The following is a 113,363-nucleotide window of genomic DNA, read 5'->3' as shown; positions in this document are numbered from 1 at the left end:
ATGGGTTTGAGTCCGATTCCGCGCTCGATGCTGCGTGACTGCGTCGTGGTGCGCGTGCCCGATGGCGAGGGCGGCTTTAAGGGCGGCCGCCCGCTGGGCTGCGTGCGCGTGCAGACCGTGGACGTGGTGAGTGAGGATGGCCACCGTTCGAGTACAGGCGGCGGGCTGATGTATGTGGATCGCGTCAATAGCGTAGGCGCGTTTGAGATTCCCGTCGGGAGCCGCGTCGAGTGCCGCGGCATGGATTATCTGGTGCGCGAGTGCCGACGCTTTGAGGATAGCGATGGGACCTGCCACCACTGGGAGCTGACCTTATCGTGAGCGTTATGGATGTCGTGGCCTCCATGCTGGGGGCCGCGGATATTAAAGACGTGTTTACCGCGGCGCCTGCTCGCAGGACCTGCGCGACGCCAATCGTTGTGCAGGCTGCTGAGTTTGAGCAGATTGCCGAGGGCAAACACGCGGGTCGCTGGACGGCTTTGGTGCCGGTGCTGGTGGTTGCCGAGGGCGCCATGGAGGGATACCACCGCGCTCGCCTATGTTCACGCGCTCTGAACGAGCAGGACTGGCACGGGTTGGATGCTGAGGATGTAGACGTGCTGGGCGTGGTCGCCGGGATGCCCTCGTATAGGGGCACCGACAGCGGCGGGTACTTTATCTGGCGTGTCGATGCCCGCCTGACCTGCGAAACGGTGTGAGGTGGCATGTGAAGTCAATTATCTTTCGCGGGCATGACTTTGGCGAGATTTGCACCGCAAAGACGGTGCTTCCACCCTCGATCTGCTCCATTCCGAAAACCAGAACGATACCAGGGCGCCCCGGCGCCCTTTTAGTTAGCGGGCAGATGCAGCCAACTGAGATCAAGGTGCGGCTGATGCTGCGAAGTGACCGCCGCATGGATGCGGCTGAACTGAGCAGGACGCGCCATATGCTGGCCGCTTGGCTTGTAGAGGCGGGGAGCCTCGTGCTACCCGAGGAACCCGATCTGACCTACCGCGATTGCATAGTAACCGAGGGCGTTGCCTGGGACGAGCTGATGGAAGACGGTGCCTGCACGGTGACCTTCACGGTGCACGACCCGGTGGCCTACGGGCCGCTTCGCAGCGTGCGCGACCTCTCGTTTACGGTCGGCGGCACCTGGCCGACGAGCCCGGTGGTGACGGTGGAGGCTGTTGCGAGCAAGACGTTCTCGATCTCCCTGGATGGGGATGCCATTCTGACCTTCTTGGATCCGACCAGAAACGGGGACATCGTCGTCTTCGATTCCGTTACCGGCAGGGTGACTGTGAACGGTGAGGTGGCTGACGCGAGGATGTCGCTCACGAGCAGCTTCTTTAGGATGTCGCCTGGCGAGCATGCCCTGAGCCTTCGTGCCTGCTCGCTTGTGAGCTGTGAGTTCCATGAGAGGTGGCTGTAATGCCGACGCTCTTTTGGTTTGACCGAGATGACAGACGTCTCGGGCTGCTGCATCCCCTAGGTGCTGTGGTCCATACTGAGGCGCTGCTGGAAGACGACACCATAGAGTTCTGGTGTGAGGAGATGCCAGAAAAATACGACCGAATCCTGTGGCGCGATCCGCAGGACGGGCGCTGGCGCGAGCACGTGGTGGTGAGCGTTGTCGAGGACATGGGCATTGCCGGCGCCAAGGTTATTGCGCGCACGAGCCTGTGCGACTTTAAGGCCGCATACATCGAGGAGTTGCGCTTTGAGCAGGCCAAGGCCTACAACGCCGTGCCCGATGTATTGGGCGAGCTTTACCCTGAACGCTGGGGCGCTATTGTCGCGCAGGACAGCGGACTCATGACCGGCCTGATCTATCACATGAATGCGCTTGACGCGCTCCATAAGCTGGAGATAGAGGGTGAGGTCGAATTTGAGCCAGTTATCACGGCGGATGCCAAGGGCGTGAGGTCCCGCCGCGTGCGCATGAAATCGGGCGGCATTGGAGACGACCGCGGCGTGCGGCTGGTATATGGCAAGAACTTGACCTGGTGTCGCAGGACCCTGCTCGACACCGAAGTGTTCACGGCACTCTACGGTTGGGGAATGGGCATGCCGCTTATCGATGACAACGGCGACTTCACTGGTGGCTACATGCGCCGCTTGACCATGGAGAACGCCACCGTGCCGGGGTCCGAAGGCACCTATAACTGCAAATACGTGGAGGACGGGGACGCCCTGGAGCGCTGGGGCATTAAGGTGGGCGATACAAGGGTCCATCGCTTTGGCGAGGTGTTCTACCCGGACGAGACGAACCCGAACCTGCTAAAGCGAAAAGCGGAAAACGCCCTGCAAAAGCTGACGCAGCCCCGCGTGGTCTATGAAGCAAACGCCTGCCTGGTAGCGGATGGCGAGCCGATTGGCTTGGGCGACCGAGTGCAAATCACCGACACCACAAAGTCGCCAGTGTGGGAGCTGAAGGCCCGTGTAATTCGCCGTGTGCGCACGATGGGCGTCGATGCGGTGGAGACGCTCGTGGACATGGGAACCGTGACATGGAGGACGAATGCCGAGCTGGAGGTGGCGCTGCACCCTGTGACAGGCACCGAAAATGCTGGGGTCCCGACCGTTACGAGTGGAGCGGAGCCCTTTGATGACACCTTTGGAGGAGTGCGGCCTACAGCATCTGAGCTGGGAGCTTGATGAGGAATGTACCGGCTGCGAGCTGGTGGCGAGCCCCGCCGACTGCAACGGGCGCGGCATTATCGTTGACGTAACCGAGGACGGGGTTCCCTACGACCTGACGAGGCACCGCGTGTACCTGATCTGGCGCCACCGCGTGACGCGTCGCCGCGGGTGCATCGAGATGTTCACCCCCGATGCCGAGAAGTCGCGCCGCGCCGTGTACTGGTCGAAGGCTATGTCGCGCGCCGAGGGCACAGTGGAGTGCCAGCTGATGCTGAACTTTGCTGACGGCGGGACGCTAACGAGCCGCACCTTCTTGGTCCGCGTGCAGGAGGACCTGGGTGCCTATGCCGACCCCGGAGACGGGTACACCCTGTTTGTCGAGGCGATTCGTCGTTACGAGGATGCGGCCGGCGAGATGCTGGGGCTTGCCGACGAGCTGCGCAAGGAGGCCGCGGCAGGAGGGCTTTCGGGGCCGCCCGGTGAGCCGGGTATCGACGGCAAGCAGGGGCCGCAGGGAGAGCCCGGGCCCCAGGGGCCGGCTGGATTTACGCCGCTTGTTGATATCGCGATTGACGCCGAGGGCACGGCGACCCTGACGGTGACCGATGCGAACGGCTCGAAAAGCGCCACGATGCTGCGCGGCTTGCGCGGCGAAAAGGGCGATCGCGGCGAGCCGGGCGAGGTGGGACCGGAAGGCCCCATGGGGCCTAAGGGCGACCGCGGCGAAAAGGGTGCGACCGGCAAAGACGGGCGCACGCCGCAGCTGGCACGCGAGTCGACCGAAAAGTTCAGCTTCGACGCGACAGGGAAGGCGACCTTTAAAACTAAGTCGAGACAGTATTTTGTCGGTGATTGGATTATCGACCGATATCGCAATGTCGCCGAAGTGACGCAGGTCATTGAGGAGTCTCCTGGTTGGCGCACCATTGAGATGACGCTCATCGGCGCGTTTCGCGGGCTGGGCATTGCGGTGTGCAGGGGGCTCGATGAGACGGTAGGAACGACCGCCAAGGGCTATATCCCTGTCGAGGGGCTATTTGTTCGCGAGGGCGATTACGTGTTTTCCCTGGATACGGGATGCATCGGTGTCGTAGTCGAGGAAGGCCCCATGGTCGACGGCAAGAGCCAGCTGGCGCAGCTGAAGGTCGTGGCAAAGTTCGGCGGCTCCGTTACCGGTGACTTTGCGACCAAGGACTACGTGGACAAGAAATTCAACTCGATAACCGATCTGGGCACCAAGGAGTTTTAAATGGCCGAACTGAAGGAATTCGCTCTGCAGCAGATGAGCTGGGAGCTTTGCGGCGACTGCACGGGCGGCGAGCTGATCGCCTCGCCGGCCGACTATAAGGGGCGCGGCGTTGCAGTGGATATCACCTTGTGCGCAGAGCCGCTGGATGTGAGTGAGCACCATGTTTATCTGCTGTGGCGTCACCGCCAGGCCCGCAAACGCGGCTGCGAGGAGCTCTTTAGCATGGATGCCGCGGCGGGCCGCAAGGCGATCTACTGGCCGCGCGCCATGGCGAATTTCGAGGGTGTCGTTGAGTGCCAGCTGGTGCTGTCGTATGCCCAGGGCGGGACCATCACGAGCCGCACGTTCCTTGTCCGCGTTCAGGAGGACCTTGTCGCGGGCGTGGATGCCGGCGACGGCTTTACGCTGTTCGTCGATATGGTAAAGCGCTATGAGGATGCCACCGGGGAGCTTCTGCAGGTGGCCGAGCAGTTGCGTCGCGACGCTGCCGAGGGCAACTTTAACGGGCGGCCGGGAGAGACGGGTCCCGCCGGCGAACAGGGTCCTCCGGGCAGGGACGGCGTGAGCCCTGTGGTGACCATCGAGGATGGTGGCGAGGGCGCCCCGGTTATCAAGGTTGAGACGGCTGCGGGCGTGCAGTCTGCGACGGTGCTGCGCGGGCCCAAGGGCGAAAAGGGCGAACGCGGCGAAAAGGGCGATAAGGGGGAGCGCGGAGAAAAAGGCGATCAGGGCGAGAAGGGCGATCCCGGAGCCAAGGGTGAGAAGGGCGATACCGGTCCCCAGGGAGAGCACGGCTTTGACATTATCCATTCCTGGGACGGGACCACGTTGAATGTAACGAGCGCAAGTGGTTCCAGCGGAGTCGACCTGCGTGGCCCCGCGGGCCCGGCTGGCCTAGATGGCAATGACGGGACGAGTGTCACCCATGAATGGGATGGGACCATCCTGCGCGTGACGAGCGCAAGCGGAACCAGTGAGGCAGACCTTCAAGGAAAACGCGCGCCGAATATCGTAAACATGGGCGAATCAGGCCTGGAATTCTCGAAGCGAACGGTGACGTTTAGAGAAGAAAAAGGACTTATTACAACAGGTGACATTCTCCACGATGGCTCCGGGCGTTTCGCGGTGGTAAGAAACGTTGAATATAGTCCAGGATCGTCTTATGACATGGTGACAGTTGACCTGGTGGCTGACTCACGTAGTAAAGTCCACTTTATCGAAGGGATCCCCATGGAGGCGGGCGAGGAGTATGAGGCGACCGTCGATGGCTATTTCGTTAAGCTCTACGACCGTGTGATTATGTGGTCTTCGGGCTGCATCTGCTCTGTCATAAGCATTGATAATCCGGATGCATATAGTAAAAGGTGCGTGCTGCAGTGCTTTGCAAGGCTCGGCTCCAAACCGCCCAACCTTTCTGGTTATGCGACCGTAGATTATGTCAACCGAAGGATTGCCGAAATTCAGAGTGGGGCGACTTCCTGATGGCGATCGGAAGGATTTACACCCGAATTCTGTTCGATATTGCTAACGCAATTCGTGAGCAAAACGGGACTGAGAAGCTCATTAAACCCATCGATTTCGCCAAAGAGGTTAGGGCGCTTAACGGTATCAAGAGCGGCAGCGGTTATAAAATGCCGTTTCATGGTGAGTCCCACGGATATCTTCAGCCGACGGTATTTGAGGACCTCGCGAATGCTATTCGCGAGCAGAACGGCGAGACTGTGCGCTATAAGCCCGGTGACATGGCGGCGGCGATTCTGGCGCTATCCTGGGCGAATCCCGAGTCGCCCCGAGCCGTGCTGTTCGAGGACGGGTGTCTTTGGCTGGGGCGATTTGACTCTGTGCCCAAAAACCATGGCACGAGCAAGGGCAGCTGGCCGGTGCAGACGGGAGGCTATGAGAGTTACCGCGACCGTCCGTGGTATGGCGTTCGTAAATCTATGAAATATGTCGTAATTGACGCGACGTTTAAGCGGACGGGCGTGACCAGCATCCGCAACCTCTTTGAGGCTATGTATGCGGTCGAGCGAATCTATGGATTTGAGAACCTGAGCGAGATTACGGACTTCACGAGCGCATTTAGCGGCTGCAACAGTCTGGAATCTATTTTTGCGACAACATTTGACTCGAGTAAGATTCTTTCTGCCTCGGGCGCCTTTAACGGATGCTACCGCCTTGTGGGAGAGCGCGGATATGCCGCTTCGTCAACCGATGGCATAGCCGTTCTCAATTACGGGGACAAAGGGGTCCTTTGCCATTCGGAGGAGAATGACCCGCGTTTTTGGGTGTGGGGTGCGCTGTACGAGGACGGTGGTGTCGAGATTGGGAATGATGAGCCGATCGAGGGCGCCCGTAAGATCACGGAAAAGCGGCGCATATGCGCGCAGGCTCGGTATACCACTGGAAGCGCGTTACCCTGGGGCCTGGGGGCAAGGAACGTGAAAAGCGTGACGATCGCTCAGCTCACAATGCCGGAGGATTTGGTCTGGAATACGGACTACTGGTTCTACGGATGCTATAACGCCACGTCCATGAGCGGCCTGGGCAATCTGCGGCGCGTCGGAAGCATGCGATATACCTTCTATAACTGCCAAATGATGCAGAAGCTAGACCTGAGGGGCTTGGCCTCCGCATATCTGGCCAGTTTGTTTTACACCTTTAACACCTGTCCGATGCTGGAAACGATTACCGTTGATCGGAATTGGGCGCTTCCGTCGGGAATCTCCTGGGCGAGCGTTCCGGGGTCCCAGACGTTCGGCGGCTGCAGCAAGCTGGTCGGCGGTGCCGGTACCGCATGGAGTAGCAGCAAGGTGACGGGCGCCATGGCCGTCATTGATACCGCCGCGGTACACGGGTATCTGACGGCGGGCTAGGCATGAAAAAGGCCCCGTCCTTATGGGCGGGGCCGGTTGGCTACCAGGAAATTGTCCATTGCCCACTGGAGTGGACGATGAAGAACGATTGAGGCTGATTCCAGATAACTGTTCCCGTGTAGTTGCCAATCTCATTGACTAGGAGATCGGACTTATCCATTCCAATGGCTTTTACAACAAAGTTACTCTCGCCATTATTGACAATGCTGACTTTGGACAAAGAGCTTTCATCGATATAAACAACGTTATCGCCCCATAATTGGGCACCGTTATCGAGCTTCTGCATCGATGACATGGGGCGGAAGGTCACACTCCAGTTTCCGCTCGAGTGAATCGACAGCATCGTCGGCGTAGCGTAGTCCGTATAGTCGGTTACGACGCCATCGTACTGGCCAATCTCATTGATGAGCAAATCCACGTTTTCGCCAGACGCATCAACGGTGTGCACGGCAAAATTGCTGGAACCGCTGTTATGGATTTCCATGAGGCACGGAATGCCAGGTGAAGGGATATCGACTACGCCATCTCCGGTGCCCGTCATGGTGGCCTCGTCGAAGGTGCCTAGCTGCGCGAGAGTCGCTTCAGCGAAGCCCTTTGGTTGAGCTTGTGCGGTCGTCGACTGGCTCGAGCCTTGCTTGCTTGCCCACCAATCCTTGTAATCGACAGTCGTTTCTGCTGGATTGTACGAAAGGGTATCAGTAAACCGATTGAAGAAAGTGTTTTGGTCCTTCGTGTTTGTGTATTCGTTGTTAAACGACATCGAAAGGATAAAGCCTTTATCGGAATTTGGATCTTGCGTATATGCAACAAAGACGTTCATTTCCTCTGATTGATATGCGGCGTATTTGAGCTCGATTCCGTTTTTACTTTCGGAGTCATAATCCTCGCAAGTTCCTGAGGAAAAGAAATTATCCCAAGCAGTTTGTGCATCACAGGTTTGACCGTGGAGGGCAGTCTTGACACTTATGGTTCCCAGACGAGTCGAATCATCGCTAAAAGTCAAAAATAATTCACCCTCGGTCGACATTTCTTCTTCCCAGTCCTTGGGCACTGAAAAATAAACTCCTCCATAGGACTCATCTTCAGTGAAGCGACACGAAGAGAGGTACTTAGCGCCATCGACAGTACCCGATTCGCTGCTTGAGCCACTGCTTACAGTTGTGTTTCCGCAGCCAGGCAGCACGACAAGAGCTAGCAATACGCTCAACAAGCAGATTGTCATCCTTTTCATAACGAAGCATCCTTTTTCAGTTTCCTCCCGACATTGGGAAATGCTAACACTCCAATGACCTTTCATTCAGACCCCGGCTCTCTTTTCTCGTGAGCGGTTATTTGTGACCGTCCGCGATGATTGTCCTGATGAAAGACGTTAGGAGGTCGCTTGGAATCGATTGTTGTTGCTCTTATCGGCGGTGTCGTCACGCTCGTAGGCGTGCTGTGCTCCAACTCCCGTAACCGGGCGGTGATGGAGATCAAGATCGATTTGCTCTCGAAGCGTGTCGAGAAGCACAACAACCTAATTGAGCGCACCTACAGGCTTGAGCAGGACGTGGCAGTTATGAAGCACGACGTTAAGTCCCTGAGCGAAAGGACGGAGTAGATGGAACAGTTTTTGAAGTCGAACGAATGGCAGTGGCGTTTGGCCCGCACCATCGTCCAGGGCATCTTGGGCGTGATCGTCGCCAACATCGACCTGATCTTTGGCCAAGTTGTTTTGGACCCTGCCTGGCGAGCCTTGGTCGTGGCCCTTGTCATGGCCGTGCTCTCGCCGGTGATGGCCGAACTTGACTCGGGCGGTACGGCCTAGGAGGTGATCCAGTCTGTCCCAGGGGCGTCATGGCTTACGGCCATGGCGCCTTTGTTGTAAGGAGGTCTATGAAGAACAAGAAGTTGACTGTATGGCTTGCCGTGTTGGCTGTTGCCATGGCGCTTGCCACGCCGGCGCAAGCATACGAGAGTCGCGAGGCGATCGTATCTCAGGGACATGGTGCCTGCTCGCCGACATTTTTGGCGGTCCATGAGACGGGGAACGCCGGTGCGAGCGCGGCTAATCATGTGACTTACTGGCGGCGCACCGCGAGCTGGGTGTGCATGACGCACTATGTTATGGAGTTGGACGGCAGCGCGGTTTACCACACACAGCCGGATAACACGGTGGCCTGGCATGTGGGCAACGGCAACTCGCGCTGCGTGGGTATTGAACTCACGCATGCCACCGATCGCCGAACCTTTGAGCGCCAGTGGGACGAGGCCGTTGCCTGGTGTGCCGACTATCTGCACGGGCGTGGTTGGGGTATCGGACAGCTGGTCTCGCATCAAGACTGCTCTCGTCGCTGGGGCGGGTCGGATCATACGGACCCTGACGGGTACTTTGCGGTCTATGGGCGCTCATGGGAACAGTTCAAGACTGCGGTGGCGGGACGCATGAATGCCCAGGCGACTGGCGGCCATGATTCCGGCTTTGCGGGTGGGACATATCGATGCACGGTGCACGCACTGAACTTGCGCACGGCTCCGAGCCTGAGCGGACGCGTGACTGGCACGCTGCGTGAGGGCGAGACCGTGTTGCTTGACTCTTGGTACACGACCGCTGATGGATGGATCTGGGGGCGCCTGCACCGGGGCGGAACTACACTCTATGCTGCTGTGGGAAAACCCACGGGCAAGCCTGAGGCCAACGACTATCTGGTTTTGGCCGGGGACGGCGTCGCGAGCTATGACGTGGACGCTTTGGCGCGCGCCGTGATCCGCGGGGAATATGGCACCGGGGCCGCGCGCCGGAATGCCCTGGGGGATCGTTATGAAGTAGTGCAGCGGCGTGTGAACCAGATGCTGAGCTAGACGATCTGCCGGCATGGGGATAGATCGCCCGTGCACGAGCTTTTCAATGGCAAAACGCGCCCTGGGCCCTTAAAAAGCCCAAGGACGCGTTTTTGCTGTTGGAAAGTCCCAACGCCCTTACTTATATAAAGTGAAAATGGCCTACTCCACGGGCGGCTCGCTCATAGCACTTCTGTAAGCTATCGTGAGTTCGAGCTCCTCCCGGCAGCGCTGGAGCTCAGGCAGGCTTAGAGTTTCAAGTTGCGCTTTCCAACTCGCCACGTTCATGGCGTCGGTTGCATTTTGAAGCTGCTCGACCGCCTCGGTACTCTCCTGCTTGAACGTAGACGCGTTGAGTTTAGGTACGCTCTTCTGCGCGTCTTTTTGGTGCAGGTTTAGGAACCCCAGAGCGCTATGGGCTATGCTGGCCAGATCGTGTTCCGTGAGCGCATTGGCGGCATAGCTTATTGCCGAGCGGTTATAGCGCTCTCGTGCCAACTCGAGCTCGCGTGCAGCTTCCTCCGGCGTCCTTGCTGAGCCGGTGGTGAGAAGCGCAAATACCCGTCTGGCTATGAGGCGACTTTCCGGTCTTTCGTTTTGTGCCTTGGTCGCCATCTTGAGACACCCCTCACAAAGTGCCGGGAATATCCCGTTGCGCACCGTTGCCCTGGTTGGGTTTCTGCGGGGGTTAAACCATCCTGTCACTGTTGCATAGTTGACGCAGGCTAGTTTGGCAACCTCGGCATAGCTCATGCCGCAGCGCTTGAGGGCCTCCTGAGGTGCCTTTGGGGGCAATATTGCAAGGGGGTGGCTGCTGTCGTATTCAAGCTCGTTGACGTCGGCGTAAAGCCTGAGTTGAGTCTCTATAAGCTCGAAGTTCCAGCTTTCCCATCGCATTACTTGCCTTCTTCACATCATCTTAATGGGTTGTTCGTAGCCCGTGGGCTCAGCTCCCACGGGCTATATTGTGCGGTTGTACAACAATTTAATGCGCATTAAATCGCCGAGCGGTGTGGACTATGCCGCGAAGTGCTTCCCTAGTGGTCTCACTTCTTGGGAGGGTGATTCGCGTCTTGTTGTGAACGAGGAGACCGAGGGTGCCCGGAGCGCGCCGGCGGTTAGATCTGCGGTCTTGCGCATGGCTTCGCTCGTTGTATCCGCATAGATATCGAGTGTGGTCTGGGCCTTGGCGTGACCCAGGATGGTCTGAACACTCTTGATATCTGCCCCCTCCGCGATGGCCATGGTCGCATAGGTATGGCGTAGGTCGTGGAACGTCGGCGTTTTGCCCATCGTGCCCCTGAGGCCCAGCGAGGATGCTACCGTTTTCCAGCCGTGCCAGACTTGATGAGGGTCTTCGTACGCTTTGGGCGACAGACTCGGCTTGCCCGTGACGTACATCGACTCCTTGAACGGAACGATCATGGTTTCGCACTCGTCTCGCATGATTTCCCTACGGCTGAGAAGGTGCTTCCTGAGGACTGCAGGAATGGGGATGGTTCGAAGCGGCTTTTTGCCCTTGGGCTCTTTTATATATGTCACGCCGTCGTCGCGGGCGACTGAGCGCATGACCGTGATGGTGTTGTCGTCAAAGTCGATATCGCTCCAACGTAGCGCACAGATCTCGCCCTCGCGCATGCCAGTGTAGAGTGCGAGGATGATGGACATGTTGACAGGAGACTCGTCGACCAAGTCGAGATATGAGGTGAGCTTTGAGCAGTCGCTCTTTTTGATCGCGTTTCGCTTGGTGGCGGGGACTTTTGGTCTGGACACGCTCGCGATGGGGTCATAAGGGAGCTGGCCGCGCTCGACGGCCTGTGCATAGGCTCCGTGTAGGACGTTGTATGCCTTCTGGATGGTGGCAGGGGACTTGCCAGCCTCGCGTAGCGAGATCATCCATTCCTCGACCTGTTTCGGCTCGAGGTCCCTGAAGGGCACTTTGCCGATGGGGTTGCGCTCGAGGTGTTTGAGCATATGTCGGTAGGTTGCCATGGTTGACCTTGCCCTCGCGCCTGTCTCTTGTAGGTTGTCGAGATACTTGCGGACGTATACCTCGACCGATTGATACGTTGAGACATCGAAGCCCTGATCGAGTGCCCATGCCTCCTCGAGTTCATTGCGCCATTCTTCGAGTGCGGCCTTGGCTTGGCGTTTCGATTGCCCGGGAAACGTCCTCTGCTTGGATCTCCATTCACCAGCATCGTCCTTGTAGCGGACTACTCCAATCCACTCATTGTTCCTTTTTCTGAGGTGACAGTTTGTAAAGCGAACGAATTCCATACCTGTTTTTTGCCTCTCTGCCTTGGTGCGGTTCGGAGGCCCCGGAGCCATAGATGGATAGCGAAAGGACGTCACTGCATAAAGCGAGAGCCTTGAAGGTTTACGCGATGCCGCCAAGGCATGCCGCCAAATCGCCGCCAAATGTGTTGGCCTATATGTTACCGAGCTTTGCTATACATTCTTGCCTTATGACAAAATTGCAGGTAAAGTGGTCTGTCGTTGTATCTAATTTCCAAGGGTTGCGTCATTTTCACGCGGGTTACTTCCCTGACACGGAAGAGGTCACAAGTTCAAATCTTGTAACGCCCACCAAATGTTCGCAGTCCAGAGGCTTTGCTTCTGGACTGTTTTGTTATAAACACACATAATATGCCGTCAAATTATCGACCTCGGTCGCTTTTTCACGTTGCATTTGCTGCCCAGCATAATTTGTCGTTATTGGCCTCTTGGTCTCGTGGGAGATGATTATTTTGATCATAACCGTGCACGTCGCCCGCGTTTCCATGGTTGACCCCCGCGCAATCTTTTATGGTGATCGGTTTTGGCGAGATTGCCTTCCAGGGAGGATTCGGAACGATTGAAGGCCGTACGTTCTTCGCGCGCTGGGCGGGCCTTGTCACAAAGGGGTGGGCTTTTGTGGTTATCGCCGGCGTGCTGCTCGATCCCTTTACAGCGGCTCTCGGCCGCATGATAGCTCGCGAAGAGAACTAATAGCCCCTCGCCTATCGAATGCCGGCGGACGGGGTGCCGGGGCTGTAGTCTTCCGAGCGTTTGCAGCCCCGTCGCTCCGTCCGCCGGCATTCGACCGCAACATGTTGGTCAAGCATAATCTTTTGGATTCTTTTCGCGTGAGCGGCTTGGTTTTGATAGGATTTGTCGGCGGCTTGACGAGGGGGTTTTATAACTGCCTTGCAGGTAGCCGCGTTGGTAACGTTTTACCGACTTGCCAAGAAACCCTCATAATTAATGTGTCTGTAAAATGACCAATTGCTTTGACCTGCTGAAACACTATATGTTGTGTTTGACCTAAAAAAAGAATACAGGATATAGAGGCGTCTTTGTCGTATGATAGATAGCGGACAGAGAACGAAGACCTTGTTCGTCCCATTTGGACACGCCTTTGAGCCGCTTGATCGGCCGCGAGGATTGTCCGCATGAGGACCTATGGTTTATCGAGAACACAGATTGCGCGACGGCGCCGCAAGACAGGGACAAGCCCTGCCAGGCATCGTTTGGCTCTGAAGCGCAATGGGATTACGACGCGAAAGAGGCAAGAGGATGAAGATCATCAAGCGCAGCGGCACCGAGGTTGCCTTTGACATCGATAAGATCGTCAATGCGATTCGCGCCGCCAACTTGGAGGTCGAGGAGGGCTCTCGTCTTACCGACCGCCAGGTGATCTACGCGGCGCAAAACGTCGCCGAGGCATGTGAGAAGGCCGGCCATACCGTATCGGTCGAGGAGATCCAGGATCTGGTCGAGGACGAGATCATGCGTCTCGACTGCTACGAGGTCGCTCGCCGCTACATCATCTATCGTTATGTTCAGAGCCTGAAGCGCCAAAAGAACACGACCGACGACAAGATCCTGTCGCTGATCGAGTGCAATAACGAAGAAGTTAAGCAGGAGAACTCCAATAAGAATCCGACCGTCAATTCCGTTCAGCGCGACTATATGGCCGGCGAGATTTCCAAGGACCTGACCCAACGCGTGCTGCTGCCCCAGGAGATCGTGGATGCCCATAATGAGGGCCTGATCCATTTCCACGATTCGGATTACTTTGCCCAGCACATGCACAACTGCGATCTGGTGAACCTGGAGGACATGCTCCAGAACGGCACCGTTATCTCGGGCACGCTGATCGAGAAGCCGCACAGCTTCTCGACCGCCTGCAACATCGCGACGCAGATTATCGCCCAGGTTGCTTCCTCCCAGTACGGCGGTCAGTCTATTTCGCTGACCCATCTCGCCCCGTTCGTTGAGGTGAGCCGTCAAAAGATTCGCGGCGAGGTTGCTCGCGAGCTTGAGGAGCTCGGTGTTTCGGCATCTGCCGAGAAGGTTCGCGAGGTCGTTGAGGAACGCCTGCGCGATGAGATTCGTCGCGGCGTCCAGACGATTCAGTATCAGGTCGTGACCCTTATGACCACGAATGGCCAGGCGCCGTTCGTGACGGTCTTTATGTATCTCAATGAGGCCCGTACGCCCCAGGAGAAGCACGACCTTGCCATGATTGTGGAGGAGACGCTTCGTCAACGCTATGAGGGCGTTAAGAACGAAGCCGGCGTGTGGATCACCCCGGCGTTCCCCAAGCTCATCTACGTGCTCGAGGACGATAACATCCGCGAGGATTCGCCGTACTTCTATCTGACCAAGCTCGCCGCCAAGTGCACCGCCAAGCGCATGGTGCCCGACTACATCTCCGAGAAGAAGATGCGCGAGCTCAAGCTGTCTAAGGGCGAGACCGCCGGCAACGGCGATTGCTATACCTGCATGGGTTGCCGCAGTTTCCTGACGCCCGACCGTTCGGGCAACGGCTTTAACAATGTCGCCAACGCTCTGAACTATGACCCGACCAAGCCTAAGTACTATGGTCGCTTTAACCAGGGTGTTGTGACCATCAACCTGCCCGATGTTGCGCTGAGCTCGCATCAGGACATGGACAAGTTCTGGAAGATCTTCGATGAGCGTCTTGAGCTGTGCCACCGTGCCCTGCTGTGCCGTCATGAGCGCCTGATGGGCACGCTTTCGGATGCTGCGCCGATTCTTTGGCAGTACGGTGCCTTGGCGCGCCTTAAGAAGGGCGAGACGATCGACAAGCTGCTCGTGGGCGGTTATTCCACCATTAGCCTGGGTTACGCCGGTCTGTATGAGTGCGTCAAGTACATGACGGGCCACAGCCACACCGAGAAGGAGGGCACGCCGTTTGCCATGGCCGTCATGCAGCACATGAACGACAAGTGCGCCGAGTGGAAGGCCGAAAGCGATATCGACTTCTCGCTGTACGGCACCCCGCTTGAGTCGACGACCTACAAGTTCGCCAAGTGCCTGCAGCGCCGTTTCGGCATTATCCCGGGCGTGACGGACAAGGGCTACATTACTAACAGCTATCACGTCCACGTGTCCGAGGAGATCGATGCCTTCGACAAGCTTAAGTTTGAGGGCATGTTCCAGCAGCTTTCGCCGGGCGGTGCTATCTCCTACGTTGAGGTTCCCAACATGCAGGACAACCTCAAGGCGGTCATTCGCGTAATGCAGTACATCTACGACAACATCATGTACGCTGAGCTCAACACCAAGAGCGATTACTGCCAGGTGTGCGGCTATGACGGCGAGATTCGCATTGTCGAGGACGATGGCAAACTGGTGTGGGAGTGCCCCAATTGCGGCAATCGTGACCAGGAGAAGATGAATGTCGCCCGTCGCACGTGCGGCTACATCGGTACCCAGTTCTGGAACCAGGGTCGAACCGAGGAGATCCGCGACCGCGTGCTGCATCTCTAATAACCATCCCAGGCTGCCCCGTAGCGAGGCCCCGGACCTTTACTCGCTATTTCGGACAGTCCTGGCTCACGACGGAGGCGCCACTGGCGCCTCCTGTTCGTGCGGAACTCATATCGAGCAAAGGTCCGGGGCCTCGCTACGGGGCAGCCAAGTTGATGTAGCTGAGATGCAGTATGCGGTCTGCTCACTCCTCGAAGTTCTTGGCGGAAATAATTCGAGCTGCAGCTGCGATTTACTTGCTATGGCGGTTGAGCCGCGACCCAGTTTTTATTGGACCTCGAACCCTATGCTCGATGTTCGCTTCGTTCACCGAGTGTCGCTCGCGAGGGGTCTGGAGCATATCGTCCCGCCCGCAGTTTCGCAGGCCGAAGGCCGAGAATGTTTGAGGACGGGATGATATGCTCCAGACCCCCAGGAAGGTTACCTATGAACTACGCGAACATTAAGTATTTCGACATTGCTGATGGAGAAGGCGTTCGTACTTCTCTGTTTGTGAGTGGGTGCCGTCGTGGGTGCAAGAATTGTTTTAACTCCGTCGCGTGGGACTTTGCCGCGGGTGAACCGTTCGATCGTGCCGTCGAGGACAAAATCATCGAGAGTCTTGATCATCCCTTTATTGATGGCCTGACGATTCTGGGCGGGGAGCCTATGGAACCCGAGAACCAGGCGGGGCTTGTTGATTTTATCGAACGCGTGCGTGCGACCTACCCTGTGGAGTCTGGGAAGACCATTTGGTGCTTTACCGGTGACGTGCTCGAGGAACTAATGCCGGGTGGCCGTCACCATACCGACGTGACGGACCGTATCCTTGCTTGCCTCGACATGCTGGTAGACGGTCCGTTCGTTCAAGATCTGTACGATATCTCGTTGCGCTTTAGGGGCTCGAGCAATCAGCGCGTGATCGACATGAACGCCACGCGCGCTCGTGCTGCGCGCGAGGGCGTTGCGCTTTGCGACGCTGTGGAGCTTTGGCGGGACGATCCGGTCTATTCGACCCATACTATGTAGCTGGAAGAGGTTGCGTGCCAGCGTGGTACCATAGCGCGAACGCGAAATCGAAAAAAGTGAGGCCCAGATGGTCGATCAGGAAAAAGTCGAGACTGCTATTAAGCTGCTGCTTGAAGGTATAGGCGAGGACCCAACTCGTGAGGGCCTGCTGGAGACCCCGGCACGCGTCGCCCGTATGTATGGCGAGATTGCCGGCGGTATGGGCCGGAGTGCCGAGGAGCACCTGTCCAAAACCTTTGCCGTCGCTTCGAACGATTTGGTTATCGAGCGCGACATTACGTTTTACTCGCTGTGCGAGCACCATCTGCTGCCGTTTTATGGCAAGGCTGCGATCGGCTATATCCCTAACGGTCGCGTGGCGGGTCTGTCTAAGCTTGCTCGCACGGTTGAGGTCTATGCCCGTCGTCTGCAGCTGCAGGAGCAGCTGTGCGCGCAGGTTGCCGATGCCCTCATGGAATATCTTGCTCCCCAAGGGGCGATCGTGCTGATGGAAGCCGAGCATATGTGCATGACCATGCGCGGCGTTCAAAAGCCCGGTACCAAGACCGTAACGCTTGCTCGTCGCGGTGTCTTTGAGACCGATCCCGCGCTCGAGGAGCGATTCTTTAGGATGCTGGGCCGCTAACCATGAGAGTCGTCAACGACTTTACATCGAAGACCGATGAGGGGACGCCGCGTCGCGGCTTTATGGCTTCGGGCCTGACTCCCTTAGGCGCCATGCCTCGCATTGATTACATTTGTGCCAACGGGCTGTTCCGGCGGCACCTGGGCAACATTGCACAGTTGGAATCGGGGCGCATCTTTTGCCGCCACGGTATTGACCATCTGCTGGATGTCGCGCGCATTATGTGGATTAAGAATCTTGAGGAACAGCTCGAATTTGACCGCGAGGTCATCTACGCCACGGCACTTCTTCACGATATCGGCAAAGATGAACAGTATGAATCGGGTATATCCCATGATGTTGCAAGCGAGCGCGTCGCTGATGCGATTCTTGGCGGCATGCCCGATGACGTGGCATTTGATCCGGCCGATGCCGCGGCCATTAAGACGGCCATTTTAGGCCATAGAAAGCTGCGCGTGAACAGCCAACCGCTTGAGCGTCTGCTCTATGCAGCTGACAAGGCGTCGCGCGCCTGCTTTGCATGCCCCGCGCGCAATGCCTGCAACTGGAGCGATGATAAAAAGAACCTGTCGATTCGCGTGTAGTTGGTTTGCGCGGTCGGGGTTCTAAACGAAGGAGACGATCGCGATGAGTAACAAGAAACTGCCCGAGAATGCAACCAAGACTGAAGGCGCCGAGCTCGCCCGCCGTGGAAGGGGCGAAATATCCACCGCAACGGCGGTGCCCCACGTGAGCTATGACGATCTGCGCCATGCCGATCGCATCACCGTTGAAGGTCTTGAGGTCTTTGCCAACCACGGCGTGTATCCCGAGGAGAACGCCCTGGGCCAGAAGTTCATCGTGTCCTTGGTGCTCTATGCCGACCTGCGTGCAGCAGGGGAGCACGATAACCTGGATGCCTCGATTGACTACGGCTCGGTGTGCCACGATGTCGATGGCTATCTGCGCGAGCATACGTTTAAGCTCATCGAGGCCGCAGCCGAGGGCGTGTCCCAGATGCTGCTACGTCGTTACCCTCTGCTGCTCGGCGTGCGTGTTAAGCTCGATAAGCCTTGGGCGCCCGTCGGTCTTCCCCTGGCAAGCTGCGGTGTCGAGATCGAGCGCGTGCGCTAACCGGTTCTAATACGTCTCTATGGGTGGCTGCTTGAGTCGCTGCGACAGAGCTCTATTGTTGGGGCAGTACGTGTCGAGCAGGGCGTGAAACCGCTGATTGTGGCTTGGCTCGAGCAAGTGGACGAGCTCGTGGGCGACAACCATGTCAAGGCACTCGACGGGGTAGGCGGCAAGCTCGCGTGCGATGCGAATGGCGCCGGTTTTGGGCGTACACGAGCCCCAGCGCGTTTTCATGCTGCGCACGGAAACGCGGGAAGCGGCGATACCCATTGCGATTTCGTATGTGCGCACCATATCGCGCAGCGCCGTGGTGACCTCGGATGTATAGAGCTGGTCGATGCGGGCTTGGAGCTCATCGGGCGTTAGGCCGTCGAGGGCCGTGCGCTGCTTTGCCTGCGCGCGCCCACTTGGCTCGTCGGTACCCATAAAACTTGCGAAGGTGGCCTGTTTGGGTCGCGGTGCGGGTGATGCAAAGTTGTGATCGAGCGCATCTTGTACCGTGATGGGCTTGCCCCAAAGCGCAATGATGGACGAGGGGCTGAGCGGCTCTTGCGCCGTCGCCTGACGTTGCTCGCGCTGGGCAAGTCGGCTGATAATCCAGGCGCTGTTGCGCTTCACAAATGCTTCGATACGCTCGCGGGTGGCACCGAGCGGTGCGCTTGCGTGGACCTCACCGCTCGATGTGACGCGTAGGTTGAAGTTCTTGACACGCTTTTTGGTAACGACGACGGGGATGGGCATCCCATCCGGTCGGGATACGGAAATCGTAAACTGCTGCGTCAAAAGCGGTCCTTCAGATTGGGGACGGGCCGGCATGTCGACCGTTCGGCATGCCGGCCCGATCAAGGGATGTGAAATTAATAACGCTCAAAGAAGGCAAGCGCGTTGTCGCTGCAGAGCTTTTGCATCACGGTCTTGCCAAAATGCTTGGAGAGCATGTTCTGGAACTCGGGCATCTTGCTGGCATCGGAGAGGAAAGCGGGCACCGTGGCGCCGTCCCAGTCGCCGCCGAGCGCGATGACGTCCTCGCCGCCCAGGTCGAGCCAGTGCTCGATATGTGCCGCCAGCTGATCGAAGGTGACGTCTGCGGCGGTCTTGTCGGTTGCGTCGTTGGAAAGGAACTCGCTGCAGTAGTTGAGGCCGACGATGCCACCCATGTCGCGAATGGTGCGGAACTGGTCGTCGGTAAGATTGCGTTTGGCGCCGCAAACCGCACGGGAGTTGGAGTGGCTGGCGACGAAGGGACGCGTGGCGCGGACGGCGACCTCGTCAAAGCACTCATCGTTGAGATGTGAGACGTCAAGCACCATGCCGGCGTGCTCCATCTGCGTAAGTGCCTCGATGCCGGCGGCGGTGAGGCCGGCGTGGGTATCGTGTCCGCTCGCGAGCGGCCCCTGCGCGTTCCAGCTGAGTGACGACATGAGTACGCCCAAGCTCTTGAGCACCTCGATCAGCGCGGGGTCCTCGGCAAAGAACGTGGCGTTTTCGATGGTGTGGATGCAGGCGACCTTGCCGTCCTTGAGCGCAGGGCGAATGTCAGCGGCGCTGCGTACGTTGACCATGCGATCGTGGTTGAGCATGGCCTGGCCGCTCATATGCGCCATGATCTGCGCCTGGAAGCGCGCGGCGTGGGCGGAGGGAATCTCGTCGGGGACAAACGTGGCGAAGCACTGTGCCCACGGTGTGTTGCCGATCTTTGCGAGCGAGATGGCGCAGGCGTTGCCCTCGATGAGGTCGAAATCTTGCGGATGCGTCTCGTCGCCGGGGAAATAACCGTCGGTTCCGGCGGTAAAGCGCAGGTCGAGATCGAGCGTGGCCCAGCCGATGCGGTCGGCGGTGTCGCAGTGCAAGTCAAATACGGGATATGCCATGGTTCCTCCGGTTGCAGCGTTTCTTTGCAAACTGTCTTCGAATTGTATGACTAGGGTATAGTTAGCGCCATACGTTCATGGCGGCCCGCGTTGTGTGCCGCCCTTATCACGGAGGTTTCCATGTCCAACCAGGGCAAGAAGGTCAAGACTCATTATCGCGGCACGCTCGACGATGGCACGCAGTTCGATAGCTCCTACGATCGCGGCGAGCCGCTGGAGTTCACCTGCGGTGCCGGTCAGATGATCAAGGGCTTCGATGCCGCTGTTGTCGACATGCAGGTGGGCGAGAAGAAGTCCGTGCACATTCCTGCTGCCGATGCCTACGGCGAGCACAATCCCGAGATGGTTATCACCTTCCCGGCCGAGCAGGTTCCCAACATCGAGCAGATCGAGAAGGGCATGAAGCTCTTCCTGTCCACGCCGAGCGGCATGCCTGTCCCTGCCGTTGTCATCGATGTGACGCCCGAGGCCGTGACGCTCGATGCTAACCACGAGCTGGCCGGCAAGGATCTCAACTTTGATATCGAGCTCGTCGAGGTCGAGGATTAGAGTATGCCTGAACGCTTGGTTTCGACGACATGCTTGGGAAATCTCAACGATCCGTCCTATGAACTCCTGCTTCGTCGGGAGCTGGGTGGCATCTTTGAAGTTGACGAGCTGCTGCTCGATTGGGACCAGGCTGATGTATGCGCGTTTGCGGGCGTGACGGAGCTGGGGCGCACGGTCGATGTTCGGCTGGATACTGCCGACGGCAGTCGTCTTGCCGACGGCGACGTGCTCGCCATCGACCGTTCGGGCATGGTGCCCGTGGCGGTTGTCGTGCGCCTGCGCAGCGCCGAGGTCTATTTGGTCGAAGTCGACCGCATGGATCCGATTGCGCTCGCGCATGCGTGCTGGGAGATCGGCAACATGCATGCGCCGCTTTTCCGAGGCGATTCGGACGAGCATACCGTGCGCATGTATACGCCGGTGCAGCCTGTTTTGGGCCGCATGCTCCGGGGCGTCGAGGGTGTTATGCTTTCGGTGGTTAGCCGTGAACTCGATACGGACCGGCGCTTTGCGTCGAGTGCGGCGGAGGTCGTCGTGAGTATGGCTCCCGACTTTACGATCGTAAAAAAGGCGCGCGGTTAACGTGCGTATGAGCAAGACGGACTTTGAGAGGCAGCTATTCAAAGTCCGTCTTGCTGTTGATGAGGTGCTGTGGGGGAAAGCATATGGGTCTTGAGGGAATCAAGCTGATTGCATGCGATTTGGACGGCACGTTGCTGCATCCGGGGGAGTGCGAGCCGCGTTCCGAGGCCTTTGAGCTCATCGATGAGCTGCATCGTCGTGGCATCGTGTTTATGCCGGCGAGCGGCCGTCAATATGCGAGCTTGCGCTATCTGTTTGCCCCGGTGGCCGATGAGCTCGCCTATGTATGCGAAAACGGAGCCCTCGTGATGAGCGAGGGGCGTGCCGTTGTCAAGCGTTCCATGGAGCGTAACCTTGCTATGGATATCGCGAATGCCGTGGTTGCGTATCCCCATGCCGACGTGACCCTTTCCTGCGAGGGGCACCTCTACACCATAAGCGGCAACGATGCATTCGTCGACCATTTGCGCTACGAGGTCCATTGCGATGTGGCGGTGGTCGACCGTCCCGAGGACATCGACGAGGACGTCATTAAGATCGCGTTTCAAACGCCCGAGACAGAGCAGCCGGCGGCGCTGGAGTATTTCGTCCGTCGCTTTGGCGACCGGGTCGATGTGATGACGTCGGGAACCGAATGGACCGACTTTATCGGCTTTGATTCGGGCAAGGGGTCCGCGCTTGCCGATTATGGTCGTGCGCTGGGGATCTCACCTAACGAAATGATGGCGTTTGGCGATAATGAAAACGACCGCGACATGCTCAACGTGGTGGGCCATCCCTATCTGATGGAGAGCTGCAATCCCAGCATGCGCGGTATCAACGACCGCGTCCGTTACGTGCGCACGGTCGAAGAAGAGCTGCGTCGCCTACTTGCTGAGTAGACATTTGGGACATGCCTGGAAATCTTCCTTTTGCCGCAATCGGTGAAAAGTTGATTTTAAGGCATGCCCCAAAATCTACCTACAGTTGGGGCAGAGGCCCTCGAAGATGGTGTAGTGCGAGCTGACGCTCCATCCGATTTGTTCGGATGCCCTGGCGTCGAGCTGGGTATTGAAGGGGAGCGGCACATCGATGACGCGGCCACACGAGGTGCAGATGATATGCGCATGCGGCTCGATGGCACGATCGAAGCGGCTGCCGCCCGGCGTTTTAATCGAGAGAATCTCCCCGGCATCGGCCAAGAGATTGAGGTTGCGGTAGACCGTACCGCGGCTGATTTTGTCATCCTGTTCACGCACAGCGTTGTAGATCTCTTCGGCGGTGGGATGGTTGTAGCTTTGGCGCACGGCATCAAGAACTAGCTTTCGCTGCCTGGTATTCCTTCTTTGCACCGCCATGCGCCTCGCCTCTTTTCTATTAACGGTCGTAGGTAAATGATACCGTATTTAGCACACAATACTAATAATGAGGAGTGAAACCGTCTTCATTGGCAAGTGGGGCTCGGACCTGGGCGTCTACGAGGCGAAAACGCGTTCCCATGCGCTCGTAGGAGGCATGAAGCGCCTCGAGATGAGATAGGATGTTTGCCGGAGCTCCCTGTATCTCCATCTCGACTGAGCCGTCTTCCATGTTACGCACCCAGCCGGTGAGTGCGCGTGCCTGCGCGAGGTTGGTGTTGGTAAAGCGAAAACCAACGCCTTGGACCTGTCCCTCCCAGCGCAGGAAATAGCGCAGGGGAGTGTCTTGAGTGGCCTCGTCGCTTGCGAGCACAGTAAGCCTGCGGCGCAGCTCGAGCTCGACGCCAGAGGGCTTTTGGGGCTCGCGGCTGCCGCCGGCGACGCCCGAGAAAAGCTTGTCGAAAATACCCATCGCTAGGCCTGCTTGACAGAATCGGCGGGGAAGGTAATGCCGGTCTGTTGGCGCACGGCATCCATGATGCGCAGCGAGACAAGCGTGACATCGCGATAGTGGCCAAGCTCGTGACGTCCCGCCGGGGTCTCCCAAATCTCTTCCTTGACGTTATCGATGCCGCCGATGGCGGTGATAAAGTCTGCGAGTTCGTATTCCATGGTGTTGCTCGATTTGGGCAGGTCGAGCACGCGGCCGTTGTCGCTCTGTTCGCGCGGCGCCTCGGTCGCCGAGCCGCGTACGACATCGCCGCGATAGTCGATGCGGACGTTGCGGGGCGTGGACAGATGGTCAATCTGGATAGTGCCACGCTCGCCTTCGATCTGCGAGGGCAGTAGGTCATTCGTAATTTTGGAGTGCGCGAGCTCGACGGAGATACGGCCACCGCCGTAGCTGGCGAGGATGGAACCGCAGCCATCGATGGGGCCATGGGTGAGCTCCTGCGTGGTGGGGTCGAGCAGAGTAGCCATGCTCGTAAGGCCGGAGGGCATGCCGAAGATCTCGACCATGGGCTCGACGGTGTAGACGCCAATATCCATGAGGGAGCCCGAGGCCATGTGGCAGTCGAAGATGTTGGTGGCGCGTCCCGCGAGAACCTCGTTGTAGCGTGAAGAATACTTGCCAAAGCGCAGTGAGGCGCGGCGAATGGGCGCAATCTCGCCCAGGGCGTCCTCGATGGCGTGGAAAGCGGGGTCATGGAGCGGGCGCATGGCCTCGAGGGCTACGACGCCCGCCGCCTCGGCGGCGCGGAAGACTTCCAGCGCCTGCGCCTCGGTGGCGCAGAAGGGCTTCTCGACGATGACGTGCTTGCCGCTGGCGATGCAGGCAAGGGCCTGCTCGTAGTGAAGTGCGTTTGGGCTGCCGATATAGACGGCGTCGACGTCGGCGGCTGCTGCAAGCTCATCAAGTGAAGTAAAGTTTCGCTCGCCGCCGTGCTCGGCAGTAAAGGCGGCGCCGCGCTCGGCGTTGCGCGAGAGCGTGCCTACGAATACAGCCTGGTCGTTGGCATTGACGACCTGGATAAAGTCGTCGGTGATCATGGATGTGCCGATGGTCGCGATGCGCAGCATACGTCCCCCTTGCGTTGTTTTGGTCTACAGGATGAGTGTAGCGCGTGGGGATATAAAGCTGCGCGAAAACGCTATTACAGGTCGCTCTCGTTAAAGCCGGTGTCGATATCGAGGTTGGCTCCATCGGCCGCGGTGGTGGCGAGCTCGTCGCAGCGCTCGTTGAGCTCGTGGCCGGCATGCCCCTTGACCCAGATGAACTCCACCTTATGCTTGCTCTTTGCGGCAAGCAGGCGCTCCCACAGGTCGCGGTTCTTAACGGGCTGCTTGTTGGCAGTTTTCCACCCGCGCTTTTTCCAGCCGTCGATCCAGTGCCTGTTAAAGGCGTTGACGACGTACTGCGAGTCGGAGTGGACCTCGACCTCGCAGGGACGGTTGAGCGCCTCGAGCGCCACGATGACCGCCATGAGCTCCATGCGGTTGTTGGTGGTCTTGGCGTAGCCACGCGAAAGCTCGGAGGTGAAGGTCTTGCCGGCGGGGTTGGTGTATTTGAGCACGGCGCCGTAGCCACCGCGTCCCGGATTGGATCGAGCCGAGCCGTCGGTATAGATGATGACCTTCACAGACTTCCTTTCGTCGAGTTCCTCCCTTGCGGCTGTCTATTGTATCGCCGGTCCATCCTGTTTTATGCGAGGCGCGCCGCTCCACAAGGATGGTGGAGACGTTGTCGCCAAGAAAGATGGGCGACCTGAATTGTCAAGAGCTAGAGGGCTTTTAAATCTGCCATTTCTATCCCGTCCCCAAATGGTTGGTTTTCGTGGATGATGCGTTCGAGTTCGTCGAGGTATTGCCGCAGCAGGGGAGAGGGCTTGCGCTCATCGTGCATGATGTAGCCCACGCGCATCGTTGGAGCGTCTGCCAACGGGATCGATGCCATGCCCCATTGCATTTCATTGGAGAGGACACCGGTCGACAACGTGTAACCGTTCGACGTGATGAGCAGATTGGTGAGCGTGCCACGGTCGGAAACGCGGATGTTGCGGTCGCAGGGGATATAGCTAAACGGCTCCTCGGCGTAATAGAAGGAGTTTGAGGTCCCCTGCTCAAAGCTGTAGCGCGTATAGGGCGTAAGGTCGGCAAGCGATAGCTGGGGGCGGCGTGCGAGCGGATGGCGCTCGCTAACGAAGACGTGGACCGTTGCATCGAAGAGGGGATGGAAGCTTGCGCGGGCGTCGGCGAAGGCCTTCTGCAGGACGCGGGCGTTAAAGTCATCCAGATACAGAATGCCGATATCGCTGCGAAATGCGCGGACGTCGTCGATGATCTGTGACGTGGTGGTCTCGCGCATGATGAACTCAAACTTACTGTCGCGGCAGCGCTCGACGACGTTGACAAAGGCTTCGACCGAAAAAGCGTAGTGCTGGGCCGAGACGGCAAGGCGTGCCTGGGGTGTGCCGCCGTCCTCGTAGCGGGCCTCGAGCATATCGGCCTGCTCTACGACCTGGCGCGCATAGCCTAAAAGCTCGGTGCCGTCGTTGGTGAGTGTGACGCCGCGGCTGGAGCGCGTAAAGATTTCCAGACGGAGCTCCTGCTCTAGGCTTTTGACGGCGTTGGAGATATTGGATTGCGCGGTATAGAGGCGCTGAGCTGCGGCGTTAATTGAGCCGGATTCTGCCACGGCGATAAGAAAACGAAGCTGCTGGAGGGTCATCGGCACCCGTCCTTTCGATAGCTATCTAAAAAACCGATAACATGTTAGCGCTTTTAAGTGATTGACCGCGCGAAACAATGCTCGTACTATTCAAAACACACAAAGGCGGTAGGTAATTAAGCCGACCACGAGAACGGGATGTCAAAAGGAGGACCGCATATGAACTGCTTACTAAGACGAATGCCGGGCTCCTGCTTGCGCCCGTCGGCGTGATCAGGAGACGGCGACTTACTTCTCTTACTCATATTACTTTTGTTCGATCAAGGAGATCATCATGAGCCAGTTTATCAACAACCCCGAGCACACCTTTGGTTTCGACACCCTGCAGCTGCACGTTGGCCAGGAGAGCGCCGACCCCGCATCCGATTCCCGCGCCGTGCCTATCTACCAGACCACGAGCTATGTGTTCCGCAACTCCCAGCACGCTGCTGACCGCTTTGGCCTTGCCGACGCCGGTAACATCTACGGTCGTCTGACCAACTCCACCCAGGGCGTCTTTGAGGACCGCATTGCCGCGCTCGAGGGCGGCGTTGCAGGTCTTGCCGTCGCCTCTGGCGCCGCCGCCATCACCTATACCCTGCAGGCCCTCGCTCAGGCCGGCGACCATGTGGTGGCCCAAAAGACCATCTACGGTGGTTCCTACAACCTGCTGGAGCACACGCTCTCCCAGTTTGGTGTCGAGACCACCTTCGTCGATGCCCACAACCTGGACGAGGTCGAGGGCGCCATCAGGGACAACACCACGGTCATTTACCTCGAGACGCTCGGTAACCCCAACTCCGATATCCCCAACATCGACGCTATCTCCGAGGTCGCTAAGAAGCATGGTCTTCCGGTTGTTGTCGATAACACCTTCGGCACCCCGTATCTGTTCCGTCCGCTGGAGCACGGCGCCAACATCGTCGTTCACTCTGCAACTAAGTTTATTGGCGGCCACGGCACCTCGTTGGGCGGCGTGATTATCGATGGCGGCAACTTTGACTGGAAGGCGAGCGGCAAGTATGCGCAGATCGCCGAGCCCAATCCCTCCTACCATGGCGTCTCGTTTACCGAGGCCGCCGGCCCCGCTGCCTTCGCGACCTATGTCCGTGCTATCTTGCTGCGTGACGAGGGCGCCTGCATTAGCCCGTTTAACGCCTGGGTCCTGCTCCAGGGCACCGAGACCCTGTCGCTGCGCGTTGACCGCCATGTCGAGAACACCAAGAAGGTCGTTGAGTTCCTGATCGGTGACGGCCATGTTGCCAAGGTGAACCACCCGAGCCTGCCCGAGCACCCCGACCATGAGCTGTACCAGAAGTATTTCCCCCGTGGCGGCGCCTCGATCTTCACCTTCGAGATCAAGGGCGGCCAGGAGGCTGCTTGGAAGTTCATCGACCACCTGCAGGTCTTTTCGCTGCTCGCCAACGTGGCCGACGTCAAGTCGCTCGTCGTGCACCCGGCTACCACCACGCACTCCCAGCTCTCTGCCGAGGAGCTTGCCGAGCAGAACATTACGCCCTCCACAATCCGTCTTTCCATTGGTACCGAGAACGCCGAGGACATCATTTGGGATCTGAAGCAGGCCTTTGCCGCGCTGGACGAGTGAGGCGACTTGTGCAAGGGCCCCTTGCGACTCGATAGGTATAACTGCATAAAATGCCTGCTCAAGGCGCCTGCGCGAACAATGGTTGCGCAGGCGCCTTTTTTGCATAGGAAGGGCGCTATTACAGGGTTTTTGGCATGCTTTATGCATGCGAGTTGTGGAAAACTCCTGTTGAGAGGATGTGAGTTTTACGCAAATGACGTGCACCTTTTGAGAAAAAACCGCAGGTCGCGATTTACTCGGGGTACTATGCAGCGCGATCGAATCACACGCAGCTTAAACGCAGCAAAAACTCACTACGGAGGTTTCCAGCTACATGAGGATCGATTCACGAAAACCGAAGGCCGCCGCCCTTTCTGCCACGCTTGCCGTGGCGCTTTTAGTGGGTGCCGGCGTAACCGATGCCCACGCGGCAACACTGTCCGACGCGGTCGGATCAACGCCGTCCGAGGCGACCCTGATGCAGCCCGTCGACTATCGTGGCGACGGCTTTGGCTCCATGCAGGAGTGGAACGCCTCGATGGGGGCCAAGCGCGATTCCCTAGAGGTTCGCGCGCAGATCATCATGAACATGTACGGTGACTATGCCACCGATGACGAGCGCGCTGTACTGCAGGGTTGTATCGACGGTGCGGGCAGTCTTTTGACGATGGAGGAGGTCGACGCGAAGTCGGCCGAGCTCGACGAGCTTCGCTCCACGCTCGAGGATGCTAAGCGCGAGGCGCTCGAGGCTGCGGTCGTCGAGGCAGAAGCTGCCGAGGCCATTCAAGCTTCGCATTACAACGCCGGCTCCGGCTCGTCTTACGCGTCTGCTGCGTATTACGCGAACGGCTCGGGCCTGACGCGCTCGAGCGGTGTCAATAACTACAACGGTCGTCGCGAGACCTATTACAGCAGCAACGTGCTGTATCACCACCGCACGGGTGAGTGGACGCTGGATTCCGAGGGCTTTTGGCGTGATTCCGACGGCTACTACGTGGTGGCTGCGAGCGATAAGTCCCAGGGCTCGACCTTTACGGGCTCTAAGGGCGAGTGCAAGGTCTACGACTCGGGTTGCGCAGCCGGAACTACCGATTACTACACCGGTTGGTAATCTGTCGGCATCGATTGCACATGATGGACGGGCGTCTTTACCGAGCTTTCGGGCAATGTAAAGTCGCCCGTTTTTATATGCATTTGGGTTAACAGAGCCCTTACCGTGGCACTACGTTGGGCATATGGGCGCGGGGCACACTAAGTCATGAGAAACAAGGTCTTTCTCGTGGAGGAAGTGATCCCATGAACGCTCGAGATGTCGCTATTGCCGTCGTTGCCCTTTTGATCGGATGTCTTGGTCCGACGGCGGCGTTAGTTGCCGGCTTGCAGTCCACTACGGGTGCTGCTCCTGTGGTTGTGAGCGCCTTGATTGCAGCGGCGCTGTTGGGAAGCGCCGGCGTGGTGCTTTGCCGCGATGACGAGGACGAGGTCCCGGAGTCGCAAAACGAGCCTCAGTTTTAGCCTCGGCCTAAATGCGACAGGCCTTCGCGAGCGATGGGATCCTCGCGAAGGCCTGTCTGCTTACATTGCGCGCGTCGCCGTGCGGGCGAGGCTACCAGCTGCTTTCTATTTCGCGAATCCTCTGGTAGAGCCAATCGTTTTGCGGCACTTGGATATCGTGTTTGGCGGCCAGGCGGCAGATGGTGCCCGCGAACTCCTCGACTTCGGTTTTACGTTGTGCGATGCGGTCCTGCGCCATCGAGGGCATGCCGGCGGGGTCGATTCCCTCGATGAGGTGCACCATCTGCGTCAGGTCTGCCTCGGTAAGCTCAACGCCCTCGGCGTTGGCGACCGCAAGTGTCTCGCGCATGGCGGAAACAAAGCAGCGACGTTGCTCGGAGTCCTGTTCCGTGGCGCTCCCGTACGTGCCGCCGTAGGCCATGCAGGTCTGGTTGATGCCATCGTTGAGCATGAGTTTGGCCCACATGCGGTGCGCAATGTCGCTCTCGACGGTATGGGCGATGCCGCAGCGCGTGTAGAGCTCATCGATGGCGGTGACGGTTGCGGGCTCGGTGCCTGCTGCCGCGCCAAAGCGAATCTCGCCCGCATTGGTAAAGGTGAGCGCGCCGTTAAGGAATACGGCGTCCATGCCCTGGCAGATGCCCAGGACGGTGTGCTTCCAGCCAAAGCGCTCGGCTATTTTTTGCTCGCTCGTAATGCCGTTGCACAGCGAGGCGATGAGCGTGTTGGGTCCCACGACGCGCTCCATAGTCTTGAGTGCTTGGTTGAGCCCCGTCGTCTTGACCGTGAGAATGACCAGATCGGCGGGCGTTGCCTCGCTGGCGCGGACGGACTTGAGCGCGCAGGGCTTTCCGTTGACGGTGAGCGCATCGCCCACGTGGCGCTCGAAACGCGCGTCATCCATGACGTATTCGACGGAATCGTTGCCGAGGGTCTTGGCAATCATGCTGCCGTAGAGCAGGCCGACGCCGCCCTTGCCGATAAAGGCGACCTTGTTGATCTGCATGTGAATCATCTCCCCATATAAAAGGCGCCCGCATATGGGGCGCCTGATGGATTGTATGCCGCTGGGGCATGTGGCGTACACCGGAGGCTGAATTTAGAAGAACAAATGCATGGGAACTTATGCCGCGGGGCAGATGGCAAAAACGCGCGCGGGATATCCAACGCCATCGCGCACCTTGGGGAAGGTGCAGAAGATGACGGCGCCTGTGGCAGGAAGCTCGTCCAGATGGTCCATGACCTCGATCTGGTAACGGTCGACCGAGAGGATGTACTGCTCGCCGGGGTAGGGGTAGGCGTCCTCGCGTGTGGTCACGCTCGCCTCCTTTCATCGGGCTTTTTGCTGATGTTAAAGCGGTGCCGTGACAGCTCGATTTCTGCTGCGTTACGATACGTTCTCGATTGCGATTCCACGATGTTTCGGCCGCGTGACCATTGTGTTTCGCCTTGCCGTGACGCTGATGGCGAAGGGAGGGGCCGTGCAATACCGCGTTGACCCCAAAAGTGGTAACCGAATATCCGCTCTGGGTCTGGGCTGCATGAGATTTCCCGGTGCACCGGGACGTCCGGATGCGAAGACAGCCGATGCTATCATTTCCCGTGCGGTGGAGCAGGGGATTAATTATCTGGATACCGCGTATCTCTATCCCGGTAACGAGGCGTGCGTGGGCGCCTCGCTTGAGCGCTTGGGGCTGCGTGACCGGGTGTTGCTGGCGACGAAGTTGCCGCACGCTTCGTGCAAGAGTGCAGATGATTTCGACCGCATCTTCGATGAACAACTGCGCCGTTTGCGGACCGACCATATCGACTATTACCTTATGCACAACATTACCTCGCCCGCCCAGTGGGGGCGCGTGGTGGCACTGGGCATCGAGGACTGGATTGCGCGCCAAAAGGCGGCGGGGCGCATTCGCCAGATTGGTTTTTCGTATCACGGCAGCGCGGCGGATTTCCTGACGATGCTTGACGCATATGACTGGGATTTTTGCCAGATACAGTACAACTATGCCGGCGAGCGTTACCAAGCGGGAACGGCGGGGCTCATGGCCGCCGCCGAGCGAGGCCTCGCGGTGTTTGTGATGGAGCCGCTTTTGGGCGGACGTCTGGCAGGTAAGTTGCCGCCGCGGGCCCGCGCTGTGCTCGATAGCGCCTGTGACCCGCATTTGCGCACCCCTGCCGCTTGGGGGCTTTCGTGGGTGTGGAATCATCCTCAGGTGACGATGCTGCTTTCGGGTATGACCGATACCGCGCAGGTGGATGAGAACGCGGCGTTGGCCGATCGGGCCCTGCCGGATTCGATGACAGCTACTCAGCTCGATGCCATCGCGCACGTGCTGACGGAGTTTGAAAAATCGAATCGCGTGCCCTGCACGGGATGCGGCTATTGCATGCCGTGTCCTAAAGGCATCAATATTCCTGGGTGTTTTGCCGCCTACAACGCAAGCTATGCGCACAGCTGGTTTACGGGTCTATCGCAGTATTTTACGGCGAGCGCGGTGCGCACAAGCGAGCCCAAGTTGGTGAGCAATTGCGTCAAATGCGGCAAATGCGCGCGGCACTGCCCGCAGCATATCGATATTCCCGAGCGTCTCGACGACGTACGCCGCCGTTTTCAGCCTGGACCCGTGACGGCGGTGCTTAAGGCCTTCGGCAAAACGCGCTCCTCATGACCCTTTTATAACTTGCGGTGGAATAGTTCCTGTTTGCGGCAGAATAAGGCATCAACAGGAACTATTTCACCGTAACTGATGAGAGGGAGCTGGGGATGCTGACGATTGGGTGTCACCTATCCACGACGAAGGGCTATCGGGCGATGGGGGAGACGGCGCTATCCATTGGCGCCAATACCTTTGCATTCTTTACGCGCAACCCGCGCGGCGGCAAGGCGAAAGACCTTGACATGGATGACGTGGCGGCCCTGCGCGAGCTTATGGAACAAAACGATTTTGGTCCCCTCGTGGCCCATGCTCCGTATACCTATAACCCCTGCTCGGCCAAAGAGCGGGCGCGCGAGTTTGCCCTGGAGGCCATGGCTGAGGATCTGCAGCGTCTGGAAGCGCTGCCCGGTAACTACTACAATTTCCATCCCGGTGCGCATGTGGGACAGGGCTCCGACGCCGGCATTCAGATGATCGTCGACACCCTGTGCCAGGTGATGTTTGAGGGCCAGCAGACGACGGTGCTGCTCGAGACCATGGCCGGCAAGGGCACCGAGGTGGGCCGCAGCTTTGAGGAACTGGCGATCATCATCGAGGGCGTTGCTGACAGGCGCCCCGAGCTGTCGGCCAAGCTGGGCGTTTGCCTGGACACCTGCCATGTAAATGACGCCGGCTATGATATCGTCCAAGATCTTGACGGTGTGCTCGACGAGTTCGATCGTGTGGTGGGTATCGAGCGCCTGCGCGCTGTGCATATCAATGATTCCAAGAATCCCCGCGGTGCTCATAAGGACCGGCATGAGTGCATCGGCAAGGGTTACCTCGGCAGCGAGGAACTTGGCGGTGGAATGCAGGTTATGCAGAATATTGTATCGAATAGCTGCCTGCAATCACTGCCATTCATTTTGGAAACGCCGAACGAACTTGCAGGTTATGCGGCTGAAATTAAACTTTTAAGGTCATTGCAGCAGTAATGACTGTCATAAAGTGGAGTGTTCCATTCACGTTATGGGTTTGTTTCAATCAGTTTTCTAATTGCAGATTCTCTCACGCGGGTGCATAATAGCCCTCAGTTTTTGCAGGCCCCTGAATCACATGGGGCCATTGGAAGGAGACTGATTATGAAGCTGAAGAAGCTTGGCGCATTTGCCGCCACGGGCGCCATGGCGCTCGCCCTCGCACTGACGGGCTGCGGCTCGTCCAACGCCACCTCTGGTTCTGATGCCGGTTCCAGCAGCTCTGACGACGCTAAGGTCGAGAAGGTCGACGGCTCCAAGGAGTACGCGCTCGTCAAGGATGGTACGCTGACCGTCGGCACCTCTGCCGAGTACGCTCCGTTTGAGTACAAGGATGACAACGGCGATTATCAGGGCTTTGACCTTGAGCTCATCAAGGCTATCGGCGACAAGCTGGGCCTGGATGTCGAGTACGTCAACAACGACTTCGACACGCTCGTCCCCGGCGTCGCTTCGGGCACCAAGTATGACGTCTCCATTGCGGCTATCACCGACACGCCCGAGCGTGAGAAGGAAGTCGCTTTCTCCGATTCCTACTACATGGACGATCAGGCTATCGTGACCAAGGTCGATAACACCGACATCACGGCCGACAATTACAGCGAGAAGCTCAACAACGCCGACGCTACCATTATCGTCCAGTCTGGCTCGACCGCCGAGGCCTTTGCCCAGGAGAACTTCCCCAAGGCCAAGATCGTCCCCTACAAGGACGCTACCGAGTGCTTCAGCGCCCTGCAGTCCGATAAGGGCGATGCCGTAGTCACCAACCGCTCCGTTGCGAGCCAGCTGACCGCCGAGCAGTTCAATACCTGCCACACGGTTAAACAGATCAGCACCGGCGAGGAGTACGCTATTGCCATCAACCAGGGCAATACCAAGCTCAAGGACGACATCAACCAGGCCATCAAGGACCTGACCGACGACGGCACCGTTGACGCCCTCATGGCTAAATACAACATCAAGTAAACAGATACTTGATTGCGTGTGGGCCCTTTCCGTTTAGCGGAGAGGGCCTTTGCGCTTCTCTCGACGGAGAGTGTTTCCGTCTCTTTTTGCCGGCAACTTCTACGATAGGAGCCACCTTGTCTCGACTGAACAAAGGGGCCGCTGAGCAGCGTTCTTCACTACCCGCCTTGCTCCAAAAGCTAGCCTGTGTCATGGCCGTGGCGCTCGCGCTGGTGTGCGTGGGGGCATCTGCGCCCTCGACTGCCCAAGCGCTTGAGACCGCAAAGATTACCGCCCGACCCAACACCGGTTCGGGCAGCGATGTGGTCGGCGGCACCGAGACACGCATTACCTGGGAAGTTCAGGCCGATACCGACGAGGAGCTGAGCGGTCTTTCGCTGACGTTTGTCGACGGCACGACGTTTGGTACCGATGACACGCGATTGACGATGCTCTCGGGCGAGGACCTCATGGATCGCACACCCATGAAGCCCACGTGCACGGCTGATGGCCAGACGCTCAAGATCGACTTTGGCGAGACGGCGCCTGCCGGCGGATTTTTCCGTGTCGAGGTGTACGGCGTGACCTTCCCCGTCGAAGGCGGCGACGAGGCCTTTAGCGGCACCTATACGCTCGCCGACGGTTCGACCAAGAAGATTTCCAAGATTCCTTCCGTCGAGATTAAGGGCGTGACGGCCTTCGATAACTTCCAGGCCGATCTTAAGGAACAGCCGTGGGTCGAGGCTTGGAATTCCAATATGTTCCTGCGCCTGTTCTTGAACCCGGTCATTTTGGTCCAGAGCCTGCCGGTCGTATTTAAGGGCTTCCTTATGTCGCTCTCGATCGTGCTTGTGGCGTTTCCGCTGGCAATCCCCTTTGGCTTTGCCTTGTCGCTCATGCGCATCTCCAAGTCGCGCATCCTGCGCTGTCTTGCCGGCATCTACGTGAATATCATCCGTGGTACGCCGGCGTTCCTGCAGATCTATATCGCGTTCTTTGGCCTGCCACTTGCCGGCGTCAAGGTGGATGACTACGTCTTGGGCGTTATCGTCATGGCCATGAACTCGTCTGCGTACCTGTGCGAGATCTTCCGTGCCGGTATTCAGTCGATCCCCAAGGGCCAAAACGAGGCTGCCCGCTCGCTGGGCATGAATGCCTTCCAGACGTTGCTCTACGTTATGATTCCGCAGACGTTCCGCAATGTCCTGCCTACGCTGACCAGCGAGTTTATCCTGCTTTACAAGGATACGTCACTGCTCGCCGCCGTGGGCGTGGTCGAGATCGTCATGAATGCCCGCACCATCGTGGCGACGACGGGCTCCATCACGCCGTATGTGGTTGCCGCTCTGTTCTATCTGGTCATTACCCTGCCGCTTGCGCGCTTGGTGAGCGGTCTTGAGGCGAGGCTTCTGGGGACGGCCGAAACCAAAAAGAAGCGTCCCACCAAGAGCGCCGGACAGGTTGTCGCGACACCCGCCGATCATATTGCAGGTCTGTAAGGAGGTTCTATTATGAGCGAAACCAATAACTCGAACGAGGTCGTCGTCAGCATCAAGAATCTCCAGAAGGCCTTTGGCGATAACGTGGTCCTGCGCGACATCGATCTGGATGTGCACAAGGGTGAGGTCGTCGTGGTCCTGGGCCCCTCGGGCTCGGGCAAGTCGACGATGCTTCGCTGCATCAACCGTCTTGAGGAGCCCACGAGCGGCTCGATTGTCGTCGAGGGCGTGGATGTGTGCGCCAAGGGCGTCGACCTCAATAAGGTGCGTACGCACTTGGGCATGGTGTTTCAGCAGTTCAATCTGTTCCCGCACCTGTCGGTCAAAAAGAACGTCATGCTTGCGCAACAAAAGGTGCTCAAGCGCAGCAAGGAAGAGGCCGAGAAGATTGCCGTCGAGGAGCTGACCAAGGTCGGTCTGGCCGAGCGCATCGATTTTATGCCGAGCCAGCTTTCGGGCGGCCAGCAGCAGCGCGTGGCCATCGCCCGCGCCCTGTCGATGAATCCGCACGTGATGCTCTTTGACGAGGCTACGTCGGCGCTTGATCCCGAGCTTGTCCGCGACGTCCTTGGCGTCATGCGCGATCTTGCGCGTGACGGCATGACGATGATCGTGGTAACGCACGAGATGGGCTTTGCCCGCGACGTCGCCGACCGCGTCGTCTTTATGGACGGCGGCGTTATCGTGGAGGAGGGTACGCCGAGCGAGGTCTTCGACCATCCCAAGAGCGAACGCACCAAGGCGTTTTTGGGCAACATCTCGTAGCTGCTTTATGTGGCTGACATAGCAGAAAACGGGGCTGGATCTGGATCCAGCCCCGTTTTTGTTGGGATGCGCATGTGTTTTGGTGCAGAGCCGCGTATGGGCGGAGCTTATCGCCGTTAGGCGAGCTCGGCTCCAAGGGCGCGACAGGCGGCCTCTGCCTCATCGTCGGGGGCGTCGTAACAGATGACGGAATCGACGACGTTGACGCCGGCCTCGTCGGCGTCCGCCTTCCAGTTGTCCATCCATTCGCCCTCGGCCCAAGAATAGGAGCCAAAGAGGACGACCTTCTTGTCGCCGAGGGTCTCCTTGACTTCGTCCCACATCGGCTGAAACTCATCGTACTCGAGCTCCTCGGAGCCCATGGCGGGGCAGCCGAAAGCGAGGGCGTCATAGCCGCCGGCTTATTTTTTGGATTCCGGCGTATTGTCGCATCGACGCATGGCACATGCTGTTGCGGCGATGGGGCGGGCAGAAAGAAGATCAAGAGGGTCGCGGTCGCGGACACCGATGTGTCTCACTACCCCTATAGCGATGAGCTGCTTATTGGCGGTATGAGCTGCGGCGGCTGCGCGCAAAATGTGACGAACGCCCTCAACGCTCTCGATGGCATTTGGGCCACAGTGACGTATACAGACCACACGGCGTGCATCCGTTCTAAAAACCCGATCGATCGTGAGGTGCTTGAGGCTGCCGTGAGGGATGCGGGCTATTACGTCATAAAGCCGTAGGGCCGGGCGTGCGCTTGCGCCTAGGCTCGGCCGCGCAGCTCGATGTCTTGGATATCGTCGAAGCCGATGGCGATGTCTCGGAGTTTGAGCAGCTTGAACGCGGGGAGCACTTCGTCGAGAATGCCGGTGCGGCTGCGATAGCCGTATGTATCGTAATAAGTAACGCGCACCAAGTCGCCGCGTTTGAGGCCCTCGAGCTTTTTTGAAAGCTCGAGGGCTTTTTCTTCCGTGAGTTCGCATTTGGGCTCAACAGAGATCTCTTGTTTGCGCACGAGCTCATAGTATCCCGTGAGGGCGGCAAAGGGCATAAACTGCGCGGCGCGGTTGGCGCGAACGGCACCGTTAGCGGTGAGCCTGGGGTCGGCGGCGCGACGCCTTCCATCGGGGTCCGCCAGGCGTTCAAAAGGCGTCGGTGGCCGCATCGGCTGTTGTTGGGCCTTAGGCACGGTGTCCTCCTACCTGATCGTTGCGTTCGCGTGCGGTGGCGCCGGCGGTAAAGCTTAATCCCTTGACCAGGGCGTTCTTGCCGTACTTGCCCTTCACGGCCAGAACGGCGCGGGCCAGGTCGCGCTCGCGTTCATCGGCCTTAACATCGCTAAACAGATCGATGGTGGCAAATTCCTCGGGCATGAGGTTGCCAAAGCCCAAATTGATGCGCTTGACCGGTCGTTTGGGATCGACGGTCTGCGCCCAGAGCTCATCGAAATAGCCCATGATCTTCTTAAACGAATTGGTGCGCTCGGGCAGCTTGCGCGAAGCGTTAGAGTGCGCAAAGAGCGCGGCATAGCCGCCACGCGGTTTGCCGCCATGCTCTCCCACAAAGATGCCGTCGATTGCCTGTGCCTCGCGCACCAGTCGGCGTCGTTCGTCATCGCGCTGGACGGGCTTGGGTGCACGGGGTGCGAGCTCGGGGCCGGCGGTTGCGGCGGGTTCGATGCTCGACGTGCTCGAACGCACATGTCCGCATCCGTCTACATATTGCGCTGTGCCGCTGGCGTCGAGGCGGCGTATGTCGGCGCGCTCGCTCGCGTAGCCCACAAAGAGCGAGATGCTGTCGCAGACTACATGCTTATCGACCAAATCCAGTACGGCGGCATCGACCATCTCGCGCAAGACGGTGTAGGCCTGCTCGTAGGCATAACCCTTCGAGAGCACTTGTCCTGTGGTGGTTGAAGTTGCCTGCGGGCGATAGGCCTGAATATCGGCGATAGTTGTCGGCTCGCGCCCAAAGGCGTGGTCGATGAGATACTCGGCATTGACGCCGAGTTCGTCGTAAAGCAGGTTTTCGTCGAGCGCGGCGACGCCCATCAGATCGTATACCCCGTACTTTTCGAGGCGGGCTGCCACGCCGGGGCCGATGCCCCAGATATCGGTGATGGGGCGATGGGGCCAGATCTCCTTGCGAAAGGTCTCGTCGTCGAGTATGCCGATGCGGCTGGGTACGTGCTTAGCGGTAATGTCGAGCGCCACCTTGGCCTGGAATAGGTTGGGGCCGATGCCGACTGTCGCCGTGATGCCGGTGCGCGCGAGGACCTCATCGCGCAGCATGCAGGCAAAGCTTTTGGCATTGGTATGGTAGAGCTCTAGATAGGGTGTCACGTCGATAAAGCACTCGTCAATTGAGTAGACGTGAACGTCTTGCGGACTGACGTATTCCAGGTAGATACCGTAGATCTGCGCCGACACCTCCATGTAGTGCTGCATGCGCGGTACGGCCTTGATGTAGTCGATGCCGTCGGGAATCTCAAACAGACGGCAGCGGTTGTGTATCCCGAGGTCTTTCATGGCCTGGGTAATGGCGAGGCAGATGGTCGTACGCCCGCGTGATTCGTCGGCAACGACCAGGTGGGTGGTGAGCGGATCGAGCCCGCGGTCGACGCACTCGACGCTGGCGTAAAACGTCTTGAGGTCGATGCAGATATAGGTGTGACGCCCGTGCCCCACGCGTCCTCCCATCAAACACATGTTCTTATCGAATGCATGTTCGATAATACCCGCTCGTCCGGACATCGTCAAAACCTGCCAAAAAGGGACAGGTTTATTTTGGTAGGTAAAACGCTTGACCGACCAAAACAAACCTGTCCCTTTTTGGCAGGTATGGTCGGGCGGTTGCATCGGGTTTTAACGCAGCTCTAAAGAGCGCGAAACAGCCCGGAAAACCTCGCTTCGTAGCATGAGCCTAACGATCGATACCACCATAAAGCACGGAAGGGTTGTGGGGATAATGGTCAACTATGGGTTTGGTATGCCGACGCGCCTTGTTGCGGATGGAGACGTGGCTCGCTGGTGTGGACGATTGGTCGCTCACTACGGCGGCACCAAGGCGCTGGTGGTGCTGGGTGGCGACAAACATACGCGCGATGAGCTTGTCTCGGCGGCGCTCGGCTCGCTTGACCGAGCTCTGCTCGAGCGCGTGCTTTTTCGTTGCGGCTCGGTTGAGGGCGACGGGGGAGACGAGCTGATCGACGAAGCTGTGGCCCTGGCGACCGACGAAGGCGTGGACTTTGTCCTGGCGATCGGCGATGCCGATACTGCTGGCTTTGCGCGCGAACTCGCGCGTCGCATGGCGGCGCTCGATGCCGGCGAAGACGGTTTTGTCCCTTATGGATGTATTGTCTCGGAGGGCAAAGTGCCTGCCGTCGTGGGGGCCGGTGAGGTTCCCGTTTTTGCCATCATCGCGCCCGAACTGCTTGAGGGCATTGGGTCTCCTCTGCGTGAGTTGCTCGGCAGCGTGTGCGCCGCGGCGTAGGAGGGCGTTATGCCGTATGTTCAGCTTGCTGTTGCTATAGCTTGCGAAAGTTCGTTTTGGCCATGAAGGCAAGGCGCCATCTTATGACAGGGTCGCCGCCGCTTTGACATTTGATGCATGGTGATTCATGCCTGTTTGCCGCCTGGAGCCCACGGTATGGCGCGCCTTGCGCGTGCGGGCGAATGGCGGCATGCCGTTTTACCGGGGACGAAGCAGGCTGAGTTTGAGGCTCACGTTGCAGGAATCTATAAGATTGCGCAACAGATGTTCCCATCAAGAGCGTTTGGTTCTGGAGGAACTTCGTAATGAGACGGCGATGCTTGATAGATATTCCGCAAGTCTCTGTTGGGTCGCTGAGAGGATCGATCCTTCTACCGCTGGCTGGATAGCTTCGAATTCCCGCGTCGATGACGTGCGGATGCGACGTCCCGACTGATTCGTTTTCCGATAAAGTCCTGTTTTTATTTTCGCCTCGGATAATTGCTCGCGTCTAGGCAGATGCTAATGGCGAGAATGCCGCTAACAGAATTGATCAACATTTTCTACAACCTCAGTGCTATTTTAGATCACACAAATTGAGAGCTTTATTGTGTAAGGGGAGCAGATTGTCCAGCCGGCCAGTATCGTGTGCTATCGATTTTGTTAAAAGCAATAGCCACCTACGTATTGGTCTTGTTGATGCCGATTTAATCGATCATGGCACGCGCCATCCAAACCTGGTTCTTCTTAAACTGAGTGGATATTTCAAGGCGAGGGGTCATAGCGTCGAGCTGATCGAGGCGTTTGAAGCGGTCCCAGATTACGATATCGTTTTCATCTCTTGCGTTTTCACATTTACGAACATACCGGAAGGCTTATTGGCCCTTCCAAACGTTGTCTATGGCGGTACGGGTTTTTATGAAGACGGCGGAGAAAACCTACCGGATGAGGTGGAGCATTTTCATCCCGATTACAGCCTGTATCAGTCGTTTGTCGAAAAACAGCTTGCTTCCGGCAGGAGGCGTAGCCAATATGCTGACTACCTTGATTACTCGATTGGTTTTACTACGAGAGGTTGTTTTAGAAAGTGCAGCTTCTGCGTAAACCAAAAGTACGATCACGCCTTTAAGCACTCGCCTGTTTCTGAGTTCCTAGACGAAGACAGGCCCTACATTTATCTCTGGGATGATAATTTCTTTGCGTTTCCCGGTTGGCGAGAGATCTTGGATGAACTTCGTGAGACGGGCAAGCCGTTTCAGTTTCGCCAAGGTCTTGACGTGCGTCTTATGACCGATGCGAAGGCAAAAGCTCTTTCCGGCTGCCGTTATCACGGGGATTATATTTTCGCCTTCGACCACATCGAAGACCGTGAGCTCATAGAAAGAAAGCTGCGCATTTGGCGAACTTGGTCAGATAAGGGTACCCGTCTGTATGTTTTGAGCGGCTATGATTCTCAGGACGCGCAAGATATTGCCAATGTGTTCGAACGCATCTCGATTCTAATGAAATACGGCTGCCTACCGTATATCATGCGGTATGAAAAATACAAAGAGTCTCCTTTACGAGGCTTATATGTCACCATTGCCCGATGGTGCAACCAACCGCAGTTCTTCAAAAAGAAATCGTTTCGAGAATTCTGCGAGGCAAACCAAGCGCTCCACAAAACGAAGGGGACGCTTTGCTCCGCTTATGCGGCAATGACTTCATTTGAACAAGAGTATCCAGAAATCGCAAAACGCTATTTTGATTTGAAATTTGAGGAAAGAAATATGCTTCGCTGGTATGGAAGGCAGTTTATTGGTACCCCTTCTAAGGACGTTGACGATATCCAGCGAAATACATGGGCACGGTTTGCCACTGGGGAGTCAAGTACTGAAGAAGTTCTAGCAGCTTATTATGCCAAAAACCTTGATATTGTTTGGTTGGCAAGTGCTGGCGAAATGAGTTCCGGGGGGGGGGGCTTTCGAAGGAGCTGTTCTCGCTGCTGCGTGAAGCGAGCCTCAGGCAAGTGTTCCATGCCGTTTGTAGTCTGCAACCGTGCGAGTTGATTACGGCTGCCAATATTCCACAGTTTAGCAACCTAGAGGCCCTCGATGCTGCTGTGCGTATTCTCACGCTGATTGGCGAGCCCCTCACGTTTGAGAAGCTCGGCATTTACCTGACTGGCGATAGAGGCAAAAAGGCTACGGCAAACATCAAATATGGTGAGAACCATGGAAAGCTAGCAACGCTTCTCGACCTCGCTGATGTAAAAGGCGAACGGAGGGGGATCGAGATCGTGGCGTCTCCGTTTTCCGACCTGTACTGCGCTCTTCCGGATGATGAAAAGCAGAATATGCTTGCAAAGCTGTGCTTTCGCATCCCGGTTATTAGAGAGCTGCTATGTGATGCGGCGAAGGCCGATGATGGGGAACCGGTTTATATCGAGGATTATCTAAGACCATTGTCGGATTCGACGAAAAAGCGGCGAGCTCCCAACGTTGCGGGCCTCCTTCGCTTGATTGACGGTCAGTGCGGTACTGAAGACCGGGCACTATCTGTTGCCATTTCACGGATCGGCAGGCGCTGATGGGTCTGAAGGAGCTGCATATCGGAACATCTTATGAGACGCTTGGGGATGTGGACCCCGTATCCGACTTCTATATACCGGCACTTTCACAGGCTGTTGAATATGACCGAAGTGTAGGGTTTTTCTCGTCTGCAAGTCTTGCTCTTGCGGCTAGGGGCGTCGCGGGGTTAATTCATAACGGCGGGACCATGCGCCTGATTGTTAGCCCAAATCTAAACGAGCGTGATATCGATGCGATTAGGCAAGCTGCCAACAATCCGGATGAGGTAATTGAAGACATAGCAAGCGAGCTCCTTGGGAATATTGACGCCCTTGCCGATGAAATCGAGCGTGACCATGTCAAGGCGCTCGGTTGGATGCTTGCAAAAGGGCTTCTGGAAATGAAGATTGCCGTGATCGTTGATGAAGACGGCAATGTACGGGCTGGCCAGCTCTATCATCAAAAAATCGGCCTTATTGAGGATTGTGACGGCGATGCGCTCTCATTTAGCGGCTCGGTAAACGAGACGGCGTCGGGATGGCTGCTTAACTGCGAAGAGTTCAAGGTGTTCAAAAGCTGGGAGCCGGGACAACTCGATTTTTATCAATCTGATCGGGCAAAATTTGAATCACTTTGGAATGGTGAACATAAGAGCGTAAAGACGTTCGTCCCAACGCATTCGTTTTGCGAGAAGCTCGTTTCTGCTGGCGCCAATTTTGAACTCGAGCATAGCGTTATTGCCAATTATCGTCGAACTCGCAAGCAAGCGCGGATCTCTCTCTTTCCTTACCAAAAAGAGGCGCTTGAAGCATGGCTTGCGAATGACGGTAGGTTGTTATTCGAGATGGCGACGGGGACCGGTAAAACGCGCACCGCCCTTGCTTGTGTTGGGGAGCTTCTTGCTCGAGAGAAGAAGTTTGTCTGCATCGTTGCTACGCCGCAGAGTACATTGTCGCGTCAATGGGAGAAGGAGACCGCCGCTTTAGGGCTGCAGTTCGACAAATCTGTATTTGCCGATTCATCTGCCGGACCGAGCGCTCGTTGGCTTAAGGAAATCTCTTCGGCGATTTCCAGGATACGCATAGGGCGATCGTCGAGCTTGATTATCTATACCACCCACAAGAGCGCATGCAGCAAGAAGCTGCTAGATATTATCAACAAGCTCCCTGATACGGTGGCTACATGCATCGTCGGCGACGAGGTCCATGGAATGGGCTCGCCGAAGCAGCGCGCCGGGCTTTTGGAGAGGTATCGGTATCGAATTGGCCTGTCTGCTACGCCGTCCCGTTGGTTTGATGAGGATGGAACCGAGCTCATTCGCAGATACTTTGGTGACAGGTCTTTTGTGTTTACGATTGCTCAGGCTCAAAACACTATTAATCCGATAACAGGTGATACGTTCCTCTGTCCCTATGAGTATCATCTTGTGTTTTCTAGCTTGAACGACGAAGAGCTAGATAAATACTGTGCTTTGACGAAGAGGATTGTGGCGGCTAAGAATAGCCCACTGCCAGATGCGGAAGAGCATGTCGAAAAGCTTCTTCGCGATAGGGCAGAAATCAAAAAAGATGCCGCTTCGAAGATGGTCCACTTTGAAGACTTGATTGATTCGGTTGATTTGACCGGAGCAATCGTTTTCACTTCGCCCCACAGAATCTCGGAAGTGTGTTTGATGCTCGGTTCGCATGAGATTGCGGCGCATCGTTTTACCGAAGAAGAGGGAACGGCGAAGCGGGCGGAGTATGGCGGTCTGAGCGAGCGTGAGTATCTTTTGGACGCATTCAGGCAGGGCGACATTCAAACGCTCGTGGCAATCAAATGCCTTGACGAGGGCATCGACATTCCCGAAGCGAAAACGGCCGTTTTGCTGTCGAGCAGCACGAATCCGCGCGAGTACGTCCAAAGGGTGGGCAGGGTGATTCGCCGACACCCCGGAAAGAAGATTGCCCATATCTACGATTTCGTAATTGAGCCGGATTGGAAACGAATCAAAGAAATGGGCGGCATTGAACTCGAGAAAAAGCTGTTCAAGCAAGAGATGGTTCGCATCGAAGACATGCGCGCGAATGCAGTGAACAGCACTGATTTGTTATTTGAGGTACAGGACCGTTTGAGGAGGGCAAATGGCTATTAATCGGCAAGTACTCGAAAGCGTCAAAAAGGAATGCACGGGCGATCAAGCCATGCTCCATTTCCTGCTTGAGCTTATTTCGTACGAAATGGAAGGAAACGGCAGCTATCGAAAGCGGTATGAGCAGGAGCTGGATTCCGCGGTAAGGAAGAGCGATGAGATTCAAGCAGATTGAGATTCACAACTATCGTCAGTATCGTGATCTGACACTTGAGTTTCGTCCGGGCGATCACGACCTGCAGTTAATCGTTGCCGATAACGGCGTTGGCAAGACAAATTTGCTCAATGCATTTACTTGGTGTTTATACGGTGATGAGCCTCACCTCGGCAACAGCAAGTATGACGCCGGAGAGCCCAAGCTAAACAAGGAGGTTATCGCCGAGTGCGTTCAGAATGGCGTTTGGGTGGAAAACGTTAGCGTTGTTGTGACCGTCGAGCTGGGCGATACGAAGAATACTACCGTAAAGATTAGACGTTTTGTTCCATTTCGCTTGCTTCAGAAAGATAAGCTAGAGTTCCTTGAGAAAAAGGCCGACGAGCGGTTTACGGTAACAGTGACGAATGGGGTTGATGGCCAAGCTCGTTCACTTAAGAATGAAGGAGCAACGGCATACATCAATCGCTATCTTCCCGAATCAATTCGAGAGTATTTCTTTTTTGATGGTGAGCAGCTCAATACCTATTTTCAGGAGACAAAGGGCGATCGCATCAAAGAAGCGGTGTATTCAATTTCGCAGATTGATGTGCTGTCGAGGACGATCGACCATCTAAAGGCGACCGTTTCCGGAAAGAAAAGGGATGCGTCTTCAGCTTCAAGCAGCACGGAACAAACTTACAAGAAACTCAGCGAGTTTGAAGAGACCCGCAATGGGTGTATCAAACAGATAGAGGATAAGGAGGCCAGCTTGTCTGAGGCGAAGCGGCGGCTGGCTGATATCGACGGACAGCTGCGCGGCGTTGAGGATGTGCGTGGCATCGAGAACGAGCGGGAGGCGGCTCTAGAGCTCGAAGGAAGATTCAATGATCGCTATGAACAGGACCGAGCTAAATACTACGAATTCGCTCGTAAGATGATGGTTGATTTTAACCTTTATCCCGTTGCGAAGAAGACTCTCGATGTCATTGAAAGGATGGAGAGAGAGGGGCATCTGCCTCCTTCGATCGACCCCGAAAAGCTTCAAAAGGCTCTCAACATGGGCACATGCACGTTGTGCGGCCATTCCTTAAATGAAGAAGAGCGTTTGCATATTAAGGCCATGCTCGATCAATTTAAGGTGAGTAGCGAAACATCGAATATTCTCTCGTCGATGCGAAGTGAACTTAAAAGAATTGTCGATTCCGTTAAACGATACCCAGACGAGCGAAAACGGGCTCTTCAACCACTTCTGAAAGATGAACAAGACCTCGACCAAATTGGCCGTCAGCTTAATGACATCAATGCGCGAATTGCAAAGTTTGCTGAATCTTCGGATGATTTGAAGCGTCTCTTCGAAGAGAGGGAGCAGCTCGATAGGGAAATAGATCTGCTGAATCAAGGTATCGGCGCGTTTCAAAGCAATAAGTCCGAGATGGATGGAAAAATCTCGGTGTGGGAGAAAAAGCTAAAAACAGAGCTTGAGAAGGACAAGAAGACGGAGGCAGCAAATCGGGCAATCTCATTTGGCAATCGTGCGCTCAACGTATTAAAGGCCGCCGAAAAGGCGATCGTTGATGACGTGAGAAAGCGAATGGAGTCGCGTACAGAGGCTCTGTTTAAGGGGCTTGTTTGGAAGAACTCCAAGTGCGACCGCGTTGAGCTGACGGAGCGTTATCAGTTGTCGCTCTATGACAGGCAAGGTTATTCGTGTGCGGGAACTTGCTCCGCAGCGGAGAGATCATTGCTTGCACTTTCTTTTACATTGGCAATGCACGAAGTCTCGGGGTTTGATTCCCCGTTGTTCATTGACACGCCCATTGCGCGTGCTTCTGGTGAAAACAGGGAAAACTTCGCAAAAACGCTGGTCGAAGTGAGCAAGAACAAGCAACTTATCTTAGCGTTTACGCCGGATGAGTATTCCGAGGCGATTTCGCGTGAGTTTGAACCAGCCATCGCGACGTATACGCGCTTGCGTTTGGATGAGCAAGAGTCGGAAGTCATGAAGGAGGTCGAGTATCGTGGCTAATGAGAGCACGCCTTTCGCTACTATTCTCAATACGACTGATGAGGCATTTGAGGGCATCGTAAAGACCATGAGTTCATTCCCTCTGTTTGACGGAATGACAAATGAGGACAAGATGCTGTTTGCTTTGGCTTTGGGTTATCACGAGGGCCTCAAGCCTGAACTAAAGAGGCCGAGAAACTTAACTAGGGCAGAATATTTATCCGACAAATTCAAGGCAGTTGCCAATGCAATTAATCTCGCAGATGCCGGATTTGAAAACACGGAAGTCGTTCGAGACAGGAAGGCCGCGTCTTCTCTTGTAGAGCGCTATGCCAACGGTGGATTTCAATTGCTCGAAGGAGAGGTAACTGAGCTTTCTGATGCAGAGGCGGTTGCCGACGATTATGTTGCACGTATGGATGAGATGTACGAGGAGTATACGGGGGAGAAGATCGACTGATGTAGCGGACTCGTGACCTTGCGTTTTAAAGTGTTCGGCAAGGTGGGATGTTCATTCCGATAGTGGTTCAAGCCGACTTGTCGTGTTGGGCTTGACACGCGTGTGGGCTCAAAGTCAGAATGCGCAAATGGATGCAGCCGGATGGTCTTGTTTTGAGAACCATCCGGCTGCATCCTTTTCGTTCTATGGGCGATCTGACAACCTATGGGCTTTGGCCCCGATCGTTTTGGCGGACCCGCGCGGTAAAATCTCGTGCTCCATTGTTTCCCTTTGAATGGTAATCGACCGGAAACTGCTCGTTAACAGGGCAAATCTCAGGACAGGCGCTGTTGGTAACCGATGAACGAGAGGGGTTTGGTGTTGCCATGTCCAGGATTGTCGAACATCCCATTTTGGGTGCTCCCAGCAAGGGGAGTCGAGTCGTTTTTACCTATGACGGCGTTGAGATGGAAGGATACGAGGGCGAATCGATTGCCATGGCGCTTAAGGCCGCTGGTGTCGAGGTCCATCGCTTTACCGCCAAGCGCCACGAGCCGCGCGGCATCTTTTGCGCTATCAGTCGGTGCACCGACTGTGTCATGGTCGTGGACGGCAAGCCCAACGTACGTACGTGCATGACGCCGCTCGTCGCCGGTATGGACGTGCACACGCAAGACGGCGTTGCCTCGCTCGATTTGGATGACCCGCGCGCCAAGGCTCTGGTTGCCGAGGCGGCTGCAAGCCCTGCTGCCGTAAAGGAGGCTGAGTAGCATGGAGCGTCATGATCTGGTCGTGGCCGGCGCCGGTCCCAGCGGCCTTTCCGTTGCCATCGAGGCTGCCAAGCGCGGGCTCGACGTCGCCGTGTTTGACGAAAACGCTCGCCCCGGCGGTCAGATGTTCAAGCAGATTCACAAGTTCGTGGTGATCCCAGCGGTGCTCACGTATTACCTGGATGTCGAGGTTGCCGCGGTGCCGCACTTGGCACAGCTAGCGCGCCGCGTGTGGGGCGTTGACGAGGCGGGCGATATGGCTGCCGCCCGCATCTTCAGCATGATGCTCGCCTAATACCTGCCAGGAAGGGACAGGTTTATTTTGGTAGGTAAAGCGTTTGACCTGCCAAAATAAACCTGTCCCTATTTGGTCGGTCGCCGTTTGGGGGCGGATTGGCAACGCTGGCTGATTACGGTCTTGACCTGCGCTAGAATAGGGGCATCTGATTATCCGGGCGCATGGAGGTTTGCGCCCGTATGTTGAGGAGGACTTTATGGCAACTGTTGCCGCACCTATCGACGCTACGTCGACCGCCGCTTGGAAGGCGCTCGAGGCTCATCAGGAGAAGCTCGAGGCCGAAGGTATCGACCTCAAGGCCTGGTTCGCTGCCGATGCAGAGCGCGTGAACAAGCTGAGCTTTGACGCCGGTGACCTGCACTTCGACCTGTCCAAGAACCTGGTGACCGATGAGACCGTCAAGCTGCTGTGCGATCTTGCCCGCGAGGTGAAGCTCGAGGAGCGCCGCGACGCCATGTTCTCCGGCGAGCACATCAACACCACCGAGGACCGTGCCGTCCTGCACACCGCGCTGCGCCGCCCGGCAACCGAGAAGGGCCAGCTCATCGTCGACGGCCAGGACGTCGTCGCCGACGTGCACGAGGTCCTCGACCGCATGTACGCCTTTGCCGAGCGCGTGCGCTCCGGTGAGTGGAAGGGCGTTACCGGCAAGAAGATCGAGCATCTGGTGTCCATCGGCATCGGCGGCTCCGACCTGGGCCCGGTCATGGCTTACGAGGCTCTGCGCCCCTATGCCGACGCCGGTATCGACTGCCGCTATATCTCCAACATCGACCCCAACGATCAGGCCGAGAAGCTCAAGGGCCTGGATCCCGAGACCACGCTCGTGATTATCGTCTCCAAGACCTTCACCACGCTCGAGACCCTCACCAACGCTCGCGAGGTCAAGACCTGGATGCTCGAGCAGCTCAAGGCTCAGGGTGCCATCGACGGCTCCGATGAGCAGAACGCCGAGGCCGTGGCCAAGCACTTCGTTGCCGTTTCCACCGCACTCGACAAGGTTGAGGCCTTCGGTATCGACCCCGCTAACGCCTTTGGTTTCTGGAACTGGGTCGGCGGCCGCTATTCCGTCGACTCCGCCGTGGGTCTGTCGCTGATCGTCGTGCTCGGTCCCGAGCGCTTCCAGCAGTTCCTCGAGGGTTTCCACGCCATCGACGAGTACTTCTGCAATACCCCGCTCGAGAACAACGCTGTCGCGCTAATGGGCCTGCTCAACGTCTGGTACGTCAACTTCTTCGGCTCTAAGAGCCACGCCGTGCTTCCGTACTGCCAGTATCTGCACCGCTTCCCGGCCTACCTGCAGCAGCTCACCATGGAGTCCAACGGCAAGCACGTCCGCTGGGACGGCAGCGCTGTGACCTCCGATACCGGTGAGATTTTCTGGGGCGAGCCCGGCACCAACGGTCAGCACGCCTTCTACCAGCTGCTGCACCAGGGCACCGTGGTGGTCCCGGCCGATTTCATCGCCTTCGCCAACACTGCCAACCCCGCAACCGACAGCGGCCAGGATGTTCACGAGCTGTTCCTGGGCAACTTCCTGGCCCAGACCAAGGCACTCGCCTTTGGTAAGACGGCCGATGAGGTGCGCGCCGAGGGCACGCCCGAGCAGATCGTCCCGGCCCGCTGCTTTGAGGGCAACCGTCCGACGACCTCGATCTTCGGCGATACGTTGACCCCGTTCGCACTCGGCGAGCTCATCGCCCTGTACGAGCACATCACGTTTGTCGAGGGCACGGTCTGGGGTATCGACTCCTACGACCAGTGGGGCGTCGAGCTGGGCAAGCAGCTTGCCAAGCAGATTACCCCGGCCTTCCACGACGACGCCGCCAAGGCCGAGCAGGACGCTTCGACCCAGGCACTCATCGAGTTCTACCGCGCTCACCGCAAGTAGTCTTTGTTGCTGAGATAGGTCATGGCCGAAGGGGCCCGTATCTGTTGGGATGCGGGCCCCTTTACTGTTTGCGACCAGAAATGATGGGCTGCGCAACGTCGCTAGCGGTCGAATTCGACCTGGACGCTTTGGGCTTCGGGGAGCTCTGCGTAGAGCGGGTGGTCCTCGAGCCCAAAGCGCTCGACCAAATGAGGTCGGTGGGGCGACCGCGTTTAGCGTCGTCAGCTTTGTATGTGGTGGCTCGGTGTATGGGACGGAGCGATTGCGCCCCACGGCTACACGCTGTTCATGTTCGGGACAATATGACTTTTTACCCGTTGCAGACAGAGCCGCAGTAGGTGTTCTGTATGATGACTCTGGCAAGGTTGTTCAATGACAGGGAGGCTTATATGGCAATCAAAGCCATCGCAATGGATATCGACGGTACGCTCACCAACGACCAAAAGGTCATCAGCCCGCGTACGCGCGAGAAGCTGCTCGCGGCGCAGGAGTCGGGCATTAAGCTCATTTTGGCTTCGGGCCGTCCCGCATGGGGGCTGCACGCCTTGGCGCAGGAGCTCGACCTTCATAACCATGACGGTCTGCTGGTGGCCTTTAATGGCGCTCACGTCGTCGATGCCCAGACCGACGAGGTGCTGTTCGATCAGGCTATGCCTGCCGATGAATTGCATCGCCTGATTGATCATCTGCGCAATTTCGACGTGATCCCTATGATTTCGCTCGGTCGCGATCTGCATGTCGAGGATTCGTACCGCTGCATGATTACGCTGCCGGATGGCTCGCAGAAGAATATCGTCAAGTATGAACGCGACGCGTGCGATCTTAAGATTCGCGAGGTGGAGAGCCTACATGAGGTCGTGGACACTTATCCCGTGGACAAGCTGCTCACTGCGGGCGACCCGGCCTATCTGCAAGCGCATCACGAGGAGATGTATGCGCCCTTTACTCAGACGCTTTCGGGTATGTTTACGGCCGACTGGTATTTTGAGTTTACGGCGCCCGGTATCGACAAGGCCCGCGCGCTCGAGGGTGCCCTGCCCAAGCTCGGCATCGATGCCAGCGAGGTCGTCTCTTTTGGCGACGGCCAGAACGACAAGTCCATGATTGAGTGGGCCGGCACCGGTGTTGCTATGGGCAACGCGGTTGATGAGGTTAAGGCCGTGGCCCAGATGGTGACTGCCAATAACAACGAAGACGGCATTGCGGTGGCGCTGGATAAGCTGCTGGGTTAGAATCGCCGATTAATGCATGGTTCGGGCGCCTGCTTACAGGCGCCCTTTTGTTAGGGAGGGTGCCGTGTCCGCATTTCCGTTCGACGCCGTTATCTTTGACATGGACGGCGTCATTGTCGATACCGAGTATTACTACCTGGGCGAGACTGCCGCGTTTGCCAAGGAGCTTGGGCTTAACCTGACTCAAGAGGAGTTGAACGGGCAGATTGGTACCTCACATCAGTTCTTCCTGCATATGCTGGTCGATTGGTTTGAGCGCGCTGGTAAGGGACATTTCACTGGCGAGGAAGCGTTGGCCCGTTGGGACGAGTGGGCGCATATGCGTCCGCGCGACTATCAGGCTTTGATTAACCCAGGCGCCGTGGATACGATTCGAGAGCTGCCGCGCCGCGGCGTTCGCGTGGCGCTTGCCAGCTCGTCTCCCATGGATAGCATCGAGGAAGTGCTCAATGCGTGCGGGCTGTCGGATGCCTTTGAGTATGTGGTGAGCGGCGAGCAGTTTAAGGAGAGCAAGCCCGAGCCCGACATCTACCTGCATGCGCTGGACCTGCTGGGACTGCCCGCGAATCGCTGCTGCTGCGTTGAGGATTCGGTGCCTGGTATCACTGCCGGCAAGCGAGCCGGCCTGACGGTCATTGCCAAGCGCGAAGAACGCTTCGGCTTTAGCCAAGATGCCGCGGACAAGATTATCGACCAGCTGCCGGAGCTGCTGGAGCTTGCGTAGGACTTGGACGGCACGTCTACCGTCATAATGGTATCGTTGTCGTCTTTTTGCCCACAGGGGTTAGCGAAGGTCAAAAACAGAGTGCGCATTTGTTAAAACTGCCGATTCGATGCGCTTTGCGTCACAATTTTTGAGCGAGGCGATGCGCATCGAGGTCCTTGTGAGCGATTTGATGAGCGACTGCGCGCTTGTTTCTGTGTTTGCTTCGGCTGGGGCGTCGGTCTCGAGTAGTAAACGATCGAGTGGAATCTGTCGTACGTATTCGCGTCCTCGTTTAGACGCGAGCATGCGTTCGTTCACGGAAAAATAGCAGCCCACATTACGCGCGCGGACGAGTTCGTCCGAAGTGCCGCTAAACCAGTGGAAGATGATAGCGGGGGAGTCGGGGCTTGGGATGAGTAGACCATGCGATTCGAGGACGTCCAGTACGGTTCCTGCCGAACGAACGGCGTGAATTGATATCACGCGCCCGGTAAGAGGATACTGCACGAGCGTATCGCAGAGCCGGTTAAGTGCCTGTATTTGCAGCGGTTCGCTTCCGGCAAAGCGCGCGGAAAAGTCGAGTCCGACTTCGCCGATATAGCGCTCTTGGGCAGCAACTTTGCAAAGCAGATTGACTTCGGCAGGACCGCAGCGGCCGTCGGCGAGCCACCAGGGATGGAGGCCAACGCCCGCGATAATGTTTGGGTAACGGCTGGCCCGCTTTTTTGCTGCCGCGAAGTCGCGCGGGTCGACCCCGCAATCAAAGACCCCCAGCCCTATAGCCGCAGTTTCGTCGGCAACAGCATTCGGGTAAGCCATCAAATCAAGATGGCAGTGTGCATCAATTAACCGGGGCTCCATCTCGGCGCGCTCCGCTAGTCCAGGCGCTGGCCATCGGCGCGCACGTGCTCGGTGCCGCGCCCACTGATCTGGCGGATAACCTCGCCAGCAATCATCTGACCCATGATGGGCGGCATAAAGCTGGCGGTTCCCAGCTCGGTACGCTCGTGGATGTTGGAAGGGTCGCGGGGCTGTGTCTTAACCGATTCCTCGCAGCTAAACAATACATGTAGGCTCTTGATTCCGCGCTTCTTACATTCTTTGCGCATAATGCGGCTCATGGGGTCACGTACCGTATCGAAGATGTCGGCAAAGCGGAGGCACTCGGGATGGAGCTTGTTAGCCCCGCCCATGGAACTAACCAAACGAATGTCGTGGTCCTGAGCATATTTGGCAATGGTGAGCTTGGCCGAGATGGTGTCGATGGCGTCGACGACGTAATCGAGCTTGCCGTCCGTCTGCTCAAAAACGCTCGCAAAGAACTCGTCGATGTTGTCGCTCAACAGGTATTCGGTGCGCTTGATAACGGTGGCGGCGGGATTGATATCGCGAATCATGGCTTCCATCACGTCCACCTTGCGCTTGCCGATGGTGCTGTGAAAGGCGATGGCCTGGCGATTGATGTTGCTGGGCGCGATGATGTCCTTGTCCAGAATGACGAAATGACCGATGCCGCCGCGGGCGAGTGCCTCGCAGCAATTGGAGCCCACACCTCCGCAGCCGAGCACCAGCACCGTAGCATCGGCGAGCTTATCGAGTGCCTCGCGGCCCATGATGATCTCGAGCTTGGTGTCGCGTGTCTCGATGGCGGCTGCGGCAGCGGTTTCGGTCATAGATATCCTCCGATGGGGATTCGGTCGTGTTTTAGCTATCGCCATTATAGGTATTATTGCGATTCCATTTGAGCCCTTGGAGCTTGTTGAAATGGGATCGGGATTCGCATAAGATTGAAGCAGATGGCGCCCGTTGCCGCGGGTTAGCCAACTCCGAAACACGTTTATGGCGTGAGAAGTGGCCGTCTTCGCATTACGCGGGGCGGCTATTTTTTTGAGTACAAGATTAGATAGTTAGACAAATATCTAAATATCGAGTATAGTGTGCGCGTCGAACGAAATGATGAGAGGAGGTCCTATGCCGGGAGAGGGTTTTAAAGCGCTGGCCGATCCTACGCGGCGGCGCATTTTGGAACTACTACGCGAGGGCGACCGCACGGCTGGGGAGCTTGCCGAGCATTTTGACATCAGCAAGCCGTCGTTGAGCCATCATTTGGCGACGCTCAAAAACGCCGGGTTGGTGACCGATGAACGTCATGGCCAAAACATCGTTTACAGCTTAAACACCACCGTCATGCAGGACTTGATCGGTTGGTTTATGGGCTTTACAAACACTGAAGGTGATAAGGATGAATAACGAAAACAAGGGCATTCACGCCACGGGGGTATCGCCACGCGTGTGGATCGCGCTGGTCGCTCTGTGCGTCGCCAATATCGTAGCGCACCTTATGGTGATGCCGAGCTTGCCTGCGCAGATTCCCACGCACTGGGGCGCGAACGGCGTTGACGGTTGGGGTCCCAGCTGGATGGCCTCCGCGCACGGCGTGCTGCCCCTGGTGCTTCTCGCAATGTTCTACGTGGTGCCGCGCATCGATCCCAAAGGTGAGGCATATCGAACCTCGGGCAAGTTCTATCAGGGCTTCGTAATCGCCTTCACCCTGTTCATTTGTGGTATAAGCTGGCTGGGAGAGCTTACGGTCTGGGGCGTGGTGCCGGCGGTCGGTTCGGTCAACGTGCTGATTTCCGGTGCTGTCGGTTTGCTGTTCATTGGCGTAGGCAACTACTTGCCGCGTGTGAAGCAGAACTATACGCTCGGTATCAAGACGCCCTGGGCGCTTGCTGATCCCGAGAACTGGCGCCGTACGCAGCGTTTTGGCGGTGCCTGCTTTATGGTGCTGGGTGTTGGTCTGATTGTGATGGGCGTTGCGGGTAGCGTGCTTTCGAGTGAAGTTGTCGCCGCGGTGATTGCGGTGCTGGCGTTTGGTTCGGTCGGAGTCGTCTACGTCTACTCGTATCTGCTGTGGCGCAAATCGCAGCGAGCCGCTCGTTAAGGTTGCGGAAAACTAGCGTACGCAGTTCATAGTATGTTCCGGGGGACTTTTCCCAGGTAGTATTAGGGGGTGTGGGCAACCGTGCCCCTTTTTCGTTACGTTTTAGAGCTGGTTTTCTCATCTCGTTTCCACTAAAGCGAAACAAGAATAGGGAAACAGCAGGTAGAAAGGATAAAACAGGCAAATGGCAGAGTTTATCTACCAGATGTATCAGGCTCGCAAGGCTCATGGCGACAAGGTGATCCTTGACGACGTGACCCTGAGCTTCTATCCCGGTGCCAAGATCGGCGTCGTGGGCCCTAACGGTATGGGCAAGTCGACCCTGCTCAAGATCATGGCCGGCATCGAGGAAGTCTCCAACGGCGATGCCAGACTTACCCCCGGCTACACCGTGGGTATCCTGCAGCAGGAGCCGCCGCTCGACGACGACAAGACCGTCATCGAGAACGTGCGCATGGCATTTGGCGACATGATCGCCAAGGTCGATCGCTTCAATAAGATCGGCGAGGAGATGTGCGACCCGGACTGCGACATGGATGCCCTCATGGCCGAGATGGGCAAGCTCCAGGACGAAATCGATGCCGCCGACGGCTGGGATATCGATTCCAAGCTCGGCCAGGCTATGGATGCCCTGCAGCTGCCCGATTCCGACATGCCGGTCAACGTGCTTTCCGGCGGCGAGCGCCGTCGCGTGGCCCTGTGCAAGCTGCTGCTCGAGGCTCCCGACCTGCTGCTGCTCGATGAGCCCACCAACCACCTGGACGCCGAGTCGATCCTGTGGCTCGAGCACTTCCTGCACAACTACCAGGGCGCGGTGCTTGCCGTCACACACGATCGCTACTTCCTGGATAACGTTGCCGAGTGGATCTGCGAGGTCGACCGTGGTCACCTCTATCCCTACAAGGGCAACTACTCCACGTATCTGGAGACCAAAGCCGCCCGTATCGAGGCTCAGGGTAACCGCGACGCCAAACTCGCTAAGCGCATGGAGGCTGAGCTCGAGTGGGTACGCTCCAGCCCCAAGGCCCGTCAGGCCAAGAACAAGGCCCGTCTGGCTCGCTATGAGGAGATGGAGGCCGAGGCCCGCGCAAGCCAGAAGCTCGACTGGACCGACATCCGCATCCCTGTGGGCCCGCGTTTGGGCAACAAGGTGCTCGAGGCCCATCACCTGCACAAGGAGTTCGACGGTCGCGTGCTCATCGACGACCTATCATTCACTCTGCCGCGCAACGGCATCGTGGGCGTCATCGGCCCCAACGGTGTGGGCAAGACCACGCTGTTCAAGACGATTGTGGGTCTGGAGCCGCTGACTTCGGGCGAGCTCGAGGTGGGCGAGACCGTCAAGATCTCCTATGTCGATCAGAACCGCTCCGGCATCGACCCCGACAAGAACCTGTGGGAGGTCGTCTCGGATGGCCTAGACCACATGATGGTCGGCGAGACCGAGGTCCCCAGCCGCGCGTACGTGGCGAGCTTTGGCTTTAAGGGCCAGGACCAGCAGAAGCGCGCTGGCGTACTTTCCGGTGGCGAGCGCAACCGTCTGAACCTGGCGCTTACGCTCAAGCAGGGCGGCAACCTGCTGCTCCTCGACGAGCCCACGAACGACCTCGACGTCGAGACGCTGTCCTCGCTCGAGGCGGCGCTGCTCGAGTTCCCGGGCTGCTCGGTGGTCATTAGCCACGACCGTATGTTCCTGGACCGCGTCGCCACGCACATTCTGGCGTGGGAGGGCACCGACGAGAATCCGGGCAACTGGTATTGGTTCGAGGGCAACTTCGAGGCCTATCAGGCCAACCGCATCGAGCGCCTGGGTGAGGACGCAGCCCAGCCGCATCGTATTCACCGCAAGCTGACGCGCGATTAGTCGAGCTCAGGTGACCTAACGAGAAAGGGGCGATAACCTTGAGGGTTATCGTCCCTTTTTTACTTGGTAGAAGGCTCGACTTTGTCGATGGTCCAGGTGGCTCCGAGACCGCCGGTGGTGTTGCGGCGGATGCGCACGGTGACTTCGTGGCGCTCGCCGGCCTGCGTGTAGCGCAGGGGGAAGCTTGCGCGGTTTCGCGCGGCCTCGATGGTACCGCGCTCGCGGGCGATCCAGTAGTACTCGCCGACGATGCCGAGCGTGTCGGCGCCGTAGGGGAGATAGGTCGACAGCTGGTGCAGAAGCGGGCCGGGGCAGAAGACCTCGGTTGCGAAATCGATAGGGAAGTCCTCGGGGATGGTTGGTGCTGCGGGTGTGGTGACAGGTACTGCAACGGGGACCGGAGCCGGTGCAGGTGCGGGAATCTGGTCACAGGCAGATGCGGATGCGGACTCGATGGCAGGCTCAGGCTCAGGCGCTGTTTCCGGCTTAACTGCGAAATCCGTCGGTTCCACGGAGACGGACGTGTCTGCGGTCTCGGTTTTGGCATCGGCTCGCGGGGCATCCTCTGCCTCGACGCTCGACTTTGCCTCGATGGGCGTGGATGCCATGGTGGTGATGCCGGCGTTGGCGTTCTCGGGGTCATAGACGACCGTGAGTGAGATGGCGGGCTGCGGCGTCTCGGGCTCCGGCACCGACTCGGTAGTGTCTTGATCGGCGGGCTCGTCGGACTGATCGTCCTCGGCCTCGTCGCCAAAGACATCGTTGTTTTGGAACGCAGGCGTCTCGGGTTGGTTGGCGGCTTCTTCGGTTGTCGACTTGGGAGCCTCGTCGAGCTCCGCAGTGGCTTCCTGCTCTGATATGACCTCGGGATCGGTCGTGGCGGCGATTTCGGTTTCGGCTCCTGCCGTTACCTCAATAGCGACTTCGATCCCTGTCTCGGGCTCGGGCTCTGGCTCCGGAGCGACTTCGGCCACGGGCTCGGGCTCGGGACGCTTAACGTGCTTGGGACGCACGGCCTTGAGGTCCTTCTCGCCGCGCTTTTTCTTTTTGTAGGACTGCTTGGCTCCCTTGGCAGCCTTGGGCTTGTCCTCGCCTTTGGCAAGGGCGGCATCCCATGCCTCGTTGGCGATGACGGTGGCATACAGGCGGCCGCCTTTAAAGACGGTCAGCTTAATGCAGTCGTCGAGCTCCTCGAGCAGCTCGCGCGTGGACTCGAAGCCCAGGTCATAAGCGGCCATGTCACCAGCGGCGAGCGCCTCTTCGACCTGCGTCATAAACGTTTGCTTGCCGCACCCAATCGCATCGCGCAGCAGGCGATACAGATAGATGTGGTTGCCCAGCGATAGTGCGGGCTTAACTATTGTCTTGCTCATGGCAAATCTCCTCTATACACACCAAAGCATCTTACCATCGCATGGGGCTTGCTACCTCGGCGCCCAAGGCAAACGGGCGCGACCGTTGCCGGTTCGCGCCCGTTATGCAGGTCGGTTATCTGTGAGAGGCAAACGTGCTTAGTTGCCCGATGCCGTGCCTTGGCTCGAGCTGTCAGATGGCGTGCCGGACGCGGATCCGCTCGAACTGTTCGAACTGTTCGAGCTGTTGGTGTTGCTGTTGTCGGTGGAGCTTGTGCCCGATGTATTGCCGTTTGCCTGGTCGCTCGTGCTCGGTTGAGAGCCGTCGGTCGTTTGGCTTGAGTCAGTCGTGCCGGATTGCGTGCCGCTGTTGTTCACAGAGGAATCGGCGCCCTGCGACTGATCGGGGGCGTTCGAGGACGAATCGGTGGATGCGGAGTCGCCCTGCGAGTCGTCCTGCTGGCTTTGCGATTGATCTGGGCTATCCGCGTCGTGCTCGGTCGTGCGCGACGATAGGATTGGCTCGGGGCGCTCGCCCAGACCCTCACCGGCGGTGGTGATAAGGATGGCGCCGGCGCAGGCGATGACCGCGACGATGGCGATGGCGATCGAGAAGACGATGACCTTCTTTTGCGTCTGGCTGCGCTCTGCCGCCGCCTTGGCACGCAGACTGTTGGGGGCGACGCGCGCCGTGGTCGCGCGCCCCGCAACCTGGCGCATCTCCTGCGTAGTCGCGGCGCCGCCCAGGTGCTCCTCGGCATTAAGGTCAACGGGCTCATAGGCGCCGGCAGGGTAGTCGACGGCGGCGTGCGTGCCTTTGAGGGCTTCGGCGCTGGCAGAGATAAAGTGGCGGTAGACCTGCGAGGACACAACGGTGATGACCGAGCTCACGGCGGCACCGATCACCGATCCGGCGATGCCGATCTTGGAAGCAAGTGCGACGCTCGTGGCGGCAGCTGCGGCGCCGGCGATGATTTGGGGAATGGAAATGTCGTCGAACAGGCCCTTTTTGGGCGCGATGGCCATGGTCTGTCCGATGGAATGGTTTTCGTGAACGCCGTTGTTGAGCGCGGCCGGTGTCATGACGCGCGTGCGCGGCGCGTCGGTGTACTTGGTTGTCATACGGGGCCCTCCCGGTGTAAATCTGCTTCGTTTCGTGTAGCCATCAGGGTACCCACCAGATGTGAATCGTACGTGACATTTAACAGATACCATCAACTCATCAATAGCTCACCAAATTGGTGGGATGCGGTTACACCCGGCGGTTGAACTACAATAGGGCTTGCTAATTGTTGTGAATGGCGTCTACGCACGGGAGCATTCTTATGAATCTTCACCTTTCTCAGTCTGATGGCTTTTTGCGTGTGGCGGCGGCCTCGCCGCGGATTCGCGTGGCCGATGTCGAGGGCAATGCCGAGGTTGCGTTGGCGGCTGTTCGCGAGGCGGTCGAGCGCGGTGTCCGTGCTCTGGTGCTGCCCGAGCTCAACTTGTGCGGCTATACCGCGGCCGACCTGTTTCATAACCGCACGTTACTGCATACCTGCGAGACCGCACTGGCACATATTCTCGATGAAACCCGCGAGCTGCCGATTGTCTTTACCATCGGTCTTCCCGTTGCGGTGGCCGAGAATATCTACAACTGTGCCGCCGTGTGCTGCGCGGGCGAGCTTTTGGGCCTTACGGCCAAGAAGTATCTGCCCAACTATGGCGAGTTCTATGAGCGCCGTTGGTTTGCTCCGGCGCCCGCCGATCCCGTGTGGGTTGAGTTTGCCGGTCAGGGTCCGGTTCCGCTGGGTTCGGGGCTTGTCTACCGCTGCTGTGACGAGGGCGCCGAGGATTTGGTACTCGGTATTGAGGTCTGCGAGGACCTGTGGGTGCCGGCGCCCCCTTCGACCGAGATGGCGCTTGCCGGTGCGACGGTGATCCTCAATCCGTCGGCCTCGGACGAGATTATCGGTAAGGCAGACTATCGCCGCAGCCTTATCTCTAACCAAAGTGCGCGCCTGTACTGCGCCTATGCCTACGCGGACGCGAGCGAGGGCGAGTCCACGACCGACATGGTCTTTGCGGGCGAGAACCTCGTTTACGAAAACGGCTCGAAGCTCGCCGCCACGAAGCTCCTCACCTGCGATATGGCGGTGGCCGACGTTGACCTCGACCGTCTGGTTGCCGAGCGTCGTCGTTCGACCACGTGGACGCGCGCGGACGATGCACCGGAGGCCACGATTGTTGAGTTTTCGTTTGAGGGCGTGCTGGCCGAAGAACCTGTCCTGCGCGATGCGCTCGACATCGACCGTGTCTTCCCCCGCGCGCCCTTTGTGCCGGCCGACCATGGTGACCTGGCCGGGCGCTGCGAGACGATTCTCAATCTGCAGACTGCCGGCCTCAAGACTCGCCTTGCCCATACGGGTACTAAGGCTGCAGTCATCGGTCTTTCGGGCGGCCTGGATTCCACGCTGGCACTGCTTGTGACCGTGCGTGCCTTCGATGCGCTGGGGCTGCCGCGCACCGGTATCACAGCCGTGTCCATGCCTGGCTTTGGCACGACGCGTCGCACCAAGTCCAATGCCGAGTCGCTTGCCCGCGACCTGGGTGTGAGCTTCCGCGAGGTTTCGATCCACACGGCCGTGGAGCAGCACTTCAAGGACATTGAGCACGATCCGGCCGTCCAAGACGTGACCTATGAGAACAGCCAGGCCCGCGAGCGTACGCAGATTCTGATGGATCTGGCTAACCAGGCTGGCGGTTTTGTTATCGGCACGGGCGACCTGTCAGAGCTGGCGCTTGGCTGGGCTACCTATAACGGCGACCACATGAGCATGTACGCCGTCAACGCGAGCGTGCCCAAGACGCTTGTGCGCCATCTGGTGCGTTATGCCGCTGATGTCTTTGGTGGGCGTATTGCCGAGGTCTTGCTCGATATCCTCGATACGCCGGTGTCCCCCGAGCTTCTGCCGCCGACGGGCGACGGTGAGATTGCGCAGAAGACCGAGGATTTGGTGGGCCCGTACGAGCTGCACGATTACTTCCTCTATTACCTGCTGCGTTTTGGCTTTGAGCCGGGCAAGATCTACCGTATGGCGCTCAAGAGCTTTGAGGGTGTCTATGACGCCAAGACCGTCCACACGTGGTTGCGTACGTTCTATCGTCGCTTCTTTGCCCAGCAGTTTAAGCGCAGCTGTCTGCCCGATGGTCCCAAGGTGGGCTCGGTGACGCTCAGCCCGCGCGGCGATTGGCGTATGCCGAGTGACGCCAGCTCGCGTCTGTGGCTTGCGCGGATCGATGCGCTCAATCCAATTGACTAAGGTTGGCTAAATTGAACCAATACGGGGGTTGCAAGCGTTACACTTTTGCAATCTGATGGCCCGTATCGCGCGGCGCTCTTGTCGGAGCGCCGTATTTTTTATATCGAAAGGTGGCACCATGCAGGCATCGCAGCGTCTCGACCGCTTTGGCGCGGAGGTCTTCGCCTCGCTCAACAACAAACTTCTTGCGCTGAAGGCTCAGGGCAAGACCATTTACAACATGAGCGTGGGCACGCCCGACTTTAAGCCGTACGACCACGTGGTCGAGGCGCTCACGCAGGCCGCCCAAAATCCCGAGATGTGGAAGTATTCCCTGCGCGACCTGCCCGAGCTTAAGCAGGCCGTGTGCGATTACTATGAGCGTCGCTTTGGCGTTTCGGGCATTACACCGTCCATGGTGCAGTCGTGCAACGGCACGCAGGAGGGCGTGGGTCATTTGGGCCTGGCCCTGCTCGATCCGGGTGACACCATTCTGGTTCCCGATCCGTGCTATCCGGTCTTTGAGGCGGGCGCCAAGATCGCCGATGCCAAGCTCGAGTACTATCCGCTGGTGGCGGAGCACAATTACCTGCCCTATGTGGCGGGCATCGATCCCGAGGTGGCCGATCGTGCCAAGTACATGATCGTGTCGTTGCCCGCCAACCCGGTGGGCTCGGTGGGCACGCCCGAGGTCTACGAGGAGATTATCGCCTTCGCCCGCGAGCACGACCTGCTGATCGTCCATGACAACGCGTACTCCGACATCGTGTTTGGCGGCGAGCCCGGCGGCAGTTTCTTGCAGTATCCCGGCGCGCTCGAGGTGGGCGTGGAATTCTTCTCGCTTTCCAAGTCGTTTAACGTCACCGGTGCGCGCATCGGCTTTTTGGTCGGCCGTGAGGATGTGGTCTCTGCCTTTGCCAAGCTGCGCAGCCAGATCGACTTTGGCATGTTCTTCCCGATTCAGAAGGCCGCCATCGCCTGCCTCAATGGTCCGCGCGATGAGGTCGAGGCGCAACGTCTGAAGTACCAGGAGCGCCGCGATGCCCTGTGCGACGGTCTTGAGGATCTGGGCTGGGAGCGTCCCAACGCGCATGGCTCTATGTTTGTGTGGGCCAAGCTTCCCGGTGGCCGCACCGATTCCATGGCGTTTTGCGAGGAGCTTATGGAGAAGGCCGGCGTTGTGGTGACGCCGGGCGCGAGCTTTGGCCCTTCGGGCGAGGGGCACGTGCGCATGGCGCTGGTCCTGCCGCCCGATCAGATCGCTTTGGCTGTCGAGGCCATCCGCGAGGCGGGCCTGTATTAGAAGACTATTTGGGCTCGTCAATAGCTCGAAACCGATTTCGTACAGTTATTTTACGAATCCTGCAAACAATTTCGGTAAACGGTCGATTTTTGGCTGCGTATAGGAGCATAATCAAAGTCCCGATTGGATGCATTGGGATTACGTCAAGCCGCTCGGGTCGTTCCCGGGCGGCTTGTTTGTGGAGAGAGATGGGAGTTTCTAATGGTTAACGAGAAGAAGGTCGCTATTGTCGGCTGCGGTTTCGTCGGTTCGTCTTCGGCGTTCGCGCTGATGCAGAGTGGTCTGTTCTCCGAGATGGTTCTCATCGACGTGGACAAGAACCGCGCCGAGGGCGAGGCCCTGGATATTGCGCACGGCATGACGTTTGCCGAGCCGATGAAGATCTACGCCGGCGATTATTCTGATGTCGCCGACGCCGCCATGATCGTCGTCACCGCTGGCGCTGCTCAGAAGCCCGGTGAGACCCGCCTGGACCTGGTCAACAAGAACGTCAGCATCTTTAAGTCCATTATTCCCGAGATTAAGAAGTCTGGCTTCGACGGCATTCTGCTCATCGTCTCCAACCCGGTCGACGTTCTGACCTACGCCGCCATCAAGATGTCCGGTCTGCCCGAGGGCCATGTCATCGGCTCCGGCACCGTGCTCGACACCGGCCGTCTACAGCAAATGCTCGGCGCCCACGTCGAGGTTGACCCGCGCGACGTTCAGGCCTATGTCATGGGCGAGCACGGCGACTCCGAGTTTGTCGCCTGGTCCAGCGCTCAGGTTGCCGGCGTGCCGCTGAACACCTTCTGCGAGCTTCATGGCCACCTGGAGCATGAGGCTGCCGAGAAGCGCATCGCCGAGGACGTCAAGAACTCCGCCTACACCATCATCGAGAAGAAGCACGCCACCTACTACGGTGTCGCTATGGCGGTAAAGCGCATCTGCACTGCCGTCATGCGTGACGAGCAGACCGTTCTGCCCGTCTCCTCGCTCATGGTGGGCGAGTACGGCCTGTCCGATCTGGCCATCTCCATGCCGACGGTCGTTGGCCGCGACGGCGTTGTCTGCCGCGTCCCCGTGCCGCTGAACGATGACGAGCAGCATGAGCTCACCGCCTCCGCAAAGGCCCTCAAGGACATTATCGACAGCGTCGACTTTTCCTGCTAAATCAAGCTCGCTAGAGCGAAAAGCTACAATGAAGGCGTCCGGGCCCATGTGACCCGGGCGCTTTTTTATGCAAAGGGGACAGGCTTGTTTGCACCAATCTTCGATGCGCCTGGGGCGGACTCGACCGCTATACTGGTTCGTGCCAAAAGCGATCTAGAACGGAATGCCGTATATGAAAATCAATCACGCGATTCTGCATATCCTGGACTTTGACTCTGCCGTCAACGTCATGAGCCAGCGCGAGCTGGATATCGAAAGCCGTACCGTGCGCAGCTTTGTGACCACGCATCTGCGCCGCGCACGTACCTCGGCCGACAATAAGCGCGCCACGTTTGCGGAGAACTCTGCGTTTGGCGGCGAGCTCAAGGGCTATTTCTTTGGCGAGCGTGAGTTCGTGGACTTGTCTCAGCAGATTGCGGAGTTCATCTCTTCCGAACTCACCAAGGCCGAGAAAGCCGAGTCCACTGACGTGCTTGTGGCGGACTTTGACGATGATGAAGATGCCCGCTGGTTTGCCGTGATGCTGCTGGGCTCCAAGCAGGCATTCATGCACGAGGTGGGTCGCGAAGAGGGCGAGGTTCGTAACGACATCGCGCGCCACTACGCCATTTTGCCAAACCCCTCGCAAAAGGTGCCGAGCTATGCCATCGTGCGCGCGAGCACCATGGAGATCGGCTACGTGGATAAGAAGCGCAAGATTGCCGGCGAGGATCGCATGCTCATTCCCGACGGTCTGCTGCAGTGCGACACGGGGGTTTCGGGTAAGGAGGTCATCGACACGGTGACGCGCGTGGTCGAGGAGGTCGCCGAAGAGCACGGCGCCAACACGGCCGTAGCGCTCGCCAAGGTCAAAGCCGCCGTTGCCGAGAAGGTTGAAGACGACGAGGAGCTGCCGCCTTGGGATATCGTCGATGAGGTCTTTGAGGACGAGCCGGTCATCAAGGAGAGCGTGCGTGCGGCGCTGACCGAGGAGAAGGTTCCCGAGCGCGTGCCCGTGGAGCGCAAGCAAGTCGACAGCGCGGCCGTACGCAATCATAAGATTCGTACCGACACGGGTATCGAGATCAGCTTTCCGGCCGAGATGGGTTCGAACTCCGAGTACATCGAGTTCGTCAACGAGCCCAACGGCCTCATCTCCATCGAGCTCAAAAACATCGGTAGCATCGAGAATCGATAAGGCTTTTAACTTTTGAATAAAATTAAAGACGCGCGCTGATGAAATCGGAACGCCGCTTCACGGCGAGCTCGCCGGCTGCAAAAAGATTAAATGGCGGAATGCGGGACTCAAAATGGTTTTCCGAATCCGAGAGGACGGAATGGTTGAGATTGCCGAGATTGTGGCAATAGGACGGCGCGATCGTTCCGAGGTCTATAAGACGGCCGTAGGGCGCCTGTCAAAGCAACCCGCCATGGTTGAATACGACGGAGCCCTGAGATGATGAAGGCCGAAGCTCCGATGGTGCTTCGGCCTTTGTTGTTTTCGGCTTGGTTGCCGACATCGCGTCGTAGGTTGAGCACACGTCAGCGAAAACGCCCCTAGGCGAGCAAGGTGACGTGAAAGAGGAGGGAAGCGTACTTCGGTACGCGACCGACGATTGAACGTCAGATTGCCGCTTAGGGGCGTTTGCAGCGTCGACAAGTTACGCGGTTTGGTAAAACCGCGTAACTATTTTCTGGTCATGCCCGACGATTGAACGTCAGATTGCCGCTCTGGGTCGTTTGCAGCGTCGACAAGTTACGCGGTTTGGTAAAACCGCGTAACTATTAGAGCTGGCGCAGGCCTTCCTCGAGACCGGTCTTGCTGTCGGTCTTCTCGTCGCGCATCTTGATAACGCGGGCAGGGACACCGGCGACCACGGCGCCGGCGGGGACGTCCTCGACGCACACGGCGCCGGCGGCAACGACAGCACCCTTGCCCACGCGCACGCCTTCCAGGACCACAGCATTGGCGCCGATCATAACGTCGTCCTCGATGATGACGGGCGTGGCGCTGGCGGGCTCCACGACGCCTGCCAGCACGGTGCCGGCGCCGATGTGGCAGTTCTTGCCCACGGTGGCGCGACCGCCCAGCACGGCGCCCATATCGATCATGGAGCCTTCGCCAATGACGGAGCCGATGTTGATGATGGCGCCCATCATGATGACGGCACGGTCGCCGATCTCGACGCGGTCGCGGATGATCGCACCCGGCTCGATGCGGGCGTTGATGCCCTTGAGGTCGAGCATGGGCACGGCGGAGTTGCGGCAGTCGTTCTCCACATCGTAGTAGTCGATGGAATCGACGTTGGCGTCGAGGATTGCCTTGAGCTCATCCCAGTCGCCAAATACAGTCTTTCCACGGCGGCCGCCATAGACATGCGTATTGCCCCACTGGACCTTCATGCCCGGCTTTTCGCGCACGTACAGCTTGACGGGCGTCTTCTTGGGCGCGGTGGCGATATAGTTGATAATCTCCTGTGCATCCATTTCGGCTGCGTTGCTCATTTGCGGTCTCTCCTTTGGGTGGATCCGGTTGATACCTGGTTAGGCAAACATGACCTGGTCGAACGTATAGAAGCCGGGTTCGCGGGTGACGAGCTTCTGCGCGGCTGCCAAGGCGCCGTTGACAAAGATCTGACGACTCGTGGCGCGATGCGCGAGCGTGACCTCCTCGTCCTGGCCAAAGAAACTCACTTCGTGCACGCCGGCGACAGTGCCACCGCGCAGCGAGTGCATGCCGATCTCCTTGGGGTCGCGCGCTCCGCACATGCCCTCGCGGCCATAGACGGGGTGGTAGCCTGCCTCGGGCTCGGCTTCGACGACGGCGTCGAGCAGCAACTTGGCAGTGCCGCTGGGGGCGTCGACCTTTTGGTTGTGGTGCGTCTCGACGATTTCGCAGTCAAAGCCGGGCAGCTCTCGCGTGGCCTGTGCCACCAGATGACGCAGGGCTGCGATACCGATGGAGTAATTGCCGGAGTGCATGACGCGGGTGCTCTGACCCAGCTCGCGCAGGCGATCCATCTGCTCGGGCGTATAGCCTGTGGTGCCCGAGACCAACGCCGCACCCGTGCGCTCGACATAGGCAACGACGGCGTCGAAGGTCGCAACGTTCGAGAAGTCGATGATGACGTCGGCCGCCGGAGCGTTCTCGAGCTCTGACAAGTCGAAGCCGATCTGGGCGACGATGTCAAAAACGGGCTCTCCGGCAGCGTCGACAATACCCTCGGCGGTAGTGCGGATGAGCGAGCCCATGCGGCCCGTTCCCATAATGACGGTCTTAATCAAGCAGACCAGCTCCCTTCAGAGCATCGGTAAGTGCGGAGCGCGTGTCGTCTGCCATGGGGCACAGCGGCATGCGGTAGTTTGCCTCGATCATACCCATCTGGGCGAGCGCTTCCTTGACGGGGATGGGGTTGACCTCGCTAAAGAGGGCATTGATAAGCGGCTGGCCGGCAATCTGGATATCGCGGGCACGTGCCACGTCACCGTCCAGATAGGCGCGGCACATGTCATGTACGAGCTGCGGCTGCACGTCGGCCCACACGCTAATGGTGCCCGAAGCACCCAAGCTCATGAGCGGCACGGTGAGCGCGTCCTCGCCCGAGTACATGCGGAAGTCGTCGGACAGCAGGTGGGCGATCTTGGCGGCGTAGGCGACGTTGCCCGAGGCTTCCTTAATACCCATGATGTTGGGGTGCGCGGCCAAGCGCTCCACGTTGCGCTCGCTGATGCCGCAGCCACAGCGGCCGGGGATGTTGTACAGGATGCAGGGGATGTCTACGGCATCGGCGACGGTCTTAAAGTGCTGGTAGATACCCTCTTCGTTGGATTTGTTGTAGTAGGGGGTAATGAGCAGCAGGCCGTCGGCTCCCAAGCCCTGGTAAGTGAGCGACTTGGTGAGCATGGTCTGCGTGGAGTTGGAGCCCGAGCCGGCGATGACGGGGACGCGTCCTGCAACTTGCTTGACCACCGCGGCGACAACGGAGTTGTCCTCGTCGTCGGTCATCGTGGCACTCTCGCCGGTGGTGCCCAGGGCGAGGATGGCGTCGGTGCCATTTTGCAGGTGGAAATCGATAAGGCGCTCGAGCGCATCAAAGTCGACACTGCCGTCCTTTTTAAACGGCGTAACCAGGGCGACGATTGAGCCCTCGAGATTGCGGATGTCCATGTTCTTCTCCTTCGCTTCGGCGATCTGGATGCGCTTGTTCCATTGGGCGGCGACTGCCAGGCGCTCGTCTTGGGCGCGGCGGCGGGCACTTTCGGCGCGCGACTTGGCCAACAGTTCTCGGCCGCACGGCAGCACGTCGAGCGTGGCAAAGTAATCGCCCGGGCGCTCGGCGCGGCGGATGAGGTCGGCCGCGCCATCGGGGCGCAGCAGGACCTCGGCGGAGCGCAGCCGTCCGTTGTAGTTGTAGCCCATGGAGTAGCCATGCGCACCGGTATCGTGGATTACAAGCAGGTCGCCCATGTCGATATGCGGTAGCTCGCGATCGATGGCGAACTTGTCGTTGTTCTCGCACAGATTGCCCGTGATGTCATAGGTGTTCGTGACGGGCGCTGTGCCCTTGTCGGCGCCGCCCGGCTGACCCATCACCGTAATGTGGTGGTAGGCACCATACATGGCGGGGCGGATCAAATCGACGGCGCTTGCATCGACACCGATATAGTCCTTGTAGATCTGCTTCTCGTGGATGGCCTTGGTGACCAGGCAGCCGTAGGGGCCCATCATAAAGCGGCCCATCTCGGTGTAGATTGCCACATCGCCCATGCCTGCGGGGACCAGGATCTCGTCGTATGCCGCGTGCACTCCCTCGCCGATGGCGTGAATGTCGTTGGCCTGCTGCTCGGGCAGGTAGGGGATGCCGACGCCGCCGGATAGATTGATGAAGGCGACGTGTGCGCCGGTCTCGCGCTCCAGGCGCACGGCAAGCTCAAAGAGGATGCGCGCGAGCTTGGGGTAGTAGTCGTTGGTGACGGTGTTGCTGGCAAGGAAGGCGTGGATGCCAAAGTCCTCGGCACCCTTGGTCTTGAGCATACGGAAGGCCTCGAAGAGTTGCTCGGTGGGGATGCCGTATTTGGAGTCGCCGGGGTTGTCCATGATGCCGTTGGAGAGCTGGAACAGGCCGCCCGGATTAAAGCGGCAGCTGACCGTCTTGGGGATGGGTCCCGCAACACGCTCAAAGAACTCGATGTGGCTGATGTCGTCAAAGTTGACGATGGCACCCAGCTTGTCGGCGAGCTCAAAGTCCGCAGCCGGCGTGTCGTTGGACGAGAACATGATGTCGTGTCCCGTGATACCCAGAGAGCGGGCGATCATGAGCTCGGTATAGCTCGAGCAATCGCAGCCGCAGCCGTATTCGTTGAGAATGGAGATGAGTGCCGGGTTGGGGTTAGCCTTGACGGCAAAGTATTCCTTAAAGCCCGGGTTCCACGCAAAGGCGTCGCGCACCTCTTGCATGTTGCGGCGGATGCCCGCCTCGTCGTATAGATGAAACGGCGTGGGGAACTGCTCGACGATATGCTCGAGCGTCTCCTTGTCCACAAACGGCTGCTTGGCCGCATATGCCTCGTTGGGGGTCAATGCCATGTCCCGTAAACCTCGCTATCCAGACGGCGCCATCTGCGCATCGAATCCGCATAGCGTGGACCCAATGTCCGGATAGCGCTCCCGCATTGCTGCAGACAGTCCTGTGGGTGTTTCCCACAGGCCCACCAGGTTGTTCGTGCCCGAAAAACCCAGTTCGGCGGGTTTCGCCTCCCCGCGGGGTCAAAGCCTGCCGACTCGCCCGCGGCTCTTCGTGCCCGCGCCTCTATCAAGTGGTAAAGACCCTATCACGTTGCACTTTACCAAACAAGAGTATTCGTATATAACGTTTAAAAAATGCAGGGATATGCTGGAAACATGTGCGCCACAATCCTGTATCACAATAAGTTGCAACAAATGTGCCTCACGAAGGGATCCTCTATGACCGAGCTCCAAGAACTCCGTCGCTATCGCCGCGATCTCCATCGCATTCCGGAGCTCGATTTCGATCTTCCGCAAACCATTGCCTATATCGAGGGCGTGCTGGCACCGCTCACCTGCGAAGTGACCCATCCGTGCCCCAGCTGCGTCTGCGCTTTCTTCGACGCCGGCGTTGATGCCGCGCATGCCACGGCGATTCGCGCCGATATGGATGCGCTGCCCATTGAGGAGGCGACAGGGGCGGCCTTTGCCTCGACCCATCCCGGCAAGATGCACGCTTGCGGACATGACGGTCACATGGCCATGGCACTTGCCGCCGCGACGTATGTCGACCGTACGATTCGCGAGCAGCCGGGCGTCATGAGGCGCAACGTGCTCTTTGTGTTCCAGCCGGCCGAGGAAACGACCGGTGGTGCCAAGACGGTATGCGAGAGCGGCGTGTTCGAGCGCTATGGGGTCGACCGCATTTTTGGCTTCCATGTGTGGCCCGATCTGCCTGCCGGCACGTTGGCGAGCTGTTCCGGTCCGCTGCTGGCGCGTTCGAGCGAGACGCATATCTATATTCACGGTACGAGCATCCATATTGCTAAGACCTATGGCGTGCCGGTCGAGGAGTCGCACGATGCCGCGTTGGCGGCAGCGAAGTTTTTGGTTGCCGAGCGCGAGCTGATGGACGAGCTGGGCGGCGACGAGCCCTGTATCGGCAAGTTTGGTCTGCTGCAGGCCGGTACGGTTTGCAACGCGGTGGCGGGGGAGGCCCATGTGGCCGGAAGCCTGCGTGTGTTTACGGACGGCATGTTCGATCGGGCGCGCGAGGGCGTGCGCCGCGTGCTTGATGAGGCATGCGCTGCAACGGGCTGCACGTACGATCTCGACTTTGCCGAGGGCTATCCGCCGGTCGACAACGACCCCGAGTTGTTTGCCAGCGTCGCGCCTGCCTTGCCCGGCCTGCAGCTTGTGGAGGAGCCGCTGTTAATTGCCGAGGACTTTGCGTTCTATCAGCGCCATCTGCCGGGCGTGTTCTTCTTGCTGGGCACGGGCGTGCCAGAGGCGCAAGAAAACCCGATCGACGCAGACGGCTGCCCAGCTTATGCGATGAGCGCTCTTCACACTGATACCATGCTCTTTGACGAGGAAATTTTGCTCAAGGGCCTCGATGTCTACAAACGATTGCTTTTGCTTGGTTAATCGGCGCGGGCGCATGTTCTAGAAAATACGAACAAATGTACGGTATAATAGAGATGTATGTCTGTAGAAACGTTTGACGTTATTAACGTAAGGCGATACTATGATTGCATCGTACAAAGATGAGGATACCGAACATTTTGCAATGGGTGTGCGGGTCAGGAGGTTCGTGCCCTTTGAGCGGGTCGCATTGAGGAAGATTCGTCAACTGCAGGTTTGTGCTTCACTTGATGACCTTCGCGTTCCTCCGGGCAATCGTCTTGAAGCGTTGAAGGGCGATCGCGCCGGCCAATATAGTATCCGTGTTAATGAGCGCTATCGGGTCTGCTTTGAGTGGAGACAGGGGATGGCTTGGAATGTCGAAATCGTCGATTATCACAAGTGATGAGACCGCGCCCGATTTGCTGTCACCGGTGACTCCTGGTGAACTTCTCAAAGAGGAATTTCTTGTTCCTATGGGCATTTCTCAATATCGTCTTGCTAAGGAGACCGGGATTCCGGCACAGCGTATTGGGCAGATTATTTTGGGGAGGCGTCGTGTTACGGCTGACACCGATCTTCGCCTTTGCCGCTACTTTGGCCTAACGGATGGTTATTGGCTGCGCGCCCAGATAGCGTTTGACCTCGAGGCGGAAAAGAGGCGCATCGAGCCGGAACTGGATAAGATCGTTCCTGTTCAGCAGGCTATCGCATTGTAGTGTTCAAAGATGTTGAGGTTGGAATGACGATGGGGCGACGCCGACAGTCTGCCGTTTATAGTCCCGGTGGGTGTGGATGCGGCTTGTTGTTGCTTCCGGTTATTGCTGTGAGCATTGGCGTTATGTTTGCGCTTGCCGGGTTGGCGGCAGCGGCACTCGTGTTGCTGATCGTGGCCATTGGCGTGACGATTTGGCTCTGCCGCAATCGCGAGCAACGCCATGCCGACGGCAAGACCGATGTGGGATGGATTGTCTTTTTGGTTACCGCCTACCTGTTGAGCATCGGCTACCTTGTGTTCTTTGTTTTGCTGCTCGTTAGCACCTTTACCGGGGAATCCGTCACGGTGGGCTAGGCTTCGACGAGCCTTTTGAGGATGAGGCGAGGGGGCGGATGGGACATGTTGTTCAAGACGGAGTGCGACGCGCGGGCGGCAAGAAGATCGCGATTCCCATCGGCAAGCAGGACGCGACCGTCTTCCGCAAGGTGATGAGCGCAAAAGACGCCATCTAAGAGTTCGCGCCGGCGCTAGGGACGGCCGATCAGGAGCGGGCACTGCGTATTGCCCGAGTGCGGGCGAGACGGATGGTGGCGTGGATGATTCGCGCTTATCTTCCTTACTTTCGGATTATTCACCAAAAATAGCTGTGCGGGCACATCACGAACAATCGCCAAACAAGGCATAAACACGGGCGCGGGGCTTATCGGCTTCGTGCTCTTCTTCGCCATAAGAAACGACAACAGCAGAGCGGTTAGCCGAGCGCTAATTTTCGTCTGGAAAGCGAGTGGTATGATTCGACCTACAGGCTTTTCAAACTGAAACGGCGGAATTAACATGGGAAATGCTGTTATAACGCTCAGGGATTTGATGCCGGTGGCGCACCCAGAGAAGACAAAGATCAAATTCAACATGAATGCTGGCGACGTGAACGTGCGCGCGTACGACATGCTGTTGAAGGACACCTCGACCCCCGAGAAGACCGATAGCGGCTCGCGATGGTACGAGATGAACGCGTGGAGGAGCGCGACGGGACAAGCGAATAACAACCTCAACCATGCGGATTACCTGCTCTCGTTCGCACAGTACTACACCTACGGGCCCGAGTACTTCATCTTCGGCGGCATGCACAAAGTGGAGAAGGCAGTACCCGAGGTGCTGGGCGGCGTGGGCTACAAGTTGACGCTTCTTCCCGACTACGAGGCCTACATTAAGCGCCTCATCATCAAGTTGAAGAAGCCTATCGGGCGCGACATCTACAACAAGTTCTACGAGAACACGATGCACGACTTTGAGCCCGTAGTGTACGAGTACTCGATGAGCCTGGGCAACGTTGCCCCTTTTCCTGGCTACAAGTACGTGTGCATCGACCACAAGACCTTGCAGGCCGTTATCGCCAGCGTGGGCTCCGACTGGTACTGGGCGCTGGACAACGTGAAGGGCGTCTACTGCATCACCGACACCGCGACGGGGAAACTCTACGTGGGTTCGGCCTCGGGCGACAGCAAGAAGGACGCGGGCGCGGACTTGGGTATCTGGCAGCGCTGGAGCGCCTATGCCAACCCCATGGACCCGACTGGCGGCAACAAGGAGTTCAAGGCCATCGTGGCCGAGCACGGAACTGGGTACATCGTGGAAAACTTCACCTACTCCATTCTAGAGGTGTGCGACACCAAGATGACCACCGCCGAGGTGTGCGAGCGCGAGAGTCACTGGAAAGACGTGCTTTGTTCGCGCAAGTTCGGCATGAACTGGAACTAGGTGCGCGCCATGGGCTTGTTACGGACGGTGAGGGACTGCGTGTACGGCATGGCCGTGGGCGATGCGCTCGGCGTGCCCTACGAGTTCAGGCCGCGCGGCAGCTTTACCTGCACGGACATGGTGGGCCTCGGCACGCACAACCAGCCTGCGGGCACATGGAGCGACGACACGTCCATGGCGCTCGCGCTGTGCGACAGCTACCGCGAGCTCGGCGATATCAATTGCGACGATATCCTCGTCAAGTTCCGCAATTGGATAAACGAAGGCGCATACACCGCCGACGGGAACGTCTTCGACTACGGCAACGCCACCAGGCAGGCGCTCGATACGGGTTGCGGGCTCACAAGCGAATACAGCAAGGGCAACGGCTCGCTCATGCGTTGCCTGCCTATGGTGTTTATGGAATGCTCCGACTGCGACATAAGGGAGGTCAGCGCGATCACCCACGCTACCGACGACTGCTGCCAGGCCTGCGTGGACATGATCGCCTATGCCCGCGAGGTGCTTTACAGCGGGCACGCCGGCTGCGAGAGTGAGGACAGAGCTGGTGCCAGCGGCGGCTACGTGTGGGATACTTACCACGCCGCCATCTGGTGCCTAGAACATACCGACAACTACCGCGACTGCGTACTGACCGCCGTGAACCTGGGCGACGATACCGACACCACGGCTTGCGTGGCCGGTGGATTGGCCGGCATCCTGTACGGATACGAGGGCATTCCGACCGAGTGGTTAGAGGCCTTGCGCGGCAAGGACGTGATTGAGCCTTATTTGTTCGGCGGGGCTTACGGTGATGACCTGTGCAGGTTCGTTAAGCGCTTCGAGGATTCGCTGGACGGTCCCACCCGCGACTTCCACGCGTTGGCCCATGACATGTTCGGCCTGGGTTGGCACATGGACTTTGGTGAGGCCTTTGCCGGGGCATATCCGCGCTCCGGTACGGCCGAAGGACTGCGAGAGGACATAGACACCATAGACGACGTTGGGCTTCTGGGCAGCGGCGTCTTCTCTCGGTGGCGCTATATAACGCACTGGAAGTACGATAGCGTGCCTGATGAGGACGATTTGGAGTGGTTCAGGCTGGCGCTCGGGAGGCTTCGCGAGCTGGCATAGGGGTGCCGTGATTTGAATCGCTTGCCTGAGGTGGCTGATGCCGACTTAAAGCACGGGGAGATATACCGCAGCGCTATTGCTTTATTGCCTGAGTGATCTTAGGACCATACCTTTTATTCGATAGCGGGGCGACGGAATCGTCGAACACCATGCGCGCGCTATCTTCGACGGGCAGCCCCCCTCATGGGCATCTTGCAGGTGAGAGGGGTGCGGCTAACGTCGGCCAGAGGCGCGGCAAGGGCGCTTTGGTATCAAGCTGCAGCCTCAATCACCGCTCCATCTGAACAGGCATCTTCTCAATCCAGTACCAATCTGGCTTACAACCCCCCCCATTAGCTCCCAGCTAATGAATTTGAGCTCGCTGCCTTCTACGATGTGCTGTGTACCGGCGCGGTAGCCGGATCGTAGGAAGGATGCATAATGAAAAAGCTCGAAAACGAAGTGCTGCTGAGCCGTCGCGCTGCACTTGGCGCATTCGCCACCGTCGCCTTGGGGACTGCCGGTCTTCTTGCCGGTTGTGGTAGCGATAAGGCGACCGTCACCGAGGACGCTGGCGATGGCGACAAGAAGGAAGAGGCGAAGAAGGAAGAGCAGCCTACGACTGACCTGGCGGTTGGCACGACGGTGACCACGGCTGCCGGTCTTTCCGTCGTTGTCGATTCCGTCCAGCCCGGCCTTACAAATTATGACGGTTCGACCATGATGGGCATTCACGTCACGTACGTCAACAATGGCGATGAGGGCGCAGATTACAATATCTACGACTGGAAGGGCGAGGACGCCAACGGCGCCCAACAGAATCAGGGTTACTACAGCGAGGGCTCCGATGAGCTGCAGTCTGGTACCCTTTCCGCCGGTGGCTCAGTGGCGGGCAATATCTACTTTGATGGCGATATCAAGAAGGCACTGTATTTTGCCAACATGTTTGATAAGTCTGCCACTGCAAGCTGGGTGCTGGCCTAGCATGTCGCTACCGTTGCGCCGGATGGGAGGTGAAGTCGTATGCCCGATAAAAAGCTGACCGAGGAGTTGCTCAATGAGCTTCTCGATGCGCCGAACATCGATGGCTATATCAGGGAGCACGACTTTGCCGCCCCGTCGCTTTCGGATTACCTGAAGCAGCTACTGCAGGAAAAGGGTTTGGAGCGCTCGCGCGTGGTTCGTATGGCCGATCTCAATGAGACCTTTGGCTATCAGATCTTTACCGGTGCGCGTCATCCGAGTCGCAATAAGGTACTGCAGATTGCCTTTGCGATGGCGCTGACGCTCAAAGAGACCAACCGTGCGCTGACGGCTGCCGGGGTAAGCGTCCTTAACTGCAAGGACCGCCGCGATGCGATTATCATCTTTTGCATCGATCGCGGGTGCAGCCTCCAAAAGGTCAACGAGGAGCTGTATCGCTTTGGCGAGGAGACGGTGAATTAGCCGCTGATATCTGAGCCGGCGGAGCTGTCGAACAACGATGCAAACGAACGGGGCGCGGATGCCATGGGGTGTCTGCGCCCTGCGCTATGATGGAGGCTATGGATACTCAGACCCCAACATATTCCAATGACGAGCTGACCGCAGCGCTTGCCGAGCACCTGGCGTCGCTCGATCGCGACGACAGCTATCGCGTGGAGCGTGTACTTAAGCGCTCGTCCGTTGAAACAACCGAGCTCGTGTACTTTGAAGGAACCGGCGGTGGTTCGCTCGGTCCCTTTGTCCGTAAACGCATCGATGCTTCGGCTCAAATCGGCGGGGCATACGAGCGTCTGTTTGCCGCTCAGCGGGCAGGCAGGCGTTTTGAGCACCTGCCCAGAATCGTCGATTGTCGTCGTTCGGGCGACGAGCTCAACGTGGTTATGGAATACATCGAAGGGGAGACACTCGGGGCACTGGTGGACCGTCTGGGATCCGCTCCCGATTATGCGCGTGAATTGTATCCTGTCCTTTGCGACGCCGTGGGCGAGCTCCATGCCGGTTTCGCAATGGCGGGGGAGGCTTCGGCGCCGGTGATCCATCGCGACCTCAAGCCGTCGAATATCATCGTGACAGGTGCCAACTATACGCCTGATGACGGCCTGACGTTTTCATCGCTGGTGATTATCGACTTGGGGATCGCGCGCGTGTGGCGCGATGGCGCCGATGCCGATACTGTCAAGTTTGGGACACGGCCCTATGCGCCGCCCGAGCAGTATGGGTTTGGGCAGACGAGCGTGCGAAGCGACGTCTACGCGCTCGGTGCCCTGCTGTTCTTTTGTTTGACGGGAGTCGACCCTAAACCAGGGCTCGACATGCGCGAGCAATGCGAGGTGCGCGGCATTCCCACTCCACTTGCCGATGTCGTTTGCATGGCGATGGCGCTCGATCCGGCCAAGCGCTTTGCAAGTGCGGAAGCGTTGGGACGGGCGACGCGCGCGGCATACGATCTGAGTCGCCCCGTGCGGCCTCCTGCGCCTGTGCCTGTCCGTACTCCGGCCTCGGAGACGTTGTTGACGCCCCAAGGGCTCCAGAACCCCGCAAGGCTTCCTAGGCCTGCCACCTCCGCTGCATGCGGTCTGCTCTCTCGCGTTCCGGAGCCCCTGGGGCGCATTTGGAATACGCTCGTCTGCTTCTCGCTGCTTGTGTTCTTTGCCGGAAGTCACTTTGCCGTCTTTCAACCCACGGGAGCAAACCAAAGCTACCCGACGTGGCTTCTCATAATCGAGTATTTTTTCTTTGTCGATGGCCTTATGACGCTTACGCATTTTGCGCTGCTCGATAAGCGCCGTCTTCGTCGGCGATTCGCACTGCTCGACAGCTATCGCGGCAAGAAGCTCGCGAAACTCTGGCTCAAGGCATTGGGTGTGCTGCTCCTATGCATGATCGTCATAGTCGCGGTTGCCAATGCGACCGGCGTCGTCGATACCTCCGCTACCTAAAAGAAAAGGGCCCCATTGGGGCCCTTTGCAGTTGCACTTAGATGCGGTTCATCTGAGCGGCGACTTTGTTGTACCAGTCCTGCCACGTGGGTGGGCAGTACTTTTTGGCCGCAGCCGGGGTAAGGGTGGAGCCGTAGTTGGCGCCCAGATAGGCAACGTGAGCGAAGATGCCCTCGCTCCAGCTGCCAAAGCTGCGCCAACCGCCGCCACGTGCACTCCAGCCCCAGGCGTTGTAAGAATTGGCGCAATAAGCACCCTTGGTGCTCTCGATGCAGGCGATGGCGGGGGACCAACGGGGGTCGACACCGGTATTCCAAGCGGCGACGGCAAAGTTATAGCCCTGGCCTGCCATAGGGGAGCCGGCGAGGTAATTGTCGATGCGGCTCGTCCACTCATTAATGAACGAATCGTAATCGGAACTACCGGTGTTGGCGTTGTTCACCGTGGTGTCGATGGTGGTGTTGGCGTTGGTGGCCTGGCTGCTGGAATTGCTGCCGCTCACGCCCTCGCCCGAGAGCTTCTCGGCGGCAGCGGCCTTATCGGCCTCAAGCTTGGCAAGCTCGGCGGCATTTTCCTGCTCGGCTTTTGCCTGTGCCTCGCTGCGGAGCTGCTGGGCCTGCGCCAGCGCATCCTCGGCGTTTTTCTGCTCTGCCTCAAGCTGAGACTTGGCCTGCTGGAGCTCGGCCTTGTTCTGCTCGAGTTCGGTTTGCATGTTATTGAGCTCTTCGATCTCGTCGACGCTCGAGCTTGTGATCTGGTTGGTGTATTTGCAGGTCGTGATGAACTCACCCAGGCTCTGTGCGTTGACCAGGAAGCTCACGATGGGGTTGGTGCCCTTCTGGTACTTGTACAGATCGCGCATGGCGGTGCATGCCTTTTCCTGCTGATCGGGAAGCTTCGCCTCGATCTTTTCGATACTTGCCTCGTTGGCGTCAATCTGCTTCTGCAGATCGCCGAGCTTGGTACGGGCATCGTTGTAGGCGCTCGTGGCGGCTTCGATCTTCTGCTGGGCGGCGGCAAGCTGATCCTGCGTTGCCTGCGAGGCGGCATACGCCGCGACGGGGGAGAGCATCGGCGTGGCCGTCAACGCAACGGCGAGCGCGGCGCTCGTGATGATACGAGCCGGCCTCGACGCGATGAGCGCTGCGGTGCGATGATTCGAATGCTGCATCCAGTCCCTCTGCAATCAATCGTAGGTTATTGTTCCTCAGGTATTCTACTACTGCTTTCGACCTCAACTTGAACCTTAAAGGTTTTAAAGGGTCAAGTTGAACTTGAGACTTTGGCTTTGACCTGCAGTTATATCGAATTGTTGAGAAACCATAGAGTTCAACTTTAACGTTACGGGGGCCTGTTTGGGACGGGCTTTGGACTGTGAAAACTATCTCAACGTTGGGGTTTGTGGCTATAAGGTCCCATTGCGGCGAGCTTGCTCTACTTCGTTGAGCGCCTGGGCGGGGGTGAACGAACAGGTGCCGTCGCCGAGTTTGATTACCCTGATGTTGTCCCCGGCGTGGGCATCGGAGACGAGGCCAAACTGCTCGATGGCGGTATCGTGTCCGCCGGCGACGGGCGTCTTGCGCGTGCCTTTGTGCGCCGATGTATTGATGGAGGTGATGTAGGCGGCACCGTCATAAGCGTCGTTTGCGGTGCGCAGAGGAGCAGTCGCTTGCACGCGCTGCGCCAACTCGCGTTTTGGGGCATCGAGGATGGGGTTATCGGTTGGAAGGTCCTGGAGCACGCGTGCGCCTTTCACTCGGGGGTATCAATATGCTGAACCCTACAACAACGGTGGGTTCATTGCCGTTGGTCATACGGCGGTGAGTGCGGCCTTCATGCTGGATAATTGCGTTGATTGTCATAGATACAGTGGAGCTTTAGGAGGAAACGGTCCGGCACGCTAAAATAAACGGGTTGCATAAAGACCGCCCGTCGTGGGCAGTTCTAGATAGGAAGTTTCCATGGCATTGCAGTTTACAGAGCGCGAGTTTATCCCCGTGCTGCTCGGTGGTGACATCAACGCCTATTCGGTGGCGCGCGCCTTTTACGAGGAGTATCAGGTCAAGAGCCTGGTCTTTGGCAAGTACCAGACCGGTCCTGCGTACCGCAGCCAGATTATCGACTACACGCCCAATGTGGATATCGACACCATGCCGGTCATGATCGAGACCATTAACGGTGTCGCGCAGGCCAATCCCGATAAGAAGATTATTCTCATGGGCTGCGGCGACAACTATGTCGCGCTTGCCGCACAGGCTCAGGATGCCGGCGAGCTTGCCTCAAACGTCATCGCGCCCTATGCGCCCTACAGCATGCTCGAACAGTGCCAGAAGAAGGAAATCTTCTACGAGCTGTGCGAGAAGCACGGTGTTCCCTATCCGCATACGTTTACCTTTACCATGGCCATGCTCAACGCCCAGGGAGAGGCTCCTGCCGAGGTGCTCGACCAGATCGATTTTCCCTTCCCGATGATCCTGAAGCCTTCCGACGGCATCATGTGGTGGGAGCACGAGTTCGAGGGCCAGAAGAAGGCCTACGAGATCGCCGATCGCGCCGAGCTGGAGCAGGTCATTCGCGATGTATACGCGAGTGGCTACACCGATGATCTGATCCTGCAGGATCGCGTGCCCGGCAACGACGAGTACATGCGCGTGCTTACCAGCTATTCCGACCGCACCGGCAAGGTGCGCATGATGTGCCTGGGCCACGTGCTGCTCGAGGAGCACCAGCCTCATGGTGTCGGCAACCACGCCTGCATCATCACCGAGCCCAATGACGAGCTCATGGGCGGCGTGCGCAAGTTGCTCGAGGACCTCAAGTTTACGGGCTTCTCCAACTTTGACGTCAAATACGACGAGCGCGACGGTTCGTTTAAGTTCTTCGACTTCAACACTCGCCAGGGCCGCAGTAACTACTACGTCACCAACAGTGGCTTTAACGTTGCCAAGTACGTAGTGGACGAGTATGTGTACAACCGCCCGTTTGAGCCCGAGTTTGTGACGGCGCAGAACGAGGCGCTGTGGATGGTTGTCCCCATGGGCGTGGTCGATAAATACGTCAAGGATCCCGAGCTGCGCGCTAAGGCGCATCGCCTGGTCAAGGAGGGTAAGGCCGCCGACCCCTCGTTTATGAAGGGCGACTTTGTCTTTAACCGCTGGCTGCGCATGTGGCACACCAAGCTGCGTCACTTTAAGCTGTTTAAGACGTATTACAAATAGGATGAACGTCGCGCCCGCCCGGTTTGTATCGGACGGGCGCGGGTATGATACGCGCAATGGTGCGAGCGTCACCAAGGAGGCGGCGATGGAAAAGCTGGGAGTTATCGGCGGTATGGGCGCCGAGGCCACGTCGTATTACTACGACCAGGTGGTGCGTCACACGGCGGCCGCCCGCGATCAGGAACATATCGACATGGTGGTGCTCTCTAAGTCGACCATGCCCGACCGCACGCTGGCCATTAAGACCGGCGACCACACCGAGTTGCTGGCGACCATGAAGGAATGTGCGCAGGCGCTCGAGACGCTGGGCTGTGCGCACATTGCCATTCCCTGCAACACGTCGCACTACTTCTACGATCAGATTCAGTCGTTTACCTCGGTCCCCATCATCCATATGCCGCGCGAGTCGGTGCGCTATGCGCTTGCCGGCGTGGTGATGGGGGAGTGTGAGTTCGACCCCAACTTGAGCATGCCGGCCGAGCCGGTGCGCAAGATCGGCATCATGGGTACCGATGGCACCGTGGATGCCGGCGTCTACGGTCGCGAGTGCGAGGCGGCGGGCGTCGAAGTCGTCTATCCCAGCGAGAAGCGCCAGGCCGATGTGATGTCGCTTATTTACGATGACGTGAAGGCAGGACGCGAGCCCGATATGGATAAGTTTGACCGAGTGATGTGGGAGTTTGCCCGCAGCGGCTGCGACCGCGTCATTCTGGCCTGCACGGAGCTTTCGGTGCTGCAAAAGTATCGCGAGATGCCCGAGATCACCCTCGACGCCATGGACGTTTTGGTACGCGAGTCCATCATCCGCAGCGGCGCCCCCTACCGCCTGTAGCTCTCGACCTGCCAAAAAGGGACAGGTTTATTTTGGTAGGTTTTATCTGGGAAAACAGTAAAGGCCTCGGCTCGTTTGTGCGAGCCGAGGCCTTTTGCATTTGTCGGTTGCTCCTTGGTGCTGGAGCTTAAAGGACGAGACTGACATTTGCCCATATAAAACCGACCAAAATAAACCTGTCCCTTTTTGGCAGGTTAGAACAAGAATCCGAGGACGATGAGGGCAATGCTGGCAATAAGTATGGCAATGTCCATGCCCTTAATGGGATAGCGCTTGTACGAGCTCGCGCGCGTACGCAGATAAAAGCCACGTTGCTCAGCCGCCAGGGCAGTGGCATCGGTCTTGCCCACGGAGCTCACCAGCAGCGGCGCGCAGAGCGGTAGCATGAGCTGGATCTTCTTGAGGGGGTTCTTGGTGTCGTATTCAACGCCGCGCGCGGTCTGCGCCTCCATGATGGCGTTCATCTCCTGGCTAAAGACCGGTACAAAGCGCAGTGCCGTGGTAAACGTGAACGCATAGCGGTACGGCACGTGCAGCACCTCCACGCAAGCGTTAGCGAGATCGCCGAGCTGCGTGATGGTGAGCATGAGGATGAGCGGCAGTGCCACGCCGAGCAGGCGAAGCGCCGCCTTGGTGCCGGTGATAAGACCATCTGTGGTAATCCAGGCAAAGATGGGGGCTCCGGTGCGGATAAAGGCGGTCTGCAGGACCAGCATGATTAGTGAGAGCGGCACCATGAGCTTGACGAGCGAGACGAGGCCTGCGGTCGATTTGGCGTAGATGCCCAAGATAAAAGTCAGCACAAGCAGGGCGATCAGGAGCACATAAGTGTCGCCGAGGAAGGTCGCCAAGATAATAGCCGCGGCCAGGGCTAGCTTGGTCACGGGGTTCAGCCGGTGCAGCAGTGAGTCTCCGGGCACGTAGTCGATCACGTTAGTCATGCTTGAGCATCTCCTTTACCAGGTCGACCAGATCGGAGACCTGACTGATTCCGGCGAATCGGGGCGAAACGTCGCGCGCGAGTTCTTTGGACAGGGCCACAACCTGCGGTGGCTCCACGTAGGCGGCGCGCATGAGGGCATCGTCGGCGAAGATCCGGTTCGCGTCGCCGCGCTCGAGGATGCGTCCGTCTGCCATAACTACCAGGCGCTGGGCAAAGTCCGAGACGACCTCCATGTCGTGGCACACCATGATCACGGCGCAGCCGCGCTCGGCCATCTCGCTCACCGTCTCCATCACGGTCATGCACTCGCGGTAATCGAGGCCGCTCGTGGGCTCATCGAGCAGAACCACCTGTGGGTCGAGCACAACCACGGACGCTAGGGCGACCATCTGTCGCTGTCCGCGCGAAAGCGAGAACGGCGATTCGTCCAAGGGGAGCCCAAAGCGCTCCGCCGCCACCCGTGCACGCTGGCGGGCCTCGTCGGTGCCGACACCGTGCAGTTCAAGACCAAAGGCAACCTCGTCGAGTACGGTGTCGCGGCAGAGCTGGCGGTCGGGGTTCTGGAACAGCGTCGCGCATTTTGCAGCGATCTCGCTGGTGGGGACGTCGGCGGTGTTCATCCCCGCCATACGCACGGTTCCCGACGCTGGATGCAGAAGGCCGTTCAACAGCTTGGTGAGCGTGGTCTTGCCAGCACCGTTCTGGCCGATGATGCCTACGAGCTCGCCGGGATAGACGCACATGTTGAGGTTGCTGACCGAGGCACCGCCATGGGGGTAGGCAAAGGTCACATCGGTGAGTTCGACTACTGGCTCCTGATTGACGCCGCGGGGGACCGCCGGGATATGGGGAGAGGTCTCGGGCACATCGGCGGGCGCGTCCTTGCTCGTTGCATCCGCAAGTAAGGACGAGATAAGCTGGTGCGCTTCGGAAACATTGAGGCAGGGCGCCTGATCGCTCGGCAACAGACCCACTTCTGCCAGGCTGTTCGCGATGCGCGCGACGCGGGGACTGTCGACGCCCATCTGGCGCAGCTCGCTTGCGTGGGCAAAGACCTGGTGGGGTTCGCCGTCAAACGCGAGCTTGCCGTCTGCCATGACGAGGACGCGGCTGCAGTATTTCGACAACAGCGCGACCTTCTGCTCGATAACAACCACGGTGATGCCGTGTTCGCGGTTGATCTGGCGCAGCGTGTCAAAAACGAGCGTGGAGCTTGCCGGGTCGAGCGCTGCCGTGGGCTCGTCGAGCACGAGCACGTTGGGCGCCATGGCGATGATCGCGGCGATTGCGACTTTCTGCTTCTGCCCGCCCGAAAGCGTGGCAATCTCGCGGTGGCGCAGGTCGCTAATGCCGACGGTCGTCAGCGTCTGGCTGATGCGCTCCTCGATTTGATCGTGCGGTATGCCAAAGTTCTCGAGGCCAAAGAGCATCTCGTCTTCAACGATGGGCGCAACCATCTGGGCATCGATGTCCTGCAGCACGCTTCCCACCACGCGTGAGATATCCGTGAGGGTGATCTCGCAGGTGTCGCGGTCATCGACGAGCGTGGCTCCAAAGAGCTGGCCGGTGTAATGGTGGGGGATGGCTCCGCTCATAACGGCGGCAAGCGTCGATTTGCCGGCGCCTGAGGGGCCGATGACGCCCACAAACTCACCCTTTTCGATGGCGAGTGAGACGTGATCGAGGGCATTCTGCGCCTCGTGCCCATAGGAAAATGAGACGTCATCGAGCTTGATGATGGTATTGCTGGAGCTCATGGGGGCCTTTCTATCGTAAAAGAGCACCGGCCGCAAAACGACCGGCGGTCTACATGGTAGCAAGTATTGCTACTTGGAGAAGACCTTCTTGAGCGGAACGCTGAGGGCCTGGACCAGGATGGCGTTGAAGACGGCGGTGCCTGCGTGTGGCCTGTCAGCTACTTAGTCGTTAAGCTTGAGGGCCTTCTTAATGGGGATGTAGAGGGCGGTCACGATGATGGCGTTGGCAACACCGGTGGCGACGACGACAGGAGCCATGACGCCCATGAAAGCCGGGTTGTTCATGACGCCAAAGGAGAAGATCGCCGCGTAGATCATGCCGGAGATGAAGGTGACAACAAAGGTGCTGACGAGCGGGAGCAGGCCCTTGACCTTGGAGTCGGCGAGCACGGAGACGAGCAGAGCCATGACCATGGCGGCGACGGGCTCGGCGATCAGGTCGGGGCCCTTGACGGAGGCGGTGATTTGGATTACCACGCCGGCGAGGAGGCCGATAATCGCGGATTGGCCGATGTTGGGCTTGACGATGAGAATCTCGAGGCAGAAAGCCGCGATGATGAACTCGGGCGAGAGGAAGCCTCCGGTGAGGCCGCTAAAGAACTTGGAGACGGTCATGTTGAGGACGAAACCGGCGGCGAGGAGGATGGCATAGAGAGTGAGCGCCTTGAGGTCGAGTTTGCCGCGGTCAGTGGTCTGGACGGTGCGGGGCTGGGCGGTGGTGTTCTGAGACATGTTGAAAATCCTTTCGGAAGGGGAGTGCAAGGGAAAAGCGGAGGCGCGTGATGCGAATGCGATCGGGCTCGAGATAGAAAAAGGCCCCCGGTCGAAACCGGAGGCCTTTCAATCACCTAGAGCGCAAAAACAGGCGTGAGGGACTCACTGTCGACCGATCGTATTCGCATCACGCCACCACCAGTTGTTGAGGGACTTCATCGCGTTCTTCATCTTGGTGGCTCCTTTCGTGATGCCATGGCGCAGTCGCACCTTGTTTCTGTTGCGTTGCACTATAGCACAGCAAAGTGTTTGCGGGGAAATCTTTTTTGAAAAGGTTTCGGTGACGTTTCCCGCCGGTCGAAGGGGCGGGCTGAGCGGGGGGGCGACCTTGGCCATCCCGCCCGCGCCTTAAGGTGTGGGGTTCTTAGGCCTTCTTGCGACGATAGATCACGAAGCCACAGACATCGATGATGATGGCGCCAACACCCATGGCGGCCATGTTGTTGCCCTTGGACTTCTCCTCGGTGATTGGATGAATATCATACCAATGTGGATTTACTTCTTTCGACGGTGAATCACGTTGATGGCGTAGCCCACGAGCAGGGCCAGAACGATGACGATAAAGCCAAGGATAGGGTTGTCGTTCACGGGGTTCTCCTATTTTCCGAGTGGTGAGAATTCGTCGACGATGAGGTCGAGGCATTGCGGAAGCGCGCGGGCGCCAAAGACACCGGAGTTGCTGGAGATGATCTCGCCATCGAACTGCATGCCCAGCGACGGCGTGCAGGTAATCTTGGCTTCCTTGGTCTGGATAATCTTAAACTGCGGGCGGCCGAGCACCTTGCCGGCGGGGTCGAGCGCGGCGGTGATCACCGTGGGGAGCAGCTGCACCGTGCGCACGGGTTCAATAACGACGATGTCGACCATGCCGTCGTTCATGCGGCAGTTGGGGAACAGGTTGATGTCGTTTTGGATGACTGAGGTATTGCCCGCCATGCAGCAGATGCCGTCGAGCTCCTCGACCATGCCGTCGTGTTCAATGGTAAAGTGCGCCACCGTGGGGTTGGGCGTGGCGAGCGCGGAGAGGAAGTAGGCGATCTCGCCAATGTCGTTTTTGGTGGGGGCGGCCTTCATCATGATCTCGGCGTCGAAGCCCGAGCCGGCGATGATGATAAAGCCGTGGCGCTTCTCGTTACCGTTCTCGTCGATCCAAAAGAGCTCACCCATGTCCACCTTGACCGTGCGGCCGGCGCGGCAAGCCTTGGCAAGCGCCGCCGCCTCGGGGGCATTACCGATGTTGTTAAAGAACAGGCAGGCCGTGCCGGAGGGGAAGATGAGCGTAGGGACACCGCACCCGCGCATCTGGTCGAGCACATTGGAGACGGTGCCGTCGCCGCCCGAAACGACTACGCGGTCGAACTCACGAACGTCCGCTACCGCGTCCTCGGGCTCCATGCCATCGCCGATAAAGCGCATTACGACCTCGTCGCCGCCCTGTGCAAGAGCGTGCGTGAATGCGTAGATTTCATCGGAGCTGGGACCCGATGCCGGGTTGTGGATGATAAGGCAGCGCATACTTACGTTCCCGTTCTGTGACTAACCGAGTATAGTTGTAGGGCAATGCCGATATCCTACCCGTGTTTTTCGGGCCTAACCTTATTCGATGGGTTGATATGTACATTTCCACACATCAGGCTCTACTCGACTTTTGTCAGCGCGCTCGTGAGTTCGATGCGATTGCCGTCGATACCGAGTTTTTGCGCGAGCGCACGTTTCATCCGCGCCTGTGCCTGGTTCAGATTGCCACCCCTGCCGAGAGCGTCGCGGTCGATCCTTTGGTGATCGACGACTTATCGCCGCTGGCCGAGCTTATGGCCGACGAGAGCGTGGTCAAGGTCTTCCACGCCTGCTCGCAGGATATGGAGGTCATGCTCCACACCGTGGGCGCGCTGCCGCGACCGATTTTTGACACACAGGTCGCCGCCGCCTTTTTGGGCGAGCGCCAGCAGATTTCCTACGGCGCGCTCGTTCAGACGTTCTGCGGCGTATCGCTGCCCAAGACCGAGTCCTTGACCGATTGGTCGCGCCGCCCGCTGAGCGATAAGCAGATTGAGTACGCGATCGATGACGTCAAGTATCTGATCGTCGCCTATACCGAGATGATGAGCCGCCTGCGCGAGCTTGGCCGCGTGGACTGGGTGCTCGACGAGTTGCGCCCTCTGGCCGACGAGTCGCACTACCGCGCCGACCGGCATGAGGCATTCCGCAAGGTCAAGCGCATCAACTCGTGTAGCCGCCATCAGCTGGGCATTGCGCGCGAGCTTGCCGCCTGGCGCGAGGACCGCGCCGAGCGCCGCAACATCCCGCGCAAGTGGGTCATGTCCGACGATACGCTGCTGGCGCTCGTCAAGCGCAATCCTGTGCGCGTTGAGGAGTTCCGCAGCATCCGCGGCACCGATCAACTGGGGGAGCGCGATGTGGACGGCGCGCTCATGGCCATTAAGCGCGGCGCGAGCTGCCCGCACGATCGCCTGCCGCTCATGGTGCGCGGACATCGCCAGATCTCTCCGGAGCTGGAGAGCGTGACGGATCTCATGTACGCGCTCATTCGCCTGGTTGCCGAGCGTTCGGGCGTGGCGACCTCGGTCATTGCCTCGCGCGATGACCTAGCCGACTATATTGAGCATCCCGAGCAGAGCCCTTTGCGCGAAGGTTGGCGCTTTGAGCTTGTGGGCTCGCGCCTGGACGATCTGCTCTCGGGCAACATGGGGTTGACGGTGAAGGACGGCAAAATCGAGCTCCTGTAGGTATATGGTTACGCGGTTTTACCAAACCGCGTAACAACTCGACGCTGCAAACGGCCGAGAGCGGCAATCTGACGTTCAATCGTCGCTCGCGTACCAAAGTACGCGTCGCTTCTCTTTCACGTCACCTTGCTCGCTCTCGGCCGTTTTCGCTGACATTGCCAAAACATCGATGCTGTCTCGTTGGCTGGGCGAGTGGGTAGAATGCCTCCAACGTGTAACTCGATTCGGAGGAATTCGCATGCCCTATTACTATGGTTATGGCTTTGGCATCGACCCGCTGTACCTGCTGGTCGTCCTTGTTTGTACGGTGCTCGGTCTTGCCGCGCAGAGCTATATCAACTCGACGTATAAAACCTGGTCCAAGGTTCGCTCGGACGGCGACACGGGCGCTGCGGTCGCGCGCCGCATGCTCGACGCCAGCGGTTGCAATGCCGTGGGTATCAAGGGCGTCGCCGGTGAGCTCACCGACCATTACAACCCGCAGGATAACAACCTGTATCTCTCGGATGCCAACCGTTCGGGCGGATCGGTCGCAAGCGTTGCCGTCGCCTGCCACGAGGCGGGCCACGCCGCCCAGCGCCAAAGCGGCTATGCCATGATGAAGGTGCGCACTGCCCTGGTCCCGGTCGTCAACTTTACCCAGAACACCTGGACCATCGTGCTACTCATGGGCCTGTTTATGAACATCGCGGGACTCACGACCCTCGCGCTGATCTTCTTCTCGTTTAGTGTGTTGTTCCAGCTGGTTACGCTGCCGGTCGAGATTGATGCCAGCCGCCGCGCCGTGGCGTACATCGAGCGGTCGGGCATGAGCTCCAAGCAGGTCAACGGTGCCAAGAAGGTCCTGACGGCAGCCGCGCTTACCTATGTTGCCGCAGCGCTCACCTCGATCATTCAGCTGCTCTACCTGATGGCTCGCTACAACAGAAACTCCAACCGATAACAAATTGGCTTGACAGGCGCCGCGGGGATTTGTGTCCCCGCGGCGCTGTACTATGTGTTGGACTTGAATTTGCGCAGGGCTGGAGCCTTTGTGCACGATAACGAAAGGAGGCTGCGTGGCAGGCTGGAATCTAACCGGCAATACTGTTTCCGCCGAGTTTGACGGCTCGGGCGATCGGGAGCGCAAGGAACTCAGCGTGAGCCAGGCTGTGGAGATCGCCGCCGGTGCACTCGATGCTATTCCGCAGCTGAGTGTCTTGGGCGAGGTCACGGGCTTCCGTGGCCCCAATGCCCGAAGCGGCCACTGCTACTTCCAGATTAAGGACGATTCGGCCGCCGTTGACTGCATCATTTGGAAGGGCGCCTATCTCAAGCGCACGTTCGATCTGCGCGACGGCATGCAGGTGAGCTTTAAGGGTAGCTTCAATCTCTATAAGCCCACGGGCCGCATGAGTTTTGTCGCCCGCTCGTTTTCGCTGGCGGGGGAGGGTCTGCTGCGTCAACAAGTGGCGCAACTGGCCGAAAAGCTGAGCCGCGAGGGCCTGATGGACGAAGCGCGCAAGCGCCGCATCCCGGTGTTCTGCTCGCGTGTGGCGGTCGTCACCTCGCTTTCGGGTGCCGTAATCGATGACGTCAAACGCACATTGCGTCGTCGCAACCCACTCGTCGAGCTCGTTTGCGTGGGTGCCAAGGTTCAAGGCGAGGGTGCGCCGGCAGAGCTCATTGAGGGTTTGCGTCGCGCCGCTTCCATTACACCGGCGCCCGATTGCATTTTGCTGGTGCGCGGCGGCGGCTCCTTCGAGGACCTCATGACCTTCAATGACGAGGAGCTTGCCCGCGCGGTGGCGGCTTGTCCTGTGCCCGTGGTGACCGGCATTGGCCATGAGCCCGATACCTCGATCTGCGACATGGTGAGCGATCGCCGCGCCTCCACGCCCACGGCGGCGGCCGAATCGGTGGCGCCGGCTATGACGGAGTTGGCCGACGTGCTTGAGACGCGCCATCAGCGTCTGGGCGCCGCGATGGCTTCGATGATTGGGTCGAATCAGGTTGATTTGGAGATGCTCGATCAGCGTGGTCTCCGCGCTTGGGATACCTATACGGCCCGTCTGGGCGATGCGCTCGATGCGGCCGCGTGCCGCCCGTGCCTCAACGATCCAACGTTTATGGTCGAGCGTCGCGAGTCCGAGCTTGCCCTGACGGCCGATCGCCTGTCCGGCGCCATAACGCGTTCGGTTGGGGCCTTCCGCTCCGACTTTGAGCGCCTGCCCGAGCGCTTGGTCGCAAGCACCTCGGGGCTCGATGGCAAGCGTCATGCACTCACGCTCGCGAGCTCCCGCCTGGAGCATCAGGGGCGCACGATGTTGAGCAAGCCTGAGTCTGACTTAGGCCGTGCGGCAGCCTCGCTCGATGCCCTGTCGCCGCTCAAGGTGCTTGCCCGCGGTTACTCCATCGCGTACAGCGAGGGCGGTGTGGCTACGAGCGCCAAGACCTTTAAGCCGGGCGACGCTATTCGCGTGCGCATGGCGGACGGCAACGTGGCAGCAACCGTCAACGCGGTCGAGTAGGCCGCCTTTCATAGCGATAAACCTTTAGGAAAGGAAACAGATATGGCAGAGAAGACCCCGGTCGAGCAGCTTACGTACAAGCAGGCCTCGCAGGAGCTGGAACTCATCATCCGCAGCCTGGAGTCGGGCGACATGGAGCTCGAGGAGTCGCTCGAGAGCTATACCCGCGGCGTCGAGCTCCTCAAGAGCCTACGCACCCGCCTGTCCGATGCCGAGCAGAAGGTCTCGGTGCTCCTGAAGGACGTCGACGGCAACGACGTGCTCGCCGACGGCGAAGCCGCCAACACCGACGACAACCTTTCGTTCTAACCACCTTGCAGCCTACTTTGGGGTAGTCTTTTTGGGACGGGGCTTTTTTGACTACCCTTGCGCGACGGCTCGCCAGGTGCCTGCGCTTGCGAAAAAGTAGTCAAAAAAGCCCCGTCCCAAAAAGACTACCTTGGTCTGTGAGAAAGGAACCAACCATGTGTGATTGCATCTTCTGCAAAATTGCCAACCACGAGATCCCCTCAACCGTTGTCTGTGAGGACGATCAGGTCATCGCCTTCGACGACCTCAATCCCCAGGCGCCGGTCCACACGCTCGTAATCCCCAAGAAGCACTACAGCGACATCGCCGACAACGTACCTGCCGAGACCATGGGCGCCATGGCCCACGCCATTCAGGAGGTCGCTAAGGCCAAGGGCCTGGAGGACGGCTTCCGCGTCATCTCCAACAAGGGCGTCAATGCCGGCCAGACCGTCATGCACTTCCACATGCACGTCCTCGGCGGCAAAAACCTGGGCGAGAACCTCATCTGAGGACGCTTCTTCCGTGGGATGAGGCGAAAGCTTAGGCACCGATAACTTATATATCAACGCAATAAACCCGAGCGCGAGGGCGTTTGGGTTTATTATTGAAGCGTATGTAACCTGGCGGCGCCACACCGCCTGTTAGTAGGGAGACACATGAACGTTCTGGTCGTCAACGCAGGATCTTCGACCCTTAAGTATCAGGTCATCGATACCAAGTCCCACAAGGTGTCCGCAAAGGGCTCCTGCGAGCGCGTCTGCTTTACCGGCGGTACCTTCACCCACGCTGCCAACGGTTCCAAGAAGGTGACCGAGAACATCGAGTTCCCCGACCACAAGGTCGCCATCGAGGTCGTCCTGAAGGACCTCGAGGCCAACGGCGTCAAGATCGAGGGCATCGGCCACCGTATCGTTCAGGGCGGTTGGTACTTCGGCGATTCCTCCCTCGTCGACGAGGACGTCCTCGCCAAGATCCGCGAGGTCGCTCCGCTCGCCCCGCTGCACAACAACCCCGAGGCCAACGTTATCGAGTACTGCCTCGAGCAGTATCCCGACCTGCCCAACGTCACGGTCTACGACACTGCTTTCCACTTCAATATGCCCGAGGTCGCCAAGACCTACGCCCTGCCCAAGGACGTCTGCGACAAGCTGCACATCCGTAAGTACGGCGCCCACGGCACCAGCTACCGCTACATCTCCAAGAAGGTTGCCGAGATGACCAACGGCGAGGCTCGCAAGGTCGTCGTGTGCCACATCGGTTCCGGCGCTTCCCTGTGCGCTATCGAGGACGGTAAGTGCATGGACACCACCATGGGCTTGACGCCGCTCGACGGTGTCATGATGGGCACCCGCTGCGGCTCCATCGACCCGGCTACCGTGTGCTACCTGCAGCGCGAGGGTGGCTACACCTTCGACGAGGTCGACGAGATGATGAACAAGAAGTCCGGCCTTTTGGCTGTGACCGGCGGCAAGACCAACGACTGCCGCAACGTTGAGGAGCTCGCCGCTGCCGGCGACCCCGAGGCCCAGCTCGCCTTCGATATGTTCGTCTACAAGATTGCCGCCAAGGCCGCCGAGATGGCCACTTCCATGTGCGGCATGGACACCCTGGTCTTTACCGCCGGCATCGGCGAGCACGCTCCGGCCGTTCGCGCCGGCGTGGCCGATCGTCTGGCCTTTATGGGCGTTAAGATGGATCATGCCCGCAACGCCCTGCGTGGCGACGGCGCTTGGTGCCTGTCCGCCAAGGATTCCAAGGTCAAGATCTTCGTCATCCCCACGGATGAGGAATTCATGATCGCTTCCGACGTCGAGCGCATCGTCAACGGCAAGTAATTGCAAGAGGGGAGGGGCTGGACGACCGAGCGCCGTTCGGCCCCTCTTTTGCGCTCGTTGGGCGATATGCTGATAGCTATTTATCAAGATATGATAACTTCTTATTAACATGCGGCAGCCTTAAGGGGTCTGCGTCGACCGTATTGCACTGCAAAGGAGTCTCATGAACGTACTTGTTGTCAACGCCGGCAGCTCAAGCCTTAAATATCAGCTTTTGGATACCGATACCCGCAAGGTTTTCGCCAAGGGCAACTGCGAGCGTATCGGATCGGACATGGGCATCTTTGGCCACTCCGAGAACGGTGGCGCCAAGCAGACCGAGGAGGTCCCTTTCCCCGATCATCGCTCCGCTATCGCTCGTGTGCTCGAGGAGCTTGAGAAGACCGACTTTACGATTGATGGCATTGGGCATCGTATCGTTCAGGGCGGCTGGCACTTCGATGATTCCGCAGTCGTCGACGACGAGGTCATGGCCAAGATTCTTGAGGTGGCACCGCTCGCCCCGCTGCACAATTACGGCGAGGCCGCGGCAATCGAATATTGCCGCGAGAAGTATCCGGAGCTGCCCAACGTGGCCGTCTTCGACACCTCGTTCCACATGACTATGCCCGAGGTCGCCTACACCTACGCGCTGCCCAAGGACGTGTGCGACAAGTACCACGTGCGCAAGTACGGTGCACACGGTACGAGCCACCGCTACGAGTGGATGATGGCCAAGGAGATCCTGGGCTCGCGCTGCCACCGTCTGCTTTCGTGCCATCTGGGCAACGGTGCTTCGCTCGCCGCCATCGAGGACGGCGTGTGCCGCGACACCACGATGGGCCTCACGCCGCTCGATGGCCTGATGATGGGCACCCGTTGTGGTTCCATTGACCCGGCCACCGTGTGCTACCTCCAGCGCGAGGGCGGCTACAGCTATCAGGAAGTCGATGACATGATGAACAAGCAGTCTGGTCTGCTTGCCATCTCGGGTATCTCCAACGACGCCCGCGACATCCGCACGCGCGCCTCCGAGGGCGATGAGCGCTGCCTGCTCGCCTTCGACATGTTCGCCTACAAGGCCATGCAGCAGGCCGGTTCCATGATTGCATCCATGGCGGGCGTGGACACCATCACCTTTACCGCCGGCATCGGCGAGAACGACTGGTCGATCCGCAAGGCCTTCTGCGACTGCTTTGAGTGGCTGGGCGTGCGCATCGACAACAACAAGAACCGCGAGGCCGTGGGCAACGGCCCGCAGGTCATCAGCTCCGCCGGTTCCGCCGTCACCGTCATGGTCATCCCCACCGACGAGGAATACATGATCGCCCACGACGTCGAGCGTCTGACCAAGAACAACTAGCGTGCCGATTGCATGTAAACGAAAGGCCTCCGAAGCAACAGCTCCGGAGGCCTTTTTTACTAGCAGAAGGACAGCGGAAACTCCATCCCGTTTCGAGCACAAATTCTGGGACACACTTTCCGGTTGAGGCACGTTGCGGAAAGTGCGACCCACAATAAAGCAAAATTCCGTCCCACAGTTTCCCAAACAAGCCCCAAGCGGAAGCTGCATCCCACAATCCGCCTCCAAACCGGGACACGCTTTCCGGCACAACAACCGCCGAGGCCCTATCAGCCTTTCAAATCCAAAGTGACCATATCCGCATCGTTTGCCCATTACAGTCTGAAATAGGCCATCGATAAATTTCGATGGCGAGCATTCGGCGCATTGCCTACGATACGGGCAAGCCCCGAGGGGCCGCCGATCGGGCGCCTCCGGATGGCCGTCTGCCCCTGCCCCGTAGAGGGCCCGGGGGGTGTTGCCACCGGGGGCGCTCGCCGCTCCGGACGACTGATAGGAAACTGCCGGGCGCAAGCGCCACGGCCAGGTAATGTGGGTGTCGCGGGGAGGGGTTCCGATCGGCCTACCGATTGGAGGATACCACCGTGGCACCAATTAGAATGCCGGAAGCCGTCATCGGGCTCGATGTCGGGAAATCGTCCCACTGGGCATGCGTCGCGACTCGAGATGGCGAGGTGCTGTTGAGCACCCCCGTCGCGAACAGGGAGGACGACCTGGACTCGCTGTTCGGCCGCTTCCCCGATGCGCTCGTGGTCGTCGACCAGTCGCGCAACATAGGCGCCCTCGCGCTCGCCCGCGCCAGGGCGGCCGGGATGTCGGCGGCGTACCTGCCGGGACTCGCGGCGCACGGGGCCGCCAGGCTCTTCGCCGGCGACGCCAAGACCGACGAGCGAGACGCGATGGTCATCGCGAAGACGGCGCTTGGCATCCCCGACGCGCTCCTGCCGGTCGGGGACCCAGGTCCGACGATTGCGGCGGCGAGGGCGCTGGCCGCCCAGAGGAACTTCCTGACCTGCGAGAACACTAGGAATAAGAACCGGCTGCGCAGCATCCTGCTGGAATCGTGCCCCGCCTTCGAGGCGCTGGTCGACCTGTCCGACGGGCCCCAGCTGAGGCTCATGGCATCCCTCGGCGGGGCCTGGTCGGTAGCCGACGCCGGGCCCCGCAGGGCGGCGGCGCTCACGCGTGGGGCGGCGCGCGGTAAGATCGAGGCCCTCGTCCGCTCGACAACCTCCTCGACAAGGCCGGATGCGTCGGTCGTCGCCGCCGAGGACCGGGCGGTGAAACTGCTCGCGCGCAGGATATCCGAGAACTCGGCGGAGATCGAGGCGATCACGGCGGAGATCTCCGCCCTGCTCGAGGGCGACGATACCTACCGATGCCTCCTGACGGTGCCGGGCATCGGGCCCAAAACCGCTTCCGAGCTTGCGATCTCCATCGACATCGAAGACTTCCCCAGTCACGACAGGCTCGCGTCGTACTGCGGCTTGGCGCCGCGCAACCGCCAGTCGGGAACCTCGATCTCCTCGGTGACGGCATCGCGCCAAGGCAACAAGAGGCTGAAGAACCTGCTCATATTCTCATGTAACTGCCTTACCCGGACAGAGGGGAGATGGGGCGACTACTACACCAGGTGCCGGGAGCGGGGCATGTCGCACGGCAAGGCGCTCAAGGCGCTGGCGCGAAAGAGACTGAAGGTCATCTACGCGGTAATGCGAGACAGGGTGCCTTACGCAGCCTAGCCGAAACGCACCGAGCAGACTGAAGCCCACCGGCCTAATGGCTTGGCGTCAGCATGCCGCGATTCGGTCGCACGGAGAGCATTTCCCAGTTGACAAAACTATAGGAACACCCCCAGCAACGGCACCCATCCATTCAGTTTCTCAGCCCCAGCTCGTAGCCAAGCCGCCGTCCACTCCAGATCCCCTGAGCACCACGTGGCGGCAGGGACCCTACAGGGTAAAGCTCTGAAAACATTCCGCAGGACGCATGAAACCCCCGCCGCACGAAGTGCGCAGCGGGGGTTTCATGCATGTCCGAGGACGTTTTCAGAGCTTTACCCTGTAGGGTCCCGAGGGGATACGTCCGCTACTCAGCCATCTGAGCCTGGACGGCGGTGATGGCTACGACACCCACGATGTCGTCGGCAGAGCAGCCGCGCGAAAGGTCGTTAACCGGCTTGGCGATGCCCTGCAGGATGGGGCCGTAGGCGTCGGCGCCGGCGAAGCGCTGGACCAGCTTGTAGCCGATGTTGCCGGCCTCGAGGTCGGGAAACACGAGCACGTTGGCCTTGCCGGCAACGGAAGAGCCGGGAGCCTTGAGCTGGGCGACGTTGGGGACGATGGCGGCATCGAGCTGCAGGTCGCCATCGATGGCGAGCTCGGGGGCCTTCTCCTTGCAGAACTTCACGGCCTCCTGGACCTTCTTGGCGACCTCGCCGCCGGCGGAACCCATGGTGGAGTAGGAGAGCATGGCCACGTGCGGCTCAACGTTGCCCATGAAGGTGGACCAGGAATGAGCGGAGGCGATGGCGATCTCGGAGAGCTCATCGGAGGACGGGTTGATGTTGAGGCCGCAGTCGGCGAAGATCAGCGTGCCGTCGGTGCCGAACTGCGGGGTGTCGGTGCACATCACAAAGAAGGCCGAGACCAGCTTGGTGCCCGGGGCGGTCTTGAGGATCTGCAGCGCGGGGCGCAGGGTGTCGGCGGTGGAGTGGCAGGCGCCGGAGACCAGGCCATCGGCATCGCCCATCTTGACCATCATGGTGCCAAAGTAGGTGGCGTCCATCACCTGGGCGCGAGCCTGCTCGATAGTGACGCCCTTCTTGGCGCGGAGCTCGGCAAACTTCTGCGCGTACTCCTCGTGCTTCTCGGCATTGCGCGGGTCGATGACGGTAGCGCCGGGAACGTTGATCTCGTCGGGGTTGCCCAAGATGACGATCTTTGCCAAGCCCTCCTCGATGATCTTGGTAGCTGCGATGATGGTGCGCGGATCTTCGCCCTCGGGCAGGACGATCGTCTTAAGGTCGGCCTTGGCGGCAGACTTCATACGGTTTAGGAAATCGCTCATGTTACTCCTTACAAGCGTTTCGCTAAGCTCCAGGCACCCAGCTTTCCACGAATAAACCCGCTGCTAGCGGGTTTACCTTTCAAATATGTACGCCGGGGTGCTTGAGCTTTCCTTGTGTGGCAAGCTCATTATAGGACGCATTAGCGCTATAATCGCTCTGATAAATATGTCTCGAAGAATGTTCGAGAAAAGCCCAGCTAACGAGCCCGTGGCTTTTGACAAGGAGTATCGATGCAGATTACCTCAGGCCTGCCTGAAGGCTTTAACGCCGGCGCATACGACATGATTGTCGTCGGTGCCGGGTATGCCGGTGCCGTTTGTGCCCGCCGTCTTGCCGAGACTATCGGCTATCGCGTTGCCGTTTTGGAGCGCCGTGGCCACATTGCGGGCAATGCTTACGACTGCTTTGATGAGGCCGGGATCCTGGTCCACGAGTATGGTCCGCACATTTACCATACCTTTAACGAGCGCGTCCACAATTTTCTGTCGCGCTTTACCAAGTGGACGGACTACCAGCACAAGGTGCTCGCCAACATCAACGGCACCCTTATGCCCGTGCCCTTTAACCACGCGAGCCTCAAGCTCGCCTTTGGCGATGAGCGCGGCGAGGAGCTGTATCAGAAGCTCGTGGAGACCTTTGGCAAGGACGTCAAGGTGCCCATCATGGAGCTGCGCAAGAAGAACGACCCGGATCTTGCCGAGGTCGCCGATTACGTCTACGAGAACGTCTTTTTGCATTACACCATGAAGCAGTGGGGCCAGACGCCCGACCAGATCGATCCCTCGATCACCGGCCGCGTTCCCGTCTTTGTTGGCGACGATGACCGCTATTTCCCGCAGGCCCCCTTCCAGGGCATGCCGCAGGACGGCTATACCGCGTTGTTCGAGCATATGCTCGACCACGATCTGATTGATGTGTTCTGCGACGTGGACGCCCGTGACCTCTTTGAGATTGACGAGACCACCGTCAAGATCGACGGCAAGGTCTATGGCGGCGAGATCGTCTACACCGGTCCGCTCGACGAGCTGTTCAACCTCGACTTGGGCGCTCTGCCGTACCGTACGCTCGACATGAAGTTCGAGACGCTCGATATGGACCAGTTCCAGCCCGTGGGCACCGTCAATTACACCACGAGCGAGGATTACACGCGTATCACCGAGTTCAAGAACATGACTGGTCAGGTCCTGCCCGGCAAGACCGCCATCATGAAGGAGTATTCCAAGGCCTATACGCCCGGCTCGGGCGAGACGCCCTATTACGCCATTCTGGAGCCCGAGAACCGCGAGCTCTATGAGCGCTATCTTGAGCGCGTCCAGAACCTGACGAACTTCCACCCGGTGGGTCGCCTGGCCGAGTATCGTTACTACGATATGGATGCCGTGACCAACTCTGCCCTCGATCTTTCGGATGAGATTATCGCCTGCCATGCATAAAGTCATATCATTCGGTATTCCCTCGTATAACGCCGCCAAGGACATGGACCATTGCATCACCTCCATTCTGGAGGGGAGCAATTACGCCACCGATATCGAGATCATCATCGTCGATGACGGTTCCAAGGACGAGACGGCAGCTAAGGCCGATGAGTGGGAGGCGCGTTACCCCGGTATCATCCGCGCGGTGCATCAGGAGAACGGCGGTCACGGCATGGCCGTCCTCTCGGGCCTGCGCGAGGCGCAGGGCACCTACTACAAGGTCGTCGACTCGGATGACTGGCTCGACGGTGCGGCGCTTTCGACCATGCTTTCGATTCTGCGTGGCTTTGAGGAGCGCGACCAGCGCGTCGATCTGTTTATCTCGAACTATGTGTACGAGAAGGTTTACGAGGGTACGCATACCGCTATTGGTTACAAGTTTGCCCTGCCGCGCAAAAAGATCTTTACCTGGGACCAGATTGGCCATTTCCGTCTGGACCAGAATTTGCTCATGCACAGCCTGTGTTATCGCACGGATGTGCTGCGCGCGTCCAATCTGCCTATGCCGCCGCACACGTTCTATGTCGACAATATCTACGCCTATGTGCCGCTGCCGCGCTGCAAGACCATGTACTACGCCGACATCGACCTCTATCGTTACTTTATCGGTCGCGAGGGCCAGAGCGTCAACGAGGCCACGATGGTCAAACGTCTGGACCAGCAGTTTCGCGTGACGCGCATTATGATGGAGGCGTTCCATCTGTACAGCGATGTCGAGTCGTCGCGTCTGCGCGCGTACATGATGGGCTATTTCACCATGATGATGGCAATTTGTTCGGTGCTTACCAAGCTTTCCGATGAGGATTGCGCCGACGAGCGCCTGACGACATTGTGGAGTGATTTGAAGGCCTACGACGAGCGTATGTATCGTCGTGCACGCTACGGTGTAGTCGGCTTCTTTACCAACCTGCACGGGCGGGCTGGAGACAAAACCACACTCGGCCTATACCGTCTTGCCTCAAAGATCTTCAAATTCAACTAGCTGTTGAGTAATCGCTGCTGATAGGTTGACTGGGCCCCTTGGCCTTTAGTTTGCTACTGCGAACAGTCCTGCTCGCACGGAAAGCACATTAAGTGCTTTCCGGCTCGTGCGGAACTTGTATCAAACTAAAGGCCAAGGGGCCTTTGCTATAAGAATCGATTGTCAGGCTGCCTGAATTTGAAGATCTTGGACGCGCGGTACACAGGGGCCTGGGCTGAAAGAGATCTTGTTGAGTAGGTTGTCCGGTTGGTCTTGGTTATGTTTGTCGCGAGTTCCGCACGAGCCGAAGAGCACTTAATGTGCTCTTCGTGCGAGCCAGGACTGTAGAGCAGCAAACATAACCAAGACCAACCGGGCAACCGGGCGAGCTAGTTTACTTCGCAACGCCGGGGATGCCGTGGGATGTTTTGGCGGTTTTGGCTCCGTTTACGATGGCGGTTTCCAGGGCCCTTACGGCGAGCATGCCCAGCAGGTCTAGGGGAACGGCGGCGCTTGCCTGGCTGCCCAGCTTGCCGCTGGCAAGGGTGTAGATGGTGTCACCGTCGTTGGTGGTGTGTGTGGGGCGGATGGCGTGTGCATAGGCGTCTGCGGCCATCTGGGAGACCTTGGTGGCCTGGGCCTTAGTGAGCTCCACGTTGGTGACGATGCAGCTGATGGTGGTGTTGGTGCGGTCGAGTGGCATTTTCATAGAGCCGGCGGCGGCAAGGGCGGCGAGCTCCATGTCGACGATCTGGTCGCTATCGGCTGCGGCGCGCATGCCGGCCACCCACTCGCCGGTGGTCGGGTCGACCACGTTGCCACAGGCGTTGACCGAGACCACGGCGCCTACCTTGACGGTGCCGAGTGTCACGGCAGCAGCTCCAAGGCCAGCCTTCATGCAGGTGGCGGGCCCCATGAGCTTGCCTACGGTGGCGCCGGTGCCGGCACCTACATTGCCCTGCTCGAGTGTGGTGGGGGTATGGTCGAGCGCCTCGCGCACGGCGGCGATACCGGCCTCAATGTCGGGACGCACGGTGGGATCGCCAAAGGCGAGGTCGAAGATGCAGCTGGAACACACGATGGGCACCTGCGTGGGGCCGACGGGCAGGCCGATGCCGCGGCTCTCGAGTTCGCGGGCCACGCCGCTTGCCGCTTCGAGACCAAAGGCCGAACCACCCGAAAGGCAGACGGCGTGGACCTTATCGACGGTGTTCTCGGGACGCAGCAGATCGGTCTCGCGCGAAGCGGGAGCACCACCACGCACGTCAACGCCGCCGGTGGCACCCTCGGGCGCCACGATTACGGTGCAGCCGGTGCCGGCCTCCTCGTCTGTATAGTTGCCAAAGCAAAAGCCATCGACATCGCAAACGTCAATGGCTTCGAGCAGGGTGTCCATGTTTTCTCCTATCGGTTTTCCGCCGGGCCTTATGCTCGGTCGGGATCCGTGCGGTACGGCAAAATTGTAGGCGCCGGGGGATACCCAGCGCCAGATGCAATTACGAGAGTTTTTGAATCGCGCGTGCGACGCGAGCGATGGGTAAGCCCACCACGTTGTAGAAGTCGCCCGAAATGTCATGCACGAGCATGCGGCCGCCTGTGCCCTGGATACCGTAGGCTCCGGCCTTGTCCATGGGTTCGCCGGAGGCAACATAGTGCCCGATCTGCTCCTCGGTAAGCTCGTAGAACGTCACGTCGGTCACATCGACAAACGACAGACTTTCGGCGGCATGTGGAGCTGCAGCGTCGCCGGCTTTAACGATACAGACGCCGGTTGCCACCTGGTGCGTGCGGCCCGAAAGCTCGCGGAGCATGGTGCGTGCCTCGTCTTCGTCTGCCGGCTTGCCCAAAATTTGCCCGTCAAAGGTGACAATGGTATCGGCTGCGACAGTCAGTTCGTTGGGTTCGGCATGCTCGGAGGCAACGGCAGCGGCTTTGGCGCGTGCCAAGCGTTCGACAAGCGTAAGCGGAGCTTCGCCATCAAAAGGTGTTTCGTCGATATCTGCGGGAATTACGCGAACGTCATAGCCCGCCTCGCGCATCAGCTCTATGCGGCGCGGCGATTGCGAAGCCAAAATCATAGCTGGATGCCCTCGGCAACCTTCTCGACGGCCTTGTCGCCGGCGAGTGTGCGCAGCAGCTCCAAGGCAAAGGGAAGTGACTGCGCCATGCCGCTGGCAGTGATGATGTTGCCGTCTTGCGTGACCTTCTCGCCGGTATAAGCACCCTCGGGGAAGCTCTTCTCAAAGCCGGGGAAGCACGTGGCGCGGCGCTCCTCGAGCAGACCAAGCTCGCCCAGGATAAACGGGGCGGCGCAGATGGCGGCAACGTGCTTGGTTGCGGCGAACTCGCAGACTACATCGCAGACACGCTGGTCGGCGCGCAAGTTGGTGGCTCCGGGCAGGCCGCCGGGCAGCACGATGCAGTCGTACTCCTCAAAGTTGATCTCATCAAAGAGCGCATCGCAGGTCACGGGAATCTGCAGCGAGCTCACGACCTCGCGTGTGGGCATGATCGAGACGAGCGTGGCGCGCACGCCGCCGCGACGCATGACGTCGACCATGGTCAGGCATTCAATAGTTTCAAAGCCATCGGCGGCGAGAACGGCAACGCTGGGCATGAGAGTTCCTTTCGTAAGGCGGCATACAATTAGCCGTCTTATACCCCGAAGACCTCCGCTTGCCACGCTCGATTTCCCAATGTTTAAAAGGGGACGGGGATTAAATAATCATTCGGAACAAATTAATTTTTATCCCCGTCCCAGAAAAATCATCGGGTGTGGTCTTGGGCAAACAGTCTAGTTGCGCTTGAGATGGGCGACGGTTTCGCAGTGGAAGGTTTGCGGGAACAGGTCGACCGGCGTGATCTTGACGGGGGAGAAGGTGCCTTCCTCGACAAAGCGCTTAAGATCGCGTGCCAAAGTCGCCGGATCACAGCTCACGTAGGCCACGTCGCGGGCGCTCGTGCTGGCGATGAGGTCGATTGCCTCGGGTGCCAGACCTGCACGCGGCGGGTCGACCACCAGGACATCGGCATCCTGGTCGGGGAACTCGCGCACGGCATCGCCGCCGATGACATCGACGTTATCGAGCTTGTTGATCTCGAGGTTGCGGCGCAGGTCGCGCACGGCCGGGCCGTAGGCCTCTACGGCGGCAACAAAATCACAGCGGCGGGCGAGCGGCAGGGTAAAGGTGCCGGCGCCGCAGTACAGGTCCATGGCAAGCTCGTCTTCTTGCGGGTCGAGCGCCTCCATGACAAGCTCGATCAAAATCTCGGCGCCCTTGGTGTTGACCTGGAAAAACGATGGGGCAGAAAGACGCATCTGGCCGTCGGCGATGTTCTCGGTCCAAGAGCCCTCGCCGGCGAGCACCTCCACCTTGGAGACGCGGCGGGCCTTCTTCTCTCCCTTGCTCATGACGCGCACTACGCTCGTGGGGCGAGCGGCGTCTGCCAACACGCGCGAGACTTGCGAGCGCGGGAAGGAGCCCGTGGGCGTCCAAAGTGCGACCTCGAGTGCCTTGGTGCGACGCGAAGCGCGAATGCCCACGCGCTCCAGACCCAGATCGTGACTGCCGCTCAGATAGTTGAGCGCGCCGACGACCGATTTGAGCGCCTTGGGAAAACGCTTATCGAACAGCGGGCACGAATCTACGGTGACGATCTTGCTGGGATCGACGCCGTGCATGCCAAGGCGAACGCGGCCGTTAACGAGGGTGGGCTCCAGCTCAATCTTGTTGCGGTAGCCCCAGTCGTCCTTGGTGTGGCGGATGGGCTGAACAAGATCGTTGACCTGCTCGGGGGCGAACTTGCCAATGCGCTCGAGCGTGGAGCGCAGGTTTTGCTCTTTGGCGGCAAGCTGCGCGGTGCGCGAGAGATTGCCCCACGAACAACCGCCGCAGACGCCCACGAAGGGGCAGGGGGGCTGAATGCGATCGGGGCCCGGCTCCAGAATCTCGGTCGTGCGGGCGCGCATAAACGACTTGCCGTCCTGCACGATCTCGGCCTCGACGGTGTCGCCTGCCACGGCGCCCTGCACAAAGACGGCCTTGCCGTTGTCGGCGTGCGCCAGTCCGTCGGCGCCGTAGGTCATCGATTCTATGGTGAGCTTCATGTTCCTGCCTGTCATTCGCGGTATTGTTCGCAACCATGGTAGCAGGGAAAAGCGCCCCGTATTTGGGGTATTCCTCAAATACGGGGCGCTTCTACAAACGTCTATTTCGTCTTGCCGGTAATGAGCGTCTTAAGGCCTAGGCCGATCAGGCCCAGTCCCATGCGCACGCGACCGGGCCGATGGCGCTCGATGGTCTTGGTCTTGCCAGCGGGCTTCTCGCGGCGGGCGCCCTTCTCGGACGCGGGGTTGGCCGTCTGCGGTTGGGGCCGAGGAGCAGGCTCGGACTCAGGCTCTATGACGGTTGCCTGAACCTTCTGGACCTCGGGTGCGGCCGGCTGCGGTTCGAGCTCAGGCTTGGATGCGCGCGTAGGTTCTGCCTTGGCGACGGCCTCGGCGTTGCGATAGGCACGCTCCAGCAGAGCTTCCTGCGAGTTGAAGGGCTTCTCGCCTTCTTTGCGCTCCACGGGAATCCAGGTGCCGTCACTCGTCAGACTGCGTGCCTTCACGTTGTCGCGCAGCTGCATGCCCATGTACTCGTGCACCTGGGCGCGGCAGGTGGGGTCGAGCACGGGGAAGGCAATCTCCACGCGGTGCTCGGTGTTGCGCGTCATCATGTCTGCCGAGCTCAGGTAGATCATATCCGAGTCCACGCCAAAGGCATAGACGCGCGCATGCTCCAAAAAGCGTCCGACGATGGAGCGCACGTGCACGTTCTCGGTCTTGCCCGGAACACCGGGCTTGAGGCACGAGATACCGCGGATGATCATGTCCACGCGCACACCGGCACACGATGCCTCGGCGATCTTGTCGATGACCTCGCGGTCGGTAAGCGAGTTGAGCTTAAAGAACACGCGGGCGGGCTCGCCGACAAGGGCACGCTGAATCTCGCGGTCCAGGCCGCGCATGATGAGCGGCTTGAGGCCCACGGGCGCCACGCCCAGGAAGCGGTAGTCGCCGCGCAGGTTGCCCAGCGACAGGTTGCGGAAGAACAGGTTAGCGTCCTCGCCGATGCCGGGATGCGCGGTCATGAGCATAAAGTCGCTGTAGAGCTTGGCCGTCTTCTCGTTAAAGTTGCCGGTACCCAAAAGCGTCAGACGGGTAAGCGCCATGCCCTCGCGATAGGTGAGCTGGCAGATCTTGGAATGGCATTTAAAGCCCTCGGAGCCGTAGATAACGGTGCAGCCGGCCTCTTCCAGCCGCTCGGCCCATTCGATGTTGTTTTGCTCGTCAAAGCGGGCGCGGAGCTCCATGAGCACTGTAACCTCTTTGCCGTTTTCGGCAGCATCGATGAGCGACTCGCACAGGCGGCTTTGTTTAGCCACGCGGTAGAGCGTGATGCGAAGCGAGATGCACTCGGGGTCGTAGGCTGCTTCGTGCACCAGGTCCAAGAACGGATTCATGGTCTCGTAAGGGTAAAAGAGCAGCTTGTCGTGCTGCAGCACCTGATCGCGGATGGAGCGGGTCATATCGATGGTGGGGTTGGGCTGCGGCCTAAACGGCGTAAAGAGCAACTCGTTTCGTAGATGCTCGGGTATTTTGCCCTCAATGCCAAAGACATAGCCCAGGTTGAGCGGGATATCGCAGGTAAAAACCGAGCGGCGCGAAAGCTCGAGCGCTTTGCGGATGGTCTTGAGCGTTGGCTTTTCGAGCGAGCCCGATACGGCGAGCACCACCGGCTGCAGACGCAGGCGCTTCTTGAGGATGCGCTTCATGTGCTGGCGGTAATCCTCTTCCTCCTCGACGCCCTCGCCGTCCGGATCGATGTCGGCGTTGCGGGTGACGCGGATGAGCGCGCGGTCGAGCGGCTTATAGGAGCCGAAGCAGCTGTCCAGGCAGGCGAGGATGACGTCCTCGAGCAGAATGTAGGAGTAGGTGCCGGTGGGCGAGGGGATTTCGACCACGCGGTTCATCGAGGCGGGAATCTCGATAAGGCCCAGCAGGCTCTCCTCGTCGGTGATGCCGTCCAGGCCACAAGCCAGATAGAGCGCGCCGTTGCGCAGGTTGGGGAAGGGATGGCGCGGATCGATGACCAGCGGCGAGATGACCGGTGATACGTAGGCCTGGAAGTAGCGGGTTACAAAGGTATGTTCCTCGGGCGTAAGCGAATCGATGCGGGCGCGGTGAACGCCCAAAGCGTCGAGCTTGTCCTCGATGCTCTTAAAGATCGACTCCCAGCGGGTAAGGAGCCCGGGCAGCTCTGCCATGACGGCATCGACCTGTTCGGAGGCGGTCATATTGCTCTTGTTGTCGACGGGCTGTTTTTTGAGCTCTGCCAGATCGGACAAGCCGCCCACGCGCACCATGAGAAACTCGTCGAGGTTTGACTCGAAGATCGAGACGAACTTAAGGCGCTCGAACAGTGGCACAGACTCATCGAAGGCTTCGTCGAGTACGCGGTTATCAAAGCGCAGCCAGCTAAGCTCTCGATTTTGCGTATACGAGAAATCGCGCGGTTTCTTGCGCAGCTTGGCGGCGTTCTGCTTCTTTTCGATTTTGCTCGGCATATGCATCTGTCCGTTCAATCCCCAAAGGGACGGTAGCCTAACACTATTTCTTATTGTCTCAATTTAGTCGACCTATGGCGCGGACGTATCGCGCGAACGGTATCTTTACCTACTTATTACGCTGACGATCCGAAGCACTAACGTCCGGTGCTTTGAACAAGCGATCTATATCCTCACTCAACTGGTGAGAATGTATGAATAAGAATGATAGCAAGCTGAATATAATCGAATTTAGGTCGAATCGAGGACAAGCGTCATTTATATGCAGAAAACCGTTTTCACTATGCAATTTTGAATCATGGATAACTTTGAGTGTTCAATCTTGATTTCCTAGAAAAATAACGTTTACCTAGGAAAATCTGCTTTATGAAACTGAAGTGCATCATGGGAAATCATATGCGATATACCGTTCATCGTACTTTGTTGACCGTTCGGGGGCGAGGTAGAATTGCGGGTGGAAATTGGATATAACTAGAGCTGTCAGCAAGCAGCGCTCCATACGGAGGGGCGCTGATACATTTGGCCAGTAAGGCCCGAAAGAAAGGTAGGAGGCCATGACGAAAGGTCTGCACGTGCCTTCCGAGATCGGCAAGCTCAGGAAGGTCTGCCTGCACCGTCCCGGCGACGAGCTCCTCAACCTGCCGCCCGACGAGCTCGAGCGGCTCCTGTTCGACGACGTCCCGTTCCTGGAGGTCGCGCAGCAGGAGCACGACACCTTCGCCCAGATCCTGAGGGACCAGGGCGTCGAGGTGCTCTACCTCGAGAACCTCGTCGCCGAGGTGTTCGACCAGGTCCCCGGCGCCCGCGACGAGTTCACCGACCAGTACATCGCCGAGGCCGGCATCCGCGGGAAGCACATGCCGCAGATCGTCCGCGAGAAGCTGGACTCCATCGAGGACAACCTCGAGTTCGTCAAGAAGACCATGGCCGGCATGACCAAGGCCGAGATCGAGATGCCCCTCACGGCCTCCACGACCCTCGACTCCCTGGTCAACTCCGAGTCCGAGTCCGACCTGATCATCGACCCGATGCCCAACCTCTACTTCACCCGCGACCCGTTCGCGGTCGTCGGCGAGGGCGTCAACCTCAACCGCATGTACTCGGTCACCCGCAACCGCGAGACCCTGTACGGCAAGTACGTCTTCAAGTACCACCCCGACTACAAGGACGTCTCCCTGTACTTCCGCCGCGACTGCCAGTTCCACACCGAGGGCGGCGACGTGCTGAACATCAACGAGAAGACCCTCGCCGTCGGCATCTCCCAGCGCACCCAGGCCGCCGCTATCGACGTCATGGCCCAGAACATCTTCTGGAACTCCGACTCCAAGGTCGAGCGCATCCTGGCCTTCGACATCCCGGTCTCGCGCGCCTTCATGCACCTCGACACGGTCTTCACCCAGATCGACGTCGATAAGTTCACGATCCACCCCGCCATCATGGGCACCCTGCGCGTCTACGAGCTGACCGCCGGCAAGAACCCGGGCGACGTGAACATCCGCCTGATCGAGGACACCCTCGAGCACGTCCTGGAGGACGCCACCGGCGTCGACCAGGTCAAGCTGATCCCCTGCGGCGGCGGCGACCCGATCGCGGCCTCCCGCGAGCAGTGGAACGACGGCTCCAACACCCTGTGCGTCGAGCCCGGCAAGATCTGCGTCTACGCCCGCAACACCGTCACCAACGACGTGCTGTACAAGGAGGGCCTGGACCTTCTCGTCGTGCCCTCCGCCGAGCTCTCCCGCGGCCGTGGCGGCCCGCGCTGCATGAGCATGCCCTTCTGGCGCGAGGACCTCTAAGGTTTTTAAAGGCCCGTACAGGTCTTAAAACAAACGTCTAACTGCCATTAGATGTCTCCCATTGGGGCGGTGCGGATCTTTCGCACCGCCCCATTCTTGTTTAATGAAGCATAATTAACATCAGATAAGGCGGCCCATATGACCAGGGGCAGTGACGTTGATACCCCCCAACGGTGTCGGCTTCTTTGCCTTTTGGGCATCATCTCGATTCCCATGACCTTTGCCGGCATCACCCCCGTGTTCTAGCGATTGGAGCCTAACCATGGATATCAAGACGATCGGCGTTGAGGAGTGGCTTAACGTTTGGGAGAAGAGCGCCACGTGGGATATCGCCCAGTCGACGATCTCCTCGCTTACCATGGGCGAGTTGCGCGCGCTCGACGAGCAGGACGGCGCCACATTCTACGAGCGCCTGGACCGCGAGAAGATGAACTACGGCTGGATCGAGGGTTCACCGGAGTTTAAGGCTGAGGTCGCCAAGCTCTATCGTCGCGAGGTCAATCCCGATCACATTCTTCAGACCAATGGCTGCACGGGTGCCAACCTCAACGCCATCATGGCCGTGGTCGAGCCCGGCGATCATGTCATCGCCGAGTGGCCTACCTATGCGCCGCTCTATGAGATTCCGCGTTCGCTCGGCGCCGAGGTCGAGTATTGGGAGCTTCGCGAGGAGCTTGGCTGGAAACCCGATATCGAGGAGCTCAAGCGCCTGGTGCGTCCCAACACGAAACTCATCTGCATCAATAACGCCTCGAACCCCATCGGTACGGTGCTTGACGCCGATACGCTCGGTCAGATTGCCGAGATTGCCCGTTCGGTGGGCGCCTACGTTCTGTGTGACGAGGTATATCTGCCGCTCGAGAACACCGAGTCCTTTATGTCGATGGCCGACGTGTATGAGAAGGCCATTGTCACCAACTCGGTGTCTAAGACCTATTCGACGCCTGCAGCCCGCGTGGGTTGGGTCGTGACCGACGAAGAGGTGTCCAATCGCATCCGTACCTATCGCGATTACACCATGATCTGCGGCGGCGTGTTCAACGATGCCCTGGCGACCTATGTGCTTGAGCACAAGGACAAGATTCTCGAGCGCAACCGCAAGATCGTGTCTGGCAATCGCGATATCGCGCAGGCTTGGATCGATACGCAACATCGCGTTTCCTGGACGGCCCCGCAGGGTGTGTCTACCTCGTTTATCCGGCTTGATATTCCCGAGGACGACGAGGAGTTCTGCAAGCGTCTGTTGTCCGAGAGGGGAGTGCTGCTGGTGCCCGGCAGCCGTTTTGAGCTTCCCTGCGGCGCACGCCTGGGCTACTGCGCGAGCGAAAATGTTCTTCGCGAGGGCTTGAGGCTTCTGGGCGAGGCACTGGCCGACCTCGATCGCTAATCCCTTGAGGCCCGCGAAGGCCTAAACCTTACTTGGTCCTAGGTGTACCGAATGCAGACCCGCCCCTTTTGGGAGCGGGTCTGTTTGTCTTTGCCGCCGGAAAAGTCAAGTTGTTACAAATGGAGACGCAAGATCGATCGGGTATTCGACGGGCCTTATACTAAGTTTCCGGTGAACGGTATCCAACGTCTGGCAAACGGTAATCTGTTTGCTAAAAATGAATAGGACAAACTTTTTTATGAATAAAAATGAAAATGGTTGAGAGACAGCAAGAATTGCGAATTCTATTCATATCGTTACACGAAATATGCAATCTGAGGGTGGTTTAACAAAGTTTAGTTCCATTTGATTTTTGGATTGAAAACGCGTTTAAGCACGTAAATAAACTTTATTAAATCAAAGTGTGCCATGCGTGAAGTATATGTGTATGCCGTTCATCCCCTATATAAAACCGTTCGGGGGCAAGGTGGAAGTATGGGTTGATTTTGGATATAAATATGTCGTCAGCAAGCAGCGCTCCATACGGAGGGGCGCTGATACATTTGGCCAGTAAGGCCCGAAAGAAAGGTAGGAGGCCATGACGAAAGGTCTGCACGTGCCTTCCGAGATCGGCAAGCTCAGGAAGGTCTGCCTGCACCGTCCCGGCGACGAGCTCCTCAACCTGCCGCCCGACGAGCTCGAGCGGCTCCTGTTCGACGACGTCCCGTTCCTGGAGGTCGCGCAGCAGGAGCACGACACCTTCGCCCAGATCCTGAGGGACCAGGGCGTCGAGGTGCTCTACCTCGAGAACCTCGTCGCCGAGGTGTTCGACCAGGTCCCCGGCGCCCGCGACGAGTTCACCGACCAGTACATCGCCGAGGCCGGCATCCGCGGGAAGCACATGCCGCAGATCGTCCGCGAGAAGCTGGACTCCATCGAGGACAACCTCGAGTTCGTCAAGAAGACCATGGCCGGCATGACCAAGGCCGAGATCGAGATGCCCCTCACGGCCTCCACGACCCTCGACTCCCTGGTCAACTCCGAGTCCGAGTCCGACCTGATCATCGACCCGATGCCCAACCTCTACTTCACCCGCGACCCGTTCGCGGTCGTCGGCGAGGGCGTCAACCTCAACCGCATGTACTCGGTCACCCGCAACCGCGAGACCCTGTACGGCAAGTACGTCTTCAAGTACCACCCCGACTACAAGGACGTCTCCCTGTACTTCCGCCGCGACTGCCAGTTCCACACCGAGGGCGGCGACGTGCTGAACATCAACGAGAAGACCCTCGCCGTCGGCATCTCCCAGCGCACCCAGGCCGCCGCTATCGACGTCATGGCCCAGAACATCTTCTGGAACTCCGACTCCAAGGTCGAGCGCATCCTGGCCTTCGACATCCCGGTCTCGCGCGCCTTCATGCACCTCGACACGGTCTTCACCCAGATCGACGTCGATAAGTTCACGATCCACCCCGCCATCATGGGCACCCTGCGCGTCTACGAGCTGACCGCCGGCAAGAACCCGGGCGACGTGAACATCCGCCTGATCGAGGACACCCTCGAGCACGTCCTGGAGGACGCCACCGGCGTCGACCAGGTCAAGCTGATCCCCTGCGGCGGCGGCGACCCGATCGCGGCCTCCCGCGAGCAGTGGAACGACGGCTCCAACACCCTGTGCGTCGAGCCCGGCAAGATCTGCGTCTACGCCCGCAACACCGTCACCAACGACGTGCTGTACAAGGAGGGCCTGGACCTTCTCGTCGTGCCCTCCGCCGAGCTCTCCCGCGGCCGTGGCGGCCCGCGCTGCATGAGCATGCCCTTCTGGCGCGAGGACCTCTAAGTCTTTCCGTTTCCGGTGCGGTTCCCCTACAACCGCACCGGTTTCGCCCGTCAAACGGGCAACACTAATTACTTGCGTAATTCATTTTTTCGAAAGGAAACGAACCATGGGTGTTAACCTCTCCGGCCGTAGCTTCCTCAAGCTCCTCGACCTCACCACCGAGGAGATCGAGTACCTGCTCAAGCTCTCCAAGAACTTCAAGGACATGAAGCGCGCTGGCGTTCCGCACCGCTATCTCGAGGGCAAGAACATCGTTCTGCTCTTCCAGAAGACCTCCACTCGTACCCGCTGCGCCTTCGAGGTCGGCGGCATGGATCTGGGCATGGGCGTCACCTACCTCGATCCGGGTTCGTCGCAGATGGGAAAGAAGGAGTCCATCGAGGACACCGCCCGCGTTCTCGGCCGCATGTATGACGGCATCGAGTTCCGTGGCTTTGCCCAGGACGACGTCGAGGAGCTCGCCGCTAAGTCCGGCGTGCCCGTGTGGAACGGCCTGACCACTGAGTGGCATCCCACCCAGATGCTCGCCGACATCCTGACCGTCCAGGAGAACTTCAACTACGACATCAAGGGCAAGACCCTCGTCTTCATGGGCGACTGCAAGAACAACGTTGCTCGCTCCCTCATGGTTGTCTGCTCCAAGCTCGGCATGAATTTCGTGGCCTGTGGCCCCGAGGAGTGCATGCCCGCTGACGACGTCATCGAGGCCTGCAAGCCCATCGCCGAGGCTAACGACTGCACCATCAAGCTGACCACCGACGTCAAGGACGGCGTCACCGGTGCCGACGTTATCTACACCGACGTGTGGGTCTCCATGGGCGAGCCTGACGAGGTTTGGGCCGAGCGCATCGCTCAGCTCACCCCGTATCGTGTCACCTCCGAGGTCATGGCTATGGCCAACCCGGGTGCCATCTTCCTGCACTGCCTGCCCAGCTTCCACGACACCAACACCACGATTGGCGCCGAGAAGTGCGAGCAGTTCGGCATTACCGAGCAGGAGGTCACCGACGAGGTCTTCGAGAGCCCCGCTTCCAAGGTTTTCGACGAGGCCGAGAACCGCATGCACACCATCAAGGCTGTCATGTACGCAACGCTCAAGTAAGAGCCTTTAAGCATTTCGCTCGGGGTGTATTGCTGCACACCCCGAGCGGTTTGTCTGGTAAATATCTTGCGTCGGGCGGTGGGCACGGCACGGAAGATCCGCTTCGCGCGAGAAAGTTAAATGATTTATGAAGGGGGGATGAGAACTATGACTGAGACCGCTAAGAAAAAGCGCGGTATGCCTTCATCGTTCACCATTCTTCTAGCTCTGCTGGCAATTGTTGCAGTGATTACCGTTATCGTCTCCGGCACGTCCGGCGGCGCTGTTACTGCAGCCCGTCTGAGCGATTTCTGCACCGCCCCGATCCTGGGCTTCGCTGACGCTCTGCCCGTCTGCCTCTTCGTTATGATCCTGGGCGGCTTCCTCGGTATGATGACCGAGACTGGCGCTCTGGACAACGGCATCGCCGTTCTGGTGCAGAAGCTTAAGGGCAACGAGATCATGCTCGTTCCTGTCCTTATGCTCATCTTCTCCCTCGGTGGTACCACCTATGGTATGTGCGAGGAGACCGTTCCCTTCTACGCCCTGCTCGCCGCTACCATGATGGCTGCCGGCTTCGACCCCATGGTCGGCGCCGCTACCGTCCTGCTCGGCGCTGGCTGCGGCTGCCTGGGCTCCACGGTTAACCCGTTCGCCGTCGGCGCTGCCGTCGACGCTCTGACCGGCGTTGGCATTGAGGTCAACCAGTCCATCATCATCGGCCTCGGTGCCGTCCTGTGGATTGTTACCACGGCCATTTCCATCTTCTTCGTCATGGGCTATGCCAAGAAGGTCAAGGCTGACAAGGGTTCCACCATCCTGTCGATGCAGGAGCTCAAGGATGCCGAAGAGGCTCACGGCAAGGCTGCTTCCGAGGTTAGCAAGGAGGTCAAGCTCACCGGTCGTCAGAAGGGCGTTCTGATCGCCTTTGCCTTCACCTTCGTCGTCATGATCGTCGGCTTCATTCCGCTGGCCGACCTCAACGAGGGCGTCGCCAACTTCTTTGACGCTGGCGCTGTCTACGATGCCGACGGTAACACCGTCGTCCAGGGCTGGTCTGCCCTGATCACCGGCCTGCCCATTGGCCAGTGGTACTTCGACGAGGCTTCCACCTGGTTCTTCCTCATGGCTATCCTGATCGGTATCATCGGTGGCCTGTCCGAGAAGCAGATCGTTAACACCTTCATCACCGGTGCCGCCGACATGATGTCCGTTGTTCTCGTCATCGCCCTCGCCCGTGGCATCTCCGTCCTCATGGCCAACACCGGTCTCGACGTCTACGTCCTCGACGCTGCCGCCAGTGCCCTGGCTGGTCTGTCCGGCGTGATCTTCGCTCCCATGAGCTTCCTGGTCTACTTCGGCCTGTCCTTCCTGATCCCCTCGACCTCTGGTATGGCTACCGTCTCCATGCCCATCATGGGACCGCTGGCTGTTAAGCTCGGCTTCTCGCCCGAGGTCATGGTCATGATCTTCTCCGCCGCCATCGGTGTCGTGAACCTGTTCACCCCGACCTCCGGTGCCATCATGGGCGGTCTCGCCCTGGCCAAGATCGAGTGGACGACCTGGCTCAAGTTTGCCCTTAAGCTCATCGTCGTTCTCTCCGTCGTCTGCGCCATCATCCTGACCGTCGCCTGCGTGTTGATCTAAGTACCCAACGGGTGCCCCACGGAAACCTTGACGATCCTGTAGAGGATCACTTGGTCATCGTCTGTCCGGTGGGGTCAACCCACCGGTAGACTCCTACCTTTAGCCCCCTCCCGTTCCGTGCGCGGGAGGGGGCGCTCTTATGTTGCGCGGTTCTACGAACCGCGCAACCAGTTGACGCTGCGCGCCGCCCAGAACGACAATTTGTCATTCAAAAGGCAAGGCATGACCAAAAGGTCTATGCCTTGCCTTTTTCATGCCAACTCGTACGTTCTGGACGGCGCTCGCTGACTTATGCTCAACCTGCGATGTTGCCATTGTTGGTGCAGGGGAAGTGCGTTTGGGGCAGCTAATTTGGGACGGGGCTTTTTTGACTACCCCCACATAAAGGGTAGTCAAAAAAGCCCCGTCCCAAATTGAACTGCCTCCCATTTCTTGGACACGAGAAATGGGAGGCTTTTTATGCGAGTCGACTTGAGGGTGAAGCACGACATCGAGGCCAGGAAGGCGGCGATCGGGCTCTTCGAG

109 protein-coding genes and 1 riboswitch (1 of these 110 running past the window's edge) are annotated in these 113,363 nt (G+C 58.7%); of the genes, 73 read left to right on the top strand and 36 right to left on the bottom strand.

The window, feature by feature from the left end:
- The 7 genes in view from ACTQ48_RS03625 to ACTQ48_RS03595 are tightly spaced (each overlapping or abutting the next) and all read left to right on the top strand, a layout consistent with a single transcriptional unit that may run on beyond the window.
- A protein-coding gene (locus tag ACTQ48_RS03625; RefSeq protein ID WP_441570148.1) for a putative minor capsid protein crosses the window boundary here: on the top strand, positions 1–321 show its 3' portion. The gene continues 9 nt to the left of window position 1, outside the view; the window shows 321 of its 330 coding nt (coding positions 10–330); the start codon falls outside the window, past its left edge; it ends in the stop codon at positions 319–321.
- Positions 318–698 carry a hypothetical protein gene (locus tag ACTQ48_RS03620; RefSeq protein ID WP_441570147.1) on the top strand — a complete coding sequence of 127 codons (381 nt, stop codon included), beginning with the start codon at positions 318–320 and terminating at the stop codon, positions 696–698. Before ACTQ48_RS03625 ends, ACTQ48_RS03620 begins: the two co-directional genes overlap by 4 nt.
- A complete protein-coding gene (locus ACTQ48_RS03615; RefSeq protein ID WP_441570146.1) occupies positions 695–1,417 on the top strand; it encodes a distal tail protein Dit in 723 nt (240 codons plus the stop codon). The genes ACTQ48_RS03620 and ACTQ48_RS03615 overlap by 4 nt, the downstream gene beginning before the upstream one ends.
- Positions 1,417–2,643 carry a phage tail protein gene (locus ACTQ48_RS03610; RefSeq protein WP_441570145.1) on the top strand — a complete coding sequence of 409 codons (1,227 nt, stop codon included), beginning with the start codon at positions 1,417–1,419 and terminating at the stop codon, positions 2,641–2,643. Before ACTQ48_RS03615 ends, ACTQ48_RS03610 begins: the two co-directional genes overlap by 1 nt.
- Positions 2,594–3,877, top strand: a complete 1,284-nt coding sequence (locus ACTQ48_RS03605; protein WP_441570144.1) for a hypothetical protein — start codon at positions 2,594–2,596, stop codon at positions 3,875–3,877. The genes ACTQ48_RS03610 and ACTQ48_RS03605 overlap by 50 nt, the downstream gene beginning before the upstream one ends.
- Entirely contained in the window at positions 3,878–5,359 is a 1,482-nt protein-coding gene (locus ACTQ48_RS03600) for a hypothetical protein (protein ID WP_441570143.1), read from the top strand.
- A complete protein-coding gene (locus tag ACTQ48_RS03595) occupies positions 5,359–6,750 on the top strand; it encodes a leucine-rich repeat protein (protein ID WP_441570142.1) in 1,392 nt (463 codons plus the stop codon). The genes ACTQ48_RS03600 and ACTQ48_RS03595 overlap by 1 nt, the downstream gene beginning before the upstream one ends.
- A gap of 40 nt (positions 6,751–6,790) precedes the next feature.
- Here the strand turns inward: ACTQ48_RS03595 and ACTQ48_RS03590 are convergent, their stop codons facing one another.
- Positions 6,791–7,981 carry a hypothetical protein gene (locus ACTQ48_RS03590; protein WP_441570141.1) on the bottom strand — a complete coding sequence of 397 codons (1,191 nt, stop codon included), beginning with the start codon at positions 7,979–7,981 and terminating at the stop codon, positions 6,791–6,793.
- 150 nt (positions 7,982–8,131) lie between these two features.
- Here ACTQ48_RS03590 and ACTQ48_RS03585 point away from each other — a divergent pair, with 150 nt between their 5' ends.
- The 3 genes from ACTQ48_RS03585 to ACTQ48_RS03575 all read left to right on the top strand — a co-directional run bounded on the left by ACTQ48_RS03585 (position 8,132) and on the right by ACTQ48_RS03575 (position 9,591).
- Complete coding sequence (locus tag ACTQ48_RS03585; protein ID WP_441570140.1) at positions 8,132–8,350, top strand: hypothetical protein; 219 nt, start codon at positions 8,132–8,134, stop codon at positions 8,348–8,350.
- Entirely contained in the window at positions 8,351–8,557 is a 207-nt protein-coding gene (locus ACTQ48_RS03580; protein ID WP_441570139.1) for a hypothetical protein, read from the top strand.
- Positions 8,558–8,625: 68 nt separating this feature from the next.
- The gene (locus ACTQ48_RS03575) at positions 8,626–9,591 is read left to right on the top strand and encodes an N-acetylmuramoyl-L-alanine amidase (protein WP_441570138.1); all 966 of its coding nucleotides are present in this window, start codon (positions 8,626–8,628) and stop codon (positions 9,589–9,591) included.
- A 141-nt stretch (positions 9,592–9,732) separates the two neighbouring features.
- Here the strand turns inward: ACTQ48_RS03575 and ACTQ48_RS03570 are convergent, their stop codons facing one another.
- Positions 9,733–10,467 carry a hypothetical protein gene (locus ACTQ48_RS03570; protein WP_441570137.1) on the bottom strand — a complete coding sequence of 245 codons (735 nt, stop codon included), beginning with the start codon at positions 10,465–10,467 and terminating at the stop codon, positions 9,733–9,735.
- Between the two features lie 120 nt (positions 10,468–10,587).
- Positions 10,588–11,850, bottom strand: coding sequence for a tyrosine-type recombinase/integrase (locus tag ACTQ48_RS03565; protein WP_441570136.1), 1,263 nt, complete (start codon positions 11,848–11,850; stop codon positions 10,588–10,590).
- Positions 11,851–12,378: 528 nt separating this feature from the next.
- Here ACTQ48_RS03565 and ACTQ48_RS03560 point away from each other — a divergent pair.
- From ACTQ48_RS03560 to folB, 6 genes are all read left to right on the top strand, one after another.
- Complete coding sequence (locus tag ACTQ48_RS03560; RefSeq protein ID WP_154517425.1) at positions 12,379–12,561, top strand: hypothetical protein; 183 nt, start codon at positions 12,379–12,381, stop codon at positions 12,559–12,561.
- A 567-nt stretch (positions 12,562–13,128) separates the two neighbouring features.
- Positions 13,129–15,351, top strand: coding sequence for an anaerobic ribonucleoside-triphosphate reductase (nrdD, locus tag ACTQ48_RS03555; protein ID WP_427718616.1), 2,223 nt, complete (start codon positions 13,129–13,131; stop codon positions 15,349–15,351).
- Between the two features lie 426 nt (positions 15,352–15,777).
- The gene (nrdG, locus tag ACTQ48_RS03550; protein ID WP_427727760.1) at positions 15,778–16,359 is read left to right on the top strand and encodes an anaerobic ribonucleoside-triphosphate reductase activating protein; all 582 of its coding nucleotides are present in this window, start codon (positions 15,778–15,780) and stop codon (positions 16,357–16,359) included.
- A 67-nt stretch (positions 16,360–16,426) separates the two neighbouring features.
- The gene (folE, locus tag ACTQ48_RS03545) at positions 16,427–16,984 is read left to right on the top strand and encodes a GTP cyclohydrolase I FolE (RefSeq protein WP_427718613.1); all 558 of its coding nucleotides are present in this window, start codon (positions 16,427–16,429) and stop codon (positions 16,982–16,984) included.
- A gap of 2 nt (positions 16,985–16,986) precedes the next feature.
- Positions 16,987–17,568: an HD domain-containing protein gene (locus tag ACTQ48_RS03540; protein WP_441570135.1), complete on the top strand. Its 582-nt coding sequence runs from the start codon at positions 16,987–16,989 to the stop codon at positions 17,566–17,568.
- Positions 17,569–17,611: 43 nt separating this feature from the next.
- Positions 17,612–18,097 (top strand): dihydroneopterin aldolase, encoded by a 486-nt coding sequence (gene folB, locus ACTQ48_RS03535; RefSeq protein ID WP_441570134.1) that lies wholly within the window; start codon positions 17,612–17,614, stop codon positions 18,095–18,097.
- 6 nt (positions 18,098–18,103) lie between these two features.
- Here the strand turns inward: folB and ACTQ48_RS03530 are convergent, their stop codons facing one another.
- Together ACTQ48_RS03530 and ACTQ48_RS03525 are read right to left on the bottom strand one after the other, a co-directional pair.
- Entirely contained in the window at positions 18,104–18,880 is a 777-nt protein-coding gene (locus tag ACTQ48_RS03530) for a M48 family metallopeptidase (protein ID WP_441570133.1), read from the bottom strand.
- A gap of 74 nt (positions 18,881–18,954) precedes the next feature.
- Entirely contained in the window at positions 18,955–19,968 is a 1,014-nt protein-coding gene (locus tag ACTQ48_RS03525; protein ID WP_427727766.1) for a dipeptidase, read from the bottom strand.
- Between the two features lie 120 nt (positions 19,969–20,088).
- Here ACTQ48_RS03525 and ACTQ48_RS03520 point away from each other — a divergent pair, with 120 nt between their 5' ends.
- From ACTQ48_RS03520 to ACTQ48_RS03510, 3 genes are all read left to right on the top strand, one after another.
- Positions 20,089–20,517 (top strand): FKBP-type peptidyl-prolyl cis-trans isomerase, encoded by a 429-nt coding sequence (locus ACTQ48_RS03520; protein WP_441015842.1) that lies wholly within the window; start codon positions 20,089–20,091, stop codon positions 20,515–20,517.
- Between the two features lie 3 nt (positions 20,518–20,520).
- Entirely contained in the window at positions 20,521–21,099 is a 579-nt protein-coding gene (locus ACTQ48_RS03515; protein WP_441570132.1) for an urease accessory protein UreE, read from the top strand.
- A gap of 83 nt (positions 21,100–21,182) precedes the next feature.
- Positions 21,183–21,980, top strand: a complete 798-nt coding sequence (locus ACTQ48_RS03510) for an HAD-IIB family hydrolase (RefSeq protein ID WP_427718600.1) — start codon at positions 21,183–21,185, stop codon at positions 21,978–21,980.
- Between the two features lie 75 nt (positions 21,981–22,055).
- On the opposite strand, the gene ACTQ48_RS03505 is transcribed toward ACTQ48_RS03510, so the two are convergent.
- The 5 genes from ACTQ48_RS03505 to ACTQ48_RS03485 all read right to left on the bottom strand — a co-directional run bounded on the left by ACTQ48_RS03505 (position 22,056) and on the right by ACTQ48_RS03485 (position 25,665).
- Positions 22,056–22,436, bottom strand: coding sequence for a Fur family transcriptional regulator (locus ACTQ48_RS03505; RefSeq protein WP_427718597.1), 381 nt, complete (start codon positions 22,434–22,436; stop codon positions 22,056–22,058).
- A gap of 61 nt (positions 22,437–22,497) precedes the next feature.
- Positions 22,498–22,908, bottom strand: a complete 411-nt coding sequence (locus ACTQ48_RS03500) for an acylphosphatase (RefSeq protein ID WP_427795950.1) — start codon at positions 22,906–22,908, stop codon at positions 22,498–22,500.
- Between the two features lie 2 nt (positions 22,909–22,910).
- The gene (locus ACTQ48_RS03495) at positions 22,911–24,017 is read right to left on the bottom strand and encodes a Gfo/Idh/MocA family protein (RefSeq protein ID WP_427795949.1); all 1,107 of its coding nucleotides are present in this window, start codon (positions 24,015–24,017) and stop codon (positions 22,911–22,913) included.
- Between the two features lie 74 nt (positions 24,018–24,091).
- The gene (gene rnhA, locus ACTQ48_RS03490; RefSeq protein WP_427747971.1) at positions 24,092–24,577 is read right to left on the bottom strand and encodes a ribonuclease HI; all 486 of its coding nucleotides are present in this window, start codon (positions 24,575–24,577) and stop codon (positions 24,092–24,094) included.
- Positions 24,578–24,717: 140 nt separating this feature from the next.
- Entirely contained in the window at positions 24,718–25,665 is a 948-nt protein-coding gene (locus ACTQ48_RS03485) for a LysR family transcriptional regulator (RefSeq protein WP_427718589.1), read from the bottom strand.
- 274 nt (positions 25,666–25,939) lie between these two features.
- Here ACTQ48_RS03485 and ACTQ48_RS03480 point away from each other — a divergent pair, with 274 nt between their 5' ends.
- The 3 genes from ACTQ48_RS03480 to ACTQ48_RS03470 all read left to right on the top strand — a co-directional run bounded on the left by ACTQ48_RS03480 (position 25,940) and on the right by ACTQ48_RS03470 (position 28,744).
- Positions 25,940–27,250 carry an O-acetylhomoserine aminocarboxypropyltransferase/cysteine synthase family protein gene (locus tag ACTQ48_RS03480; RefSeq protein ID WP_441038734.1) on the top strand — a complete coding sequence of 437 codons (1,311 nt, stop codon included), beginning with the start codon at positions 25,940–25,942 and terminating at the stop codon, positions 27,248–27,250.
- Between the two features lie 313 nt (positions 27,251–27,563).
- On the top strand, positions 27,564–28,340 hold the full coding sequence (locus ACTQ48_RS03475) for a hypothetical protein (RefSeq protein WP_441570131.1): 777 nt from the start codon (positions 27,564–27,566) through the stop codon (positions 28,338–28,340).
- A 185-nt stretch (positions 28,341–28,525) separates the two neighbouring features.
- Positions 28,526–28,744: a hypothetical protein gene (locus ACTQ48_RS03470; protein WP_154517389.1), complete on the top strand. Its 219-nt coding sequence runs from the start codon at positions 28,526–28,528 to the stop codon at positions 28,742–28,744.
- Between the two features lie 91 nt (positions 28,745–28,835).
- Here ACTQ48_RS03470 and ACTQ48_RS03465 read toward each other — a convergent pair whose 3' ends face one another.
- A complete protein-coding gene (locus tag ACTQ48_RS03465; protein ID WP_441570130.1) occupies positions 28,836–29,750 on the bottom strand; it encodes a ketopantoate reductase family protein in 915 nt (304 codons plus the stop codon).
- Between the two features lie 117 nt (positions 29,751–29,867).
- A complete protein-coding gene (locus ACTQ48_RS03460; protein ID WP_154517383.1) occupies positions 29,868–30,062 on the bottom strand; it encodes a hypothetical protein in 195 nt (64 codons plus the stop codon).
- Between the two features lie 46 nt (positions 30,063–30,108).
- Here ACTQ48_RS03460 and ACTQ48_RS03455 point away from each other — a divergent pair, with 46 nt between their 5' ends.
- The 5 genes from ACTQ48_RS03455 (at position 30,109) to ACTQ48_RS03435 (ending at position 35,629) form a co-directional block, all read left to right on the top strand.
- Positions 30,109–31,416, top strand: a complete 1,308-nt coding sequence (locus ACTQ48_RS03455) for an aldo/keto reductase (protein ID WP_441570129.1) — start codon at positions 30,109–30,111, stop codon at positions 31,414–31,416.
- 95 nt (positions 31,417–31,511) lie between these two features.
- Positions 31,512–32,378: a deoxyribonuclease IV gene (locus ACTQ48_RS03450; protein ID WP_441570128.1), complete on the top strand. Its 867-nt coding sequence runs from the start codon at positions 31,512–31,514 to the stop codon at positions 32,376–32,378.
- Between the two features lie 147 nt (positions 32,379–32,525).
- On the top strand, positions 32,526–33,386 hold the full coding sequence (locus ACTQ48_RS03445) for an ABC transporter substrate-binding protein (protein ID WP_118345556.1): 861 nt from the start codon (positions 32,526–32,528) through the stop codon (positions 33,384–33,386).
- A gap of 116 nt (positions 33,387–33,502) precedes the next feature.
- Complete coding sequence (locus ACTQ48_RS03440; RefSeq protein WP_441570127.1) at positions 33,503–34,864, top strand: ABC transporter permease subunit; 1,362 nt, start codon at positions 33,503–33,505, stop codon at positions 34,862–34,864.
- A 12-nt stretch (positions 34,865–34,876) separates the two neighbouring features.
- A complete protein-coding gene (locus tag ACTQ48_RS03435) occupies positions 34,877–35,629 on the top strand; it encodes an amino acid ABC transporter ATP-binding protein (RefSeq protein WP_022094423.1) in 753 nt (250 codons plus the stop codon).
- Between the two features lie 116 nt (positions 35,630–35,745).
- On the opposite strand, the gene ACTQ48_RS03430 is transcribed toward ACTQ48_RS03435, so the two are convergent.
- On the bottom strand, positions 35,746–35,991 hold the full coding sequence (locus ACTQ48_RS03430; RefSeq protein ID WP_441547308.1) for a hypothetical protein: 246 nt from the start codon (positions 35,989–35,991) through the stop codon (positions 35,746–35,748).
- 147 nt (positions 35,992–36,138) lie between these two features.
- Here ACTQ48_RS03430 and ACTQ48_RS03425 point away from each other — a divergent pair, with 147 nt between their 5' ends.
- Entirely contained in the window at positions 36,139–36,357 is a 219-nt protein-coding gene (locus ACTQ48_RS03425; RefSeq protein WP_427747961.1) for a heavy-metal-associated domain-containing protein, read from the top strand.
- 20 nt (positions 36,358–36,377) lie between these two features.
- Here ACTQ48_RS03425 and ACTQ48_RS03420 read toward each other — a convergent pair whose 3' ends face one another.
- Both ACTQ48_RS03420 and ACTQ48_RS03415 read right to left on the bottom strand, forming a co-directional pair.
- The gene (locus ACTQ48_RS03420) at positions 36,378–36,803 is read right to left on the bottom strand and encodes a hypothetical protein (protein WP_441048588.1); all 426 of its coding nucleotides are present in this window, start codon (positions 36,801–36,803) and stop codon (positions 36,378–36,380) included.
- A complete protein-coding gene (locus tag ACTQ48_RS03415; protein WP_441570126.1) occupies positions 36,796–38,367 on the bottom strand; it encodes a Y-family DNA polymerase in 1,572 nt (523 codons plus the stop codon). The genes ACTQ48_RS03420 and ACTQ48_RS03415 overlap by 8 nt, the downstream gene beginning before the upstream one ends.
- 235 nt (positions 38,368–38,602) lie before the next feature.
- Between ACTQ48_RS03415 and ACTQ48_RS03410 the strand changes: the two genes are divergently transcribed.
- The 12 genes from ACTQ48_RS03410 (at position 38,603) to ACTQ48_RS03355 (ending at position 51,260) form a co-directional block, all read left to right on the top strand.
- Positions 38,603–39,106, top strand: a complete 504-nt coding sequence (locus ACTQ48_RS03410) for an iron-containing alcohol dehydrogenase (protein WP_427718555.1) — start codon at positions 38,603–38,605, stop codon at positions 39,104–39,106.
- A gap of 605 nt (positions 39,107–39,711) precedes the next feature.
- A complete protein-coding gene (locus ACTQ48_RS03405) occupies positions 39,712–41,133 on the top strand; it encodes a hypothetical protein (RefSeq protein ID WP_441570125.1) in 1,422 nt (473 codons plus the stop codon).
- On the top strand, positions 41,130–41,654 hold the full coding sequence (locus ACTQ48_RS03400; protein WP_441068505.1) for a hypothetical protein: 525 nt from the start codon (positions 41,130–41,132) through the stop codon (positions 41,652–41,654). Before ACTQ48_RS03405 ends, ACTQ48_RS03400 begins: the two co-directional genes overlap by 4 nt.
- The gene (locus tag ACTQ48_RS03395) at positions 41,654–43,768 is read left to right on the top strand and encodes a DEAD/DEAH box helicase family protein (protein WP_427727804.1); all 2,115 of its coding nucleotides are present in this window, start codon (positions 41,654–41,656) and stop codon (positions 43,766–43,768) included. The genes ACTQ48_RS03400 and ACTQ48_RS03395 overlap by 1 nt, the downstream gene beginning before the upstream one ends.
- A complete protein-coding gene (locus tag ACTQ48_RS03390; protein ID WP_427727806.1) occupies positions 43,758–43,940 on the top strand; it encodes a hypothetical protein in 183 nt (60 codons plus the stop codon). Before ACTQ48_RS03395 ends, ACTQ48_RS03390 begins: the two co-directional genes overlap by 11 nt.
- Positions 43,921–45,927 (top strand): AAA family ATPase, encoded by a 2,007-nt coding sequence (locus ACTQ48_RS03385; RefSeq protein ID WP_441056977.1) that lies wholly within the window; start codon positions 43,921–43,923, stop codon positions 45,925–45,927. The genes ACTQ48_RS03390 and ACTQ48_RS03385 overlap by 20 nt, the downstream gene beginning before the upstream one ends.
- Positions 45,920–46,366: a hypothetical protein gene (locus ACTQ48_RS03380; protein WP_441056979.1), complete on the top strand. Its 447-nt coding sequence runs from the start codon at positions 45,920–45,922 to the stop codon at positions 46,364–46,366. The genes ACTQ48_RS03385 and ACTQ48_RS03380 overlap by 8 nt, the downstream gene beginning before the upstream one ends.
- Before the next feature lie 365 nt (positions 46,367–46,731).
- Positions 46,732–47,115, top strand: coding sequence for a (2Fe-2S)-binding protein (locus ACTQ48_RS03375; RefSeq protein WP_441570124.1), 384 nt, complete (start codon positions 46,732–46,734; stop codon positions 47,113–47,115).
- 1 nt (position 47,116) lies between these two features.
- A complete protein-coding gene (locus tag ACTQ48_RS03370) occupies positions 47,117–47,410 on the top strand; it encodes an FAD-dependent oxidoreductase (protein ID WP_441570123.1) in 294 nt (97 codons plus the stop codon).
- A 199-nt stretch (positions 47,411–47,609) separates the two neighbouring features.
- Positions 47,610–49,304, top strand: coding sequence for a glucose-6-phosphate isomerase (pgi, locus tag ACTQ48_RS03365; RefSeq protein WP_118345572.1), 1,695 nt, complete (start codon positions 47,610–47,612; stop codon positions 49,302–49,304).
- A gap of 389 nt (positions 49,305–49,693) precedes the next feature.
- Positions 49,694–50,536 carry a Cof-type HAD-IIB family hydrolase gene (locus tag ACTQ48_RS03360; RefSeq protein WP_441570122.1) on the top strand — a complete coding sequence of 281 codons (843 nt, stop codon included), beginning with the start codon at positions 49,694–49,696 and terminating at the stop codon, positions 50,534–50,536.
- Between the two features lie 64 nt (positions 50,537–50,600).
- Positions 50,601–51,260 carry an HAD family hydrolase gene (locus ACTQ48_RS03355; protein ID WP_441570121.1) on the top strand — a complete coding sequence of 220 codons (660 nt, stop codon included), beginning with the start codon at positions 50,601–50,603 and terminating at the stop codon, positions 51,258–51,260.
- Positions 51,261–51,320: 60 nt separating this feature from the next.
- On the opposite strand, the gene ACTQ48_RS03350 is transcribed toward ACTQ48_RS03355, so the two are convergent.
- Both ACTQ48_RS03350 and ACTQ48_RS03345 read right to left on the bottom strand, forming a co-directional pair.
- A complete protein-coding gene (locus ACTQ48_RS03350) occupies positions 51,321–52,103 on the bottom strand; it encodes a TatD family hydrolase (protein ID WP_441570120.1) in 783 nt (260 codons plus the stop codon).
- 14 nt (positions 52,104–52,117) lie between these two features.
- Positions 52,118–52,915, bottom strand: a complete 798-nt coding sequence (locus ACTQ48_RS03345; protein ID WP_441554830.1) for a tRNA threonylcarbamoyladenosine dehydratase — start codon at positions 52,913–52,915, stop codon at positions 52,118–52,120.
- A gap of 298 nt (positions 52,916–53,213) precedes the next feature.
- Here ACTQ48_RS03345 and ACTQ48_RS03340 point away from each other — a divergent pair, with 298 nt between their 5' ends.
- The 3 genes from ACTQ48_RS03340 (at position 53,214) to ettA (ending at position 56,050) form a co-directional block, all read left to right on the top strand.
- Positions 53,214–53,492 carry an autorepressor SdpR family transcription factor gene (locus tag ACTQ48_RS03340; RefSeq protein ID WP_154517353.1) on the top strand — a complete coding sequence of 93 codons (279 nt, stop codon included), beginning with the start codon at positions 53,214–53,216 and terminating at the stop codon, positions 53,490–53,492.
- Complete coding sequence (locus ACTQ48_RS03335) at positions 53,485–54,186, top strand: SdpI family protein (protein ID WP_427718513.1); 702 nt, start codon at positions 53,485–53,487, stop codon at positions 54,184–54,186. Before ACTQ48_RS03340 ends, ACTQ48_RS03335 begins: the two co-directional genes overlap by 8 nt.
- A gap of 184 nt (positions 54,187–54,370) precedes the next feature.
- Positions 54,371–56,050 carry an energy-dependent translational throttle protein EttA gene (ettA, locus tag ACTQ48_RS03330; RefSeq protein WP_055251458.1) on the top strand — a complete coding sequence of 560 codons (1,680 nt, stop codon included), beginning with the start codon at positions 54,371–54,373 and terminating at the stop codon, positions 56,048–56,050.
- A gap of 59 nt (positions 56,051–56,109) precedes the next feature.
- Here ettA and ACTQ48_RS03325 read toward each other — a convergent pair whose 3' ends face one another.
- Complete coding sequence (locus tag ACTQ48_RS03325; protein WP_441570119.1) at positions 56,110–57,423, bottom strand: hypothetical protein; 1,314 nt, start codon at positions 57,421–57,423, stop codon at positions 56,110–56,112.
- 138 nt (positions 57,424–57,561) lie between these two features.
- Complete coding sequence (locus ACTQ48_RS03320; RefSeq protein WP_441570118.1) at positions 57,562–58,524, bottom strand: hypothetical protein; 963 nt, start codon at positions 58,522–58,524, stop codon at positions 57,562–57,564.
- Positions 58,525–58,727: 203 nt separating this feature from the next.
- On the opposite strand from ACTQ48_RS03320, the gene ACTQ48_RS03315 reads away from it, so the two are divergent.
- The 4 genes from ACTQ48_RS03315 (at position 58,728) to ACTQ48_RS03300 (ending at position 64,318) form a co-directional block, all read left to right on the top strand.
- Positions 58,728–60,707, top strand: coding sequence for an NAD(+) synthase (locus ACTQ48_RS03315; RefSeq protein ID WP_441570117.1), 1,980 nt, complete (start codon positions 58,728–58,730; stop codon positions 60,705–60,707).
- 118 nt (positions 60,708–60,825) lie between these two features.
- A complete protein-coding gene (locus tag ACTQ48_RS03310; protein ID WP_441570116.1) occupies positions 60,826–61,989 on the top strand; it encodes a pyridoxal phosphate-dependent aminotransferase in 1,164 nt (387 codons plus the stop codon).
- A 201-nt stretch (positions 61,990–62,190) separates the two neighbouring features.
- Positions 62,191–63,141: an L-lactate dehydrogenase gene (locus ACTQ48_RS03305; RefSeq protein ID WP_089573042.1), complete on the top strand. Its 951-nt coding sequence runs from the start codon at positions 62,191–62,193 to the stop codon at positions 63,139–63,141.
- 172 nt (positions 63,142–63,313) lie between these two features.
- Positions 63,314–64,318 (top strand): nucleoid-associated protein, encoded by a 1,005-nt coding sequence (locus ACTQ48_RS03300; RefSeq protein WP_441570115.1) that lies wholly within the window; start codon positions 63,314–63,316, stop codon positions 64,316–64,318.
- A gap of 587 nt (positions 64,319–64,905) precedes the next feature.
- On the opposite strand, the gene dapD is transcribed toward ACTQ48_RS03300, so the two are convergent.
- From dapD to dapA, 3 genes are read right to left on the bottom strand one after another with little or no spacing between them, the layout of a single operon-like run.
- Positions 64,906–65,625 carry a 2,3,4,5-tetrahydropyridine-2,6-dicarboxylate N-acetyltransferase gene (gene dapD / locus ACTQ48_RS03295; RefSeq protein ID WP_441570114.1) on the bottom strand — a complete coding sequence of 240 codons (720 nt, stop codon included), beginning with the start codon at positions 65,623–65,625 and terminating at the stop codon, positions 64,906–64,908.
- Between the two features lie 39 nt (positions 65,626–65,664).
- Positions 65,665–66,405, bottom strand: a complete 741-nt coding sequence (gene dapB / locus ACTQ48_RS03290; protein ID WP_441570113.1) for a 4-hydroxy-tetrahydrodipicolinate reductase — start codon at positions 66,403–66,405, stop codon at positions 65,665–65,667.
- A complete protein-coding gene (gene dapA, locus ACTQ48_RS03285) occupies positions 66,398–68,707 on the bottom strand; it encodes a 4-hydroxy-tetrahydrodipicolinate synthase (RefSeq protein ID WP_441570112.1) in 2,310 nt (769 codons plus the stop codon). Before dapA ends, dapB begins: the two co-directional genes overlap by 8 nt.
- A gap of 65 nt (positions 68,708–68,772) precedes the next feature.
- Positions 68,773–68,941: riboswitch (Lysine riboswitch) on the bottom strand.
- 144 nt (positions 68,942–69,085) lie between these two features.
- On the opposite strand from dapA, the gene ACTQ48_RS03280 reads away from it, so the two are divergent.
- The 9 genes from ACTQ48_RS03280 (at position 69,086) to ACTQ48_RS03240 (ending at position 76,741) form a co-directional block, all read left to right on the top strand.
- On the top strand, positions 69,086–70,273 hold the full coding sequence (locus ACTQ48_RS03280) for an N-acetyldiaminopimelate deacetylase (RefSeq protein WP_441570111.1): 1,188 nt from the start codon (positions 69,086–69,088) through the stop codon (positions 70,271–70,273).
- A 100-nt stretch (positions 70,274–70,373) separates the two neighbouring features.
- Complete coding sequence (locus ACTQ48_RS03275; RefSeq protein WP_441570110.1) at positions 70,374–70,655, top strand: type II toxin-antitoxin system RelE/ParE family toxin; 282 nt, start codon at positions 70,374–70,376, stop codon at positions 70,653–70,655.
- Positions 70,627–70,968 carry a HigA family addiction module antitoxin gene (locus ACTQ48_RS03270; protein ID WP_427727846.1) on the top strand — a complete coding sequence of 114 codons (342 nt, stop codon included), beginning with the start codon at positions 70,627–70,629 and terminating at the stop codon, positions 70,966–70,968. The genes ACTQ48_RS03275 and ACTQ48_RS03270 overlap by 29 nt, the downstream gene beginning before the upstream one ends.
- Positions 70,969–71,051: 83 nt before the next feature.
- The gene (locus ACTQ48_RS03265) at positions 71,052–71,321 is read left to right on the top strand and encodes a hypothetical protein (protein WP_441036914.1); all 270 of its coding nucleotides are present in this window, start codon (positions 71,052–71,054) and stop codon (positions 71,319–71,321) included.
- A 480-nt stretch (positions 71,322–71,801) separates the two neighbouring features.
- Positions 71,802–72,725, top strand: a complete 924-nt coding sequence (locus tag ACTQ48_RS03260; protein WP_427727850.1) for a GIY-YIG nuclease family protein — start codon at positions 71,802–71,804, stop codon at positions 72,723–72,725.
- 9 nt (positions 72,726–72,734) lie between these two features.
- Positions 72,735–73,838 carry an ADP-ribosylglycohydrolase family protein gene (locus ACTQ48_RS03255; protein ID WP_441048600.1) on the top strand — a complete coding sequence of 368 codons (1,104 nt, stop codon included), beginning with the start codon at positions 72,735–72,737 and terminating at the stop codon, positions 73,836–73,838.
- Positions 73,839–74,258: 420 nt separating this feature from the next.
- Complete coding sequence (locus ACTQ48_RS03250) at positions 74,259–74,801, top strand: DUF4352 domain-containing protein (protein WP_441570109.1); 543 nt, start codon at positions 74,259–74,261, stop codon at positions 74,799–74,801.
- A 39-nt stretch (positions 74,802–74,840) separates the two neighbouring features.
- Positions 74,841–75,263 (top strand): XRE family transcriptional regulator, encoded by a 423-nt coding sequence (locus ACTQ48_RS03245; protein ID WP_154517313.1) that lies wholly within the window; start codon positions 74,841–74,843, stop codon positions 75,261–75,263.
- 98 nt (positions 75,264–75,361) lie between these two features.
- Entirely contained in the window at positions 75,362–76,741 is a 1,380-nt protein-coding gene (locus tag ACTQ48_RS03240; protein WP_441570108.1) for a serine/threonine protein kinase, read from the top strand.
- A 37-nt stretch (positions 76,742–76,778) separates the two neighbouring features.
- On the opposite strand, the gene ACTQ48_RS03235 is transcribed toward ACTQ48_RS03240, so the two are convergent.
- Both ACTQ48_RS03235 and ACTQ48_RS03230 read right to left on the bottom strand, forming a co-directional pair.
- Positions 76,779–77,912 (bottom strand): coiled-coil domain-containing protein, encoded by a 1,134-nt coding sequence (locus ACTQ48_RS03235; protein ID WP_441570107.1) that lies wholly within the window; start codon positions 77,910–77,912, stop codon positions 76,779–76,781.
- A gap of 234 nt (positions 77,913–78,146) precedes the next feature.
- The gene (locus ACTQ48_RS03230; protein WP_441570106.1) at positions 78,147–78,482 is read right to left on the bottom strand and encodes a hypothetical protein; all 336 of its coding nucleotides are present in this window, start codon (positions 78,480–78,482) and stop codon (positions 78,147–78,149) included.
- Positions 78,483–78,702: 220 nt separating this feature from the next.
- Here ACTQ48_RS03230 and ACTQ48_RS03225 point away from each other — a divergent pair, with 220 nt between their 5' ends.
- Together ACTQ48_RS03225 and ACTQ48_RS03220 are read left to right on the top strand one after the other, a co-directional pair.
- Positions 78,703–79,959, top strand: a complete 1,257-nt coding sequence (locus ACTQ48_RS03225) for a carboxylate--amine ligase (protein WP_441570105.1) — start codon at positions 78,703–78,705, stop codon at positions 79,957–79,959.
- Between the two features lie 85 nt (positions 79,960–80,044).
- Positions 80,045–80,791, top strand: coding sequence for an aspartate/glutamate racemase family protein (locus ACTQ48_RS03220; RefSeq protein WP_441570104.1), 747 nt, complete (start codon positions 80,045–80,047; stop codon positions 80,789–80,791).
- 194 nt (positions 80,792–80,985) lie between these two features.
- On the opposite strand, the gene ACTQ48_RS03215 is transcribed toward ACTQ48_RS03220, so the two are convergent.
- The 5 genes from ACTQ48_RS03215 to ACTQ48_RS03195 form a co-directional block, all read right to left on the bottom strand.
- On the bottom strand, positions 80,986–81,732 hold the full coding sequence (locus tag ACTQ48_RS03215; RefSeq protein WP_441570103.1) for an energy-coupling factor transporter transmembrane component T family protein: 747 nt from the start codon (positions 81,730–81,732) through the stop codon (positions 80,986–80,988).
- On the bottom strand, positions 81,725–83,491 hold the full coding sequence (locus ACTQ48_RS03210; protein ID WP_441570102.1) for an ABC transporter ATP-binding protein: 1,767 nt from the start codon (positions 83,489–83,491) through the stop codon (positions 81,725–81,727). Before ACTQ48_RS03210 ends, ACTQ48_RS03215 begins: the two co-directional genes overlap by 8 nt.
- A 162-nt stretch (positions 83,492–83,653) precedes the next feature.
- Positions 83,654–84,223: a tryptophan transporter gene (locus tag ACTQ48_RS03205; protein ID WP_427794869.1), complete on the bottom strand. Its 570-nt coding sequence runs from the start codon at positions 84,221–84,223 to the stop codon at positions 83,654–83,656.
- Positions 84,224–84,367: 144 nt separating this feature from the next.
- Entirely contained in the window at positions 84,368–84,601 is a 234-nt protein-coding gene (locus ACTQ48_RS03200; protein WP_441570101.1) for a hypothetical protein, read from the bottom strand.
- Positions 84,602–84,862: 261 nt separating this feature from the next.
- Entirely contained in the window at positions 84,863–85,780 is a 918-nt protein-coding gene (locus tag ACTQ48_RS03195; RefSeq protein WP_427727874.1) for a diacylglycerol/lipid kinase family protein, read from the bottom strand.
- 98 nt (positions 85,781–85,878) lie between these two features.
- Between ACTQ48_RS03195 and rnd the strand changes: the two genes are divergently transcribed.
- The 8 genes from rnd to ACTQ48_RS03155 all read left to right on the top strand — a co-directional run bounded on the left by rnd (position 85,879) and on the right by ACTQ48_RS03155 (position 94,732).
- Entirely contained in the window at positions 85,879–87,012 is a 1,134-nt protein-coding gene (gene rnd / locus ACTQ48_RS03190) for a ribonuclease D (protein WP_154517283.1), read from the top strand.
- 238 nt (positions 87,013–87,250) lie between these two features.
- Positions 87,251–87,955 (top strand): zinc metallopeptidase, encoded by a 705-nt coding sequence (locus ACTQ48_RS03185; protein WP_154517280.1) that lies wholly within the window; start codon positions 87,251–87,253, stop codon positions 87,953–87,955.
- Between the two features lie 115 nt (positions 87,956–88,070).
- Positions 88,071–89,522, top strand: coding sequence for an exodeoxyribonuclease VII large subunit (gene xseA / locus ACTQ48_RS03180; RefSeq protein WP_441570100.1), 1,452 nt, complete (start codon positions 88,071–88,073; stop codon positions 89,520–89,522).
- Between the two features lie 42 nt (positions 89,523–89,564).
- Complete coding sequence (gene xseB, locus ACTQ48_RS03175; RefSeq protein WP_006234311.1) at positions 89,565–89,831, top strand: exodeoxyribonuclease VII small subunit; 267 nt, start codon at positions 89,565–89,567, stop codon at positions 89,829–89,831.
- A gap of 155 nt (positions 89,832–89,986) precedes the next feature.
- Positions 89,987–90,322: a histidine triad nucleotide-binding protein gene (locus tag ACTQ48_RS03170; protein WP_441570099.1), complete on the top strand. Its 336-nt coding sequence runs from the start codon at positions 89,987–89,989 to the stop codon at positions 90,320–90,322.
- A 147-nt stretch (positions 90,323–90,469) separates the two neighbouring features.
- On the top strand, positions 90,470–91,648 hold the full coding sequence (locus ACTQ48_RS03165; RefSeq protein ID WP_006234305.1) for an acetate/propionate family kinase: 1,179 nt from the start codon (positions 90,470–90,472) through the stop codon (positions 91,646–91,648).
- 163 nt (positions 91,649–91,811) lie between these two features.
- Entirely contained in the window at positions 91,812–92,990 is a 1,179-nt protein-coding gene (locus ACTQ48_RS03160; RefSeq protein ID WP_154517271.1) for an acetate/propionate family kinase, read from the top strand.
- 584 nt (positions 92,991–93,574) lie between these two features.
- Positions 93,575–94,732 carry an IS110 family transposase gene (locus tag ACTQ48_RS03155; RefSeq protein ID WP_231500848.1) on the top strand — a complete coding sequence of 386 codons (1,158 nt, stop codon included), beginning with the start codon at positions 93,575–93,577 and terminating at the stop codon, positions 94,730–94,732.
- 346 nt (positions 94,733–95,078) lie between these two features.
- Here ACTQ48_RS03155 and pta read toward each other — a convergent pair whose 3' ends face one another.
- A complete protein-coding gene (gene pta, locus ACTQ48_RS03150) occupies positions 95,079–96,059 on the bottom strand; it encodes a phosphate acetyltransferase (protein ID WP_427718446.1) in 981 nt (326 codons plus the stop codon).
- Positions 96,060–96,290: 231 nt separating this feature from the next.
- Between pta and glf the strand changes: the two genes are divergently transcribed.
- Both glf and ACTQ48_RS03140 read left to right on the top strand, forming a co-directional pair.
- Positions 96,291–97,493 carry a UDP-galactopyranose mutase gene (gene glf / locus ACTQ48_RS03145; protein WP_441570098.1) on the top strand — a complete coding sequence of 401 codons (1,203 nt, stop codon included), beginning with the start codon at positions 96,291–96,293 and terminating at the stop codon, positions 97,491–97,493.
- A complete protein-coding gene (locus ACTQ48_RS03140; protein WP_427794873.1) occupies positions 97,486–98,517 on the top strand; it encodes a glycosyltransferase family 2 protein in 1,032 nt (343 codons plus the stop codon). The genes glf and ACTQ48_RS03140 overlap by 8 nt, the downstream gene beginning before the upstream one ends.
- A gap of 373 nt (positions 98,518–98,890) precedes the next feature.
- Here ACTQ48_RS03140 and ACTQ48_RS03135 read toward each other — a convergent pair whose 3' ends face one another.
- From ACTQ48_RS03135 to ppk1, 5 genes are all read right to left on the bottom strand, one after another.
- Positions 98,891–99,892 carry a P1 family peptidase gene (locus tag ACTQ48_RS03135; protein ID WP_441570097.1) on the bottom strand — a complete coding sequence of 334 codons (1,002 nt, stop codon included), beginning with the start codon at positions 99,890–99,892 and terminating at the stop codon, positions 98,891–98,893.
- A gap of 100 nt (positions 99,893–99,992) precedes the next feature.
- Positions 99,993–100,574, bottom strand: a complete 582-nt coding sequence (locus tag ACTQ48_RS03130; protein ID WP_154517256.1) for a Maf family protein — start codon at positions 100,572–100,574, stop codon at positions 99,993–99,995.
- The gene (locus ACTQ48_RS03125; RefSeq protein ID WP_441538069.1) at positions 100,571–101,113 is read right to left on the bottom strand and encodes a DJ-1 family glyoxalase III; all 543 of its coding nucleotides are present in this window, start codon (positions 101,111–101,113) and stop codon (positions 100,571–100,573) included. The genes ACTQ48_RS03130 and ACTQ48_RS03125 overlap by 4 nt, the downstream gene beginning before the upstream one ends.
- Before the next feature lie 177 nt (positions 101,114–101,290).
- Entirely contained in the window at positions 101,291–102,619 is a 1,329-nt protein-coding gene (gene rlmD / locus ACTQ48_RS03120; RefSeq protein WP_427729070.1) for a 23S rRNA (uracil(1939)-C(5))-methyltransferase RlmD, read from the bottom strand.
- 86 nt (positions 102,620–102,705) lie between these two features.
- Positions 102,706–105,114 (bottom strand): polyphosphate kinase 1, encoded by a 2,409-nt coding sequence (gene ppk1 / locus ACTQ48_RS03115; protein WP_441570096.1) that lies wholly within the window; start codon positions 105,112–105,114, stop codon positions 102,706–102,708.
- Between the two features lie 548 nt (positions 105,115–105,662).
- On the opposite strand from ppk1, the gene arcA (ACTQ48_RS03110) reads away from it, so the two are divergent.
- The 5 genes from arcA (ACTQ48_RS03110) to ACTQ48_RS03090 all read left to right on the top strand — a co-directional run bounded on the left by arcA (ACTQ48_RS03110) (position 105,663) and on the right by ACTQ48_RS03090 (position 112,838).
- Positions 105,663–106,904, top strand: a complete 1,242-nt coding sequence (arcA, locus tag ACTQ48_RS03110) for an arginine deiminase (protein ID WP_427719164.1) — start codon at positions 105,663–105,665, stop codon at positions 106,902–106,904.
- Positions 106,905–107,166: 262 nt separating this feature from the next.
- Positions 107,167–108,291: an aminotransferase gene (locus tag ACTQ48_RS03105; RefSeq protein ID WP_441570095.1), complete on the top strand. Its 1,125-nt coding sequence runs from the start codon at positions 107,167–107,169 to the stop codon at positions 108,289–108,291.
- Between the two features lie 577 nt (positions 108,292–108,868).
- Complete coding sequence (arcA, locus tag ACTQ48_RS03100; protein WP_427719164.1) at positions 108,869–110,110, top strand: arginine deiminase; 1,242 nt, start codon at positions 108,869–108,871, stop codon at positions 110,108–110,110.
- A 106-nt stretch (positions 110,111–110,216) separates the two neighbouring features.
- Positions 110,217–111,212 (top strand): ornithine carbamoyltransferase, encoded by a 996-nt coding sequence (argF, locus tag ACTQ48_RS03095; protein ID WP_154515223.1) that lies wholly within the window; start codon positions 110,217–110,219, stop codon positions 111,210–111,212.
- A 138-nt stretch (positions 111,213–111,350) separates the two neighbouring features.
- Positions 111,351–112,838 carry a YfcC family protein gene (locus tag ACTQ48_RS03090; RefSeq protein WP_427795812.1) on the top strand — a complete coding sequence of 496 codons (1,488 nt, stop codon included), beginning with the start codon at positions 111,351–111,353 and terminating at the stop codon, positions 112,836–112,838.
- A gap of 204 nt (positions 112,839–113,042) precedes the next feature.
- On the opposite strand, the gene ACTQ48_RS03085 is transcribed toward ACTQ48_RS03090, so the two are convergent.
- The coding region (locus ACTQ48_RS03085) for a hypothetical protein (protein WP_441570094.1) at positions 113,043–113,363 on the bottom strand (321 nt) is incomplete at its 5' end.

It is taken from the genome of Collinsella sp. Sow4_E3 (assembly GCF_052116285.1).
Classification (GTDB): Bacteria; Actinomycetota; Coriobacteriia; order Coriobacteriales; family Coriobacteriaceae; genus Collinsella.
Note: the sequence above shows the minus strand (reverse complement) of the source record. Positions and strands in the feature narration are given on the sequence as shown.

Bases quoted from the DNA above. Each gene is read 5' to 3' on its own strand.
- ACTQ48_RS03270 (WP_427727846.1), top strand. From the start codon at position 70,627: ATGTCGAAATCGTCGATTATCACAAGTGATGAGACCGCGCCCGATTTG.
- ACTQ48_RS03325 (WP_441570119.1), bottom strand. From the start codon at position 57,423: ATGAGCAAGACAATAGTTAAGCCCGCACTATCGCTGGGCAACCACATC.
- ACTQ48_RS03350 (WP_441570120.1), bottom strand. From the start codon at position 52,103: ATGGAGCCCCGGTTAATTGATGCACACTGCCATCTTGATTTGATGGCT.
- ACTQ48_RS03595 (WP_441570142.1), top strand. From the start codon at position 5,359: ATGGCGATCGGAAGGATTTACACCCGAATTCTGTTCGATATTGCTAAC.
- ACTQ48_RS03165 (WP_006234305.1), top strand. From the start codon at position 90,470: ATGAACGTTCTGGTCGTCAACGCAGGATCTTCGACCCTTAAGTATCAG.
- ACTQ48_RS03125 (WP_441538069.1), bottom strand. From the start codon at position 101,113: ATGCCCAGCGTTGCCGTTCTCGCCGCCGATGGCTTTGAAACTATTGAA.
- ACTQ48_RS03540 (WP_441570135.1), top strand. From the start codon at position 16,987: ATGAGAGTCGTCAACGACTTTACATCGAAGACCGATGAGGGGACGCCG.
- ACTQ48_RS03385 (WP_441056977.1), top strand. From the start codon at position 43,921: ATGAGATTCAAGCAGATTGAGATTCACAACTATCGTCAGTATCGTGAT.
- ACTQ48_RS03375 (WP_441570124.1), top strand. From the start codon at position 46,732: ATGTCCAGGATTGTCGAACATCCCATTTTGGGTGCTCCCAGCAAGGGG.
- ACTQ48_RS03565 (WP_441570136.1), bottom strand. From the start codon at position 11,850: ATGGAATTCGTTCGCTTTACAAACTGTCACCTCAGAAAAAGGAACAAT.
- ACTQ48_RS03445 (WP_118345556.1), top strand. From the start codon at position 32,526: ATGAAGCTGAAGAAGCTTGGCGCATTTGCCGCCACGGGCGCCATGGCG.
- ACTQ48_RS03450 (WP_441570128.1), top strand. From the start codon at position 31,512: ATGCTGACGATTGGGTGTCACCTATCCACGACGAAGGGCTATCGGGCG.
- nrdD (WP_427718616.1), top strand. From the start codon at position 13,129: ATGAAGATCATCAAGCGCAGCGGCACCGAGGTTGCCTTTGACATCGAT.
- ACTQ48_RS03470 (WP_154517389.1), top strand. From the start codon at position 28,526: ATGAACGCTCGAGATGTCGCTATTGCCGTCGTTGCCCTTTTGATCGGA.
- ACTQ48_RS03590 (WP_441570141.1), bottom strand. From the start codon at position 7,981: ATGAAAAGGATGACAATCTGCTTGTTGAGCGTATTGCTAGCTCTTGTC.
- ACTQ48_RS03305 (WP_089573042.1), top strand. From the start codon at position 62,191: ATGGTTAACGAGAAGAAGGTCGCTATTGTCGGCTGCGGTTTCGTCGGT.
- xseB (WP_006234311.1), top strand. From the start codon at position 89,565: ATGGCAGAGAAGACCCCGGTCGAGCAGCTTACGTACAAGCAGGCCTCG.
- ACTQ48_RS03240 (WP_441570108.1), top strand. From the start codon at position 75,362: ATGGATACTCAGACCCCAACATATTCCAATGACGAGCTGACCGCAGCG.
- ACTQ48_RS03340 (WP_154517353.1), top strand. From the start codon at position 53,214: ATGCCGGGAGAGGGTTTTAAAGCGCTGGCCGATCCTACGCGGCGGCGC.
- ACTQ48_RS03210 (WP_441570102.1), bottom strand. From the start codon at position 83,491: ATGAGCTCCAGCAATACCATCATCAAGCTCGATGACGTCTCATTTTCC.
- pta (WP_427718446.1), bottom strand. From the start codon at position 96,059: ATGAGCGATTTCCTAAACCGTATGAAGTCTGCCGCCAAGGCCGACCTT.
- pgi (WP_118345572.1), top strand. From the start codon at position 47,610: ATGGCAACTGTTGCCGCACCTATCGACGCTACGTCGACCGCCGCTTGG.
- arcA (WP_427719164.1), top strand. From the start codon at position 105,663: ATGACGAAAGGTCTGCACGTGCCTTCCGAGATCGGCAAGCTCAGGAAG.
- ACTQ48_RS03170 (WP_441570099.1), top strand. From the start codon at position 89,987: ATGTGTGATTGCATCTTCTGCAAAATTGCCAACCACGAGATCCCCTCA.
- folB (WP_441570134.1), top strand. From the start codon at position 17,612: ATGAGTAACAAGAAACTGCCCGAGAATGCAACCAAGACTGAAGGCGCC.
- ACTQ48_RS03415 (WP_441570126.1), bottom strand. From the start codon at position 38,367: ATGTCCGGACGAGCGGGTATTATCGAACATGCATTCGATAAGAACATG.
- ACTQ48_RS03560 (WP_154517425.1), top strand. From the start codon at position 12,379: ATGGTGATCGGTTTTGGCGAGATTGCCTTCCAGGGAGGATTCGGAACG.
- ACTQ48_RS03300 (WP_441570115.1), top strand. From the start codon at position 63,314: ATGAAAATCAATCACGCGATTCTGCATATCCTGGACTTTGACTCTGCC.
- ACTQ48_RS03135 (WP_441570097.1), bottom strand. From the start codon at position 99,892: ATGGACACCCTGCTCGAAGCCATTGACGTTTGCGATGTCGATGGCTTT.
- ACTQ48_RS03245 (WP_154517313.1), top strand. From the start codon at position 74,841: ATGCCCGATAAAAAGCTGACCGAGGAGTTGCTCAATGAGCTTCTCGAT.
- ACTQ48_RS03215 (WP_441570103.1), bottom strand. From the start codon at position 81,732: ATGACTAACGTGATCGACTACGTGCCCGGAGACTCACTGCTGCACCGG.
- ACTQ48_RS03370 (WP_441570123.1), top strand. From the start codon at position 47,117: ATGGAGCGTCATGATCTGGTCGTGGCCGGCGCCGGTCCCAGCGGCCTT.
- ACTQ48_RS03160 (WP_154517271.1), top strand. From the start codon at position 91,812: ATGAACGTACTTGTTGTCAACGCCGGCAGCTCAAGCCTTAAATATCAG.
- ACTQ48_RS03320 (WP_441570118.1), bottom strand. From the start codon at position 58,524: ATGACAACCAAGTACACCGACGCGCCGCGCACGCGCGTCATGACACCG.
- ACTQ48_RS03465 (WP_441570130.1), bottom strand. From the start codon at position 29,750: ATGCAGATCAACAAGGTCGCCTTTATCGGCAAGGGCGGCGTCGGCCTG.
- ACTQ48_RS03605 (WP_441570144.1), top strand. From the start codon at position 2,594: ATGACACCTTTGGAGGAGTGCGGCCTACAGCATCTGAGCTGGGAGCTT.
- ACTQ48_RS03395 (WP_427727804.1), top strand. From the start codon at position 41,654: ATGGGTCTGAAGGAGCTGCATATCGGAACATCTTATGAGACGCTTGGG.
- ettA (WP_055251458.1), top strand. From the start codon at position 54,371: ATGGCAGAGTTTATCTACCAGATGTATCAGGCTCGCAAGGCTCATGGC.
- ACTQ48_RS03505 (WP_427718597.1), bottom strand. From the start codon at position 22,436: ATGGCGGTGCAAAGAAGGAATACCAGGCAGCGAAAGCTAGTTCTTGAT.
- ACTQ48_RS03315 (WP_441570117.1), top strand. From the start codon at position 58,728: ATGAATCTTCACCTTTCTCAGTCTGATGGCTTTTTGCGTGTGGCGGCG.
- ACTQ48_RS03520 (WP_441015842.1), top strand. From the start codon at position 20,089: ATGTCCAACCAGGGCAAGAAGGTCAAGACTCATTATCGCGGCACGCTC.
- ACTQ48_RS03515 (WP_441570132.1), top strand. From the start codon at position 20,521: ATGCCTGAACGCTTGGTTTCGACGACATGCTTGGGAAATCTCAACGAT.
- ACTQ48_RS03430 (WP_441547308.1), bottom strand. From the start codon at position 35,991: ATGGGCTCCGAGGAGCTCGAGTACGATGAGTTTCAGCCGATGTGGGAC.
- nrdG (WP_427727760.1), top strand. From the start codon at position 15,778: ATGAACTACGCGAACATTAAGTATTTCGACATTGCTGATGGAGAAGGC.
- ACTQ48_RS03255 (WP_441048600.1), top strand. From the start codon at position 72,735: ATGGGCTTGTTACGGACGGTGAGGGACTGCGTGTACGGCATGGCCGTG.
- ACTQ48_RS03360 (WP_441570122.1), top strand. From the start codon at position 49,694: ATGGCAATCAAAGCCATCGCAATGGATATCGACGGTACGCTCACCAAC.
- ACTQ48_RS03275 (WP_441570110.1), top strand. From the start codon at position 70,374: ATGATTGCATCGTACAAAGATGAGGATACCGAACATTTTGCAATGGGT.
- rlmD (WP_427729070.1), bottom strand. From the start codon at position 102,619: ATGACAGGCAGGAACATGAAGCTCACCATAGAATCGATGACCTACGGC.
- arcA (WP_427719164.1), top strand. From the start codon at position 108,869: ATGACGAAAGGTCTGCACGTGCCTTCCGAGATCGGCAAGCTCAGGAAG.
- ACTQ48_RS03090 (WP_427795812.1), top strand. From the start codon at position 111,351: ATGAGAACTATGACTGAGACCGCTAAGAAAAAGCGCGGTATGCCTTCA.
- ACTQ48_RS03570 (WP_441570137.1), bottom strand. From the start codon at position 10,467: ATGCGATGGGAAAGCTGGAACTTCGAGCTTATAGAGACTCAACTCAGG.
- ppk1 (WP_441570096.1), bottom strand. From the start codon at position 105,114: ATGCATATGCCGAGCAAAATCGAAAAGAAGCAGAACGCCGCCAAGCTG.
- ACTQ48_RS03250 (WP_441570109.1), top strand. From the start codon at position 74,259: ATGAAAAAGCTCGAAAACGAAGTGCTGCTGAGCCGTCGCGCTGCACTT.
- ACTQ48_RS03195 (WP_427727874.1), bottom strand. From the start codon at position 85,780: ATGCGCTGCCTTATCATCCACAACCCGGCATCGGGTCCCAGCTCCGAT.
- rnd (WP_154517283.1), top strand. From the start codon at position 85,879: ATGTACATTTCCACACATCAGGCTCTACTCGACTTTTGTCAGCGCGCT.
- ACTQ48_RS03335 (WP_427718513.1), top strand. From the start codon at position 53,485: ATGAATAACGAAAACAAGGGCATTCACGCCACGGGGGTATCGCCACGC.
- ACTQ48_RS03220 (WP_441570104.1), top strand. From the start codon at position 80,045: ATGGAAAAGCTGGGAGTTATCGGCGGTATGGGCGCCGAGGCCACGTCG.
- ACTQ48_RS03410 (WP_427718555.1), top strand. From the start codon at position 38,603: ATGCCGACGCGCCTTGTTGCGGATGGAGACGTGGCTCGCTGGTGTGGA.
- ACTQ48_RS03580 (WP_441570139.1), top strand. From the start codon at position 8,351: ATGGAACAGTTTTTGAAGTCGAACGAATGGCAGTGGCGTTTGGCCCGC.
- ACTQ48_RS03475 (WP_441570131.1), top strand. From the start codon at position 27,564: ATGAGGATCGATTCACGAAAACCGAAGGCCGCCGCCCTTTCTGCCACG.
- ACTQ48_RS03345 (WP_441554830.1), bottom strand. From the start codon at position 52,915: ATGACCGAAACCGCTGCCGCAGCCGCCATCGAGACACGCGACACCAAG.
- ACTQ48_RS03435 (WP_022094423.1), top strand. From the start codon at position 34,877: ATGAGCGAAACCAATAACTCGAACGAGGTCGTCGTCAGCATCAAGAAT.
- ACTQ48_RS03500 (WP_427795950.1), bottom strand. From the start codon at position 22,908: ATGGGTATTTTCGACAAGCTTTTCTCGGGCGTCGCCGGCGGCAGCCGC.
- ACTQ48_RS03130 (WP_154517256.1), bottom strand. From the start codon at position 100,574: ATGATTTTGGCTTCGCAATCGCCGCGCCGCATAGAGCTGATGCGCGAG.
- ACTQ48_RS03510 (WP_427718600.1), top strand. From the start codon at position 21,183: ATGGGTCTTGAGGGAATCAAGCTGATTGCATGCGATTTGGACGGCACG.
- ACTQ48_RS03140 (WP_427794873.1), top strand. From the start codon at position 97,486: ATGCATAAAGTCATATCATTCGGTATTCCCTCGTATAACGCCGCCAAG.
- ACTQ48_RS03480 (WP_441038734.1), top strand. From the start codon at position 25,940: ATGAGCCAGTTTATCAACAACCCCGAGCACACCTTTGGTTTCGACACC.
- ACTQ48_RS03485 (WP_427718589.1), bottom strand. From the start codon at position 25,665: ATGACCCTCCAGCAGCTTCGTTTTCTTATCGCCGTGGCAGAATCCGGC.
- ACTQ48_RS03525 (WP_427727766.1), bottom strand. From the start codon at position 19,968: ATGGCATATCCCGTATTTGACTTGCACTGCGACACCGCCGACCGCATC.
- ACTQ48_RS03200 (WP_441570101.1), bottom strand. From the start codon at position 84,601: ATGGCCAAGGTCGCCCCCCCGCTCAGCCCGCCCCTTCGACCGGCGGGA.
- glf (WP_441570098.1), top strand. From the start codon at position 96,291: ATGCAGATTACCTCAGGCCTGCCTGAAGGCTTTAACGCCGGCGCATAC.
- ACTQ48_RS03280 (WP_441570111.1), top strand. From the start codon at position 69,086: ATGACCGAGCTCCAAGAACTCCGTCGCTATCGCCGCGATCTCCATCGC.
- ACTQ48_RS03495 (WP_427795949.1), bottom strand. From the start codon at position 24,017: ATGCTGCGCATCGCGACCATCGGCACATCCATGATCACCGACGACTTT.
- ACTQ48_RS03310 (WP_441570116.1), top strand. From the start codon at position 60,826: ATGCAGGCATCGCAGCGTCTCGACCGCTTTGGCGCGGAGGTCTTCGCC.
- dapA (WP_441570112.1), bottom strand. From the start codon at position 68,707: ATGGCATTGACCCCCAACGAGGCATATGCGGCCAAGCAGCCGTTTGTG.
- ACTQ48_RS03390 (WP_427727806.1), top strand. From the start codon at position 43,758: ATGGCTATTAATCGGCAAGTACTCGAAAGCGTCAAAAAGGAATGCACG.
- ACTQ48_RS03600 (WP_441570143.1), top strand. From the start codon at position 3,878: ATGGCCGAACTGAAGGAATTCGCTCTGCAGCAGATGAGCTGGGAGCTT.
- dapD (WP_441570114.1), bottom strand. From the start codon at position 65,625: ATGAGCAACGCAGCCGAAATGGATGCACAGGAGATTATCAACTATATC.
- ACTQ48_RS03610 (WP_441570145.1), top strand. From the start codon at position 1,417: ATGCCGACGCTCTTTTGGTTTGACCGAGATGACAGACGTCTCGGGCTG.
- ACTQ48_RS03105 (WP_441570095.1), top strand. From the start codon at position 107,167: ATGGATATCAAGACGATCGGCGTTGAGGAGTGGCTTAACGTTTGGGAG.
- folE (WP_427718613.1), top strand. From the start codon at position 16,427: ATGGTCGATCAGGAAAAAGTCGAGACTGCTATTAAGCTGCTGCTTGAA.
- ACTQ48_RS03225 (WP_441570105.1), top strand. From the start codon at position 78,703: ATGGCATTGCAGTTTACAGAGCGCGAGTTTATCCCCGTGCTGCTCGGT.
- ACTQ48_RS03575 (WP_441570138.1), top strand. From the start codon at position 8,626: ATGAAGAACAAGAAGTTGACTGTATGGCTTGCCGTGTTGGCTGTTGCC.
- ACTQ48_RS03205 (WP_427794869.1), bottom strand. From the start codon at position 84,223: ATGTCTCAGAACACCACCGCCCAGCCCCGCACCGTCCAGACCACTGAC.
- ACTQ48_RS03235 (WP_441570107.1), bottom strand. From the start codon at position 77,912: ATGCAGCATTCGAATCATCGCACCGCAGCGCTCATCGCGTCGAGGCCG.
- ACTQ48_RS03260 (WP_427727850.1), top strand. From the start codon at position 71,802: ATGGGAAATGCTGTTATAACGCTCAGGGATTTGATGCCGGTGGCGCAC.
- argF (WP_154515223.1), top strand. From the start codon at position 110,217: ATGGGTGTTAACCTCTCCGGCCGTAGCTTCCTCAAGCTCCTCGACCTC.
- ACTQ48_RS03185 (WP_154517280.1), top strand. From the start codon at position 87,251: ATGCCCTATTACTATGGTTATGGCTTTGGCATCGACCCGCTGTACCTG.